Raw genomic sequence first — 111,501 nt, forward strand, 5'->3', positions numbered from 1 at the left:
CACGGCCACGCCGCAGTGGGCGGTGACGGGCGGCGGGTATTACGTGAAGGTCGGCGACGGCGGCGGCGACGCGTCGCACGATCCGTCGGGCCACGCGATCATGTACGTGCTCGGCACGACGTACAACCTGTCGAAGCGCACGTTCCTGTACGGCACCGTCGCGTACGTGCACAACGGCGGGAATTCGAACTTCTCGCTGCTCGCGTCGCCGCGCGATGCGACCTCGGGCACGAGCCCGATGACGGGCGAGTCGCAGACGGGCGCGTATGTGGGGATGATGCATACGTTCTGAGCGGCGGATCTGCCGGTGCATCGGCTTCAGGGTTCGCGCGTCGTCACGCGCTGTCGTCAAGGGCGCGCATGTTTCATCGGCGCGTGTGGTGGTTTCATGCAGTGGTCCTATGTTTCGCGCTTCGCAACCGAACTTTGGGTATCGATATTCACGCTGCGTCAAATGATTCATCCCGGCCATGTCGATCTTTTCCCCCGCTTTGGAAAGCACGCGCAGATTGGGTATCGCCAGGCGTCCCGGCCGCTTCCAGTCGCCCCCGGCGCGCCAGTTTTCTTCACCGCGGCCGTTTCGGTTCGGCCGGTCATCAGTCACTCTTCTCTCGGTAAGGTGATGTCATGAAAACATCCAACAAGCAGCATGCCGGACTTGCCTCGTGGCGCCGGCGTACGCCGGCCATGATCGGAACGCTTGCCCTGTTCGGCATGATCGCAAGCGGCCCGGGTGCGGCGGCAGACTGGGTCTTTGCCGGGCAGGGTGTCGACAACACGCGTACCGCGCCGGACGAGCGCGTCATCGGCGTCGACAACGTCTCGCAGCTTGCGCCGCGCTGGACGCTGGATACCGACGGCAACGTGTCGGCCACGCCGACCGTCGCCAACGGCACCGTGTATGTGCCGGACTTCGGCGGCTCGCTGTGGGCGGTCGATGCCGCCAGCGGCAAGGTGAAGTGGAAGAAGAAGATCACCGAATACAGCGGCATCGACAACGATGCGTCGCGCACCAGCCCGGCCTACTGGGAAGGCACGCTGATCTTCGGGCAGGGCACCCAGGTTGCGAACAACCCGACCGGCGCGTTCGTGCTGGCAGCGAAGGCAGACGATGGCGCGCCGCTGTGGCGGACCAAGGTGGATTCGGATCCGACCGCGATCATTACCCAGTCGCCGATCGTCGATCGCGGCGTGGTGTATGTCGGCCTCTCGTCGCGTGCCGAGGCGCTCAAGGACAAGCCGACCTATCGCGGCGCGGTGGTCGCCCTCGACGCCAAGACCGGCAAGATGCTGTGGAAGACCTATATGGTGCCGAAGGGATATACCGGCGGCTCGGTGTGGGGCAACACGGCGGCGGTCGATCATGAAACCGGCCTGCTCTACGTGACCACGGGCAACAACTTCTCGGTCCCGCCGGGTCACTGCCGTTACCCGACCCAGAAGAACTGCAAACCCGATACGCCTGCCAACATGATCGACAGCTTTGTCGCGCTCGACCTCAAGACCGGCCGGATCGTCTGGCATACCCGTACGTTGGCGGCCGACATGTCGACCAACTACGACCACGACGACGGCCCGGACTACGATTTCGGCTCGGGGCCCAACCTGTTCAAGGCGACCATCAATGGGAAGGAGAGGACGTTGGTGGGTGCAGGCGCGAAGAGCGGCGTGTACTGGGCGCTCGATCCCAAGACCGGCAAGGTGGTCTGGCAGACGCAGGTCGGCCCGGGCAGCCTGCTGGGCGGCATGCTGTGGGGGACGGCCGCCGACGGCAAGCGCATCTACGTTTCGATCGGCAACCTGGACGGCAAATCGATCGACGTCGACAACGGTCCGAACGGCCAGAAGACGACCAAGGGCGGCATCTGGGCGGCGGTCGACGCCGCCACCGGCAAGGTGCTGTGGCGCACGGCCGACCCGCAGGGCAAGATGGACACGGTGGCGATGTCGGCCGCAAACGGGGTCGTCTATGCCGGCTCGTTGGCCGGGACGGGCGCGAGCATGTATGCGCTCGATGCGGCGACGGGCGAGATCAAGTGGAGCTACGAGAACAACGGCGCGGTGGTGTCGGGCGCTGCCATCGTCGACGGGTCGGTGTACTGGGGCGCGGGCTACCACACCAAGGTACTCGGTCTGCCGTACGACGGCACGAGTCACAAGCTCTATGCGTTTGGTCTTGCCGCAAAGCAATAAGCGCAACGCAGATACCGGCGTACGCGGATGACGGGTTGCTCGTGCGCCCGTGCAGGTCCGGGCAGGTGGATGAAGACGGGCAACGCTGGACACCGGGGCGCGCGCTGCGCTCCGGACCCTGTTCCAATCTTGCGGGAGAGACGATTTGGTTCTTCGACAAAATATCGGTCGTTGGCGGGAGGTGGCCTTCGAGGTCGCCGCATGGGATGGCGTAGGCGCGCAGGTCGACCTTTCCTGTGGCTGCATGTTTGCCCGCGAGGCGACGGGCGATGGCCCGACCGGCGGGTTACGCCATCTCGATCTCGCACTGTCGGGGGCACTCACCGGCTTGCGGCGCGAGGGCCGTTTTCTGGCCGCGCCGATGGAAACGCTGTGGATCAGCCATCCGCCCGCGGGCATCGCGGCGCGTGCCTTGTTGCTGGTCGGGCTCGGCGATCCGGCAAGCTGGACGATCGAAAGAACCGCGGATGCCGTCGCCACGGCCGCGCGGACGGCGATCCAGCAGGGTGTCGAAAGCGCGGCCTTTGCGCCGAGCATACTCGACGGCGGGCTGACGGCCGCCGCCACCGAAGGCATGCCCCAAGCGATGGTGAAGGCCGTGCTGGCCGCGATCGACACCGGGTATCGGGTCGCGGAGCTGGGTCTTGCCACGCCCCCCGCGCTGCGCCGCTGGGTGTTCGACGTCGGCGCGGCGCGCTTCGACGGCGCCGTGGAGCATTTCGGCAACGCGCTTGCAGCCGCACGGACCTGACCGACCCTGTCTGGTTGTCGCGCATGGCATCTCATGACGCCGCATCCGGACAAACCCCTCCTCATCGAAATCTGCCCCAAACCCCCGCCATACAAGCCACTCCCCGCGCATAGTGGTTTCCACCCATAGTCGCAAATAGTCAAGAACAGGTCGCCGGCGGTCGTCTTGCGGTGAATATGGCTCGTTACTTTTACTCCCACGATGCAGGCCGGGACGCACTCCGCGAATCCGCAGGACATCGGTCCAACCGAAGGGGAGAAACCATGAAGTCGACAAAGATCGCCGCGTTCGTCGCGGCCGTGCTGGCGACCGGCGCATTCGCGACCGCGGCGCAGGCCGAAACGGATGCCGCGACTTGCCGCAACGTACGCTTCGCGGATATCGGCTGGACCGACATCACGTCCACCACGGCGCTCGCGTCGACGGTGTTCGAAGGGCTCGGCTACAAGCCGACAACGACGATCGCATCGGTGCCGATCTCGTTCGCCGGCCTGAAGAGCAAGCAGCTGGACATCTCGCTCGGCTACTGGTGGCCGGTGCAGCAGAAGCAGCTCCAGCCGTTCCTCGACAGCAAGTCGATCAACGTGGTCGAACCGCCGAACCTGTCGGGCGCGAAGGCGACGCTCGCGGTGCCGAGCTACGAATACCAGGCCGGCCTGAAGACCTTCGAGGACATCGCGAAGCATCGCGCGGAGCTCGACGGCAAGATCTACGGGATCGAGCCGGGCAGCAGCGCGAACGCGACGATCCAGAAGATGATCGACACGAACCAGTACGGCCTCGGCGGCTTCAAGCTGGTCGAATCGAGCGAGGCGGGGATGCTCGTCACGGTCGAGCGCGCGATCCGCGACAAGAAGTGGGTCGTGTTTCTCGGCTGGGAACCGCATCCGATGAACATCCAGATCAGCATGAACTACCTGTCCGGCGGCGATGCGGCGTTCGGCCCGAACTACGGCGAAGCGCGCGTGTACACGCTGACGGCGCCCGACTTCATCTCGCGCTGCCCGAACGCGGGCAAGCTCGTCGAGAACCTGCGTTTCACGACGCAGCTGGAAAACCAGCTGATGCAGTCGGTGATGAACAAGACGAAGCCGGCCGACGCCGCGAAGGCGTACCTGAAGAAGAATCCGCAGGTGCTCGATGCCTGGCTCGCCGGCGTCAAGACGTTCGACGGCAAGGACGGCCTGCCTGCCGTGAAGGCCTATCTCGGCCTGTAACGGCCCGCACGCGCGGCGAGCGTGCGGCGCGCAGCGAAAAATCATCTGCAGTACGACGGAAATCGAGCGACACGAACCGAAGCAAACGAGGGCACTCAGCATGAACCACGAAGTCATCATCACCTGCGCGGTCACCGGCGCGGGCGATACGGTCGGCAAACATCCGGCGATTCCGGTCACGCCGAAGGAAATCGCGGCCGCCGCGATCGAGGCCGCGAAGGCCGGCGCGACGGTGGCGCACTGCCACGTGCGCGATCCGCAGACGGGCCGCGGCAGCCGCGACCCGAACCTGTACCGCGAAGTGGTCGACCGGATTCGTTCGGCGGACGTCGACGTGATCATCAACCTGACGGCCGGCATGGGCGGCGATCTGGAGATCGGCCCGGGCGAAGACCCGATGCGCTTCGGCAAGGGCACCGATCTCGTCGGCGGCCTCACGCGTCTCGCGCACGTCGAGGAACTGCTGCCGGAAATCTGCACGCTCGACTGCGGCACGCTGAATTTCGGCGACGGCGACTACATCTACGTGTCGACGCCCGCGCAACTGCGCGCCGGCGCCAAGCGCATCCAGGAACTCGGTGTGAAGCCGGAACTGGAAATCTTCGATACGGGCCATCTGTGGTTCGCGAAGCAATTGCTGAAGGAAGGACTCCTTGACGATCCGCCGCTGTTCCAGCTGTGCCTCGGCATTCCGTGGGGCGCGCCGGCCGACACCGGCACGATGAAGGCGATGGTCGACAACCTGCCGCCGGGCGCGCACTGGGCCGGCTTCGGGATCGGCCGCATGCAGATGCCGATGGTCGCGCAGGCGATGCTGCTCGGCGGCCACGTGCGCGTGGGCCTTGAAGACAACATCTGGCTCGATCGCGGCGTGCACGCGACCAACGGCACGCTCGTCGAGCGTGCGCGGGAAATCGTCGAACGGCTCGGCGGCCGCGTGCTGACGCCGGCCGAAGGGCGTCGCAAGCTCGGCCTGCCGGCGCGTGGCGAGCGCCTGCTCGAACGCCGCGCGGTGGCCGAGTTCGCGTGAGTTTCAACGCTGATTCCGCTTCAATGCGGCGGCGCGCACGGGTGCGCCGCCGTCCGATTCTCCTCGATTTGAAGGATGTGTTGACATGGCAGTGAAGACCGACATCAAGACGTTCGCCGCGATCGGCACCGGCGTGATCGGCAGCGGATGGATTTGCCGTGCGCTCGCGCATGGTCTGGACGTGGTCGTGTGGGATCCCGCGCCGGGCGCGGAAGCGCGCTTGCGCGCGAGCGTCGCGAATGCATGGCCCGCGCTCGAGCGCGTCGGCCTCGCGCCGGGCGCCGATCCCGCGCGGCTGCGCTTCGAGTCGACGATCGAGGCCTGCGTCGCCGACGCGGACTTCATCCAGGAAAGCGCACCCGAGCGCGAGGCGCTGAAGCTCGAGCTGCACGAACAGATCAGCCGCGCGGCGAAGCCCGACGCGATCATCGCATCGTCGACGTCGGGGCTGCTGCCGACCGACTTCTATGCGCGTGCGACGCATCCGGAGCGCTGCGTGGTCGGGCATCCGTTCAATCCGGTCTACCTGCTGCCGCTCGTCGAGGTGCTCGGCGGCGCGCGCACCTCGCCGGAAGCGGTCGAGGCGGCGATGGAGATCTATCGCAAGCTCGGCATGCGGCCGCTGCACGTGCGCAAGGAAGTGCCGGGCTTCATCGCGGACCGGCTGCTCGAAGCGCTGTGGCGCGAGGCGCTGCATCTCGTCAACGAGGGCGTCGCGACGACCGGCGAGATCGACGATGCGATCCGCTTCGGCGCGGGCATCCGCTGGTCGTTCATGGGCACGTTCCTGACCTACACGCTGGCCGGCGGCGACGCGGGCATGCGACACTTCATGCAGCAGTTCGGCCCCGCGCTCGAACTGCCATGGACGAAGCTGGTCGCGCCGAAGCTGACCGATGCACTGATCGACAGCGTCGTCGAAGGCACGAGCGAGCAGCAGGGCACGCGCAGCATCAAGGAACTCGAACGCTACCGCGACGAGTGCATCACCGAGGTGCTGAAGGCGATCGCCGCGGTGAAGGCGCGGCACGGAATGCGATTCGAGGACTGAACGAACATGACAGGCGATACCCCGCTGACGATCTACCGCGACGTCGTGCGGCCCGAATGGGTCGACTACAACGGCCATCTGCGCGACGCGTTCTATCTGCTGATCTTCAGCTTCGCGACCGATGCGCTGCTGGACCGCATCGGTCTCGACGACGCCGCGCGTCGCGAGCGGGGCCGCTCGGTCTACACGCTCGAAGCGCACGTGAACTATCTGCAGGAGATCAAGGAGGGCACGCGCGTGCGCGTCGATGCGCGGGTGCTCGCGCACGACGCGAAGCGGCTGCACCTGTATCTCGAACTGTTCGCCGATGGGCACGACGGCGCGGTGTCGGCGAGCGAGCAGATGCTGCTGCACGTCGACACGCGCGACGGCGCGAAATCGGCGCCGTTCGACGACGACGTCGCCGCGCGCGTGGCCGAACTGCATGCGGTGCAGCGCGATTGCGCGGCCCCTGCGTATGCAGGCCGCGTGATCGGACTGCCGCCGCGCCGCTAGCGTCGACGTTCAACCCTGGACCGCGGAGCGCACACGATGCTCGAACCGGAAATCGCGGCGTTCGTCGCGGCCGTCGACGCGTGGTATCCGGCCGACGCAGCGGCGCGCTCGGCCGACGAGCAACGCCGCGTCTACGATCGCTTCGCGGCCGCATGGACGCCCGCCGAACTGCCGGCCGGCATCGTCCGGCACGATGCGGTGTGGCATGCACCGGACGGACACGCGATCGCGCTGCGGCGCTACGCGCCCGCACAGGGCGAGCCGCGCGGCACCGTGCTGTTCTTTCATGGCGGCGGCTTCGTCGTCGGCTCGCTCGACAGTCATGCGTTGATCACCGCGCAACTGGCGGCCGACACGGGGCTTGCCGTGATCGCGGTCGACTACCGGCTCGCGCCCGAGCATCGCGCGCCGGCCGCGCTCGACGATTGCCTGGCCGTCACGCGCGCCGCACGCGACGCAGCGCGCTGGCCGTTCGACGCGTGCGCGCGACCGCTGACGCTCGCCGGCGACAGTGCCGGCGGCAACCTCGCGGCCGCCGTCGCGACCGCGCTGCGCGATGCGGGCGAAGGCGGCATCGACGGGATCGCGCTCGTCTATCCGATGCTCGGCTTCGAACCGCAATTACCGGCGCGCGAAACCGAGGCACACGCGCCGATGCTGACGCTCGACGACGTCCATCGCTATCGCGCGTTGTACTGGGGCAGTGAAGGCGACGATGCGCCGAGCGATGACGATCCGCTGCTGCGCGCCTCGGTGCCGCTCGCGGCGGCGCGTTTCGACGGGCTGCCGCCCGTGCTCGCGATCGGCGCGGAACACGATCCGCTGCGCGACGATGCGCGCGTCTATGTCGAACACATTCTCGCGGCCGGCGGCGCCGCGCGTTACTGGATGGGAGAGGGGCTGGTGCACGGCTGCTGGCGCGCGCTCGGAACGAGCCCGCAGGCGGCGCGGATGCACCGGATGATCGGCGGGTTTCTGCTCGCACCACACGCGTAGCGGGCGTTTTCCGGGAGGCAACGATGCAGGCAGCGCAACACCGTATCGAGGACTGGCGGACCTTTTCCGCCGACGCGGCCATTGCGGCGGCGACGATCGGCGAGGGTGCGGTGAACGTCGAGTGGAGCGACACGCGACGATCGCCGTTTCACTTCGACTGGTTGCGCGACAACTGCGCGTGCTCCGCGTGCGTGCATGCGCTCACGCGCGAACAGGTGTTCGAGATCGCCGATGCGCGCGAGGATCTGTCGGCGCTCGTCGTGCATGTCGAAACCGACGGCGCGCTGCACGTCGAGTGGAACGACGGGCATCGCAGCGCCTGGTCGCCGGGATGGTTGCGCGCGCATGCTTACGACGATGCGTCCCGCGCGGAACGTCAGGCCGCGCACGGGCGGCACGTGTGGACCGGCGACGATGCGACGGCGATCGGCGTGTTCGCGTGGCGTGACGTGATGGAGGACGACGGCGCGTTGCTCGCCTGGCTCGCCGCGTTGCAGCGCACCGGGCTGACGCTCGTCGAGGGCGTGCCGGCCGAACCCGGCCGGGTCGACCAGATCGCGCGGCGTGTCGGCCTGATCCGCGAAAGCAATTTCGGCGTGCTGTTCGATGTCGAATCGAAGCCGCGGCCGGACAGCAATGCCTATACGTCGCTGAACCTGCCGCCGCACACCGACCTGCCGACGCGTGAATTGCAGCCGGGCGTGCAGTTCCTGCACTGCCTCGCGAACGACGCAACGGGCGGAGACAGCGTGTTTCTCGACGGCTTCGCGCTCGCGGATGCGCTGCGGCACGAATATCCGGACGATTTCACGCAACTTGCGTCGACACCGTTCGAGTTCTGGAACAAGAGTGCGAACAGCGACTACCGCTGTTCGGCGCCGGTGATCGGGCTCGATGCGCGCGGCAACGTGACCGAGGTGCGCGTCGCGAACTTCCTGCGCGGGCCGCTCGATGCGCCGGCCGGCGCGGTCGCGGCCGTCTACCGCGCGTACCGGCGGTTTCTCGCGCTCGCGCGCGAGCCGCGTTTCCGTGTACAGCGCCGGCTGCGGGCGGGCGACATGTGGGCGTTCGACAACCGGCGCGTGCTGCATGCGCGCACCGAGTTCGATCCGTCGACGGGCCGCCGGCATCTGCAGGGCTGCTACGTCGATCGCGACGAACTGCTGTCGCGCTGGCGTGTGCTGTCGCGTGCGCTGCCCGCGGCTGCCGCCGGGCGCTGATCGGCGCATTCGACTTCCGCAGTCGGCTGCCGCATTCGACTTCGTTACGCATACCTCGCCGGGGAAAAAGCGCCCGGACGCAACGCGCCCGGGCGAAGCCACCCGCTGCCGGGCGGCGGAGGTATGCGTTTCACAAAAAAAGACGAGCCCGCATGAGGGGCTCGTCCGGATCCAGCTTCTTCATCGCGCGATGCGCGGTGCGCCCGCCGGGGGCGCGTCGGCTTACTGGCCGAAGAAGACCGAGTCGCGTGCGTTCGACGACGTTGCGGCAGCCGGGGCGCCCGAGTGGACGACCGGAGCCGGTTGCGCGCCGTAGCCGCTGGCGTCGGCACCATGAACGCGCGCTTCCGCCGACTGGATGTCGTTCGGGTAGTACGGGCTCGACACGCCCGGCTTGTAGCCGGCTTGTTCGAGCTGAACCAGTTCGTTGCGGACTTGCGCGCGGGTCACGGTGCTTTGTGCGAAAGCGCCGAACGAAGCGGACAGGGCGACAGCGGCAACAACTGCGGAAACGAGCGATTTCATGATGACCTCCGGTGTTTTATTGGGTTCGCTTGCGACACCATGTCTGCAGCGATTGACTAAATCTTAGTCACCGGGTCGTTCAGGGTAAACGCTGGTTTTGACGATAGATTGTTTCCAAGGCGGTAACAGTGGGACGCCGGATCATGCTTTCATCCGGCTTTCGTTTCCGTAAGCGCAATAAGTATGAAGAATGTGGCCCGACGCGCACCGCATTCAGCGCGCCTCGGCGGCCGCGTCGAACGGCTTGGCGGGCGGCCGGCCGGCGGGCGCGCCCGAACTCAGGAAACGCACGCCCGTCGCGGCTTCGGACGCCTCCCACAGCAGTGCCGCGAGGGCCGCGTCGCGTGCCGCGCGCGGCACGCTCGCCGGTGCCGGCAAGCCGCGCGACTCGAGCCAGCCGGACGGCCCGATGTACGAGCCCCCGGCGAGGTCGGGCGACGTCGCCGCATGAATCGCGGGCAACGCACCCTGCTCGGCCGGTTGCGCGAGATAACGGTTCGCCGCGCGCATCAGCGCGGCGCGCGTGGGCGAACTGTCCATCGCGGGGCCCGCGAACTGCAGGTTGGTTGCCGCGTAGCCGGGATGCGCGGCGACGCTGATTCCCGCGAACCCCGCGCGCTGGAAGCGGCGCTGCAACTCGAGCGCGAACACCAGGTTCGCGAGTTTGCTGTCGCAGTAGGCGAGATAACGGTTGTAACGGTGCTCGGCGCGCAGGTCGTCGACCCGGATCCGGCCGCCGCGGTTGAAGCCGCTCGACATCGTCACGACGCGCGCGCGCCGGGCGGCGCGCAGCGCGGGCAGCAGATGGCCGGTCAGCGCGAAATGGCCGAGGTGGTTGGTGCCGAACTGCATCTCGAAGCCGTCGTGCGTGTGTCGCAGCGGCAGGAACATCACGCCGGCGTTGTTGCAGAGGATGTCGACGCGGCCGTGGCGGTCGGCGACGTTGGCGGCGAAGCGCTGGATCGACGCGAGATCGGCGAGGTCGAGCGGATCGACTTCGACCCGTGCGGCGGGATGGAGCCGGTGAATCGCAGCGGCGGCCTGCGCGGCGCGCGCGGCATCGCGGCAGCCCATCACGACCGTCGCGCCCTTGGCGGCCAGCGTTTCCGCGATGTGCCAGCCGAGGCCGCTGTTGGCGCCGGTCACGACCGCGACCTTGCCGCCTTGCGCCGGGACGTGGCGCGCGCTCCATGCATGCATGTCTGCCTCCATCGGCGTGGCGGTGCGCCACGACGCGCAATCGTTACATTGAGTGGTGTAACGATAGTCCGCGCGGGCGGGACAGACAAGCGGGGGAATTAGACCGGCGCTTCTAGGGCGCGCAAGCGCATCACGCCGCGGGCCCCGGCACGGGTGGCCGGTGTGGGCGTTACCGGCTGCCGGCCAGCGCGAGCACTTCGGCGGCGGAGATCATTGCCGCCGCATTCGCGGGTGCCGGGCGCTCGGCCGGGCGGAATACTTCGTCGCCGCGCTGGATGACCTGGCGCGACAGCGCGCAGGTACCGGTGCGCTGCGCGAAGCGGCGGCGCCAGCGCTGTTCGCCGTAGTGACAGCGGCCGGGTTCGACCCAGCGGACGACGAGCAGCGTATCGGAGCGTTCCAGAATTTCGACGTGGACGTCGGCGGGATCGAGCACAGGCAGGGATTTGGAGGCCTTCATTTGCCGTTTCCTAAAGCTCGTGCGGTTTCGGCCGTGGCAGTGGATGTCACTACCCGAGGGCGAATCCGTAGCGGTTTCCATGAGTGGTGCGCTAAATGTAAGCGTCTGTGACCGGAAAAAACATCCTGTCTGGCTCAAATTACCTTTTGCCGAATCAGAAACAATCGACGCGCATTTTCGTGAAAAAGCCAACGACAAAAGCGCCCCGGACGCGCACGCCCGGGGCGGAAAATCGGCCCGCGCCCCCGTGTCTGCTCGCTCAGTCACGTGGACACCGCGGGGGACGGAGACGCCCGTCAGGGATCGGAGACGGGCGGGGTGCGGCGTCCGGGAAGCGCGGTCCGGTAACACCATGATCGCGCGCGCCGGCCGTTGACACCCTGACGGGAACATGACTTTTTTGTCAGTTTCGCCGTGGCGACGGCGCGACTCCGGCGCTCGGGGATCGCGCAAACGCCCACCGGTATTGGCTTTGCGCGATACGCGGCCGATCGGCGGAACCTGAAAAATACGGTAATCGAAGCCCGCCGCAGCGCCTTCCGCCCGATTCTCCCGCTCGGGAAAATACTGAATCACGCGAACGTGACAAATCCGGAATCTGTTCCTATGATTGGCTGGACCTTTAGTCCTTTGTGCCAATCAGCCGGCCCGGCCGGCTTCTTCGGGAGAGGTGCTCATGAGATTGCAGGGCAAGCACGCGCTGGTGACGGCGGCCGGGCAGGGTATCGGCCGCGCGACCGCGCTGCGGTTCGCAAGCGAGGGGGCCGACGTGCTGGCGACCGACATCAACGAAGCCGCGCTCGCGCAACTCGCGGCCGACGCCGAACGCGCGGGCGGCCGGCTAGCCACGCGGCGGCTCGACGTGACCGATGCGGGCGACATCGCCGCACTCGCCGCGCAGGAGCGCGCGTTCGACGTGCTGTTCAACTGCGCGGGCTTCGTGCACCACGGCTCGATCCTCGACTGCGACGACGCCGCGTGGGCGTTCTCGCTGAATCTGAACGTCACGTCGATGTACCGGCTGATCCGCGCGCTGCTGCCGGCGATGCTGGCTGCGGGCGGCGCGTCGATCGTCAACATGGCGTCGGCCGCGTCGAGCGTGAAGGGCGTGCCGAACCGCTTCGTCTACGGCACGACCAAGGCGGCCGTGATCGGCCTGACCAAGTCGGTGGCTGCCGATTTCGTCGAGCAGCGCATCCGCTGCAACGCGATCTGCCCGGGCACGATCGAGTCGCCGTCGCTGGAGCAGCGGATCGCCGAGCAGGCGCGCACGCGCCAGGTGTCGACCGACACCGTGCGCCAGGCGTTCGTCGCGCGTCAGCCGATGGGCCGTATCGGCACCGCGGACGAAGTGGCCGCGCTCGCGCTGTATCTCGCGTCCGACGAAGCGTCGTTCACGACCGGCGCGATTCACCTGATCGATGGCGGCTGGTCGAACTGACCGCGTCTAGCCGACCGCGTCGAACTGACCGCGCCCTTCCACTCACTTTCCATTTCCGCCCACACCACATGAAACTGCTGAGATTTGGCGACAAACACCATGAAAAGCCGGGCCTGCTCGATGCGCAGGGCAGGATCCGCGACCTGTCGGGCGTGATCGACGACGTCGCCGGCGACGCGCTCGCACCCGCGTCGCTCGCGCGGCTGCGCGAGCTCGACCCGGCGTCGCTGCCGCTCGTCGAAGGCACGCCGCGGCTCGGCGCGTGCGTCGGCCGCGTCGGCAAGTTCATCTGTATCGGGCTCAACTATTCCGACCACGCGGCCGAATCGGGGATGGACGTCCCGAAGGAGCCGGTCGTGTTCGGCAAGTGGACGAGCGCGATCTCGGGGCCGAACGACGACGTCGAGATCCCGCGCGGCTCGGAGAAGACCGACTGGGAAGTCGAGCTGGGCGTCGTGATCGGCCGGGGCGGCCGCTATATCGACGAAGCCGACGCGCTGTCGCACGTCGCCGGCTACTGCGTGGTGAACGACGTGTCGGAGCGCGAGTACCAGCTCGAACGCGGCGGCACGTGGGACAAGGGCAAGGGCAACGATACGTTCGGCCCGCTCGGCCCGTGGCTCGTGACGGCCGACGAAGTGCCCGATCCGCACGCGCTGCGGCTGTGGCTGGAAGTGGACGGCCACCGCTACCAGAACGGCACGACCGCGACGATGGTGTTCCGTGTGCCGCACCTGATCAGCTACCTGAGCCGCTTCATGAGCCTGCAGCCGGGCGACGTGATCTCGACCGGCACGCCGCCGGGCGTGGGCCTCGGGCAGAAGCCGCCCGTCTATCTGCGCGCCGGGCAGGTGATCACGCTCGGCATCGACGGGCTCGGCGAGCAGCGCCAGCGCACCGTGCAGGCCTGAAACCCTTTCCCGGACGGTTCGCCATGCCTATCATTCGATCGATGCGCGTCCTCGACGTGCGCTTCCCGACCTCGCGCCAGCTCGACGGTTCCGATGCGATGAATCCGGACCCCGATTATTCGGCCGCGTACGTCGTGCTCGAAACCGACCGCGACGGGCTCGAAGGCCACGGGCTCACGTTCACCATCGGGCGCGGCAACGAAATCTGCTGCGCGGCGATCGACGCGATGCGTCACCTCGTCGTCGGCCTCGACCTCGACTGGATCCGCGAGGACATGGGCCGCTTCTGGCGGCACGTGACCTCGGACAGCCAGTTGCGCTGGATCGGCCCCGACAAGGGCGCGATTCATCTGGCGACGGGCGCCGTCGTGAACGCGGTGTGGGATTTGTGGGCGAAGGCCGTCGGCAAACCGCTGTGGCGGCTCGTCGCCGACATGAGCCCCGAGGAGATCGTGCGCGCGATCGACTTCCGCTACCTGACCGACTGCCTGACGCCGGACGAAGCGCTCGACCTGCTGCGACGGCAGGCGCCGGGGAAGGCCGCGCGGATCGCGACGCTCGAGCGCGAAGGCTACCCGTGCTACACGACGTCGGCCGGCTGGCTCGGCTACAGCGACGACAAGCTGCGCCGGTTGTGTCACGAAGCGGTAGACGCCGGGTTCGATTACGTGAAGCTGAAGGTCGGCGCGAACCTGGAGGACGACATCCGCCGCGTGACGATCGCACGCGAGGTGATCGGCTCGGACCGCAAGCTGATGATCGACGCGAACCAGGTGTGGGAAGTCGACGAGGCGATCGACTGGGTGCGCGAGCTGGCGTTCGCGAAACCGTGGTTCATCGAGGAGCCGACGAGCCCCGACGACGTCGAAGGGCATCGCAAGATCCGCGAGGCGATCGCGCCGGTGCAGGTCGCGACCGGCGAGATGTGCCAGAACCGCGTGATGTTCAAGCAGTTCATCGCGCGCGGCGCGATCGACGTCGTGCAGATCGACGCGTGCCGGCTCGGCGGCGTGAACGAGATACTCGCGGTGATGCTGCTGGCCGCGAAGTACGGGTTGCCGGTGTGTCCGCATGCGGGCGGCGTCGGGCTGTGCGAATACGTGCAGCATCTGTCGATGATCGACTACGTGTGCATTGCCGGCACGAAGGAAGGGCGCGTGACCGAATACGTCGATCACCTGCACGAGCATTTCGTCGAGCCCTGTGTCGTGCGCGGCGCGGCGTACATGCCGCCGACGGCACCCGGTTTCTCGATCGAGATGAAGCCCGCATCGCTCGAGCAGTACCGGTTCCGCGGCTGAAGCACGCAGCACGCAGCACGACGGCGCACGGATGACCCGCGCATGGCCTGCGCGCGGCGACAACATGAACGACGGAGACGCGAAGTGGATTTGAATCTGCAAGACAAGGTCGTGATCGTGACCGGCGGCGCGTCGGGCATCGGCGCCGCGATCTCGATGCGGCTTGCCGGCGAAGGCGCGATTCCGGTGGTGTTCGCGCGCCACACGCCGGATGACGGCTTCTGGCGCGCGCTCGCGCAGAAGCAGCCGCGCGCCGCGTGCGTGTCCGTCGAGCTGCAGGACGACGCGCAATGCCGCGACGCAGTCGCGCAGACCCTCGCGCGCTTCGGCCGCATCGACGGCCTCGTCAACAACGCGGGCATCAACGACAGCGTTGGGCTCGATGCCGGGCGCGACGCGTTCGTCGCATCGCTCGAACGCAACCTGATCCACTACTACGTGATGGCGCATTACTGCGTGCCGCACCTGAAGGCGACGCGCGGCGCGATCGTCAACATCTCGTCGAAGACGGCGGTCACTGGCCAGGGCAACACGAGCGGCTATTGCGCATCGAAGGGCGCGCAGCTCGCGCTCACGCGCGAATGGGCGGTCGCACTGCGCGACGACGGCGTGCGCGTGAACGCGGTGATCCCGGCCGAGGTGATGACGCCGCTTTACCAGAACTGGATCGCCGGTTTCGACGACCCGGAAGCGAAGCTCGCGGAAATCGCCGGCAAGGTGCCGCTCGGCAAGCGCTTCACGACCGCCGACGAGATTGCCGACACGGCCGTGTTCCTGCTGTCGGCGCGCGCATCGCACACGACGGGCCAGTGGCTGTTCGTCGATGGCGGTTATACGCATCTCGATCGCGCGATCGGCTGAGGGCGGCCAGCCATGCAACCCGATCCGAACCCGACGACCCTCACGCCCGCGGCGCTGATCGAGCTGACCGGCGTCAGCAAGCGCTTTCCGGGCGTGCTGGCGCTCGACGATTGCCGCTTCGACCTGCGCGCCGGCGAAGTGCATGCGCTGATGGGCGAGAACGGCGCGGGCAAGTCGACGCTGATGAAGATTCTCGCCGGCGTCTATCAGAAGGACGAAGGCGAGATCCGGATCGACGGCCGCGCGGTGGACATCGACGATCCGCGCGCCGCGCAGGCGCTCGGGATCGGCATCATCCATCAGGAACTGAACCTGATGAACCACCTGAGCGTCGCGCAGAACATCTTCATCGGCCGCGAGCCGCGCGGCCGCTTCGGCGTGTTCGTCGACGAAGAGAAGCTCAACCGCGACGCGGCCGCGATCTTCGCGCGGATGCGGCTCGATCTCGATCCGCGCACACCGGTCGGCCGGCTGACGGTCGCGAAGCAGCAGATGGTCGAGATCGCGAAGGCGCTGTCGTTCGACTCGCGCGTGCTGATCATGGATGAACCGACCGCCGCGCTGAACAACGCGGAAATCGCCGAGCTGTTCCGCATCATCGGCGACCTGCGCGCGCACGGCGTCGGCATCGTCTACATCTCGCACAAGATGGACGAGCTGCGCCAGATCGCCGATCGCGTGACGGTGATGCGCGACGGCAAGTACGTCGCGACCGTGCCGATGGCGGATACGTCGATGGAAGCGATCATCGCGATGATGGTCGGCCGCCAGCTCGATGCGACGTTCCGAACGCCGCCCGATACGTCGGCCAACGCAGTCGCGCTCGAGGTGCGCGGGCTGTCGCGCGGCCGCGCGATCCGCGATGTCGGCTTCACGTTGCGGCGCGGCGAGATCCTCGGCTTTGCCGGGCTGATGGGCGCGGGCCGCACCGAGGTCGCGCGTGCGGTGTTCGGCGCGGACCCGGTCGACGCGGGCGAGATCCGCGTGCACGGCAGGACCGTGACGATCCGCACGCCGGCCGACGCGGTCAGGCACGGGATCGGTTATCTCTCGGAGGACCGCAAGCACTTCGGGCTCGCGGTCGGGATGGACGTGCAGAACAACATTGCGCTGTCGAGCATGCGGCGCTTCGTGCGCCGCGGCCTGTTCCTCGATGCGCGCGGGATGCGCGACACCGCGCAGTCGTACGTGCGCCAGCTCGCGATCCGCACGCCGTCCGTCGCGCAGCCGGCGCGGCTCCTGTCGGGCGGCAACCAGCAGAAGATCGTGATCGCGAAGTGGCTGCTGCGCGACTGCGACATCCTGTTCTTCGACGAGCCGACCCGCGGCATCGACGTCGGCGCGAAAAGCGAGATCTACAAGCTGCTCGACGCGCTCGCCGCCGACGGCAAGGCGATCGTGATGATCTCGTCGGAGTTGCCCGAGGTGCTTCGCATGAGCCACCGGATCCTCGTGATGTGCGAAGGGCGCGTGACCGGCGAATTGCGCGCGGCCGACGCCACGCAGGAAAAGATCATGCAGCTCGCGACGCAGCGCGAGTCGACCGTATTGTCCTGATTCCGACGCTTACCCGATCATGTCCAACGATACGCATCCCGTTCCGCCTCTTGCCACCGGCGACACGCCGGCCGGCGCAGCGGGCCTCCGTGCTCGCTTCTTCAACCCGGCCGCGCGGCAGAAGCTGCTCGCGTTCGCAAGCCTCGTGCTGCTGATCGTGTTCTTCAGCTTCGCGTCGCCGAACTTCCTCGAAGTCGACAACCTCGTGACGATCCTGCAGGCCACCGCCGTGAACGGTGTGCTGGCCGTCGCGTGTACCTACGTGATCATCACGTCGGGCATCGACCTGTCGGTCGGCACGCTGATGACCTTCTGCGCGGTGATGGCCGGCGTCGTGCTGACGAAGTGGGGCATGCCGCTGCCGCTCGGGATCCTGGCCGCGTTGTTGTTCGGCGCGCTGTCGGGCAGCGTGTCGGGCTTCGTGATCGCGAAGATGAAGGTGCCGCCGTTCATCGCGACGCTCGGCATGATGATGCTGCTCAAGGGGCTGTCGCTCGTGATCTCGGGCACGCGGCCGATCTACTTCAACGACACGCCGGGCTTCACGTCGATCGCGCAGGATTCGCTGATCGGCAGCCTGGTTCCCGCGCTGCCGATCCCGAACGCGGTGCTGATCCTGTTCCTCGTCGCGGTCGGTGCGTCGATCGTGCTGAACCGGACGATCTTCGGCCGCTACACGTTCGCGCTCGGCAGCAACGAGGAAGCGCTGCGGCTGTCCGGCGTGAATGTCGATGCGTGGAAGATCGCCGTCTACACGTTCAGCGGCGCGGTGTGCGGGATCGCAGGACTCCTGATCGCGTCGCGGCTGAATTCCGCGCAGCCCGCGCTCGGGCAGGGCTACGAGCTCGATGCGATCGCGGCCGTCGTGATCGGCGGCACGTCGCTGTCGGGCGGCGCGGGCAGCATCGTCGGCACCATCATCGGCGCGTTCATCATGAGCGTGCTGACCAACGGCCTGCGCATCATGTCGGTCGCGCAGGAATGGCAGACGGTCGTGACGGGCGTGATCATCATCCTCGCCGTCTACGTGGACATCCTGCGCAGGCGCCGCCGCTGACGCGTGCGCGCACGAACACGAACACACAGGCGCTTCACCGCCGGCCGGGCCGGCATTTCAGTCGATACCAACCAAGGAGACGCGAAGTGATCAGGAGCAAGGTGTTGAACGCGATCGTCGGGCTGACGTTCGCCGTCGGCGTGACGGCCGGTGCGCAGGCGCAGGAATCCTACATCCCGCTGATCTCGAAGGGCTTCCAGCATCAGTTCTGGCAGGCCGTGAAGGCGGGCGCGATGCAGGCGGCGAAGGACTACAAGGTGAAGGTGACGTTCGAAGGCCCCGAAACCGAGGCGATGGTCGACAAGCAGATCGACATGCTGTCCGCCGCGATCGCGAAGAAGCCGGCCGCGCTCGGCTTCGCGGCACTCGACAGCAAGGCCGCGCTGCCGCTCCTGAAGAAGGCGCAGGCCGAGAAGATTCCGGTGATCGCGTTCGACTCGGGTGTCGACAGCGACATCCCGGTGACGACCGCCGCGACCAACAACAAGGCCGCCGCCGCGCTCGCCGCCGACAAGCTCGCCGCGCTGATCGGCGACGAAGGCGAGGTGGCCGTGGTCGCGCACGACCAGACGAGCCGCACGGGCATCGACCGCCGCGACGGCTTTCTCGAACGGATGAAGTCCGCGCACCCGAAGGTGCAGGTCGTGACCGTGCAGTATGGCGAGGGCGATCAGCTGAAGTCGACCGAAGTGACGAAGTCGATCCTGCAGGCGTATCCGAAGCTCAAGGGCCTGTTCGGCACCAACGAAGGCTCGGCGATCGGCGTGGTGAACGGCGTGCGCGAGATGAAGCGCAAGGTCGTGATCATCGGCTACGATTCCGGCAAGCAGCAGAAGGACGCGATCCGCAGCGGGCTGATGGCCGGCGCGATCACGCAGAACCCGGTCGGGATCGGCTACAAGACGGTCGAGGCGGCCGTGAAGGCGACCAAGGGCGAGAAGCTGCCGAAGGTCATCGATACCGGTTTCTACTGGTACGACAAGACCAATATCGACGACCCGAAAATCACGGCGGTGCTGTACGACTGAGCGCGACGTGACGCGGCGGGCAACGGTGAATCACGAGGACACCATGGGCGCAGTGCGTATCGATTCCCACCAGCACTTCTGGCGTTACCGCGCGGCCGACTATCCGTGGATCGGCCCCGGCATGGATGTGCTCGCCCGCGACTACCTGCCCGACGCGCTATGGCCGCAGATGCACGCGCAGGCGCTCGGCGCGTCGATCGCGGTGCAGGCGCGCGCCGGGCGCGACGAGACGGCGTTCCTGCTCGATCTCGCCCGCGACGACGCGCACATCGCGGCGGTGGTCGGCTGGGAGGATCTCGGTGCGCCGGAACTCGCCGAGCGCATCGCCGAATGGCGCAGCCCGAAGCTGCGCGGCTTTCGTCACCAGGTGCAGGACGAAGCCGACGTCGGCGCGTTCGTCGCGGATCCCGCGTTCAATCGCGGTGTCGCGTGGCTGCAGGCGAACGGCTATGTGTACGACGTGCTCGTGTTCGAGCGCCAGTTGCCCGACGTGCGCGCGTTCTGCGCGCGGCACGATGCGCACTGGCTCGTGCTCGATCATGCCGGCAAGCCGCCGCTCGCCGAATTCCACCGCGATGGCGCTGCGCTCGCCCGCTGGCGTGCCGGGTTGCGCGAGCTGGGCGCGCTGCCGCACGTCGTGTGCAAGCTGTCGGGGCTCGTGACCGAGACGGACTGGCGGCGCGGCCTGCGCGGGCAGGACATCCGGCACATCGAGCAATGCCTCGACGCGGCGCTCGACGCGTTCGGCCCGCAGCGGCTGATGTTCGGGTCGGACTGGCCCGTGTGCCTGCTCGCGGCGTCGTATGACGAAGTGGCGTCGCTGGTCGAGCGCTGGGCCGAAGCGCGGTTGTCGGCGGCCGAGCGCAACGCGCTGTGGGGCGGCACGGCCGCGCGTTGCTATGCGCTGCCGGGCGATTCGAAGCCCGGCATATAAAATAGGCGCGAACGGCCCGACGCGCGTGCGCCATTCGTCAGACCGTCCGCAATGCAATCGCTTACCTGTATCAACGTATGTCCATCCAGCCGATTCAGAACCGCCGCCTCTACCAGCAGATCGCCGACAAGCTCAGCGCGATGATCGAGTCCGGCGACTTCCCGCCGGGCAGCTACCTGCCGCCCGAGCGCGAACTGGCCGAGCAGTTCGGCGTGTCGCGCACGTCGGTGCGCGAGGCGCTGATCGCGCTCGAAGTCAGCGGGCTCGTCAGCGTGCGTGTCGGCGACGGCGTGAAGGTGCGCCAACCCGAGGCGGCGGCCGCGCCGGAGCCGCGGCCCGATACGAAGGTTGCGCCGTTCCCGGTCGTCGAGATCGATCCCGAGCTGGGCATCGCGCTCGACCTCGATACCGAAATCCCGCCGTTCGCGCTGCTGCAGGCGCGCCGGCTGATCGAGCCGGAAGCCGCGTCGCTCGCCGCGAAGCACGGTTCGGATGCGCAGATAGAAGGGATTCACGCGGCGTTCCTGCGCAACCAGGAAGACAACCGCAGCGGCTCGCTCACGCATCCGGGCGACCGGCTGTTCCATATCCGTATCGCGGAAGCGAGCGACAACCCGGCTTATGCGCTGATGATCAAGCAGCTGCTCGCGCACAAGTACGACCTGATGTTCCAGCGGCTGCAGTCGCTGTACATGCCGAACGACATGCCGCACCGGTCGGAGCTCGAACACCGCGCGATCCTCGACGCGATCCGCGCGCGCGACCCGGAGGCCGCGCGCCGTGCGATGGCCGAGCATCTCGACGAGGTGATCCGGATCTTCGGCCGCGCGCTCGACTGAGCGCGGGCGAGCGCAATCAGAAGCGGTCGGCGCGGTAGGGCGTCGGGTCGGTGAACGGCGCTTCGCCCGTCATCATCTCGGCCAGCAGGCGGCCGGAGACGGGGCCGAGCGTGAGCCCGTGATGGTTGTGCCCGAACGAGAACCACAGCCCGCGATGCGCGGGCGCGGGGCCGATCACCGGCCGCATGTCGGGCGTGCACGGCCGGAAGCCGAGCCACGGCTGCGGGTCGAGCCGTTCGCCGAAGCCGAACACCGGGCGCGCGACGCGTTCCGCGCGCTCGAGCTGTACGCCGGTCGGCGGCAGGCCGCGCCGGGCGATCTCGACGCCGGTGGTCAGCCGCAAGCCGCGCCGCATCGGCGCGATCACGTAGCCGTATTCGCGATCGACGATCGGCGCCGACGGCGCGCCGCGTTCGGACGGCGCGTAGTGCATGTGATAGCCGCGCTTCTCGCGCAGCGGAATCTTGTAGCCGAACTTGCCGAACACCGTGTCGGACCACGGGCCGAGCGCGACGACCACGGCCGGCGCGGCGATCTTGCCGTCGTCCGTCGTGACCTGCCAGCCGGGCGACAGCGCGTCGAGGCTCGCCGCATCGCCGGTGAGCAGCGTGCCGCCGCCTTGCACGAAGAGTTGCGCGTAGGTTTTGACGAGCGCGGACGGATCGACGACGCTTTTCGGATCGAGCCAGTGCAGCGCGCCGCAGAAGCCGGGCGCGAGGCTCGGTTCCTGCGCGCGCAGTGTCGCGGCATCGAGCGGCGTGATGCCGAGCCCGTGGCGGCGCGCGGTGAGTCCCGCATCGGCGACGGCGCGTTCGAACGCGGCCGGCGTGCGGAACGCTTCCATCCAGCCGCTCGCGCGGATCAGCTCGGTGGCGCCGGCGCGTGCGATCAGCGCGTCGTGCTCGACGATGCAGCGCTCGATCAGCGGCAGCATGTCGCGCGAGGCCGCCGCGTGACGCAGCGGCGCCGATTCCCACCAGAACCGCGCGAGCCACGGCGCGAACGCGGGCAGCGACGTGCTGTGCCAGTAGAGATCGGTGGAGCGGTTCAGCGCGTAGCGCATCAGCGTGAACGGGCTGCGCGGGAACGGATACGGCTCGACCGACGAGCGTTCGATCAGCCCCGCGTTGCCGAAGCTCGTGCCTTCGCCGGGCGCGCCGCGGTCAACGAGGGCGACCTTGCGGCCGCGATCCTGCAGGTGAAGCGCGGCGGAGACGCCGACGATGCCCGCGCCCAGAACGATTACGTCGAAGTCCATCGGTGGTGTGACCGCGGTTGGTGTCGGTGATAAGCCGACGTTGTGGACGAGGCCGAATGACGGACGGTTCGTCGGCATGCGGCTGTTCGTTAGGATACTCGCTATGTCGTTCGATCCGCAAAATCAGGATACGGCCCGGTGGCTCGCACTTCACGATTGGCGACATTGCGAGCGTCGCTACTGCGCGAAGCGTCGGTCGAGATTCGGTGCCTTTTCTCGCGCGCCGCCGCCGCTCGAACTTGTAACTTCATGATTTAAAATGGATTCGAAGCGCCTGTGCGGGCGGCGTTCCGGGCCCTGTCCGGCGCGAGCGTTTTGTGCACGCCGAGCGTGTCGGTGGCGAGCGACGCACGTATCCGTCATGCTGCTGATGTTGGCCTCTTGAATCGATAGAGAAGCAAGGATGAAACGAGAACCTGTCGAAGGCGTTCAGCCCGAGGTGTTGCGTTGGGCGAGAGAAACGGTCGGACTGTCGATCGACGAAGTCGCGACCATGCTTCGCATCCCGTCGGCCGAGGTTGCCGGTTGGGAGGCGGGCGCGGGAGCGCCGACCTATGCTCAGCTCGAAAAGCTCGCGTATCAGGTCTTCAAGAGGCCGCTTGCGGTCTTCTTTCTTCCGGCTCCGCCCGAGGAGAAAGTGCCCCAACGTGAATTTCGGACGCTGCCGGACGCGGATATGCAGTCGCTTACCCGCGATACTTATCTGCAGATCCGGCAGGCGCAGGCGTTTCAGCTATCGCTCAGGGAGGTGTTCGGCGAGCGCAATCCCGCGGCCGACATGATCTGGAAATCCTTGTCGCTCTCGCTATCGGAGTCCGTATCGCAGCAGGCGGAGCGGATTCGTGATGCGCTCGGCATCACGCTCGAGGAACAAGCGTCCTGGCGTAATGACGATCTCGCGCTCAAGCAATGGCGAAAAGCCATCGAGGACGCGGGCATTTTTGTCTTCAAGTCGGCATTCAGGCAGCGTGAGATTTCAGGGTTTTGCTTGATGGATGATGCGTTCCCGATCATTTATCTCAACAACAGTACGACGAAGACGCGTCAGATATTCAGTCTTCTGCACGAACTGGCGCACCTGCTCCTGGGCATGAACGGCCTGAGCAAGCTCGATTCCGGCTATATCGACGCGCTTCCGCAGGCCGAGAGGAAAATCGAGCGATTCTGCAACGCGATAGCAGCGGATGTATTGATTCCGCACACGGCATTCGATCGTCTCGTGGCCGGGTTTCCCGCCGACGCTGAATCCGCGTCCGAGGAGGCGTTTGCCGAACTGGCCGGCTATTTCGGGGTGAGTCGAGAGGCCGTGCTGCGGCGCATGCTCGACCAGGGGCGAGTCAGTCAAGCGTTCTACAAGCGCAAGGCGGCGATCTGGTCGGCGCAGCGCAGAGAAGCGACGGGCGGTAGCTACTACGCGAATCAAGGCGCATATCTGAGCGACCGCTTTGCGCGAGAAGTCGTCGGTCGTCACTACCGGCATCAGATCACGCTCGAGCAAGCAGCGGACTTTCTGGGGATCAAGCCGAAGAGCTTCGCGGGATTTGAAGCGCGTGTTCTTCACGGGGCGGGTGCATGATCTATGTGTTCGACACCAGTTCCATTCGATCGCTGCAGCATTTCTATCCGCGTGTGTTCCGGAGTATCTGGGATGGTATCGAGAGGCTCGTGGGGCAGCGTCGACTGATCTCCACGAGAGAAGTGTTGAACGAGATCGAGCGACAAGCCGTGAGCGCGGATGTATTGGCGTGGGTGCGGAGCAATCGATCCCTGTTCACCACGCCGAATGCGGATGAACTCCGGTTCGTCGCGGCGATTTTGAAGATCAGGCATTTTCAGGCATTGATCGGGCAGCAGCAGCGTCTCAAGGGCACACCGGTCGCCGATCCGTTCGTCATTGCCTGCGCCAGGGTTCGTCAAGGGACGGTCGTGACCGAAGAGGGATGGCTGCGCGCGGGCGACGGGCTGGCGCCCAAGCCGCATGCAGCGAAGATACCCAACGTATGCGCGCATTTCGAGATTCCATGCATCGATCTCGAAGAATTCATGCACCAGCAGGATTGGCAGTTCTGATCCGGCGAGCATCAACGCATCCTGAACCGCTTCTCTCCCATCGCGCGAGCGAGCGCACATCGACGTCTGCCGTCCGTAGCGTCTTACACACGACTTGACGAGTATCGGTAGCCGTCGCAGCAACTGCTCGCAGTATGTGCGCTGTGGCGTGGACGCTCGAACCTCAAGCAGACTTGGCACCCTGGGTCACCAAAAGGGCGCTAACAGCGCGGCCAGATCGTCGATATCGTTCGATTCGTGGCCGGCGGTGCAGCTCGCGGGGCGATCGTGACGGGAGAAATGACGTGGCCGCTTCTGGCAGAAGGTGAGCGTCGGGCGGTGGATGAAGATCCGTCGAAGCCGGGACGAATGTATGAAGGTTGACGCGCCCGCACGCTCAATCCACTGATCAATTTTCGAAGGCGAGGCCCGATCGTCGTCGGCAAACACGTTCGCTCGCATCGTCGCGCATCGCACCGATTCGCCCTATTTTCCGATTGCGATTTGGCGGGAGTATCCCACTGGTTCGGGTTGCGAATTTTTACCTAAGATGGAAGCAATCATGTGCGTGACACGGTACCTGCGCGCGCACACGGCAGGCAGGAGGCAGGGCCGGGAACGACTGCAACCGATGTTTCCATCATGGATGCGAGTGTGTGCGCGACGGCCGCGAAGCATGCGGCCGCATCGACGCCAGCGGGCGCGGCGGCAATCGCCGCGCGGACGGCGTCCGGCCGGTCGGGCCGAGTCGCGTCGTTGCGTCACGCATTCATCGCAATCGTTTGCGTTCTGAGCGTTGTCCCTTCCGTCCTCGCCGGATCGCTTGCCGACAGGGACGACCCGGTCGATACGATGCACGTCGCAGCCACCGCGACGCCCGCCGGCCCGACGGGTCCCGCCTTTTCGTCACACGACTCCAACGTACGCCAGGTCGTGCTCGGCATCGTCAGTTTCACGCGCTGGCCGACGACGCCCGTGCGCCTGCATCTGTGCGTGACGGGCAGGCCCGACTACGCGGGCGACCTCACCGATACGATGCAGGCCGGCTCGACCGTGCTCGACGTGCAGCGCGTTCGCTTCGACGATCCCTCGCTCGGCATCGCCTGCGACGTCGTGTATCTCGGCGCGCTCGGCAACGACGAGCGAATGCGGGTGAGAACCGCGCTCGCCGGCCATCCGGTGCTGACCATCGCCGAACACGATCCGTCGTGCACCGCGGGCAGCATGTTCTGTCTGACGGTCGAAGGCGAGCACGTGACGTTCGACATCAATCTCGACGCCGTCGCGCGCAGTGGCGTGCGCGTGCATCCGAACGTGCTCAACCTCGCGCGGCGGACGCTGACGCCATGACACGTTCCGCGCCCCCCATCGCGTCCTCACGCGTGCCGCGCCCGACGCTGCAAAGCGTGTTGCGCCGTGCGCACCTGCGCCTGGCGTTCGTCGCGGTGACGATGGCCGCCGTGTCGCTGATCGTCGTCGCCGTGATCGCGTTGCGTGCGTATGCGGGCAACAACCTGAACCTGCTGGCCCGCTCGCTCGGTTACACGGTCGAGGCGGCGCTCGTGTTCGGCGACCGTGCCGCGGCGAGCGAAGCGATCGCGACGATCGCCAGCGACGAGGACGTCGCGCAGGTGGTGGTCACGGACAACAAGGGGCAGTTGTTCGCGACCTGGAAGCTGCCTGCCGGCGGCCGGATCGCCGGGCTCGAGCGCGTCGTCGCCGATCTCGCATTGCCGGGGGCCGTGACCGTTCCGGTGATGCACGACGGCATCGTCGTCGGTCAGGTGATCGTGCGTGGCCGCGGGCATCAGTTCTTCGGATTCCTGCTCGGCGGCATCGGCGGCATTCTCGGCTGTCTCGTCGTCAGCGTGTTCGGCGCTTACATCAGCTCGAAGCGTCTGCTGCGCAACATCGTCGCGCCGCTGCGCGCGCTCGCCGCCGTCGCGCACGCCGTGCGGCGCGAGCGTGCGTTCGCGCGGCGCGTCGAGCCCGTGGCGATCGCCGAACTGAACCAGCTCGGCGACGACTTCAATGCGCTGCTCGATGAACTCGAGGAATGGCAGAACACGCTGCGTGACGAGAACGCGTCGCTCGAATACAAGGCGACGCACGATGCGCTCACGGGTTTGCCCAACCGCGTGCAGTTCGAGTCGCGTCTGTCGCTTGCACTCTGCGACGCCGTGTTGACGGGGCAGCGGGTCGCCATCCTGTATCTCGACTGCGACCGCTTCAAGGAAATCAACGACTGCCTTGGCCACGATGCCGGCGATGCGGTGCTGGTCGGCGTCGCGGCACGGTTGCGCGCGCAGGTGCGCGAAACCGATCTCGTCGCTCGCCTGGGCGGCGATGAATTCGCGGTGATGCTGACGGGTGTGCGCGACACGGACAGCGTGTGCCTGATCGCCGACCAGATTTTGTCCGGCATGGTGTCGTCGATCGAGTTGCCCGACGGACGCATGGTGGCCACCATGATGAGTGCCGGCGTTGCGCTGTATCCCGACCATGCGTCCGACGCGAGCGGCTTGCTGCGCGCGGCGGATGCCGCGATGTACCGCGCCAAGCGTGCGCGGCCGGGGTCGTGGCAGTTGTCGGAAGGCGTAGCCGGGCCGGTTTGACGTCGATCGTTTCGCGCTGCGGGCGAGGCCGCGGCGGCGGGATAAGAAGCGCACGCGATGCGCGCGCATGCGAAGGAAGGGGACTGTGATGAAAAACGCGTTATCTGTGAGCATGGGGAGGATGTGCGTCGCGAGCGCGGTGCTGCTGTGCCTGCTGCTCGGCGGGTGCAAGACGCCGCCGCTTCATCGTGGGCTCACGCAGACGCAGGTCACGGCGCTGAAGTCGGCCGGGTTTCAGGAGACCGAGCAGGGGTTCGAGTTCGGGTCGACGGGGCCGATTTTGTTTGACTTTGATCGGTATAACCTCAAGCCGGTCGTCAGGCGGATCGTCGAGCGGATCGGGAGGACGTTGAGGTCGGCCGGGATCAATGGTGTGCGGGTTTATGGGTACTCGGACGAGGAAGGGGAGACGGCTTACGATCTCGAGTTGTCCCGGCGGCGGGCGGAGGTGGTGGCGATCGAGCTTGTGGATGTGGGGCTGGACGGCAAGCAGATCGCAGTGGTCGGGAAGGGGAAGAGCGATCCGGTGGGGGATAACCGGACACCCGCCGGGCGGGCGCAGAACCGGAGGGCGGCGATTGTGGTGTCGCCGCGGTGAGGGGACGTCACGTCTGCATGACCAGCGACGTCAACTGCGCCGCCCGCGTCACTTCCGTCTTCGCATAGATCGACTTGATCTGCGAGCGGATCGTGCCGATCGACACGCCGCGCAGCTCGGCGCATTCCTGCGGCGAGCGTCCGTCGCAGCACAGCAGCACCGCGAGATCGGCTTCGGCCGACGACAGTCCGTAGAACACGCGCAGCCGCTGCGCGCGTGCCGCCGGCGAGTGCAGGTCGGCTGCCGTCATCAATGCCGTGACGCCCGGCCGCTCGCGCACGAGGCGTGACTGTTGAGGCACCGGTATCAGCGCGAGCGGCAGCGGTTCGCCCGTCGCACGGCGCAGCAACAGCCCACCGCGCGAGAACGCGTGCCGCCAATGCGCATCGTCGACGCAGCCTTCCGGCGCGAAGCGCCCGTTCACGATCCGCAGCGCAGGTTCCGCCGCGATCAGTTGATCGGCTGCGCGATTCGTATAGCGGAGTTCGCGTTGCGCGCCGAGCAAGAACACCGGCACCGGAAGCGCATCGAGCGCCGATTCCGCGGCGGCCACGCGTGCTTCGAGTTCGCCGATGCGTGCCTCGATCCGCAACGCGCGGCTGATGTGTGCGCCCATGCTTTCGATCGCGACGCGCTGTGCGTCCGACAGGCCCTGCGATTCGGGGCCGCTCTGTACGCTGAGGAATGCGCCGGTGTGCTCGCCGCGATGGATATACAGGCCGGCGATGCTGCCGATTCCGTATGGCCTCAGGAATTCCTGGTAGAACACGCAGTGTTCGCGCTGCGGGCGGGACAGTTGCTTGACGTCCTCGAACCAGCGACCAGTCGGCCAGTTGCCGGCGATCGGTACGACCGGGTCATACAGATAGAACTCGGTGTTGTATGCGCGGCGGCAATCGGCAACCCACGGCTCGTCGTCGCCCGCAGCCCGGTCGATGACCGGCACTCCCGCCGCATCGTCGAACGACAGCAGCGTGGCCATGCGCACGCCTACCGACGATCGCAAGCCGTCGAGCACGACTTCCCATCTCTGATCGCCCAGTGCTGCAGCGTAGATGTCATCAAGTAATGCCGATGGAATCAACTCGTTCCGTTGCATTTGGCTACCCCGCGCGATGCGTTCTTTTTGACAGCCTTTCGGGCATCTTACTCATTCTTGCGTTGGGTTCAATATGCGTGGGTGCTTTCGGGCGGAAACATGTTGATTCAGGTATGTTTCTCGTAAGACGTAATGGCGCTTTTCAATATTCTTACGCGACTTTTCTGCATACAGGACAAGGGGTTTCGGTATCGCCAGACGATTTCAACATTGATCCTTTTCGTTTCCTAGATATCGTCGCACAAACGCCTGTCGGGAAGATTTTGGTGATCGTCGGCTATCCGTATGCGTTCCGCATCGTTCAGCAAGCGCGCCAGTTTGCGCATGCAGATTCGGATACTGGAATGTCTCGGTACGGCCAAAAGTGGTCAGCCAGCGCTACCGCGCTTGTGCCTGATTCAGAGTGAACCGGGGAACCAGTTCAAGTCGGTTAGTGACACCTCTCGGAGAAATAGTGCGGCCATTGAGTTGGAGTTTAGTGGTCCAGTCCAACTCGCCTGCGCCTTCACGTTATGCGTCCCGGCGGATGTCGATACGGTTCTCGATGGCAAACCTTACTTTTGGGTCCTTTACCTCGTACAGTGTGGCGCCGTTAGGCCCTTTGTCCTCGCACCTGCGAATGAGTCCAATACCCTCCATGGCAACCACATAGTTGGTCGTGGAACTCCCGGTACCCGCAGCGGTCGAGAGACTGTTGATGGTGAACTGATGGCCTGACAATTTACGTAGGTGAGCGATGTAGGAGTACACATCTAGGCTGTTGGCCCGCGCGTCGATCTTCCGCGGATAGTATTCGTAGTAGCTAAAATCCTTAACGAAAGAGTGCATGCCGGCCCGCATTGCATCTGCTGATATCTTTATCGCTGTTGAGTCGAGCCGATACTGTTCTCGAAGCACTTGATTCATGAGTTGCCACAAGTCACGCGGATTGGCATTCGCGAGTGGTAGCACGTTGGCCATGAAAAAGGCGTGATCGCTGAACAGCTGAGTGTGCGAAGTTACTTTGTCCGACGAGTGATGCTGAAGCCGCTTGTCGAGCACGTCTATGAGCTCATGGTCGCGCCATTTAACTTGCTCAACACAGAATTTATTTGCACGGAAGTCCGATTTCACATTCTGGAATGGAATACTCCAGATAGAGAATATGAACTGCAAGTCGCTTCCGTAAAAAATATCATTCTCCACCAGAAACGGCCGTAAGAAGTTCGCGATTACAGCCGAATCGTTTCGTAGTCGAGAATCCTCATCAATGCGATCGAGCACCAAGGTAATGGGCTTCACGCCTAGCTTTTGGCAAAGGGCTACGGTTTTCCTTAGCAAAAGCAAGCTGGCTTTGCTGTCGTCAAAGTCTGAGTCGATTGCGAGTTCGATCCGCTCGAAGTAGTCCTTGGCAGTTTGAGCGTCGTTCATGGAGGGATCAGGCAATCCAAGCGACTGGCGAATTGTATGGCTAACAATGTCTACTCCAGTGCTTGCTGCTTGGTTAGCGACACCGCGAAATAGGTTGAACACCCACGTAGCTCCGCGCTTAAAGCGTCCATGTTGAATCTTGCGCAAGTCTTCTCGGAGCGCCTCTCGAGATAGAGTGTTCGTATGATTCTTCAGCAGATAGGAGACAAGAACCTTGTCGTCTCGGTCCAATTTGGGCCTGTCAAACAAGATATTGGACATCTGTGGCAGAAGCTTCTTGAAAAGAAGATCTGCAAGCGTCGTGACATACAGCCCATAGACGTCGGCACGTTCAGGAGCCACCGGAAGGTCTGCGAAATTGGAGACCTGGGCGACCTTGGCAGCTTTCGAACGCTCGCTTACCAGCTCGAACAGGAGCGCAGTCTTTCCTGTCCCGCGTTCCCCGTAGAGGAAGATATTCTTACCCTCCGTAGTAGCCTGAATAGCTGGGGAATACGCAAGGGGGCGGACAAACGCTACGCGAAGAAACTCCTTCTCTTCCTCCGCCGTAAACACTGAAAACGGGTATTTGTCCAGCCCCAAACCTTGAGTAAACTGGTTGAAATCGATTGCCATTCAAGGCTCCTCTTCGCTACGGATCTTAAAGCGCGTGTGGCGCGTATTATGGGGCAGACGACGGGATCGGTGAGTAATTTTGAAGCGCGCTTTGCCTTGTGGGCTGCTTTGCAACGGGGGCGCAGGTTGCTTACACGCTCCGAAACACCGGTTTCGGGCTGGCTGTTCGGAGCGGCGAACGGCTCCTTCGGGTCGGAAGGCGCCGGTCGAACCGCGCAGGGCGGCGACTGGCGACTTCCGGCCAGGAAGCGCCATTCGCCTACACCAGCACTCGAACATTCCGACGTCTGTTCCGCCCTAGGAAGCGGCCATTCTGTACAAGTGGGAACCCGGAATCGATCCAGATTGTGAAGCATGAGCTATTAGCCGCATCCCGAGCGGGCTCGCCGTTTACGGTTGCACGTCCGGAAAATCGAGAATATCAGCGAGCCTAATACACGATCGCGTGTGCTGAGCCTGCCAACAACCGGCGTTTGCGTCTGGCCGGGAGATAGGTCGTACGGTTTTCCCCGTACGCCTATCGCTTGTCCGGGGTCTTTTTTGAGGATCGAGCGGTTGACGGCGTCATCTGCGCGTCATCTGGCTTAGGACCATTGTTGCCCTTGGGATGGTCCCGAAGGTTCATATTGGCATGCGCAACGTAGTTGGCGCCTATCGAGGCCGCAAGAACAAGAACAAAGTTCACAGCCGCGTCCGTGAATTGCAGTACGCCGGCATCTGTCGTCGACAGTCCTTTCAGAAGAGCTGCTCCGCCGACACCAAAGACAATCAGTCGTATTCCTGATGAGACAACTATCCTGAAATCTCGATTGTGGCGTCCTCCACGATTGACGAGAAAGACGGTAATGCCGGACCAGATTGCAAACACAACGTATTGCGCATGTGTTGCGTGAAGTGCGAAGGTGGGCATTGTCGGGTTTTATTCCTTTGGGTTGTTATCGATAGATCGGTTGCTGCGTAGAAAATGGCTCTATCCGGCTTCCGCTATTTCGTGGATCTTTCGTTAACGGACACTTTCCCCCTGTTCTTTAGGCATATCCACGATGTGTAGGGTTTCTCTTGCGCAACGCCGATGATGAGTGTGCTCCCGCCGGCATTGGCAAACCCGGTGACGTCCTTCACAAACTCACATCTTTGTTCCTGCCTAGTCATATCGTCATAGGCTCGACTCGATTTGAATTCAAGGTCCAAGGACTCGCCCGTGACCCCGAATAGCGCGACAATTTCATCGATGGTTTCGTACACGTTGCCTCTCACATGGAATTTTGGCTCAGGCGGAATTACCGCGCGAGCGTTCGCACGGTTACTGTACCAGCAGGTAACGTTTCGGCCTGACTGCCCATGGCCGACGACGTCACCTTGACCTTCGCACGCCGGACCATCGCGGGCTTCAGAGCTTCATTGTTGCCGTGATAATCGTCCGCCTTCCGTTATGCACCGGATCGTATTGAAGCCTTTTAACCTCGGATGCGATGCCGTCCAGCCCCGGATAAATGAAGGACGCGGAAACACCCAAAGTACGCAATCGCTCGCGCAATTGAGATTTCAGAGTGCCTGGCACAATGAGTTCGTCCAAGCCAGCGACCGCACCATCTGTGAGATCTTCATAGGGCCTTGCAGGGCACGAAAAAACGGATGCCTGATTGTGGTAACGACGATCCTTATACTTTGGTCGAACAAAGATGACTGTTCCCTGATTCGGCTGGATCGCAATCACACTTCTTGCAATCGTATCTGCTGTACGGAAGTCGAACAGATGCGGTTGATCGCTCACGACTTGCCGCGTCAGATACAGCTTCCCGTCACGGTCGTCACGACTCTCGACGGCAAAATACAACCCAACCAGTGGATTCGTAGACCAGTCCAGAAGTCGTGTTGGCAATCCGTGGTGTTGCGCTAGGAACAGCCATTCGAATTCGCCTTCTGGAATGAACTCTAGCTCTCTCAAGGAAAGACGCTGGAATTCCTCAATTAGTCCACGTTCCAACGTACTGATATCGCCGAGAGTATGTTCTTGGGGATGCCGAGCGATTGATGGAAGCAGCGTATATTTTTTGTCGGACAGGCCTCGGCAAAGCAACCCAGGCTGCCCCGCCGCGAGCGTCTTTTGCATAAATTCTTGCCAGAATACGTCGATGTCCGATAACGCGGTCATGCTTTTCGCTTCCTTTTGTGCTGGTCTGTCATAACCCATAGAAGGCCGGAATTTCCCTGCTTGCCGCGACCTGCCATGAACGATGAGGTCGCGCTCTGTGTTGGCGGGCAAAGTATAGCGGGCTGGATGACGATCCGCTTGGCCCGCGGAATGGAATACGCGAATGGACGGCTAGTATGAACGCGGGGGCATATGACCGCGCGAACTGCTGGAAAGTACACTTGCGGCGTGATCTGCATGTCCATCGACATGGCAGCTGGCTGCGCGAACGCTCAATTCTGCAGCATGTCCGAAGTCGAACCGAGAGCAGTCGTCGCCGACGATCTACATCAAAGGTCCGCAGTGGGTCGATCTGCGTCGATCGCGCGTTGCGGGGCGGCGCCCGGCCGCGTTCGGCCAACAAGCGTCCTGTAGGCGCAACCTCGCGCAGACGTTCGAGCGTCGATTCACCATCCCATAGCGGTCGTTCGGCGGCGCCCCCTCAGCTTGGTAGTCTCGCTGCGTGGTCAAATCGAACACTCTCCGACTGTCCGTCGACAATAGAAATCACTCGAAGGTCCGGACTAAGCAGCGTTTCCGGCGTGTGAGCATCTCCCGACGCGCGCCAATATCGGTGCGCTTCCGAAAACACGCGGCTCATATAGTCGTCGCCATATCGTACGGGAATAATATTCATGTCTGCCTGATGAGCGACACAGCTCGGAGTCGTGGGTTCGACTTCGTAGATACGGCGCGCGAACGGTGTATTAGGGGCTAAGACCCGATGCCCATTGTTTCGTGCAATTTCGAGCGTGGGGAAGACAAAGGAGCAAGTGAGTCGACTGGGAAGATCGGGATAGTGCTCCTCGCGGATTTGTTCCAGAACGTACTCCGTCAGCAGGCGCCATCCGTCGCCGAAAACGTTGCTCTGGCCGTTCGGTAGGGGAATGAGCCGACCATATTCGTGTAGCGTCCGTCCGAGGGGGCCGGCCTGAATGATAGAGCCAACTTCGTAAGAGATTGTAGTGACGAAAAACATGTGCTTATGGTGGGGCTACGCGACGACTTTATTCTCGCACGATGTGAGAGGAGGCAGAGCGACGCCCGCTATACATCCGACAAAGACGAACAAGATCAGACGCGCTGACCGGCCGTTTCGGGTCGACAGCCCTCCGTCACATTAGACGGGTGGCGGCCAAGTCCCGCCATTCGCATGCTGGGAAAGACTGACATTCAAACGACTGTTCCGCGTTCGCCATCGGCCGGTCGGTTCGTTATTGGCCCATCAACCACGCTTGCAACATTTGCTTCGAGAAGGTCCCATTACCATTGAACATCAGGGCCGCCGGCATAGCGTCGACCTGACGGACTAGCTCGCCTTCTTGTCTCGCTTTTCGATTGCCTCTTGAGCTCCAGCTGGTAGCTGGTCATAGAAACTCTCGATTTCTTTGGGCTCGGTGATCATCTTGTTTGCAATGAAATTTATCAAATCAAATAACTTAACCACTCGCTCCGGCTCTTCGGTAAGGTCTATTTCTCCGGGGTGAACTGCATTATTCCCGTTGATTCGAAGCGCGTCTAAGGATTTTTGAACTAGCGGATTTAAACCTTTTTTGACAAGGCTTTTAATATCTTCGTTAATATTTTCACCTTGCTCCCCCAACTGCTTGCACAATTTTTGCAATGCAAGTCTAAGAAGTGCTGCGGCTGCTCTAGGTGAATCAGCGAGAACATTTGCGGCCTCTTGATAGTCTATTTTTATTTCTTCAGATAGGTCAATATTGGCAGGTGGAGCGATGTTCTTCTTGGGGTAGATCAAATTATCGTTGTGCCAGAATGCAATCTGGCTGCATCTCTGGCATTTTGTTACAATCCATTGCCTGTCGATAATCTCACTAAATTTTGACTGTTGATCGACAACGCTAGACCAGGTAAAATTAATATTGGTGCCCAAGTGAGCGTAAAACTGCTTCGCATACACATGGCAATAAGGGCAGTGATACTCGCCGTTTCCAAGGATGGGGGGGAAGTATTCGAACTTATGCATAGCGTCCCTTTAGGTGATTGTCTAAATTGCTTAAAGTAGTATATTACATATAAATCGTGGCATGAAAAGACGTTGGCGTCAATCCGAGACCCTGATTGCAGAGAACTTCGGCGACGCTGACAAGTTGTTTTTAGACACCCCAAAAACACCATACAAGACACCTCCCCTTGTGAGCCTCTACTAAGCGTTGTCAACAGGGCGCATACTTTTTTATGTGCTGGCTGTTGATGTCCCCGTTTGGTCCGACTGCAGTAATGAGGTGATCCCGGCTGCCGCGTCTTGCAGCAGTCGGCCATATCGAGCCTTTGAGTCGTGCCCCTGCGAGGACATTTCAACGTCGCATTCACATCAGTAACGGCCATAGGTCTCGTATCAGTTCGGCCGGCCGCTTCGGGGCGATCTGCGCCGGTCGCGCGTTGCAGGGCGGCGGCCGGCCGCGTTCGGCCGAGGCTGTGTGAAAACGCGAAACCACACGGTTTTCGGGTGTCACTTTACCCTTCCCGAACAGCCACCAGGCCGATACAGCGCGATCTGAAGGGTCGAGTTTTTCAACTGGAGCCTTCGCCATGCGTTTTCACACGGCCTCGGCCAGGAGCGGCCGTTCGACATTGCTTTCGGATGGTCGACAATCGATGCAGCGTCAGGGTCGCTCTGGTTGCTGCCATCGGACCCATTGCGAAATCTGCTTCACGCGGCTACGAATAGCCGCAGCACGATCCGCCTCGGAGACTGCCGGCCACATTGATCCTTGAAGCTTCCAATATGTATTCCTGTACCAATCCGCCATAACCTTCATCCAAGCAAAGTGAGTTGCTCGAAGCCACGCGGACGCACCATCACGACAGGCAAGATTTCGCGCGTGCCTCAGTATTTCGGCTAACTCCTTCCTCGCCTCTAGAACGTCTGCATAGGCGTGTTTTGTCATTTCAGCCTGCGTCAACGGGAGTTTCTTATAGACCGTCGCCCACAACACAGCGTTAGTGCCGCGAAGCAACGTCTGCACTGCATTCCACATAGTTCTGCAGGCGTCAGCATCTATTTGCAAACTAGTCGCGGCTTCATGTGCAAGGATATGTCGCAACCTGAAGGTTTCGCTGAGTTCAGAGAGCAGCTTCTCAACGTCGGACACGATCAGCGGCGGATCCACCTTCCCGTTACGTTGATCGTACTCGGAGACCGAACTCGCTAAGGCGTCTCTAAAGTTGCAGTTCAGCAGCGAGCCTAGCCACGACATGACGTCGGTCGCCGAATTGCAAGAGGCGACATGCGCTACAAGCTCCCCGAACGTCACCGACTTGCCGCTGAACCATGTTAATGCATCCTTCATCGAAATTTTTTCGGTGATGCGCTCCGCTGCTCGCTCGCGATAGTCGTCACCAGAGTCAGTGATGGCAACAATCGTTCCGCGAAAGTAGGTTTGCAACGCAGCAATCAAAGCGACCACGACATGACGATGAATCTCGTCGCTTTCAGCAGAGCCAATGAGGTTTTTAAGCGAAGCCATCCTCAATTGCACGTCAAACTGCATTGTTTCCCAGCGCTGAATAGAGAGGCGCGACCTTGCGCCGATTGCCTCACGCTGAATATCTTCGAGTCGACGGACTGCCATGCAGGGCCCCCTTTATAGGCGATAGCCTAATCTACCATTATTGCAGGAGAAACCGGATCGTCCGCTACGGGTCAACGTGACCGGCCGCATCGGGTCGATTGAAGCCTGTGGAAGCTATAGAAAACGAACGTTTCCAGCGAGCAACTTCTTTATGTCGGGAAGTCGGAAGAGACGGAGCAGCAGTCGCTTCTGTATCGAACTCTGCTCTTGCCGCGCGTGAAGCCAATTCATTCGAACTGTTTCGAATGACCGCGTCCCGAGGCCGATCGGCGTCCGCGTCGATTAGCTTTTCCTTCCGCATCTTTGCATGCAATGGCGCTACGCACGCAGGTGAAATTTCGTACCTATGCCTAACGGCTAACGTTCGCGCAAGCCGCAAATATTGGGCGTCAGCGATGGTCTAATAGGCAATGTCCAATGATGATCGCGCGTGCATCGCGCGCGCGCGAATGGACACAACATAACCGCTAGGCCCTATCGAAACATTGCTTTCATCGGGGCAAAAACAAAGGAGGAATCCCGACCACAAAAAACACCGTAGTAAACGAGCGCGGGCCGCAAGTGCTACCAACACTCACGACCCGCTAACCACAGCCAACTAAGCAGGAGTTGCCCATGGCTAAGCCGAATCATAAAGCACGACCACCGAAGACGGAACGTTTCGTCACGATCCAGGAAATGTGGGGTACCCCGAAAACGGACATCAAGCCGGAGAAGTTCTACCCGTACATGAAGATTGGTGGAATGTGGCTGATCGAAGATGCGTGTTTCGTACCCGGCCAGAAGGCGCGGATCGATATTGAGCCTGGCAGGCTGATCATCACGAAACTGTAAAAGGCAACGCCGCAAGACGCGGCCGCGCTGCGCGACGTCGCGCAGCGCGCCAGGCAAGGCAGGGTAGCCGCTATCAGCCGCCCCCAACGCATCACCAGGCAATATTGCACGACGACCGCGATGTTCCCGCGCCACCAGTAGCCGTGCAATTCGTACCGGCGCCGTTGTCGTAGAACGTCCGGGTCTCCGGTTGCGGCACCGACGGATCAAACGGATTCGGCGTACCGTGCGGCCCGCGCGCGGCATCGTAAGTCCGTGTCGGCGCATACGAGCCGCCGCTGCCGACAGGTCGCGAGCCATTTGCCCGCAGGTATTCGTGCCAGTTCTGCGCACGCTGTTCATATCCGGGCAAAGCGCGCCCGAGGCTGTCGCGCCCGCCCGCGCCGAGCGCAACGCGATTCGCGGGCAATACGAAATCGGATTCGGGTACAGCCGGAGTCTGCGATTCGAGCGTATCGCCTGACACACGCACCGGCCGCGTATCAGGCGTTTCGAACGGGCTGCGTTCAGCCGGCGCGGCGTACTGTACGCGTCGGGTTGCGCGTGCCGAGCGCCCATCATCGCGAGCCACGGCCTGACGTTCCGAACGAAACACGTTGGCACCGCCGGAGCGATCGACGAGCGAATCGCGGCCCGAGGCGTCGACGGTAGAAGCAGAAAGCGCACAAGCAAGCGCGGCAGCGGAAGAAAGACGGAAGGGATGATTCATATGCGATCCGAAGCAGGTGATGTGCATTGAAAAAACGGCAGATCACTGGCTGGCGAGACTGAACGACGGACGGGCGTTGAAGCGGCCCTGAAGCGACGGCGAAGCGCGGTGGGCGCGGTGGGCGCGGTTCGCGGGGAGGCTGGCTGGATTGCAGAGGCGAGTTCGCATTATTTCATAAAAATAACAAAAAGCTTTCGCTTATGCCGTAAACGTCAGCATATGGAAGGATTTGCCGATCCAACACACCGCCCCACCTCGGTGCACCTCAACGCAATCCTCAGTCGATTGATTTAAAAAGCACCGACCCCCAAAAACAAAAAATCGCACGATCCACAACCACAAATCGCCGCAAATCCCCACCCATCAAGGCACAACGCTACGAACCCACCGAAAATCGCAACCCAATTGCACCCACCGCAAACGTTCTCCATCCGCCCGAGTTGCTCCCAAATCGCCACCTCACCCTAGCCCAGTTTCTCCGTGTTTTCCCTCATAGAAGCGGCATTTTTGACAGACGATTTAAAAACCCCCATATAATTTCGACTGCCTTGCCAACGGCTGTCGGACCATCCCTCCGAACAAGCAGTTGGCAAGCGGGGCAGGCGAAACGCTTGCGCAATGCAAGACGCATCACGATGTCTTTCCGAACCAGACGTCCCCCTTGGGGGACTGCAAGAGCCGGCCCCGCTACGCAACATTCATCCGCAGGTCCGTCTTCATGTGTCTCGGGCGTGTCCCATGTCCTCGCCCCGGGTGCTGTTCGATTGCGCAAGTCATGCCGCCTTTGCCCGTATGACTAAACAACATCGAGGAGCTCCCAGATGACGCTGTCCCGTCTTACGTCCATTTCCGTCGCCGCCGTGCTGTTCGCCGCCGGCGCCGCCGCCGCGCAAGCGGAAACCGTGAAGATCGCCATCGCTGGTCCGATGAGCGGCTCGGTCGCCCAATACGGCGACATGGTGAAGGCCGGCGCGCTGACCGCGATCGAACAGATCAACGCGGCAGGCGGCGCGGGCGGCAACAAGTTCGAAGTCGTGCAGATGGACGACGCATGCGAACCGAAGCAGGCCGTCGCCGTCGCCAACAAGATCGTCAGCCAGAAGATCAAGTACGTGATCGGCCACGTGTGCTCGGGTTCGACGATCCCCGCCTCCGACATCTACGAGAACGAAGGCATCGTGATGGTCACGCCGTCGGCCACCGCGCCGCAGCTGACGGAAGGCAAGAAGCGCCACTTCATCTTCCGCACGATCGGCCGTGACGACCAGCAAGGCCCGGCCGCCGCGCACTACATCATCAACAACGTGAAGCCGAAGAAGGTCGCGATCCTGCACGACAAGCAGTCGTACGGCCAGGGCATCGCGTCGTCGGTGAAGAAGGACCTCGAAGGCGCGAAGATCCCGGTCGTGCTGTTCGAAGGCATCAACGCCGGCGATTCGGACTACTCGGCGATCATCACGAAGCTGAAGTCGCAAGGCGTCGACTTCGTCTACTTCGGCGGCTATCACCCGGAAATGGGCCTGCTGATGCGCCAGGCGCGCGAGCAGGGCGTGAAGGCGACGTTCATGGGCCCTGAAGGCGTGGGCAACAAGGACGTGACGGCGATCGCCGGCCCGGCTTCGGAAGGCATGCTCGTCACGCTGCCGGCCGACTTCTCGGCCGATCCGGCCAACGCGGCGCTCGTGAAGGCGTTCGCGGACAAGAAGCGCGACCCGAACGGCCCGTTCCAGATGCCGTCGTACGCAGCGGTGAAGATCATCGCCGACGCGATCGCCGGCGCGAAGACGACCGACCCGACGAAGGTCGCCGCGTACATGCACAAGACGACGTTCGACACGCCGATCGGCAAGGTCGCGTATGACGCCCAGGGCGACCTGAAGGCGTTCAAGTTCGTCGTCTACACGTGGCACAAGGACGCGACGAAGACCGCCGCCAAGTAATCCGGCGTACCCGCCCGCACGCCCGCCCTGTCCGAGACCCGGACGGGGCGGGCGTGCATTCGCGCCGCGCATGACCGCATTGCGCGGCCGACGGGCGGCCCGAGACGACACCGTGCGTTGCGCGCGGCCGAACGCCGTGATCCGGCGACGGCACGCGACCCAGCGCCAACGGGAGCTTCCCGCACATGACTGACTTCTTTCCTCAATTCGCCCAGCAGCTGGTCAACGGCCTGACGCTGGGTGCGATCTATGCGTTGATCGCCATCGGCTACTCGATGGTCTACGGCATCATCGGCATGATCAACTTCGCCCACGGCGAGATCTACATGATCGGCGCATACGTGGGCCTCGTGACCCTCACCGCCATCGGCATCTCCGCCGGCTATCCGCTGCCGCTCGTGCTCGGCGCCGCGCTGATCGTGTCGGTGCTCGTCACCGGCCTGTACGGCTTCGCGGTCGAGCGTGTCGCGTATCGCCCGCTGCGCGGCGGCCCGCGCCTCGTGCCGCTGATCTCCGCGATCGGCATGTCGATCTTCCTGCAGAACTACGTGCAGATCGGCCAGGGCGCGCGCGACGTGTCCGTGCCGGTGCTGATCTCCGGCGCATTCGACATCCATCTCGGCGGCGATTACGACGTGACGATTCCGTATGCGCGTCTGCTAATCGTCTGCGTGACGGTCGTGCTGATGATCGCGCTCACGCTGTTCATCTCGCATTCGCGGATGGGCCGCGCGTGCCGCGCGTGCGCCGAAGACATGAAGATGGCGAACCTGCTCGGCATCGACACGAACCGCGTGATCTCGTTCACGTTCGTGCTCGGCGCGATGCTGGCGGCCGTCGGCGGCGTGCTGATCGGGCTGACGATCGGCAAGCTGAATCCGTACATCGGCTTCGTCGCGGGCATCAAGGCGTTCACCGCCGCGGTGCTGGGCGGGATCGGCAGCATCCCGGGCGCGATGCTCGGCGGCGTGCTGCTGGGCCTCGCCGAAACCTTCGCCGCAGGCTACATGCCGGCCGAGTACAAGGACGTGGTCGCGTTCGGCCTGCTCGTGCTGATCCTGCTCTTCCGCCCGACCGGCCTGCTCGGCAAGTCGGACATCGAAAAGGTCTGAGGGAGACGCAGATGAGTCAAGTCATTTCCGTTCGCCGCCCGGCCGCCGACGCGTCGGTCGGCCAGGCGCTGAAGAATGCCGCGGCCGCTGCGCTGCTGACGGCGATCCTCACGATTCCGGTGCTCGGCCTGCAGCTGAAGCTCGACGGCTATCAGGTGGTGCTCACGCCGCACTGGCGTCCGGTGTGGATCGCGGTCGCAGCCGTGTTCCTGTTCCAGCTGTTCAAGCCGTGGCTCGTGCGCGCGAAAGCGGCGGTGAAGCTGCCGGCGATGCCCGCGATGGGCGCGCAGCAGCAGCGCGCGATCATCTGGGTGCTGCTCGCGGTCGGCCTCGTGTGGCCGTTCTTCGGTTCGCGCGGCGCCGTGGACGTCGCGACGCTCGCGCTGATCTACGTGATCCTCGGCCTCGGGCTGAACATCGTGGTCGGTTTCGCGGGGCTGCTGGATCTCGGCTATGTCGGGTTCTACGCGGTCGGCGGCTATACGTACGCGATGCTGAACCAGTATTTCGGGCTGTCGTTCTGGGAGTGCCTGCCGATCGCGGCGATCGCCGCGGCGACGTTCGGCTTCCTGCTCGGCTTCCCGGTGCTGCGTCTGCGCGGCGACTACCTCGCGATCGTCACGCTCGGCTTCGGCGAAATCATCCGCCTGCTCGCGAACAACCTGACGAGCCTCACCGGCGGCCCGGACGGCATCTCGAGCATTCCGAAACCGACGGTGTTCGGCTTCGAGATGGCGCGCTCGGCGAGCGTCGAAGGCGCGAAGACCTTCCATGAACTGATCGGGCTGGAATACAGCGGCGAGCACATGGTGATCTTCCTGTACCTGATCGCGCTGGTGCTGGTCGGCTTCACGCTGTTCGTGACGAGCCGCCTGATCCGCATGCCGATGGGCCGCGCGTGGGAAGCGCTGCGCGACGACGAGATCGCCTGCCGCTCGCTGGGTCTCAACCCGACGCGCATCAAGCTGTCGGCGTTCACGCTCGGCGCGGCGTTCGCCGGTATCGGCGGCGCGTTCTTCGCGGCGCGCCAGGGCCTCGTGAATCCTGAATCGTTCACCTTCATCGAATCGGCGCTGATCCTCGCGATCGTCGTGCTCGGCGGGATGGGCTCGCAGCTCGGCGTGATCCTCGCGGCGATCCTGCTGACCGTGCTGCCGGAAGTCGCGCGCGGCTTCGCCGAGTACCGGATGCTGATCTTCGGTCTCGTGATGGTGTTGATGATGATGTGGCGTCCGCAGGGCCTGCTGCCCGCGAGCCGTCCCCACGTGGAGCTGCCGCAATGAGCGCGAATACGGAACTGTTGAAGGTCGCCGGGCTGCAGATGCGCTTCGGCGGGTTGCTCGCGGTGGACGGCATCGATTTCGACGTGCGCCGCAACGAGGTGTTCGCGATCATCGGGCCGAACGGCGCGGGCAAGACCACGGTGTTCAACTGCGTCGGCGGCTTCTACAAGCCGACCGGCGGCGACGTCGTGCTCGACGGCCACGCGATCGCCGGGCTGCCGAGCCACCAGATCGCGTTGAAGGGCCTCGTGCGCACGTTCCAGAACATCCGCCTGTTCAAGTCGCTGACGGTCGTCGAGAACCTGCTCGTCGCGCAGCACCGCAAGGTGAAGTCGGGGCTATTGCCGGGCCTGTTCTCGACGCCCGCGTATCGTCGCGCGGAGAAGGAAGCGCTCGAACGCGCGGCCGTATGGCTCGACCGGATGGGGCTGAAGTCGGTCGCCAACCGGCAGGCGGGCACGCTGTCGTACGGGCACCAGCGGCGCCTGGAGATCGCGCGCTGCATGATCACCGAGCCGCGCCTGTTGATGCTGGACGAACCGGCGGCCGGTCTCAACCCGCAGGAAAAGATCGAGCTGCAGCACCTGATCGACAAGCTGCGCCACGAGTTCGGCGTGTCGGTGTTGCTGATCGAACACGACATGAGCCTCGTGATGGGCGTGTCGGACCGCATCCTCGTGATGGAGCACGGCCGGCCGATCGTGATCGGCACGCCGGAAGCGGTCCGCAACGACCCGCGCGTGATCAAGGCGTATCTGGGGGAAGAGTGATGCTGAAGCTGGAACAGGTCCATACGCACTATGGCGCGGTCGAGGCGCTCGCGGGCGTGTCGATCGAGGTGAAGAAGGGCGAGATCGTCACGCTGATCGGCAGCAACGGCGCCGGCAAGACGACGCTGATGATGACCGTGTGCGGCACGCCGCGCGCGTCGTCGGGCCGCGTGCTGTTCGAGGGCAACGACATTACCGCGATGTCGACGCACCAGATCATGCGGCAGGGGATGGCGATCTCGCCGGAAGGGCGGCGCGTGTTCCCGAGCCTGACGGTGCTCGAGAACCTGAAGATGGGCGGGTTCTTCGCGAGCCGTCATGAAATCGACGACGGCATCGAGCACGTGTTCAAGCTGTTCCCGCGCCTGAAGGAACGCGCGGCGCAGCGGGCCGGCACGATGTCGGGCGGCGAGCAGCAGATGCTGGCGATCGGCCGCGCGCTGATGAGCAAGCCGCGCCTGCTGCTGCTCGACGAGCCGACGCTCGGCCTCGCACCGCTCGTGATCGCGCAGATCTTCGACATCATCCGGACGATTCGTGACGAGGGTGTCACGGTGTTCCTGGTCGAGCAGAACGCGAACAAGGCGCTGGGTGTGGCCGATCGTGGCTACGTGCTCGAAACGGGGCGCGTGGTGCTGGCGGATACGGGCGCGAACCTGCTCGCGAACGACCGGATCAAGCAGGCGTATCTCGGCGGTTGACGAGAGAAGGCCGCCGGCCTGCAATGGGCCGGCGGCGCTTGCTGCATGCGTTGTCGCTTCACATGCAAGGCCGGTCACGGCCTTGCCTTCTTTCCCTAGCTGATCCTGAACGTGCTTTTCAGCACGTCGCGCAAATGCAGCGCGGCGCGATTGCTGTCGTCCGTGAGGATCGTGATCAGATGCGGCGGCAGATCCGGCAGCGCGATCCCCGCGACGTTGCTCGTCAGGTTGCCGGACACGCGGTCGTGCTCGATGATGCCGACCGCGAGGCCATTCGCGATGCACGCTTCGACCGCCGGCGAGCTCGCGCTCTCGAGCAGCATCCGGTGCGCGATCTTCGCCTTCTTCAGCGCGTTCAGCGCGGTGTCGCGGTACGGACATCCCTGCAGCTGCACGGCGATCGGCAGCGGCGCGTCGGGATTGAACTTGAAGGTGCGCGCGGCGACCCACACCGGATGGGTCTTGCTGAGCAGTTCCGCGTGCGGCAGCGCTTTCGGCACGACGGCAATCGTGATGTCGAGCTGGCCGCGGGAAAACAGCTGCTGCAGTTCCTCGCTGGAGCGCGCTTCGACGGTCAGTTCGAGCAACGGCCGGTCGGCGGCGAAGCGCGGCAGGAATTCCGCCATGAAATGCGCGGCATACGAATCGGGGATGCCGAGCCGCAACTTGCCGGTCAGGATCTGCGGCGACAGCGATTCGACCAGGCGGTCGTGGCTCGACAGGAACTCGGTGGTGTCGCCGAGCAGCTTGTGCCCGAACTGCGTGAGCTCGACGGCCTGGTTGTTTCGCGTAAACAGCCGCTGCGCGACCATCTCCTCGAGCTTCTGGATCTGTGCCGTGACCGACGACGGGCTGCGATTCACATACGCGGCCGCATCCTTGAAGCGGCCGAGCTTCGCGACGGCGTGGAAGGTACGCAGCAGGTCGACGTCCAGGGTGCGCGGCATGATTTTGATTTTCCGAATCAGTGATTCAGGTAATGTCGATTGACGGAATTATTGCGCCTCCCTATCCTCGGGTCAACAGGCAGACAACGGCAGGCATTCGATCGAGCGTGACACGTATCCCGGGGAACGATTCATGTCTATCAATGATTTTGTAGTGGATTGGTGCGGGACAGGAAGCTGAAGGCGGAGTCGGTATGGACGGTCGAGAATCACGAGAAGTATTCGACGTTGCAGCGCACGGACGATGCCGCGCGGCAACGCGAGGCGGGGCGTGAAGTCTTCTCCTTGATGCGGAACCTGAACGAATTGGGGGTTCGGAGTCCTGCATTATGTGCGGATCGCAACGGAAAAGGATCGTTGCGGGAAGCGATCGGTGCGTTGAGCGAGCGTCTCGCCACGTTGTCGCGCGGCCGCCATGTTCACTACATCGAACTCGGGCCCGAGCCGGTCAAGACGACCGAACTGATGAAGGGCGTCAGCGGTGGCGGGCCGGACCATCTGCGCTACACGGCGGTCGACATCAACGAGTCGTCGGAACACGCGATGCGCGACGCGATCATGCCGTTCCTGAAGACACCCGGCTGTTTCAACTACATCGCCGACGACTACCGGAACGTGCAGTGGAACCACATCGATCTGGGCCAGGACATGACCTTCATCACGATGCTCGGGTTCCAGGAAGGCAACGAGTTGCCGGTGACGATCGGCCGGCTGATCCGCAATCTCGGCGGCAAGTCGACCTACGTGGTGTCGGAGATGCAACTGTTCGTCGAAGGCCGCGAAGCGCACATCTACGATTTCTACCGCAACGAGAACATGGTGCGGTTCTCCGAAGTCGTCAGCCGGCAGCAGGGCTTCGAGCCGCACGGCGAGCATGACGTGTCGATCGTCCGGCTGAACCTGCTGGGCGATCAGTTCCACGTTGCGGTTACGCTGCAGCCGGTATCGAAGGCGGGCGTCCACGGGCATCTGATCACCAACGTCTGCCTGAAATACACGCCCGAGCAATTCCGCCACGTGCGCAGCAGTCACGGCAACTGCCGGGTGATCGACGAGCTGCGCAGCGGGGACGGCAGCGTCGTGTACCAGATTGCGCAGTTCAAGGGCTAGCGCCCCGGGGCCGCAACGACGCGAGCGAGGCACGCGATGAACAAGGGAAATGCACTGCCGGTGTTTGCGCGCGGGTTCGATCGGGTGAGGCTTGCGCTGCGGACCTCGCTGGCCGGCGACGCGAATGTCGCAGACGACACGGTTACCGTTGCGGAACGGATGCGCTGGACGAGCGGCTTCCTGCGCGACGGCTATCAGGTGCGGTATCGCCGCAACCTCGACGATCTCGGCTATCGCGACGTGCCGATGCGCGGCACGCAGTCGAACGCGCTCAACGCGGTGTGCAGCCTGCGCGGGTTGTTCTCCGACGAAGCGGTTCACGCGCTGCGCGAGATCGGCCGCACGCTGGAACGCAGCGCGTCGCACAGCAACTGGATCATCTCGAAGCGGGTGCGTGCGGTGACGAACCGTTCGCGCTTCATCGACGCGATGATGCACGACCGCGCGTTCCTGCTGCGGCTGTCGCGTCTGGCCGGCGCGCCGTTGATTCCGTATCCGATGATCAATGCGCGCTCGCAGTTCAACTATTACTACCCGACGCGCGAGCGCGACGACAAGGAACAGGTCGGCATGTGGCACACCGACGGCACCAGTTTCGTGCTGAACATCGTGCTGTCGGATCGATCCGAATACGAGGGCGGAAACTTTCTGTTCTACGAATCGACTGCCGAGACGTTCGATCGGCACGATCGCGAACGCGCGCATGTGAAGACGGCGGATTTGAGCCAGGCGGGCGACGCGCTGCTGATCTACGGCAGCAAGCTGTTCCATGGCGTCGAACCGGTCGAGGCAGGGCGGCGCATGTCGCTGGTGCTGTCGTTTCATTGCCCATACACGCGTGAGGACGACAACGGCTTCTGGCATCTCTCGTCGGACGACGGTATCCCGCGCACGGTCGTCAACTGGCTGGCACTGCAACGCAGCCTTCGCGACGACGCGGCGATGCAGTACCTTCGCCTCGGTCTCGAACCGATCCGGTTCGAAGACCTGGGCGACGCGCGCACATCCACGGTCACGTTCTGAGGGGCGACGTTCCGATGCAGCTTTTCCTGATCCAGCTCGTGTTCGTGTTGTCGTGGAGTTCCGGCTTCATCGGCGCCAAGCTCGGCGCGGAGACGGCCGGTGCGTTCAACCTGCTGTTCTGGCGTTTTCTGCTCGTCACGCTCTGTCTGGCGATCGTCCTCAACAGGCGGCTCGGGCGCCTGACGCTGGAGAAGATCCGCTATCACGCGGTGATCGGCTTTCTGTCGCAGTTTCTCTACCTGGCCTGCGTCTACGTCGCGATCCAGCATGGGCTGCCGCCGGGCATCGCGGCGATCGTCGCGGCGTTGCAGCCGCTCATCACGGCGGCGATGACGACGTTCGAAGGCAGCGAGCGCAGCGGCGCGCGCCAGTGGGCCGGGCTCGTGCTCGGATTCATCGGCGTCGGCATCGTGATCGGCGGGCAATACGCGCTGCCGACCGAATCGGTCGGCATCGTGATGTACATGCTGCCGCTGGTGTCCGCGCTGGGGCTGTCGATCGCGACGATCTATCAGCGGCGGCGCGCGCTCACGACGGCGCGCAGCAACGAGGACGGGTTGTTTCTGCCGCTGTTCGTGCAGGGGTGCGTGAGCCTCGTGCTGTTCGCGGCATGCGGGCTCGTCACCGGCGATCTGCATGTGCCGACGCAGCCGAACGTCTGGTTGTCCGTCGTGTGGCTGACGGTGTTCTCGACGTTCATGGCTTACCTGACGTTATGGGCGCTGCTCAAGCGCATGCCCGCGACGCGCGTGGCGACGCTCGTCTATCTCGAACCGCCCGTGACGCTGACCTGGGCCGCGTGGATGTTCGGCGACCGGATTCCGGTGACGACCTATCTCGGCATCGTCGTCGTCGCGCTCGGCGTGTGGCTCGCCAGCAAGCACGGCGAACGGTTCGGCCGGACGCGGCGGGCAGGCATGGAAGCGGCCCGCGGCAGTGAGCCGGACGCCGGGTTCACGCGTGCAACGCCAGACCCTTCACGGCTTTATCCACGGCCTTCTTCGGCCCGTGCAATGCAAGGCCGACCAGATCGAGATTCGTCGCGTCCCCGGCGCGAAACACTTCGCGATTGGCCGCGTCGTGCCCGGTCGAGAACATCGCGCGCACGTACGGCACGATCCTGACTTCGCGCGACAGCGCGTGCCGATGCGCGGCCTGCAGGCCGTCGAGATCGGCCGCGAACACCAGCATCGGCTGGCCGAACATGCGGCCGTAGCGATTCCCGGCCGCATCCTCGTAAGGCTCGCCGAGCGCTTCGGGCGCGCCGGCCGCGACGCCCGTCGCGAGAAATGCGACCACATTGAGTTTCTGCCACGCCGCGAGATCGTCGCGCACGATCAATGCCACTTTCGTATCGAACATGAGTGCTCCTCGTTGAAGCGCTCATGATCGGATAGCCGGCGCGATCAGTCTGGAACGTTTGTGCACATCCGCCGATAGGCGGCCGGCGTCATCCGGTACGCGCGGCGGAACCAGCGGCCGAGGTGACTCTGGTCGGCGAAGCCGACGTCCGCGGCGACCTGCGCCGGCGTGCGGCCCGCCGCGAGCAGCCGGCGCGCCGCGCGCAGGCGCAGGCGAACAAGGTACGCGTGCGGCGACGTCCCGTATGCGCGCTGGAACTGCCGCGTGAGCCGGAAGCGATCGGTGCCGGCCAGGTCGGCGAGTTCGTCGAGGCCGAGGTTGCCGTCCAGATGCGCGTGCAGCAGGTCGCGCACGCGCACGATCGCCGGCGGCACGGTGCCCGTGCTCGTGTCGGCGCTTGCCGCGACCGAATCGCGCAACTGACCGCCGAGGCGCGTGAGGAGACGGTCGAGCGTCTGGTCGCGCGCGAGCTTGCCTTCGTTGCCGTGGATCGCGAGAAACGCGTGGCGGATCGCGTCGACGAGGCTGCGATCGTCGACGAGCGTATGGCCGAACGCGGCTTCGACGCCGCTCAGGCCGGGAAGATCGATTCGGCGTGCCGCACGTTCGACCCACGCCTGCGGCAGGTACAGCATCGAGTAGGTGAAGCCGCCGGCTTCCGGTGCATGGCCGTCGTGCAGCGCGCCCGGCTCGATCAGGATCGCGCGGCCCGGCACGCTCGTGTGCAGCGACCGATGACACTGGAAACGCTGCACGCCTTGTTCCGTGAAGCCGATCAGCATGTCGTCGTGATCGTGCGGATCGTACGCATGCCCGCTGAAATGCGCGCGCAGGCTTTCGATTCCCGTTTCCGGATCGCGGCGCGCGACGAGCCAGTGTTCGTTCGTGCCGTTGTCGTTTGCCGCGCTCGCCATCGCTCGCCTCGCTGCCCGTGGTCGTTGCCTGCCGGATAGTGTACGCAGATCGTACGCGCTTCGTGCGGCAGCGACGGGCGGCGGGGTTACAGCGCGCGTGCGATCGCCTGTTCCAGCAGCGACAGCCCGAGATCGATTTCCGCTTCGCTCACCGTCAGCGGCGGCGCGATCCGGAACACGCCGCCCATGCCCGGCAACTGCACGATGTTCATGCTGAGCCCGAGGTTCATGCATTCGCGCGTGATCTTCGCGCCAAGGCCGTCCGCCGGTTCCTTCGTCTGCCGGTCCTTGACGATCTCGACGCCGAGCAGCAGGCCGCGTCCGCGCACGTCGCCGATGCAGTCGAAGCGCTCCATCAGGTCGAGCAGCCCGCGCCGCAGCCGGTCGCCCATCACGTTCGCCCGCTGAACGAGGCCGTCGCGCTGCACCACGTCGAGCACGCGCAGGCCGACCGCGGCCGGCAGCGGGTCCGACACGTGCGTCGTGTAGAACAGGTAGCCGAGTTCGTGCGCGCGTTCCTCGATCCGCGCGGACGTGACGACCGCCGCGAGCGGCAGCCCCGCGCCGAGCGTCTTCGACAGCGTGAGGAGGTCGGGCGTCACGCCGTCGCGCTGGCACGCGAACATCGTGCCGGTGCGCCCGACGCCGGTTTGCGCTTCGTCGAGGATCAGCAGCATCCCGCGCTCCTCGCACTTGCGCTTGAGCGCCGCCATGTAGCCTTCCGGCAGTTCGATGATGCCGCCCGAGCTGAGGATCGGCTCCGCGATGAACGCGGCGAGGTTGCCGCTCGACTGGCGATCGATCAGGTCGAATGCGTAGTCGAGTTCGGCGAGATAGTCATAAGTGCCGTTGCGCTCGAAGCGCGGCCGGTACGTGAACGGCGCCGGAATCGCGAACGAACCGACGGCGGCCGGGCCGACGCCCTTGCGGCCGGCGCTGTAAGTGGCGGATGCCGCCGCGCCCGTCATCCCGTGCCACGACTGCGCGAAGCCGACGATCTCGTACTTTCCGGTGACGAGCTTCGCCATCCGGATCGCCGCTTCGTTCGATTCCGCGCCGGTGCTCAGCAGCAGCGCGCGATCGAGCCCGGGCGGCGTGAGGTCGGCGAGGCGAGTCGCGAGGTCGACGACGGGGCGCGACAGCATCCCGCTGAACAGGTGATCGAGCTTGCCCGCGTATTCGTTGATGACGGAGACGATCTCCGGATGGCTGTGCCCGAGCACCGCGCTCATCTGGCCCGACGTGAAATCGAGGATCGCGCGGCCGTCCGCGTCGTAGACGAAGCTGCCTTGCGCGCGCTCGATGATCATCGGCTCGAACGTGCCGCCGTAGCGGATCAGGTGCTGCCTGGCGTTGTGCCAGAAGGTTGCGTCGTCGTTCAGGGACATCGGGCTTCTCCGGACAAGGGCCAAGGATCGCTTGCAGTCTAGGCGCCGGTCTGGTTTTATGGAAACGAATAGTTCTTATGCAAGGTAGAAAAGGAGCTAATACCTTGGCACGTTCGCTCGAAATCGACCTGCTGCGCTCGTTCGTCGTCATCGCCGAGGTGCGCTCGCTCAGCCGCGCGGCGGCGCGGGTCGGCCGCACGCAATCCGCGCTCAGCCAGCAGATGCGGCGGCTCGAGGAAAGCGTCGACCAGCCGCTGTTCCAGCGCACCGGCCGCGGCGTGCTGCTCACGCATCCCGGCGAGCGGCTGCTCGTGCATGCACAGCGCATCCTGCGGCAGCACGACGAGGCGATGGCCGATCTGTGCGACACCGGGTTGTCGGGCACGATCCGGTTCGGCTGTCCGGACGATTACGCGGGCGTGTTCCTGCCGTCGCTGCTGCGGCAGTTCTCGAGCCAGCATCCGCAGGCGATCGTCGAGGTCGTGTGCGGGCCGACGCCGCGGCTGCTCGAACAGCTCGACAAGCGCGCGGTCGATCTGGCGATGGTGTCCGTGCCGGACGATGGTTCGGACGGTGACTTCATCCGCCGCGAGCAACTGGTCTGGATCGGCTATCCGGGGCTCGATGCGGCGCGGTTCGATCCGTTGCCGCTCGCGCTGTCCGATCCCGATACGCTCGATCATATTGCGGCCTGTGAGGCGCTGCATCGCGCCGGCCGCGATTATCGCGTCGCGTATGCGAGCAGCAGCCTCGCGGGGCTGACCGCGCTGGTGCGTTCGGGGCAGGCGTTTGCGGTGATGACGCAGACGGCGGTGCCCGCGGATCTCGCGATCCTCGCCGGCGATCGCGGATTGCCGCCGCTGCCGGCGGTCGGCATTACGCTGCGGTTCGACCGGAAGCGGCCGTCGCATCTGACGGGGGCGTTTGCGGAGCATATTCGGGCAGTGTTGCCGGTGCTGTGAGGGCGGGGTAGGGCGTGTGGGTGATCGGTCGAGCGATGCGCCGTTTTCTGATGGTGAGGGGGAATGCTGATTCAGCAGTACCTGTGCCTTGTCTGATAGGGATCGGCACACGAAGCTACGCCACGACCTACGCTCGATCTTTTCAGGACTGGCCGATGCCGACCCGTTGCAGGCATTGCAGCCGTCGGCGTTCCGAGGGCACGTATAAGAGCGAAACGGTCATTTGACCGTCGCCCGGCGGGTGTCAAGCCATTCTCAAATGCCCGCTTGCGCCAGGTGCTCGCCGACTGCCGCGACAGTACGACTGACTGCCAGGGCGTTAACTGCCACAGCCGACGCGTGAATGCGAACGTCGTATCCGCGGCTTTCGAGACCCCAAACGCAATCACAAATATCTCACATGCTTTGGGCCGATTCGGCAACACGTCGCACTCGATCGGTTGAATCCGCCATCTGATTCAGCCGCTCATTGTGTGGTCGATGAGTGACTGGTTTCGCACTCGATACCAGCCATTCGATTGAGCAAAGTTTTGGAAAACTTGAGGATGGCTCAATGTGCTGCCACACTGAGCCATCCAACCTGCCTAAGCCTTCGGCTCATACAGGATGCCGTGATCACCCGGGTACTCGCTGTCGTGGATCACTTCGTTCATCGTGATCGGTGCGGGAATGCCGTTCGGGAATGCGTCACAGGTTTGCGCATCGACTGGCCCATGCCAGTGACTGCAACTCAGGCACTGCGGCACGATCTCGATCGGCTCGTAGTCATCCATGTGCGCCGGAATCTCTGGCTCTTTTTTCAAACTCTTGACGGACATGGCGGTACTCCATGCACAGGGTCTCGATGATCGGGCGCCGTTCAATTTGCGCGCACTTATCGCATGTGTTCGGGAATCGATGATGGCTTCGCGGCTTCGCCTACACGGTTCCAGGATGGATAGAGCCACGGACTGGTCATTTCCAGAGTCGTGATCCTCGGCACCGGTACGTCAGTACCATAGCTAAGCTCAAACTTTTTCAGCGCGTCAACAATGGTGCCGATTAGCGCCTCCGGAACGAAAATCCAGGGCCTAACCGGAAAATCGGCGGGTATAGCGCAATCACGGCGCAGCGCCTGAAGCAGTCCATCCCAGTTTTCGTGCCAGCCTACAAGGCGCTTCAGTAGGCCCGTGGGCGGTTTTGCAAACGTAATTTCGCAAAGGAACACGGAGCGGGAACGAAAATCCACGGCAACGGCGTCGCAGTACCAGTGCGGGCCTGACGTATCGGGATTGCGTCCTTCATTGAGCTGGATGCAGCATTGCGTATTCACGAAGACGGATCGATCTGCACGAAGATATTCGACGACGACATTCTCGAAAAAGTCCATATGCTGCTTGCCCCCGATCTTTTTTGGTTCGAGCCGCCGGCGGAGTCTTCCATGTGACTACCGCGTCAGCCCCGCTGGCTTCATGGCAACGTACCACTATAAAAGCCTTGGCGGCAACCGTACGATCGGTTGCCGCATAGAGCCGACGTCTGAGTGACGGCGCGAAGTCATGGGCGAACATCGCTTCGTGGCCGGCTTCTGCCCGTCGGCGACCACCGGCACGCGACCCGGAGCCGACCTTGGGTGCTCTCGAGAGCGGCGGTCGTTGGGAGATGCGCCTAAACTCGTAAGTAAGTATGCGGGGCAGCCGCCATCTTGATGGGATGTTCTACCCAGCTAAAGGTACTTGAACTTTATGATCTGTACTTTGCTGTTGAATCGTGCAGCTTTGAACTGGACTGGTTCCGTCGTATTTGCTGTCGTTCGCTCCATAATCCACGGAATCGGTCGATACGTCATCTCTCGGCCATTGATAATTAATTCCAGTATCTCGTATTCCTCCACATATGCACGCGTAAAATAGCGCCCACGGGTTTGCCACTCCCAATGAGCGGGCACAATTCGCTTTGCTATGATCTGAGCACTCCCGGTCTGTGTCTTCACTCCAGCAAAGTTGGCGATCTCGAACAATGCTCTGGCGATACAGACGAGAATGACCGCGTAGAAGACGAAAAGCACGCACGCGGCGCCAAGCTGACCGTGACTCACTAACGTGAATGGATGCGACACAACGTCATGGAAAGACACTCATGATCTCCAGATTGGTGGTTCCCTCGAGCCTGGCGAATCGGCTTGCGACTCATTCGATATCTCTCGGTCGCGCAAGTCCGCTGTCCCGCGCGGCATCGACATTCGACCGTCGGTGGAAGCGTGCAGATGAATGGCGCATTATGGCCGACTGCCGCCCGGCGCGGTCGGCCGTAGCCGACCCTGAGCGGTCTGACACAATTCCCGAAAACGGTTGTTCGATCTGCCACATGCCCTCTGGGGACACCCACTAATACTGGTCGGGCGTGATGCCGGGTTGCCATCCTGCGCGCAGCCTCATTTTTTTATGCATGGATGTTCGTAGGGCTATTTCATGGCCGCTGCTCTAATATCTTGACAAAGGCTATTTATATTTCGAGGACATTGGTTTCCCGCATTTCTAGCGATCTGCTGCAATCGGTCTGCAGGCACAGTTTCGTCAATATGCCGGATAATGAATTTACGGAAAGCTGGATCTGACGCGATGATGGGTTCAATCTGTCGAATAGTTTCCCAGTGATCGGCAAGCAAAAGAGTAATTGAATCGCTGAAACCTTCCGAAATGGCACCATCGTCACAATGTGCATATTGTACAAATCGTAGATGCAACTGCTTCCACGACCTACCAACTGCAGCAGCAGCTTCTGCCTTCTGAGCCTCCTCTGCTGTACAAACTCGTGTATCACCTACGGCCGTTGACGAGCAGAAAATGGCGACAAGCCATAGCCCAAAGTAGCGACCTATTATTTGGAATGAGTCGACGATCATTTTCATTATTAGGAACGTGGGTGCAAAGGGCGTAGGCGTTATTTCCCATCAAGCCGTCTTGAGATCACGAACACCTCGACATCTGACATAGAGCATTCTTCACTCGATGCATCGCTTGCAGTGATGACCTCTATCGTCTCACCACTTTTTTCAGTGAAGATGACGTGATGAACTTGACTGTACAAGTCATTTCCAATTCATTCCGATGCGAGTCGAACCGTCGTGGTCTTGTTGAAGTCGAGTTTGTCGTTGTCGGTTAGCCCTGCGTTCTTAAGCTTTACGAATGCCATACTAGTAGGCCAACGATCAAGCCCCGTGCAGTCCGGGTCCGCAGCCAGCGCATGGACGCCCGGGAAGGCACATGTCGCAGCAACGATGAAGGAGGGAATGTGGTTACTCATTAACGCCTCATGTTGTAGTTACCAGGATACAAAATCCTACCTTCAGGCTGGATGTCTTTTGCGAATCTGCGCACCGCTCTTTGTAACGTCGGCTCTCTCTCGGAGAGAGCCGGTAAGACGAGGCAATATTACCTTAAGGTCGTATTCGTAAATCACGAACGTTCGCAGGTTGGGACCGGCGCAGCTCTCATGGTCGGTGATTTACGTGGCTGCCACGAACGCCCGAAAGTGGCAGCGGATTCAATCGGTCGTGATCTCCGGCAACTGGCCGAACGGCGATCTTCGAGCGATACCGTGCGGCCTGCTGGTAAACTCGGGCAGTCGCACTGGCAAACTCGGCCATCCTAACTCCACGAAATATGCTCGATACCGTCCGATTTTTCTTCGTCGCGATTGTTTTCTTTGGCTCTTGGCTTGAGGCTATGCGGCGGCTGTCCGGTTGGAAGTATCTTGAGCCGTACGAGACGAGGCGGGCCGCCCCGAGCGAAAGGCAAATCTCCAATGGCTCCTATCGCTGGGTTTCGTGTCGAGCAAAATGGACAAGATTTACCGTGGCCGTTGAACTCTATCCTCAATACTTATGGGTCCGACCCAGCTTTCCTTTGAACTTGCGACTTCCCACGATCTGTATACCTTGGGATGTCATAAATGCTTCACAAAGAGATATGTTCTTTTCACGCACGGTCACATTACGTATTAACGGTTGCTCTACAGGTCTGCGCTTTTTCGGCGCGGTAGGCCAGCGAATTCTGGCGGAAGTTGAAAATAGCAAGAAGCGTACGCACAGGAGCTAGGACGGGTCACTCGTCGCTGCCGATTCCCAACACCTGCAACTGGCCGAATGGCGAACTTCGAGCGGTCCCGCTCAGGCCGCTGATAAACTCGGGCTGCCAAAGCAACTTTTCCCGGTCACATGAGCACGTAACCCGCTGCCGCAGCTGCACCCGTCATCCCAATGATGCAGCAGTACCTGCACCTTATCTGACGGGGCCTAGCGAACCAATCTACGCATACTTCTACGCTCACCAGACGTGTCCCTGCACGGGGATAGAAAACCATCCAAGGAGAGAGGAATGAATCCGGAACAGGCCCGAGCCGAAGAAACCCAGGCGATGGAGCGCATGGTGGCCGCCACGCTGCGCGTGCAGAGTGCGTTCGCCTCGATGCAGAAGCAATTTCCGCCGCAAGGCAGCGGCGAGCCTTCGCCGTTCGCGCTGCAAACCTTTGATGCCGCCCTGCAGGAACTTGAAGACGCACAGGCCGCGTTCGATGCGCTGCTGAACGATCTGATCGACGGTAACCGCTAAAGACCACGCCCTTATCTGCACCGATTGTCGACGGTCTAAAAAGCTGTGTCGAACGGCCGTTTGTGGCCGACTGCCGCCCGACGCGGTCGGCCGTAGCCGACGGCGGATTCAGCCAGTCGCTTTCCTCTACAGCGGACGTTCAAGCTTTACGTTGCACATGCCCAGATCGACCACTGGCCCAGAATCCTTAACCAGTAAATCCACGATCTGCTCGCTGACGAGCTCAGCCCAACAGCGATATTGCCCAGCCCCGGGGTGAAATCGATCACGGGCCATCTCGAGCGGCTTTGCTGCCCAATCAAGCGATATATAGCGCGCGGCAGCGTCCTTGCTAATCCACCGCCGCAGCGTGCGGTCCAGAGACGCGGCATATCGGCCCAGGTACCAGCGCAGCGGGTGCTGCGCCGCTGGCAGAATTCGTAATGGCGGTAGCCCTGTTGCTACCAGACCAAATGCGCCGGTGCGACGGCGGACTTCTTCAACCAGTCGCCGATAGTCTTGCAGGAACTGGCGTGGCGAACGTTGCGACGTTACATCGTTAGTACCCAATGCGGTCACGAGAAAGTCCGCCGGCTGTAATTCGCTCTGCCTTAATAGCGCTAGAGACTCTTCAGTGTTGACACCCGACTTTGCCACCAGTTGCCATGTAACGGGCCTGCCCAGTTTGATAGCCAGCATTTTGGCAACCGGTTGCGCTAATGCCTGTACCTGATCGTCGACCCCCACTCCTGCCGCCGACGAGTCACCGACAACCAGAATTCGCAAGGCCGGTTGCAGGGCCTCTCGCGAGCCTTCACTCCCGCAACGAGGCCCTGCTGCCTCCGGTAGGCGTAGCGCCGTTCGCCTTAGCCTGCGTGCCTGTATCACCAGAATCGGGCCGAGGACAAACTTGTAGAGTGGCAACATTTTCAGTTCAGATCAGAAGAGGAACAACGGTAGCCCCATGCACGTTCTGACACGGTCTGGGCCGAACCCGGCCCGACGATGAGCCGGCAATGCGCTCTGCCGATGATGCTTCCGAATCCGACAGTACCCGACCCATCGCGGTCAGACGGTCAACACGGAATCATCGGCTTTTGGAAATCACGTCACTCATGTAGTTATTCAGATCGCGAAAATCCTGAACGGTCCAGGAGTGCGGCGCAAGCTTTACGCCGTTCTCCCTCAAAGTTCTCGGAATCAGGTCCCCGTTCGGACGAAGTATTACCGATGAAACAATGACGCCTGGATAATCACGGAGTCGCTTTTTGAACGCAGCAGTTGTGAGGTCAGGCGTGGCAGGATTGCTTTTCTTGGCCAATGGTCCGGTGCCCTTGATATCTGCGCCATGGCACATCGCGCATCTTTGTATATAGAGATTTTTCCCGTTGATGTTTTGCGAGAAGGATAGTGAAGGTTGAGTCAACACCAACGCTCCTAGCGAAGCGATCAACAATTCTCTCGTTTTCATTTGGCCTTGTCGTATCACGCAGATTGCTGTGTCTGGGAGTATAAACGCGTGATCGTGGAATGGTCGCTCTTGGCCGTACATGGAAATTGGCCGATCAGCCTGATTGGAGGTTGGCTACGCAATCGTTGATTGCCTGTTCGAACTGCGGATTGGATAAATCGACACCGACACGCGCAAGCGAAAGCAGCAATTGCTCCGCAGCCGACAGCCGCCGGCCGCTACCGCCGCCAACCGGCGTTGCAGGCGGCCGTCACGGTCGCGATGATGGGCGCCGTCGAGAAGAGCCGTGCGGGCATCGCGGCTGGCGCACTCAATGCGAGCAGGCAAAGCGGCTCCGCATTCGGCGTGGCGATCTTCGGCGCGCTGATGAGCACCGCGCAGACCCCGGGCGCAGGCGTGCGTGTCGCGATCTTCGTGGCGATCGGGTTGTCGCTGGCGGCGGCTGGATGCTGGCGCGTCACGTTCGTGCGAGCAGTCCGCGAGCCGAAAACCGCAATCTGATTCCATTCACTCGAACAATTCAACCGGATCGCCGTCGGACGCGGCCTGCGACGCCGTGTTGGCGGGCGCGCATCACGTGTCCGGGCCGCCGTTTCGCGCATCGATGGCGCGACGCCGGCCGCCAGCCGCGTCTCGTTCTTCGATGACGCGCCGGTCCACGCATCGGCCCGGCTTGCCGATGCAATAAAAAGAACCGCGAAGCCTTGCGCTGTCGCGGTTCTTTTAACGTGCCCGAAACACGGCGCAACCGTGTTCTGGTGCCGACGGCGAGACTCGAACTCGCACAGCTTTCGCCACTACCCCCTCAAGGTAGCGTGTCTACCAATTCGGCGGCTATCTGATCTGGCGACTGCATTTGCGCTCACAGAGATCGCTGCGCATGGCGGCCGACCAATCCGCCGGTGTCGTTGCGTGCCTATGTGCTCTCTGCATAGGAAATGCCGAAACTTTGCATTGGACCGCACATTTTGCGATTTCTAGAATCGGGCGAACGTCGAGCCTTGTTCGACAGGTTCATTCAGCCACGTCGCGCTTGCCGCGCGGCAGCAATCCCCGAGGAATCGTTCCATGCAGATCAGTACACCCGTCGCCGCACTGTCCGAGGACATGAAAGCGTGGCGTCGACAGATTCACAGTCGTCCGGAAATCGCGTTTCAGGAAACCGGCACGGCAGCGTTCGTCGCGGAGTTGCTGCGCTCGTTCGGCATCGATACGCATACCGGAATCGGCCGCACCGGCGTGGTGGGCGTGATCGACGGTAACGGCGGGCCGGGCCCCACGATTGCGTTGCGCGCCGACATGGATGCGCTGCCGATCCAGGAGGAAGGCCGGCCGGTTTATCGCTCGGTCCATCACGGACTGTTTCATGGCTGCGGTCACGATGGACACACCGCGATCCTGCTCGGCGCGGCGAAGCTGCTGGCCGGCCATCGCCAGTTCAAGGGGCGGGTCGTGCTGGTATTCCAGCCGGCCGAGGAAATCGTCAAAGGCAGTCAGGCGATGCTCGACGATCAGTTGCTCGCGCGTTTCCCGTTCGACGAAATCTACGGGTTGCACAACCATCCGCAGCTCGAACCGGGCAAGATCGGGGTGCGCGTCGGATCGCAGCTTGCCGCGGTCGATTTTTTCTCGATCGAGATTCGCGGCACCGGCAGTCATGGCGGAACGCCGCATCGTAGCGTCGATCCGATCGCCATCGGCGCGTTGCTCGTCACTGCATTGCAGACCGTCGTCAGCCGCGCGATCGATCCGCTCGACAGCGCGGTGCTGAGCATCTGCCAGTTCGTTGCGGGGGCGACGGCGAACGTCATTCCCGATCGCGCGTCGCTGCAAGGCACCACGCGCGCGCTGTCGCCGCTGGCGCGCGAACGCGTGCATCGGCGCATGCGAGAGATCTGCGACGGCGTTGCGCTATCGCACGGATGCGCGATCGATCTCGACATTTCTCACGGCACGCCGGCCACGATCAATGCGGAAGCTCCGGCGCGATGTGTCATGGCAGCCGCCGAGACCGTGGTCGGCGCGGCGAACGTGCTGACCGACGTGGCACCGTTGATGGCGGGTGACGATGTCGCGCGCTTTCTCGAGGCGCGGCCCGGTTGTTATTTCTTTCTCGGGCAGGGCGGTCACATGTGCCATCACCCCGAATACGACTTCAACGACGACGTGGCACCGATCGGCGTCGCGATTTTCGACGAAGTCGTGCGTCGCCGTCTCGGCGTTTGACGGAAAGCGTCGCGCGACCGAAGCATTCATAAAAAAATGGAGGAGAACATCATGGAACATGCAACGTTTCGCGCCCGGCGGACGATGGCCGCGCTGTCGGCAGGTGTGTGCGCCGCGGCCGCAGCGGGCGCGGCATGCGCGGCCGAAGCACCGGCGCAGCGCGTCGCAAGCGGGTATACGCTTGCGCCGTTTCTGCTCTTCGTTGCGTTGACGCTCGGCATCACGTACTGGGCATCGCGTCGCAACCGCTCGGTTTCGCAGTTCTATACGGCCGGCGGCAGTGTCACGCCGTTGCAGAACGGCTTCGCGCTCGCAGGCGACTACATGTCCGCATCGTCGTTCCTCGGTGCGGTCGGCATGATGGCCGGCTCGGGCTACGACTCCATCATTTACGGCGTCGGCACGCTGATCGGCTGGCCGATCCTGCTGTTTCTCGTCGCGGAACCGCTACGCAATCTCGGACGCTTCACGCTCGCCGATGTCGTCGCATTCCGTCTCGCGGAGCGTCCGGTTCGGAGCCTGGCCGCCGTGAATTCGCTGGTGATCGTGCTGTTCTATCTCGTCATCCAGCTGGTCGGCGCCGGCAAGTTGATCCAGCTGCTGTTCGGCGTGCCTTACATGGTGGCGATGCTGGCGGTTGGCGCGCTGGTGCTCGTGTATGTGCTGATCGGCGGGATGCTGGCCACCACGTGGGTGCAGATCGTGAAGGCGGTGCTGATGGTCGCGATCGGTACGTATCTGGCGTTCAAGGTGCTGCAGGCGACCGGCTTCAGCGCCAGTCGGCTGATCGCCACGGTGGTGCAGTCCCATCCGGCCGGCTCGGCCGTGCTGGCGCCGAGCCGGCTCGTCACGAACCCCGTGGATGCGATTTCGCTCGGCATGTCGTTGATCTTCGGCATGGTAGGCCTGCCACATATCCTGAGTCGCCTGTTCACCGTACGCGACGGCGCCGCTGCCAGGCAATCGGCGTTCTACGCAACCGCGCTCATTGCGTGGTTCTATACCGCGGTCGTCGTGATCGGCGCCGGTGCGATCGTATTCGTGCTCCGCAATCCCGCTTTCCTGGATCCGGTCACGCACACGCTGATCGGCGGCGGAAACATGACGGCGATGCATCTGAGCCATTACTTCGGCGGCGACGTGTTCCTAGGCATCATGTCAGCAGTTGCGTTCGCAACGATACTGGCGGTCGTCGCGGGGCTCACGATTTCGGGCGCATCGGCGGTCGGTCACGATCTGTACAAGCGCATCCTGTGCCGGGGGCAAGCCGATCCGGCGCGCGAACTGGCGGTATCGCGCCGGGCCACGTTCGTACTGGTCGCGGCTGCGCTGCTGCTGTCGCATCTCGTGCAAAACCTGAACATCAGCTTCCTGGTCGGGCTCGCGTTCTCCATTTCGGCGAGCACCAACTTCCCGATCCTGATGCTGTCGATGTTCTGGCGAGGATTGACGACGCGCGGCGTACTGGCTGGCGGGATAGTCGGGTTGGTGTCGTCGGTCGGGCTGCTCGTGACCGGGCCGACAATCTGGGTGGGCATCCTGAAGCACGACAGTGCGCTCTTTCCGTACGCGAACCCGACCCTGTTCTCGATGACGCTGGCGTTCGGCGTCGCATGGCTCGCATCGATTACCGACTCGTCCGCTCGTGCGGCGGCGGAGCGTGCGGGATTCGATGCGCAGATGTTCCGCAGCGCGACCGGCATCGGCATCAGCGCTCCCCAAACTCACTGATCACTGGAGCAACCATGTCGAACGTCAATCACCCGGCAGTCGTTGCGCGCAGCACCGATGCGAACGCAAGCGTCGACGCACGCACGCGCGACGTGGCCCGTCTGGTCCGCCGTCGCACACGCCTGAGTATCGGCATGAGCGTGCTCGTGCTGGGCATCTACTTTGCGTTCATCCTGACCGTCGCGTTCGCCCCGGCCGTGTTGACACGCCACTTCCCGGTCGAATCGCCGATGACGGTCGGGATCGTCGTCGGGATCGGGCTTTACTGGTTCTGCGCGATCGCAACGGGCGCGTACGTGTGGATAGCCGACCGCTGGATCGACCCGCTCGTCGGGCGGATTGCCCGATGAACGGGCGGGCGCGCCCGGGCTCGCGATGACGAAGCCCGTTGCGCGGTCGCATGGCGACCGGTACGAATCGATATGCCGCGCTGTCGGAACCACGCCGAATTGTCCGGGACTTGCCGTCGAGCCGAATGGATGTCCGGATCGTCGTGCGTCGCGGTAGTCCAAGGTCACAATGCGTCGTTCGCGCAATCCACATCAGAGCCGTGTCTCCTTGTGCGCGTGTCAGTCATGAAACTGATACGCGCTTTTTTTTGACGAGGATGGCCATGTCGGTCGTGACCGACATGATCGAAGCGCCGCTCGTGTGTTCCGCACACAGTCATCGGAGGGTCATGCAACTCTTGCATCGCCGGACGACAAGAATCTCATTGGATGGTGATTTTTTAGCTGAATACGATGCATCGCGGTCTCGAAGATCCACGCGAACGCATACACCTGTGCCGCGCATGCGATGAAGAAGATCGGTTTTCCAACGATTCGGTGTGCGAAAGGGACATGCCGTAGCGAGCGGGAATGCGTGGGGCCGGATCGAAGCACAATCCAATCAATCGATGGGGCGACATGAAAAACAGAAAATCAGTGAGGAGACTGGCGACGACCGCGTTGACGCTTGCGTGCGCGACGGGGGCGGATAGCGCCCGCGCGCAGAGCTCGGTGGTCATGTACGGCATCCTGGATATCGGCATCCAGAGCTTGACCAACGCCGGATCGAACGGGAAGTCGTCGCTTGGCATGCTGGGCAGTGCGTTTCTGCCGTCCCGCTTCGGCATCAAGGGCGACGAGGATCTCGGCGGGGGCTACGGTGCAATCTTTCAGCTCGAAAACGGCTTCGACCTCGGCAAGGGCACCCTCGTGACGCCGGGCACGTTGTTCAACCGCCTTTCGAGCGTCGGGTTTCGATCGCCTTATGGCCGGCTGACGTTCGGGCGGCAATACAGCGTACAGTTCGACAAGACGGTGCTCTATGATCCTACGTATTTCGCCAACGACTCGACGCTTTCGCTGAACGCGATTCCGCTGGCGACGCTGAGGCTGAACAATGCGGTGAAGTTCCAGTCGCAGCCGTTTTACGGATTCGATGTCGAGGCTGAATATGGCTTCGGTCAACAACTTCCGGGCAACGGCCTGGCCGGCCGGTATGTCGGTGCGGCGCTCGAATATGTCCGGGGAGCGCTTGCCGCTCGCGTGCTTTACGAGCAGAGTCGCGGTACGAGCGCAGGCGGCATCGATGCGTCGGGGCGGGTCGATGAGCGGTACAGCGCGGCGCTTCGTTATACGGTGGGCGGCGTGACCGTTGCCGCGGGCGTCACGCGCGTGGTCGGAGACCTCCAGTTGACCCCGCGCGGCGTGGCTTACTGGGGCAGTGCGAAGGGTTTCGCGACGCCGACGATTCAATGGTACGTGCTGGGCGGCCGCTACGCGTTCCAGAGCACGCCGGGACACCCGACGCTGTTGGTCGGCGGAGGCGAGTATCTGCTGTCGAAGGCGACGTTTCTGTATGCGCATGTCGGCACGGTCTGGAACTCCGACGAGAGCGCGTTCGGCGTCAACAGCTTTTCCAGTGTGGGCCAGCCTGGCAAGAGTCAGGTTGGCGTGAGCGTCGGCATTCATCACCGGTTCTGATACGGCACACGGGCGCCACGATCGAGCCGTTGCGGCGAAGGGCGCGACTATACTTTCCGCACGTGGGCAGGGTCGCTGCCCGTGAACGCCTGATTTCACATGAACCTTCGCAAACTGCAACACGTCCTCGCGCTCGCTCGGTGCCAGAATTTCAGTCGCGCTTGCGCGGAGGTGCACCTGAGTCAATCCGCGCTGTCCCGCAGTATCCAGTCGATCGAAGCGGAGTTCGGTATTTCGCTGTTCGATCGCAGCGCGCAACGTATCACGCTGACGCCGCACGGCAAGGTATTCGTCGAGCGGGCGCGCCGGATCGATTTCGAAGTGCGGGAGCTCGGGCGCGACCTCGCGCTGCTCGAGCGCGGGGAGTTCGGCGATCTCTGCATCGGGCTGGGAGCGACGCCCGCCGCGCTGCTCAGGCAACCCATCCTGACGTTCGGGGCCGTTAATGCGCCCCAAGTACGCGTGGTACTCAAGCGCGGCGATACCGCCGACCTGCTCGGCATGTTGCTGGCGGAGCGCATCGACATGTTCGTTGGCGATATCGCGTCACTCACGCAGCAGCCGGAAATCGAGATCGTGCCGCTGCCGAGATGGCGGGCCGCATTCTTCTGCGGTCACGCGCATCCGCTTGCGGGCATGGCGGGCGTATCGCCCGAGAATCTATTGAAGTATCCGGTCGGCTGCACGCATCTGTCGAAGTACGCGCTCGACGATCTTCAGCAGCATCTCGGATATCCAATCGCGGATCGCATCAAGCTCCAGAGCGACGATTTCGGCGAGCTGGAGGCGGCGGCAGCCGTCAGCGATGTCGTCATTCTTGGCAGCCGGCCAGTATTCGACGAGGCGGTTCGGGCAGGAAGGTTGCATCCGGTGCCGCTCGATCCGCCGCTGGCTGGTTCGGCCTGTTTCGGGATCGTCACGCTCGCGGGCAGAACCCAGTCGGCCACGATGCTGAGAATCAATGCCCTGGTGCAACGTGTGTTCGACAATTTCGCGGAAGACTTGCCGACACGCTAGCTCGGTGAGCGGGGGCCTGTTTCTCTATGAGGCGGGCGATATCGACACGGTGCGGCGACTCGTGCACGAAGACCCGTTCAACACGGAAGGGGTTTGGAGGACGGTCGATATCCGTTTTTTTCCGAACCGGGCAGACGAGCATTGATGCGTGTTTGCGTGCGGCTCATCGTATCCGGGAGGTGCGGATGCGAAAGGGCGCATGCGGATGCGGGCCGCGGTTTGCGCAGTCTCGCCGGCCGGGGTTGCCTCGGTCGTTGCGCAGCGGACAACAAAAAACCCGCGAAGCCATGCGCTGTCGCGGGTTCTGCAAATGCACGAAACACGGAAAAACCGTATCTGGTGCCGACGGCGAGACTCGAACTCGCACAGCTTTCGCCACTACCCCCTCAAGATAGCGTGTCTACCAATTTCACCACGTCGGCACTTCAGTACTGCAAGGGGCGCAATTCTAGCGCCACATTGCGCGTTTGTGAAGGGGGTGTGACGCGATCGCGGGGCAGGCGAGGGGGAACCCGGTAAAATTCGCCGGATCGATCCGACGATCCTCGCAACCGCAACCCGTTTTCTCCCCGTGACGACGACCCTCGAACAACTGCAGGCCGGCCAGCTGTCGGGCGCCCGGCAACTGAAGCTCGCGTGCGGGCTGACCGAATTCCCGCGCGAGATCTTCGATCTGGCGGATACGCTCGAAGTGCTCGATCTGTCCGGCAATGCGCTGTCCGCGCTGCCGGACGACCTGTCGCGGCTGCATCGCCTGCGCATCCTGTTCGCGTCCGGCAATCGCTTCACCGAATTTCCTGAAGTGCTCGGCACGTGCGCGCAGCTCGACATGATCGGCTTCAAGGCGAACCGGATCCGCACGGTGCCGCGCGATTCGCTGCCGCGTGCGCTGCGCTGGCTGATCCTGACCGACAACGAAATCGACGCGCTGCCCGCCGAGATCGGCGATTGCGCACGCCTGCAGAAGCTGATGCTCGCGGGCAACCGATTGCGTGCGTTGCCGCCCGAAATGGCCGCCTGCCGTGCGCTGGAGCTGGTGCGGCTGTCGGCGAACCGGCTCGACGCGCTGCCGGACTGGCTGCTGCGCCTGCCGCGCCTCGCGTGGCTCGCATCGGCGGGCAATCCGTTCGGCGCCGCGCCGGAAGCCGCGGCGTCGGCCGGGCCGGGCGTCGCGGATATCGACTGGACGTCGCTGACCTGCGACGAGAAGCTCGGCGAAGGCGCGTCGGGCGTAATCTACCGCGCGCAATGGCGTGTGGACGGCGCCGCGCCGCGAGCGGTCGCGGTCAAGCTGTTCAAGGGCGCGGTGACGAGCGACGGCCTGCCCGATTGCGAAATGGCCGCCTGCCTGCACGCCGGGCGCCATCCGAACATGATTCCGGTGATCGGCAAGGTGCGCGGCCATCCGGACGGCACGCACGGCCTCGTGATGGAACTTGTCGATCCGGCGCTGACCAACCTCGCCGGGCCGCCGAGCTTCGCGTCCTGCACGCGCGACGTGTACGCGGCCGACGCGCGATTCGCGCCGGCCGACGCGTCGCGGATCGCGCTCGGCATCGCGTCGGTCGCCGCGCATCTGCACGCGCGCGGCATCATGCACGGCGACCTGTACGCGCACAACATCCTGCACGACGGCAAGGGCGGCGCGCTGCTCGGCGATTTCGGCGCGGCGTCGGTCTACGACGTGAACGACCGCGAGCGCGCGGCGCGGCTCGAACGACTGGAGGTCAGCGCGTTCGGTCATCTGCTCGGCGAGTTGCTGGCGCGCTGCGAGCCGCGTGCATGGGAAGGCTCGCACGCACTCGACGCGCTGGCGGCCGAGTGCCTGAACGAGGATATCGACGCGCGGCCGTCGTTCGGCGAGATTGCGGCAGCGCTGGCCGCATCGAAGGACTGACGATTCCGCCCGCGCCGCGGCGCGGGCCGTCGCCGTGCGGATGCTTACGCCTGCCGCGCGGTCAGCAGCTTGATCCCGAGCCCGACGAACAGCAGCCCGCTCGCGCGCTTGGCCGCGCGTACCCACGGGCTGATGGCGATGCCGCGATGGAGCCGGCGCACGCCGAACGAATAGACGCTGTGCACGATGACGACGGTGCAGGCGATCGTCGCGTACATCGCGACGAACTGCATCGCGAGCGGGCGATCGTGCGCGATGAACTGCGGCATGAATGCCGACAGGAAGATCATCGTCTTCGGATTGCTGCCCGACACGAACAGCGCTTCGCGGAACAGTTTCCTGCGGTCGGGCTCGACGATCGCGGCCTCGCCGTCCGGCGAACGGCGGTTGCGCCCGCCGCGCAGTTGCCGGATGCCCAGATAGATCAGATACGCGGCGCCGACGACCTTCATCGCGATGAACAGCGGCGGCATCTCGGCCAGCACGGCGCCGACGCCGAACGCGACGAGCATGACCACCGCGCCTTGCGCGACGAGGTTGCCCGCGATCGTCGCGGCGGTGCCGCGCGAGCCGTAGCGCACCGTGTTGCGGATGACGAGCAGCACGTTGGGGCCCGGCGACAGCGTGGTGGCGAGATAGGCTGCGGCAAACAGCAGCCAGGTCTGAATGGACATGCGGCGCTCCGAAAGGCGGGTTCCGAGGTCGGGGTGAATCCGTGCATGATGCCACGGCGGCGCGGTTCACCCCGACACACGGCGTCAACGCGCGTCGCGCACGCAGTAGGCGGCGATCGACGACGGCGAGTCGATCGCGGACGGCCGCGTCATCCAGGCGATCCACCCCGCCCATAACCCGCAGACGATCAGCACGGCGACATTCAGCGGCGTCCGGTAGCGGACGATCAGGTTGGCCAGCGGCAGGCGTTCCTTGCTCATGTGCATCTCCTTCGGTCGTTGCGCAGGCGGCGTTACTGGCCGGTGTAGGACGGCGCCTTCGCGTCGCAGGTCACGGACGCCGTCGCGCCGTCGGCGAAATGCAGCCGCAACGGCACCTTCGCGCCGGGCGCGACGGGCTGGCGCGGCTCCTCCAGCATCACGTGATAGCCCTTCGGCCTGAACGTCACCGTGCCGTGCGCGGGCACGTCGACCGCTTCGACGTGAACCATCTTCGCGGTGCTGCCGGCCGTCTGCGTTTCGTGCATCATCGCCATCCCGAACGCGGGCGTATCGATGCCCGTGAGCGTGACGGGCTTGTCGCCGTCGTTCTTCAGCGTGAAATAGCCGGATGACGGCACCGTCGCCGGCATCGTGCGGATCCAGCATGCATCGGCCTGGACGGCCGACGCGGCGAACGTGGCGGGCGCCTGCAGCGCCAGCAGTGCGAACAGCAGGCTGGTCGGAATCGAGCGTTTCATTGTTGGTGTTCCTGATCGGGTAGGGAAGCGCGGGCAGCGTATGCGGTTACTTCAGCGTGAACGCGTAGCGGCCCTGCGTGCGATGGCCGTCGCTCGCCACCGCGACCCATGCGACCGTGTACGTGCCGGGCGTCAGGTTCGCCAGTGCGACATGCATCCGCTTCCGGTTGCCGGCGTCGACCGCGGATTTCCCGTCGGCGACCGACTGGCCGTGGCTGTCGGTGACGACGATCGAACTGAATGCGGGTTCGAGCGTTTCGCTGAAGTCGATCGTGACCGCGTGCGGCGCGCTCGACAGCGTGGCGTCGGCGGCCGGTTCCAGGGTTTTCGGGTGCGCGTGCGCGTGTGCGGCCTGGGCGACGACGAAGCCGAGAGCGACGAGTGCGCCGCGGAGGAATGCAGTGGTTTTCATGACGGGATGATCCGGTTGGAAATGATAAGGAAAACGATGTATTCGAATTCGGCACGCGGCCGCGCGTTCGCGCGCGCGCAACGGCCTGAAGCGGGCGAGCGCACGCACGGCACGGCGCCGCGAGCAATACGGTCGAACATGATCGTCCTTCGAAACGTGACACGGCATGCACGCGCGGACGCGTGCGGACGGCGCGATGCGCTGCAGCATCACGCGCGGTGACGACGAATCAGGACGCGAGCGGCGGGGCGCGCGGCTGCGCGGCCGTGAGCGGCAGCGCGCGGCGCAGGCTTTCGAAGCGGGTTGCTTCGCGGTGCTGGAGCGGGTGGACGTTGGCCGCGAACGTCAGTTCGGGCGCGGGCAGGGCCGGCGTATGGGCGAGCAGGCTGCAATAGCCGCAGGCCTGCAGATGCGCCTGCAGGCTTTTCGACGACGCATCGCCGGCGTGGCCGCCGTCAGCCGGCGCGGCCGTGCAGTGGCCGGCAAGCAGTGCGTCGACGCGGCCTTGCGTCGTCAGCGCCTGCGAGATCGTCGGCGCGAGCGCCGTCATCAGGATGGCGAGCATCCCGATCAGACTGACGATCTTCCGGAAACGACGACTCAGCATGCGATGCGCGGGGCGGCGTAGGGTAACGATGGAGCGGATTATGCCATGCACCCGCGGCTAGGGCATGCGGGCACGTGGATACCGGGAATGACGCGCGCCGCGCTCACGCGTGCTTCGCCAGATATTTCGTGATCAGCATCATCTGCGCGGCCCAGCCGTGATCGTTCATCTCGCGCGCCTTCGCACGGCGCGCTTCGATCAGCTGGTCGAAACCCGTCTCGGTGACCGTCAGCAGCGTGCCGCCGTCCTTTTCCGCGAGCGCGAACGTGACGAGCGTCATCGGCTCGGACGTGTAATCGAAGTTCGGGTCGATCGCGAACGGGTGCCAGCGAAAGGAGAACAGTTGTTTCGGCTCGACGCGATCGACGACGATTTCGAACACAGTGCCCGCATACGGCTCCTGTGCCTTGGCGATGTCGTCGTCGACGCGCGTCGGCGTGATGCGGCCGAACAGCGGCTGGTCGGGCACGAACGGCCCGTCGAACGACACGCCGAACCAGATGCCGAATTCGCCGGCATTGCTGACGGCTTCCCAGACGCGCGCCAGCGGCGCGGCGAGCAAGGCTTGCTTCTCGATGCGATCGGTGGACTGGGTCATCATCTTCTCCAGGCAGGCATCATCGTTGCGGGACGGCGCGCGGCAGCGCGCCGCGTTCAGTCGATCATCACCGCGTCGGGAACGTCGAGCACGACATCCGAAGTCGCGACGGCCACGCACGGCAGCGTATAGCCATCGGCCTTTTCCTCGCGGCTCAGACCGGGCCATTCGATCGTATAGCGTACGCTGCCGCTGACGATCCTGCACAGGCAGCTTCGGCACGTGCCGTTGCGGCACGAGCGCGGCAGCCTGACGTGCGCGAACGCGGCGGCCTCGAGCAGCGTCAGCGAATCGGGCGCGTCGAACGTCGCGCCGAGCGGCTCGATGCGCACGAGAGGCGGGTGGTCGGGATCGGTCATGGGTGAAAGCGGGCGGCGAATCGGCAGCGAAGCGAGGCAAGGCAGCGCGATGCCGGAAGGCAACGCAAGCGCCAAGCATACCCGAAGCCGCCTGCGGCCGGCGCCCGTCGGGCGGGCAACCGGCCCGGAACGTGTCAGTGCCGGCGCAGGTAGCGGTACACGGTATTGCGCGCGAGCCCGAGCTCCCGCGCGGCGGCCGATACGTTGCCGCCGTGCCGTGCGAGCACGGCATCGATCACCGCGGCCTGGTGGCTCTGCAGCGTCGTCGCTTCGCGCACGTCGGCCGGTGTGGCTTGCGCCGCGGGTGCGGCGTCGCAGTCGAGCCAGAAATCGTCGGGCAGGTGCGCGAGCGTGATTTCGGCTTCGTCTTCGGCGAGCATGCCGGCCGTGCGCAGGACGTTGGTCATTTGCCGCAGGTTGCCGGGCCAGCGGTGCCGCATGAACGCGTCGAGCACGTCGGCCGCGAGGCGGCCCGGCATCGGCTCGCTGCGCGCCAGCCGCGCGAGGATCCGCTCGACCAGCGCGGGCAGGTCGGTGCGCGCGGCGAGCGGCGGCAGCGTGACCGCGAGCCCGTTGATCCGGTAGAACAGGTCTTCGCGGAACGTGCCTGCGGCGATCATCGCGCGCAGGTCGCGGTGGGTCGCGCAGACCACGCGCACGTCGACCGGCACCGCGCGTGCGCCGCCGAGCGGCATCACCGCGCGCTCCTGCAGCACGCGCATCAGCCTGACCTGCTGCGCGAGCGGCATGTCGCCGATTTCGTCGAGAAACAGCGTGCCGCCGTCGGCCTGCACGATCTTGCCGGGGCTGCCGCGCTTGCGCGCGCCGGTGAACGCACCGTCCTCATAGCCGAACAGTTCGGCCTCGATCAGCGAATCCGGCAGCGCCGCGCAGTTGACCGCGACGAACGGGCCGTCCGCGCGCGGCGATGCCTGGTGCAGCGCACGCGCGAGCCATTCCTTGCCGGTGCCGGTCTGGCCGAGGATCAGCAACGGCAGGTCGCGTCCGCGGATCTTCGCGACGCGTTCGAGCACGGCGGCCATCCGCGCATCGCCGGTGTCGAGCGTCGCGAACGTGATCGAGTCGGGATCCGGCGCCCGCGTGCGCACGGCGGGGGCGGGCGGCGTGACGGCGACGGTCGTCTTGTGCGCTTCCGCGAATTCGCAGCGGGCGAGCACGCGCACGCCGGTCGACAGCGTGAGGCGGAACGGTGCGCCGGCCGCGCGGGCTGCGTGCTGCGCGAGCTGGCCGAAGTGCATGCCGAACAGCGCGTCGCAGCCTTGATGCTGCAATGCATCGAACGTCGCGCCGAGCTGGAATTGCGCGCTCCGGTTCGCGGCGATCAGCCCCCCGTCGGGGCCGAACGCGACGAGCCCGGCGAACAGCGAGTCGACGCAATCCTCGTGGGCGTGGAAGCGCAGCCGCAGCGCTTCCGCGCACTGGTTCGCGAACAGATGGTTCTCGATCAGCTGCGCGGACATCCGCACCAGCGCGAGCGTATGGGGGCTGAAGCCGCGCGGGTCGCCGCTCACGTCGAGCGTGCCGAGGGTGCGGCCGAACGGATCGATGATCGGCGCGCACGAGCAGGTGAGGATATGGTTCGCGCGCAGGAAGTGTTCCGAGCCGTGCACGGCGACCGCCTGGCCCGATGCGAGCGCGGTGCCGATCGCGTTGGTGCCGCGTGCGCCTTCGGCCCATGACACGCCGGTGCACAGCGCGACGCGGTTCGCCTTCTCGATGAAGTCCGCGTCGCCGATGCTGTGCAGGATCACGCCGTCGGCATCGGTGAGCAGCACGAGGCTTTGCGTGTCGGCGATTTGCGCGTGGAGGTTTTCCATCACCGGGCGCGCGTGTGCGAACAATGCGTGGTTCGTGTCGAGCAGTTCGCGCAGCGCGAGCCGCGACAGCGGCGAGAAATCGGGGCGCTCGTTCGCGCGCAGGCCGACCGCGGTCGAACGGGCATGCGCCTGCGCGAGCAGGTCAGTGCGGCCCGCGGTGGCGGGCAGCACGAAAGATTGAGGCATGTCTTGTCTCCTGTCGGCCGGAGTTAGCGCTTCAGCGCTTACTCCGGCCCCATGCTTCGCGGTCGGCCGGAGTTAGCGCTTTAGCGCTTACTCTGGTCCCATGCTTCGCGGTCGACCCAAGTTAGCACTTCAGCGCTTACTCTGGTCCGATGCTTCGCAGTCGGTCCGAATTGGCCTTGACGCCCTGCACCGCACCATCCGCCACCCGGGCCGCCGCCGTCGATATCGCCTCATCATACAAGCGCCGCGCACGTTGTGCGACTGCGTACAAAAACCCCTTGCTTTTAAGCGCCCGCCTGCAATGATGGAAATGGAACACGCACGCGCCGTGTTCCGCATCGCAACATGCATGCGACGCGACATGCATCCGTTCGGGAGACGCATCATGGTTCGGACGGAACTGAGAGTCGTGCTGGCGGCCATCGCCACCTTCATCATGCTGGGCGGCATCGCCGTGGCGATCCACGGTCTGCTGTTCGACCTGAGCGACGCGGTGCAATACGGAGCGGCCGCGATTGCGGCGGGCGCCACGACCGCCGCGATCGCGCTGAACGTCTGGCCTACCGATCCTCACTGACGCCGTTCGGCAAAACGGTGCCGGATGTCGTGCTGGTCAGAGGAAATGCGCGTCGGAACGACGCACATCGCAAATTTTGCCTCCTGCGCGAAACCGTCTAAAGTGGAATGCAACCGGCATGCATTAGTCCGCGCCATACCCCCGTGGATCGTGCCTCTGCCGGCGAGCCCGCGTAAATTTTCGTCCGGCCGGTAGCGGACGACGGACGCGGTCATTTGCTTTCTACCGGTCGAGGCGGCTCCCATGCAGATCCATTTCACGAATGAGAAGCCCGAATATTCGGGGCGCGACCTGATGCTGGGTTTCACGGCGCTGGTCAATGGCGAGCGCGTCCAATGTCAGATCACCGCCGAGGCGCTGGAGGATCATTTCGGTGCGGCATCGCCGCGCTTCGAGGACATGGTCGGTGCGTACGATCAGCACCGCGAGCGGATCGAGGCAGCCGCACGGCGGTTGCTGTCCGAGACGCGCGCGCAATGCGTGACGCTGCGCAGCGGCTACGTGCGCTTCTACGAAGCGAACTGGCGCTGAGCCGGACGACCGGGCAGCGACGGAGCGGGCGCCGGATACCGGCGCCCGTGTCATATCGGCGCGGGCTCGTCCGGTAGATCGATCGCTTGTGCGGGACGATGCGCTGCACGGTCCGGGCATCGTGCGGCGCGATGGCGTGCCCGCGTTCCGTTTCGGTTGATCCCGTTTCGCTCAATCTGCGCCGATCAGCGCATACGCGCCGCTCGTTGCGTCGTGCGTGCGCGCGATGCGTGCGAAGCCTGCGTCGGCGAGGTGCATGCCTGCAATCAGCAAGCGATCCGAAGCGACTTCGGCGAGCGTGGCCGCGCGGGTCGCCGATGCCTGCGACGGATCGTGATCGAACGCGATCGACACGTCTGGGCGAGCAACCTGGATCGGCGCGAAATGCACGAGATCGCCCCAGATCAGCAGGCGCTCGCCCTGCGATTCGACGCGATAGCCGGTGTGGCCGGGCGTGTGCCCCGGCAGCGGCACGGCGGCGATACCGGGCAGCACGTCGCCTGCCGCGATGGTACGCAGCTGCGCCGCGCAGACGTCGAACGCGCGCCGCGCGATTCGGACATTGACGCGCGCGCGCTCGCTGGCCCTTTCGTACATGTCGTCGTCCAGCCAGAACATGCGTTCCCGTTCGTCGATGAGCACCTCCGCTTGCGGAAAGGCCGGGCGCTCATCCGCGTCGAGCAGGCCGCCGATGTGGTCCGGATGCGCGTGCGTCAGCAGGACCGTGTCGATCTCGCGTGCATCGATGCCGGCTTGCGACAGCGACGGACGCAGCAGACCGCCCCAGTTCCGGATGCCGCCGGCACCGGTGTCGACGAGCACGGTGCGGCCGTTTCCGCGTATCACGTAGCAGTTGATGTTGACCGCCGACGGCGTGTGCATGCCGGCCCGGTGCATGATGCGGGTCGCGTCGTCGACGTCGATGTTCGACAGCAGATCGAGGCCGGCCGTCAGCGTGCCGTCGCTGATCGCGGTCACCGTGAAATCGCCGACTTGGCGGCGTGGGAAAGAAGGGCGTGGAACGGGTGCGCTCATGCGGTCAATGTCGGGCGTGAAGGTGGGTGGTGTCGTAGCCGAAGCAGCGGATGCGTGCGACGAATCCGGTGTGGCGGAGAATCTCGCGATCCAGTTCGGCCATGAACCGGTCCATCAATTCAGTGGTGCGAAACGATGCGATGCGAAAGCGGATCTCCGCGCTGAGCGGATGCCCGCGGCCGTGCCGGATCGGCACGTACGCGACGTGGATCGTGCCGGGTGCGGCGCGCAACACCTCGGTGCAGAGCGTCTCGCAGGCTGACGACAGTGCATCGAGTGCCGCGTTGGACGGCATGCTCGTCTCGGGGATGAAAATCGTGACGCTGGGCATGGCCGGGCTCCCGTCAGCGTGCGGCCGACGTCGTCGTCGCGCTGACGAGCCGGTCGCCCATCGGCGCATAGCACCGGATCGCGGCGTCCGACGCATCGGACGCGAGCCGCGCCTGGTCGTGATCGAGGACCGCCAGCCAGCGGGCGGCCGGCTGGCGGTCCAGCGCGACCGCATGCATGGCGGTGGCTGCGATACCTGCTCGCGCGAACGGGGCGGCGTCGTCGCAAACGGCCAGCCATTGATGGCCGGCGACGGCCGGCGCGGGTGCCGCGCCGTCGTACACGTTACGGCGCCATTCGACGATGTGCGGCTGCCAGCGCGCGAAATTGCCGCCGCCCTTGTCGCGATACTCGGCCGACGTCAGCACGTCGGGGCCGTCGATCGTATGCAGCGCGAGGTAGACGGGGCCGTCGCCGCCGAGGGCGCGAAAGCGTTGCGACGTGCGGAAGCCGGATACCGAGATCAGCGCCGGCAGTTTGACGCGGCTGTAGAAGTCGTTCCACCCGGCTTCGACGGCGGGCTCGGCGATGCTGCATTCAACGGCATAGATCATGACATCTCCACGGGTGGCGAGCGGCCTTCGGGCGCGATCGGCCGGCTCGACGGGTTGAGTTTTTGTCATGATAATGAGCGGAAGAATGGGCGGAAAACGATGATTCGTCACCGTTCAATGACATTTGATCAAGCCATGACCGACGGCGGTCGGACCGGGAGCAATCGTGACGCGACGCAGGATTCCGAGCAATTCGGCATTGATGGCATTCGAGGCCGCGGCGCGGCATGGGAGCTTCGCGCGCGCCGCCGATGAGCTGGCGTTGACGGAAGGCGCGATCAGCCGGCAGATCGGCCGGCTGGAGACGTTCCTGGGCGTCGCGCTGTTCGAACGGGTCGGCAACCGCGTGCGGGTGGCGCCGAACGGCGCGCGCTACGCGGCGCAGGTTCGCGAAGTGCTGGACCGGCTCGAGCGCGACAGCCAGTACATGATGGGGCAGCCCGGCGACGGCGGCAGCGTCGATATCGCCGTGACGCCGACGTTTGCGACGCGCTGGCTGATTCCGCGGCTCAAGGGATTCCAGACGCAGCATCCGAACATCACGGTGCATTTCGCCGATCGCGCCGAGCCGTTCGTGCTGGCCGGCAGCGGCTTCGACGCGGCGATTCACTTCGAGCATCCGGCCTGGGCCGGCATGCATACGTACCGGTTGTGCGAGGAGGTGCTGGTGCCGGTCTGCCATCCGTCGCTGCTCGCGGGCGGGCAGCCGGACACCTTGCTGGGCACGCTGCCGCGCCTGCACAAGCGCCAGACGCCCGATGCTTGGTCGGCGTACGTGCAGGAGACGGGGTTGCCGGTGAACAATCCGGCCGCCGGCGCCCGCTACGATCTTTACTCGATGCTGATCGCCGCGGCGCTGGCCGGGCTCGGCGTCGCGCTGGTGCCGCGCCTCTATGTCGACGCCGAAATCGCGCAGGGGCTGCTCGCGGCGCCCTGGCCGGACGGGCGGGGCGTGGTCAAGCGCTTCTGTCTCGTGTTGCCGGAGGCGCTGGAACTGGGCGAGGGGCCGTTGCAGACCTTCGCGCGCTGGGTGCTCCGGCAGGCGGACGCGTGACCTGACGTCGCCCGCACCAGGCGGGCGCCCTTGTGAAACGACCCGGCCGCAAATGCGACCGGGTCGTCAGGGGCCGTCCTTCTCGCCATGCCGTTCGGTTCCGCGACGGGAACCGGACGGCACTACACCTGAAGGTGGCGTCTTTTCATCATGCAGCGCACCGGGGCGCGTGCGTCACTCGCTGCCGAGATAGAAGAAGCGGAACAGGAACACGGCCGCGATGATCCACACGATCGGCTTGACCGTGCGGGCCTGGCCCGTCAGCAGCTTCAGGCCGCCGTACGCGATGAAGCCGAATGCGACGCCGTTCGCGATCGAGTACGTGAACGGCATCAGCAGCGCGGTCAGCGCGGCCGGCACGGCTTCGGTCGCGTCGTCCCACGGCACGTCGACCATCTCGCGCAGCATCAGGCACGACACGTACAGCAGTGCCGGTGCCGTTGCGTAGCCCGGCACGACGCCGGCCAGCGGCGCGATGAACAGGCACGCGAGGAACAGCACGGCGACGGTGATCGCCGTCACGCCGGTGCGACCGCCGGCCTGCACGCCCGATGCGCTTTCGATATACGCGGTGGTCGACGACGTGCCGAGCACCGAGCCCGCGACGATCGCGGTGCTGTCGGCGAGCAGCGCCTTGTTCAGGCGGTTCATCTTGCCTTCGACGAGCAGGCCCGCGCGGTTCGCGACGCCCATCAGCGTGCCGGTCGCATCGAACAGCTCGACGAGGAAGAACACGAGGATCACGTTGATGATGCCGGTCGACAGCGCGGCGCCGATGTCGAGCTTGAACAGCGTCGCGTCGATCGACGGCGGCGCGGAGAACACGCCGTGGAACTGATTGCCGCCGAAGAAGAACGACAGGACGGTGACACCGATGATGCCGATCAGGATCGCGCCGCGCACGCGCAGGTGGTCGAGCGTGACGATCGTGAAGAAGCCGATGATCGCGAGGATCGTCGTGGGCTTGTGCAGGTCGCCGAGCGTGACGAGCGTGGCCGGGCTGCCGACGATCACGCCCGAGGTCTTCAGCGAGATGATGCCGAGGAACAGGCCGATGCCGGCGGTGATCGAGATGCGCAGCGATTTCGGAATGCCGTTGACGATCGCCTCGCGCACGCGGAACAGCGTGACGAGCAGGAACAGGCAGCCGGAGATGAACACGGCGCCGAGCGCGGCCTGCCACGTGAAGCCCATCCCCTTGACGACCGTATACGCGAAATACGCGTTCAGGCCCATGCCGGGTGCGCACGCGATCGGATAGTTCGCGTACAGCCCCATGATGATCGATGCCAGCGCCGCGACGAGGCAGGTCGCGACGAACACGGATTCCTTCGGCATGCCGGCATCGCCGAGGATCGCGGGGTTGACGAAGATGATGTAGGCCATCGTCAGGAACGTGGTGACGCCCGCGAGTATTTCGGTGCGGAAGTCGGTGCCGGCTTCAGCGAAGCCGAAATACCGCTTGATGGATTCCATGAAGGCGTTTTCTCCGGTCGGGTTGTCGTGTTGCTTGTTGTTCGTGCCGAATTGTTGTAAGGCAGCGCGAGGCCGGCCTACTGTAACCAGCCACTATTGCCGCGCTATCGGCGGATTGTAATAGCGCGGATAGCTCGGACGATATAGTTGCGGGGCACGATCGGCCGCGTTCGCGCGAACGGTCGGACAGGCCGGCCGCGCGAGGAAGGCGCGCATTTTACCGGTTCGGACGACGCGGGGCAGGCAGAAACGATGGAAACGATTCGATGAGGGGACGGCGGGCCGGGCCGGCCGATGCGGGCGCAACGACATGACCGGCATGCGGCGCGGCCGCCGCGCGATGACATGCGATGACATGCGACTGCAATGGCGCACCCGCATGCTGGCCGAACGCAGGACGGTCGCAATGCATGCGCGAACGCGCGCGGCATGACCGGCGCGGGTGCGCAGCGGCGTGCAGCGGCCATTCATCAGTCCAGGCGGTTGCAGATATCGGGCTATCCTGCGCCGAACCCGTTCCGTCCGCAACTGTCATTTCGCGACGCGGGCGCGACTGTGGTTTCTGTGTAAAAGATTGCAAGACGTCATCGCGTTAACCGGCAAGTCTTTCTAGGATAGATACACCGCGCACACACGCCGGCCAGTCGTTGCCGACGCGGGGGAGTCGCAGTCCGTGCAGGGCAGGCGGTGAAGTGCGGTGACGGTCGTTGCGCATTCGGGCAGGCGCGACCGGTTGCGATTGCCCGATGCGGGTTCGTCCGTCATCCCGGAGGTGAGCATGTTGAACTGGATCAGCCGTTGGGCGATGCGGCACGCCCCCACGCCGGAAAAAACCGCTGCGTCGATGCTCGTGACGGCGCGCATGGAACTGTTCGCAGCCGAACAGCGCGTCATCGATGCGAAATTACAGGCGGATTACTGGCGTACGCGGGTGTCATTTCTCGAGGAGGTGCAAAAGCAAGGCATCGACCCGTGGGTGACCTCGCAGGCGGCGCAACGCCCCGACCTCGATGCCATTCCCCGCAGCACGGGCCCGCGTCTCGCCGCCAGCACCTGATGCACGCGATGCATGCAAGGGTTGCGCACGGCGCGCGATCGCTCGCGGCACGCACGCGCGTGCCGCGTCATTCGATGCGCACCCGCGACGCATGGCGCCGCGGGTGCGTCCGTTTCCGGATGCGTTGATTCCGCGCGTTCCGGTGTCACGTCGCGCGACGGAATCGCGCATCGTCACCCCCGTCTTCGCCATCGTCCGGCGAGCAAACGTTGCATTCGCGCGAGCGCGCGTCTCAGCCGTTCGCCGCGCCGCACGTACGCCGTCGTGATCGACGCTTCGGCCGGCCGGTCGTCATCGGTGCCGAGCCAGATGCGATCGCCGCGCGCGATGCGCAGCACGTCGCCGGGTTGTACCCAGTAGTCGTCGACGCTCGGCGGCCGCGTGATCCACAGCGGCGCGCCATGCGCACGAATTTCCGCATCGCCCGGCGCGCGCCAGGTGAGCGTCGTGCGCGGCGCAACCGCGAAACGGATCACGACGGTCGGTAACGCGATCGCGCCGGCGCGGCGCGAATCGGGACGGTCGAACAACGGGCTTGCCTGGTCCATCGTCTTCTCCATTCGTTGAGCCGGACGGATGACGCGCACCAGAACAAAAAGGCCTCATCCGTTTCCGGTGAGGCCTTGTGTGACATGCGGTACTGCTCGGATGCTAACGCACAAGCGCCTCCCGTGATCCATTCTTTCGAATGTTCACCGGGCAATGATTCGCGATGGCGATGAGCTTGAACGTAGGCATGCGAACGAGTTTGTCGATGTCGTACGGCGTTGTCAACGACTATTTTCGAGAAACGTGGCGCGTCACGCGTCGCGCTGGGCGAGGCCGTTGACGAGCAGTTCGGACAGCAGGCCCGTCATGCCGTTCGGATGCGTGGCGGCGCGTGCCTTCAGCTGTTCGACGAGTTCGGCGTTGAGCTTGCACGCGAACGGCACGAGACCCTGTTCCTGGTCGAGCTTGCGCTGCGCGCGGCGATCGAGCTTCGCCGCGTCCTCGGCGCCCTTGCCGAAACGGGCGGAGCTCGACTGCTTCAGCGCGTGCGTCAGCTTGAGCGCCTTGTTCTTTTCTAGATCGGTTTTCTTCATGGCCATCGCGGCACCTCCGGGAAATGAAGCCGCGATTGTACGCATTTCGGCGGACGCCGCCCGCCGACGCCGTGACGAAGCCGTCGACGACCCGGCTCACGCGCCCTTCGTCGTGCCCCAGTTGCCGCCGTGCGCGGCCGCCTGCGCGGCCGGCGAGCGCGCCAGATACGCGAGCGCCTGCTCGGTCGAGCCTTCGTGGTGCGGCGTATAGCCCGGCTTGAAATAGCGCAGCGCCGCGCCGATCACTTTCCAGAACGACGGCAGGTGCCCGCGCCGCGAACCCTTCCACCACGCGAGCACGAAACCCGGATAGCGGCCGGCGGCCGGATCGCGCCGGTACATGAACTTCGCGCCGCTCGTGATGAAGTAGAGCAGCAGCACGATCACGAACGCCATGTGCAGGCAGCGCTCCGGGTAGTTGCCGCCCATGTGGTTGTAGATGTCGAACGCGACGGTCCGGTGCTCGACTTCCTCCGCGCCGTGCCAGCGCAGCAGGTCGACCATCGTCGGGTCGGCACGGCCTTCGTCGAGCCCGTGCGCGTTGAGCACCCAGTTGCCGAGGTAGCCGAAGAAATGCTCGAGCGACGCGATCACCGCGAGTTGCTGCCGCAGCCAGAAGCGCGTATGGCCGATCTTCAGCCCGAACGGCGCTTCGCCCAGCACGCGCGTGAACAGCCAGTTCAGCTTCTGCGTGAACGGCTTCGTGTCGATCCCGTGCCGGTCGTAATAATGCTTGAGCACGCCGCCGTGCGAGCGCGAATGCACTGCTTCCTGGCGCAGGAAGCCTTCGGCTTCGTCGCGCAGGCGTGCATCGGTGATGTGCGGCAGCGCCTTGTTGTACACGCGGCAGAACCACAGCTCGCCTTCCGGGAACAGCAGGTTCAGCGTGTTGATGATGTGTGTGCTGCCCGGGTCGTTCGGCACCCAGGTGATCGGCGTATCGCTGAAGTCGAACTTCACGTGCCGGGCCTTGATCTTGTGATAGTCGGCGGTAGCGGTCATCTGTGTCTCCGTTCCTGTGCGGCGCGCTGCGCCGTCAATGCGATGCCATGCTGATGCGGGCCAGCATCCGGCCGAGCCACGGCATGAAGCGGCCGACGAACCGCAGCGCGTGCGCCTCGGTGCCCACCGCCACGACCGGCCGGTTGCGCAGCACGCCGTCGACCATCGCCTGCGCGACGGTTTCCGGCTTCAGGCCGCGCATCTGGTACAGCTTCGTGGCGCGCTTGCGCAGCCGCGCTTCGTCCTGTGCGCTGGCGCCCGCGTATTGCGTCGACGCCATGATTCCGGTTTCCGCGAAACCCGGGCACACGGCCGTCACGCCGATGCCTTTTTCCGCCAGTTCCGCGCGCATGCATTCGCTGAGCATCAGCACGGCGGCCTTCGTCGTCGCGTAAGCGGGCAGGTCGCGCGACGGCCCGAACGCGGCGGCCGACGCGGTGTTGACGATGTGGCCGCCCGCGCCGCGCGCGGCCATCTGCTGCGCGAACAGTCGCGAGCCGTGGATCACGCCCCACAGGTTCACGTGCAGGATGCGCTCCCAGTGCCGCTCGCTCGTGTCGAGGATGCCGCCGGCCATGCCGATGCCCGCGTTGTTGATCACGATGTCCGCGCCGCCGAGCTCGCTGCCGACCCATGCCGCGAGCGCTTCCATCTCGTCGGCGGCGCCGACGTCCACGCGTTTCGCGTATGCCCGCGCACCGGTCAGCCCGAGCAGCAGCGCGGTGCGCTCGGCGCTCGAGAGATCGATGTCGCACACGACGACGGTCGCGCCTTCGCGGGCGAACGCGAGCGCCGCGCTGCGGCCGATGCCGCTGCCCGCGCCGGTGACGACCGCGACCTTGCCGCTGAACCGGCCGCTGGTCGCGCGGCGGCGTGCGTTCGCGAGCGCGGGCGGTTCCTCGCCCGATTCGACCGCGTCGATCAGCTGCTCGGCGAGGCCCGCGAAGCGTGCGGGATCGGCGAGCGGCAGCCAGTGGCCGGCCGCGACTTCACGGCGGTAGTACTGCGGCACCCAGCGCGACAGGTTCTCGGACAGCGCCGGGCTCACGTATTTGTCGCCGAGCGGCACGATCGTCTGCACCGGTGCGTGCGCGTAGCGCTCGCGCGGCGCGAACAGGCAGCGGATGAAGTTCGCGCGATAGAGGCGCACGCCGCGCGCGCCGTCGTCGGCCTGCGTCGGGCGCGGCGCGGCCGGCGTCTTCTCGATCCGGCGCAGCAGGCCCGGCCACGCGCGGCCGAGCCACAGCCGCCAGCCGAGTTCGGGGACGAACGGCAGGTGGAACAGGTACACGTACCACGAGCGCACGAGCTGGCCGCCGAGTTTGCCGAGCGACGCGGGCGTCGGGTGCAGCACGCGTTCGCGCAGCCAGAAGCCGACGTGATCGAGGCACGGCCCCGAGCACGACGTGTACGACGCGATGCGGCCGGCGAGCCGCGGATCAGTGACGAACTCCCAGCCCTGGATCGAACCCCAGTCGTGCGCGATCAGGTGCACCGCGCGGCCGGGGCAGAGCGCGTCGATCACCGCGACGAAGTCGTCGGTCAGCTTCGCGAGGTGGTAGTCGGCCGTGCGCTTCGGTACGCCGGACAGGCCCGCGCCGCGCACGTCGTAGGCGATCACGTAGTGCCTGCGCGCGAGCAGCGGCGCGACCTGCTGCCAGACGCTGCTGTCGTCGGGGTAGCCGTGTACGAGCACGACCGGCGAGCGGGCCGGGTCGCCCCAGGTTCGCACCGCGAGCGTGAGGTCGCCGGAGGCGACGGCCGTTTCGCTGTGGACCGATTCGAACAGGGCCAGCGGCGCTTCGTCGGAAAGAGGCTGCATCGTGAGTCCGTCGTTCAGGGATTCGGGAGGAAGGCGCAACGCGTGTGTGTCAGGCGGCGGCCTGCACGGCCGCGACGGCCGGCGCGCGTTCGGCCTGGCGGCGCTGCCAGCGGCGCACGTGCGGCAGGTCGTCGTCGAGCCAGTACGCGTCGTCGTCGGTGATCACCAGCAGTTCCTCGAATTTCGCGCCGACGCCGGCGAAGCCGAGATGCGGCTCCACGGCCCACAGGCCCGGCACGGGCGCGTGCTCGGAGCGGCGGTCGATCGACCACAGCGGCGACCAGCCCTGCTGCTTCGCTGCGCGGCCCTGGTCGAGCAGCAGGTTGCGTGTCGCGTTCAGCCCGAAGCGTGCGACGAAGCGCGGCTTCGACAGCTTGTGGATCTTCGCGACGCGATGCGCGAGCACCTTGAACGGATAGGCCTTGTGGCGCGGCTCGACGCCCTGGCGACGGCATAGCGCGTCGACCGCCTGTGCGACCTCGGCCATCGGACGACGCGCCTTCACGAGCTGCACGATCAGGTCGCGATGGTCCATCAGGTCGTCCTGCAGCTGTTCGAGGATCGGGTTGTGGCCGAGGCAGTGCGCGTAGCCGACGTCCGCGACGATCCCGTCGAGCACGGGCGCGACGTCGAGGATCACCGGCATGTCGGTTTCGAGCTGGCGGTTGCTGGGGAAGAACGCGAGGTTGAAGCCGCCCATGTGCTTCAGGCCCGAGAAGCCCTGGAACGCGGTGCGGTCGCCGAACCACGCGAACGGCTTGTGCAGCCAGTCGTGCACGCCGTTGTCCTGCAGCCATTCGGTCAGCAGGCGCGCGGCTTCCTTCTCGGTGATGCCGGGGTAGAGCATCGCGCCGACGGTCTCGACGCAGCGGTATGCAAGCTGCTGGACCGCGCGGAATTGCGGCAGCTCGTCGAGGTGGACTTCCGGCAGCGGATGGTGGGCGGTCATGATGCGTCTCCGTGTGTCGGCCCGGGTTCGCGCGTCGGCGCGACGCGGGTCCGGTGCAAGGCTGGGGCGCTGATCCGGAATGCATCCGCCGGTGATCCGGCGGCGGATTATTCAGTCAGCATTCAATGTGTCATTGGTCGATGTAAAGATCATAGCGGGTTCGACGTGGCGCGGAGGTGAGGATTTCTCCTAATGAAGGCCGAAATGGAGGGGAAGCTCTAGGTTTGCGGCGGTCGGGGCGGATGGCCGTCGCTGCGCACGCATCCCGAGCGGGGCAGCCGGCCGGGGAGCGCCACGCGAGGCCGCGGCGCGGGCCTGGCATGTCGCGCTGGATCAACTCCCTGTCGTGTCGCGGCGCGACGCTGTCAAATTGCCGAAATAATTTCGTCACATCATTCGCCCCCGATTCGAAGCCTTCGCGGCTTCGCGGGGCCGGTGTGCCGCGCGTCGCGCGGGGGCAGCGACCGAAGCCGATTCGACCTTCCTACGGAGACAGACCATGCAACGCCGCAAGTTCATGAACACCCTGGCCGCGGCGACCGCTGCGACGCCGCTGATGCTCAAGGCCGGCATGGCCGGCGCGAAGAGCGCGACCGCGCCGGACGCGCTGGACCCGGGCCGCTGGTCGCCGTTCAACGCCGCGCGCCTGCAGGCGGTACTCGACCAGCACGGCGTCGCGAGCGCGCGCTACGACGGGAAGCGCCGCCCGTATGCGGTGTTCGACTGGGACAACACGTGCATCATGAACGACTGCGAAGAAGCGTTGCTGATGTACCAGATCAACCATCTGCAGTACAAGCTGACGCCGGACGAGTTCGTCGGCGTGATGTGGAAGGACGTGCCGAAGGGCGCGTTCATGAAGGACTACACGACCGTCGACGGCAAGCCGGTGACGATGGAGGATCTCGCCGCCGACGTCGAGTCCGACTACCGCTGGCTCTACGCGAACTACAAGGGTTTCGGCGGCGACAAGAGCCTCGACGAGATTCGCGAGACCGACCAGTTCAAGGATTTTCGCGCGAAGCTGTACTTCATGTACGACGCGATCTGCGATACGCATCCGCTCGAAGTCGGCTACAAGTGGATCATCTACTTCTACAAGAACATGACGACCGCCGAGCTCCAGGCGATGGCGGAAGCGTCGAACAACTACGGGATCGGCGACGCGCTGCGCAAGGTCCGCTACGAAAGCCCGAAGGCGCTGCCGGGCAAGGCCGGCGTGGTGGCCGACACGCATTTCCACGGCATCCGCATTCACGAGGAAATCCGCGCGGTGATGCATACGCTGCGTGCGAACGGCATCGACGTGTACGTGAGTACCGCGTCGCTCGACGATGTCGTGCGCGTATTCGCCGGCAATCCGAACTATGGCTACGGCGTGCCGCCCGAGAACGTGATCGGCCTGCGTCTCGACATGCAGGACGGCAAGTACACGAGCACCTATCCGGCCGGCTGGCATTTCAACTGGGGGCCCGGCAAGACGGTGGGCATCCGCAACGTCCTCGCGTCGAAGAAGGGCTACGGCCCGCTGCTGGTGTTCGGCGACAGCGACGGCGACGCGTGGATGCTGCGCGACTTCAAGGACACCGCGGCCGGCGTGATCGTCAACCGGATGAAGAAGGGCGAGATCGGCGCGGACAGCAAGCTCGCGGCCGAGCAGATCGGCAAGCCGGACGCGCGCTTCCTGCTGCAGGGCCGCGACGAGCACACGGGGCTGATGATCCCGGACGAGAAGTCGATCAAGTACGGCAAGACCGACCGCAAGCTGCTGGCCTGACGCGGGCCGGGCGCCGGGCATCCGGCATCCGGCTTCCGGCCGCGGCGGCCCCGCGCCCGAGCGTCGCCCGTCGGCATCGGCCGCGGCCGCGGCGTCGCTCGGGCCGGCGCCCGCCCGTCTCACTGCTCGCGCGGCGGCCTCAATCGCTCCAGCAACGCCCCCAGCAGATCCACCGGCAGCGGAAACACGATCGTCGAATTCTTGTCCGCCGCGATCGTCGTCAGCGTCTGCAGGTAGCGCAGCTGCATCGCCTGCGGCTGCAGCGCGAGCCGCTGCGCGGCCTGCAGCAGCTTCTCCGACGCCTGCAGTTCGCCTTCCGCATGGATCACCTTCGCGCGCCGCTCGCGTTCGGCCTCGGCCTGCCGCGCGATCGCGCGGATCATCGTCTCGTTCAGGTCGACGTGCTTGATCTCGACCGTCGACACCTTGATGCCCCACGCATCGGTCTGCGCGTCGAGCGTTTTCTGGATGTCGGCATTCAACTGCTCGCGTTCGGCGAGCAACGCGTCGAGTTCGTGCTTGCCGAGCACCGCGCGCAGCGTCGTCTGCGCGAGCTGGCTCGTCGCCTCGAAGAAGCGCGCGACCTGGATCACGGCCTTCTCCGGATCGACGACGCGGAAATACACGACCGCATTGACCTTCACCGACACGTTGTCGCGCGTGATCACGTCCTGCGCGGGCACGTCGAACACGACGGTGCGCAGGTCGATCCGCACGACCTGCTGGACGATCGGGATGATCAGCACGAGCCCCGGCCCCTTCACCTTCCAGAACCGGCCGAGCATGAAGACGACGCCGCGCTCGTACTCGCGGAAGATGCGGATCGACGATGCGACGAGCACCACGATGAAGACGATCAGGACGCTGCTGAAGCCAAACGTGTAGCCCATCATGACGGTGCTCCCTGGTGTTGTTGTTCGTGTGCCGGCACGTCGTAGAGCGGTGCGACGGTGAGCGTCAGCCCGTGGCGGCCGGTCACGCGCACGCGGCAACCGGCGGCCAGCGGCGTGCTGCTCGCCACGCGCCAGCGCTCGCCGTGCACGCGCGCCCAGCCCGCCGCCGACGGTGCGGCGCCGGCCGCGCCCTGCGGCTGGTCGGCATGCAGGCCGTCGTCGAGCACTTCGCCGATGCTGCCGACCATCGCCTCGGCGCCCGTCACCACCGGCCGCCGCCGCGCGCGCAGCGCGACGCTCGACACGACGGCGACGAGCAGCCCGCCGCCGGCCGCGAGGCCCACGATCACCGGCCACGGAATGCCGTAGCCGGGCACGTCGGTGTCGATCAGCATCAGCGCGCCGATCGTGAAGGCGACGATCCCGCCGAATCCGAGCACGCCGAAGGTCGGCAGGAACGCCTCGGCGACGAGGCAGCCGAGCCCGAGCAGCACGAGCCCGAGCCCCGCATAGCTGACCGGCAGCAACTGCATCGCGAACAGCCCGATCAGCAGGCAGATGGTGCCGGCGACGCCCGGCAGCACGAAGCCGGGATTCGCGAACTCGAAGAACAGCCCGTAGATGCCGATCGTCAGCAGGATCAGCGCGACGTTCGGATCGGTGATGATCGACAGGAAGCGGCTGCGCCAGTCGGGCGCCAGCACGACGAGCGGCGCATGCGCGGTCGCGAGGTGCAGCGTGCCGGCGGTCGTCGTCACGGTGCGGCCGTCGAGCTGGCGCGCGAGGTCGGCCGGGTCCTGCGCGACCAGGTCGACGACATGCTGCGCGCGCGCCTCCGTTGCCGACAGGCTCAACGCCTCGCGCACCGCGCGCTCGGCCCACTCGGCATTGCGTCCGCGCAATTGCGCGAGGCCGCGGATGTACGCGGCGGCGTCCTGGGTCGCCTTGCGGATCTCGGTCGACTGCGTGTCGTTCGGCAACTCGGCTGGCGTTGCGGATGCGCCGGACGCGCCGGACGCGCCGGACGCGCCGGCCGGCGACGGCTTCGTCGCACCTGGCGCTCCCGGCGCGCCACCGCCGATGCCGAACTGCACCGGCGATGCCGCGCCGAGATTGGTGCCGGGCGCCATCGCGGCAATGTGGCTCGCGTAGACGATATAGGTGCCGGCGCTCGCGGCCCGTGCGCCACCCGGCGCGACGAACGCGGCGACCGGCACCGGCGAGCCGAGGATCGCCTTGATGATCAGCCGCATCGACGTGTCGAGCCCGCCGGGCGTATCGAGTTGCAGGATCGCGAGCGGCGCGTGCTCGTGCGCCGCGCGCTCGAGCGAGCGGACGATGAAGTCGGCGCTGGCCGGCCCGATCGCGCCGTTGACCGGAATCACGACGACCGGCGGTGCGGCGACGGGTGCGGTGGCGGGCCGGGTAGCGGGGGGCGGCGCGGCAACCGCCGCGCACACGACGAGCAGCGCCGCGAACAGCGCGGCGCGCGCGACCCGCGCGGACAGCGGGTGACGGGGGCGGGCGCCGGGCGATGCAGGCGCCGGCGGCGGCCCATGACGGTGAATGTGCATCGGGGCGTCCGGGCGGCGCGCGGCCGCACGCCGTCCGGCTCGCGGAAAGGGCGTTGGCCCGATATTTGAAGATTAGGCGGTTTCGGCGGAAAGCGCGAAGGCGGTGCCGCCGGCCGCGCACTCAGCCGGCGGCGCTGCCCCGCGCGAGCGCTTCTTCCCGGTACTGGGCCGGGCTGCGCCCGCTCCATTTGCGAAACGCGCGGTAGAACGCGCTCGGTTCCGCGAAACCGGCGGCGGCCGCGACGTCGGCGATGGTCCGCGCCGGATCGGCCAGCGCCTCGAACGCGAGGTCGCGCCGCAGCGTGTCCTTGATCGACTGGTACGCGTGGCCTTCCTGGTGCAGCTTGCGGCGCAGCGTCGCCTCGGCCACGTGCAGCCGCGCGGCCATCCCGCCGGCGCCGGGCCACGCGGCGGGCGGCATCCCGCGCAGCACCGTGCGCACGCGCTGCGCGAGCGCGTTCGGGTTGCGGTACTTCACGATGAAGCTGGCCGGCGCGTTGCGCAGGAAGGTCTTCAGCGTCTTCGCGTTCTGCACGACCGGCAGCGTCGCGAATTCGGGATCGAAATCGACATACGAATCGGGCTGGTTGAAGCGCATGTCGTCGCACAGCATCGACGGGTATTCATGGTCGGCCGGCGGCGTGTCGCAGCGGAAGCTCGCGTGCAGCAGCGGGATGCGTCGCCCGATCAGCCAGCAGGTGAGCCCGTACACGATGATGAAATAGGTCGCGTACGTAAACATCGCGGGCGCCGCGGCGCTATTGCGGTGCACGAAGCGCAGCCGCACGCGCTGCGGGTTCGCGTCGAGCTCCGCGTGCAGGTCGTCGAGCACGCAGTGCATGAAATTCACCGCGCGCGCCATCGCGTGCAGCCCGTCCTGCGCGGACAGCGCGGCCTGGCTCATCGCAATGAAGCTGCCGCTGCGCATCGGGTGGCGATCCTGCCCGAAAAACTCGTCGTCGAGCGCGCGCGCAATCGCGTTCCACAGCGCGCCGTATTGCTGCGCCGACACCCGCGCGCGCGGCTGCGCGAGCAGCGCGGGCGCGATGCCGGCCTGCGCGAGCAGCGGCTCGGCCGCGACGCCGCGCCGGGTGGCGAGCGCGACGCTATAGGCGACGAGGCTGATCGCGACGGTTCCCTTCTCTTCCTGCTTCATCGAAGCCGCCGGTATGGCAAAAACGCTCAGTGTAAATGAGCGGCGCGAGCATCGAACAGTCGCGCGCGCTTGCCTACACTTGTTGCATCGAAACGAAAGGTCGGTCGCGGTACGCGGCCGCGGGAGACAGCAGCGCCATGGACGAGCTTTACACCGAAGACCAGCGGATGATCCGCGACGCTGCGCGCGCTTTTGCCACCGAGGTGCTGGCACCGAACGCCGCGCAGTGGGACCACGACGCGCACTTGCCCGACGCCGTCGTCGCGCAGCTCGGCGAACTCGGCCTGCTCGGGATGATCGTGCCGCAGGAGCTGGGCGGCGCGTATACGGATTACGTCGCCTATGCGCTGGCGATGGAAGAAATCGCGGCGGGCGACGCCGCCTGCGCGACGATGATGAGCGTGCACAACTCGGTCGGCTGCGGGCCGATCCTCGGCTTCGGCACGCCCGCGCAGAAGGATCGCTGGCTGGCCGAGATGGCGGCGGGCCGCATCATCGGCGCGTTCTGCCTGACCGAGCCGCAGGCCGGCTCCGAGGCGCACAACCTGCGCACGCGGGCGGAGCTGCGCGACGGCAAGTGGGTGCTGAACGGCGCGAAGCAGTTCGTGACCAATGGCCAGCGCGCCGGCGTCGCGATCGTTTTTGCCATGACCGACCCGGAAGCCGGCAAGCGCGGCATTTCCGCGTTCCTGGTGCCGACCGACACGCCGGGCTTCATCGTCGGCAAGCCGGAGAAGAAGATGGGCATCCGCGCATCCGACACATGCCCGATCACGTTCGAGAACTGCGCGATTCCGGAAGAGAACCTGCTCGGCAATCGCGGCGAAGGGCTGAAGATCGCGCTGTCGAACCTGGAAGGCGGGCGCATCGGCATCGCCGCGCAGGCGCTCGGCATCGCGCGCGCCGCATTCGACAAGGCGCGCCGCTATGCGGGCGAGCGCGTGCAGTTCGGCAAGCCGCTCGCCGAGCACCAGGCGATCCAGCAGAAGCTCGCCGACATGGCCACCCAGATCAACGCGGCGCGCCTGCTCGTGCATCACGCGGCGAAGCTGCGCACCGCCGGGCTGCCGTGCCTGTCGGAAGCATCGCAGGCGAAGCTGTTCGCGTCCGAGATGGCCGAGCGCGTGTGCTCGGACGCGATCCAGATCCACGGCGGTTATGGCTACCTCGTCGATTACGAAGTCGAGCGTCACTATCGCGACGCGCGCATCACGCAGATTTACGAAGGCACCAGCGAAGTGCAGCGGATGGTGATCGCGCGACAGCTTTGAGTCGCGACGCGCGCGCCATCGGCAACCACGCAAACAACCAGACATACAGGCAGGCAAACAGGCAGGGCACGAGGGCAGCGCGGCAAACGCGGCACGCAACGACGTGACCGTGCGCCGCGCGATACGGAACCGGGCATTCGCTGCAGCGCGTGCCCGGTTGACCGCTGGGCATGGAGACTCGCCAGGGCATGGGACGTGAGTGAGCGCTAAAGCGCTAACTCACGTCGACCGCGCGAGGCATGGGACGCGAGTAAGCGCTAAAGCGCTAACTCACGTCGACAGGAGACAGGAGACGACACGATGACGGTACAGGCATTCCTGGACGCACGCGACTTTCTGCTGCGCCATCGCACCGACTACGAAACCGCTTACCGCGATTTCGAATGGCCGGTGCTCGATGCGTTCAACTGGGCGCTCGACTACTTCGACCCGATGGCGCGCGGCAACGACAAGCCCGCGCTGTGGATCGTCGACGCGGCAACCGGCACGGGTGACCCGTATTCGTTCGCGCAGATGTCCGAGCGCTCGTCGCGGATCGCGAACTGGCTGCGCGGCATCGGCGTCGTGCGCGGCGACCGGATCCTGCTGATGCTGCCGAACCGTGTCGAGCTGTGGGACGCGATGCTCGCCGCGATGAAGCTCGGCGCAATCGTGCTGCCCGCGACCACGCAGCTGTCGGCCGATGACGTGCGCGATCGCGTGCAGATCGGCGGCGCGAAATACGCGATCGTCGACGAGAACGAAACCGCGAAGTTCGAACAGGCCGATCTCGGCCTCGCGCAGAAGATCGTCGCCGGCGCGCCGCGCGCGGGCTGGCTCGCGATGAACGACGGCTATGCGGCGAGCGCCGCGTTCGAGCCGGACGCCGTCACGCACGCGAGCGATCCGATGCTGCTGTACTTCACGTCGGGCACGACGTCGAAGCCGAAGCTCGTCGAGCACACGCATCGCACCTATCCGGTCGGGCACCTGTCGACGATGTACTGGGTCGGCCTGCAGCCGGGCGACATCCACTGGAACATCAGCTCGCCGGGCTGGGCGAAGCATGCATGGAGCTGCTTCTTCGCGCCGTGGAATGCGCAGGCGTGCGTGTTCGCATTCAACTACGCGCGCTTCGAGCCGAAGGTCGTGCTCGATGCGCTCGTCAAATACCAGGTGACCACGCTGTGCGCGCCGCCGACCGTGTGGCGCATGCTCGTGCAGCAGCCGCTCGCGTCGTTCGACGTGAAGCTGCGCGAGATCGTCGGCGCGGGCGAGCCGCTGAATCCCGAGATCATCGAGCGCGTGAAGAAGGCGTGGGGCATCACGATTCGCGACGGCTACGGCCAGACCGAAACCACCTGCCTGATCGGCAACACGCCGGGCCAGCCGGTCGTCGCGGGCTCGATGGGGCGGCCGCTGCCCGGCTACCGGATCGCGCTGCTCGACCCGGACGGCGCGCCGGTGACCGAAGGCGAGGTCGCGCTGCCGATCGGCGCCGGCGTGACGCGCCCGGTCGGCCTGATGACCGGCTATGCGAACAATCCCGACGCGACGGCCCACGCGATGCGCGACGGCCATTACCGCACGTCGGACATCGCGATGCGCGGCGACGACGGCTACTACGTGTACATCGGCCGTGCGGACGACGTGTTCAAGTCGTCCGACTACCGGCTGAGCCCGTTCGAACTGGAAAGCGTTCTGATCGAGCATCCGGCGATCGCGGAAGCGGCCGTCGTGCCGAGCCCGGACCCGCTGCGGCTGTCGGTGCCGAAGACTTTCATCACGCTGCGCCAGGGCTACGAGGAAAGCCCCGCGCTCGCGCTGGAGATCTTCCGCTTCTCGCGCGAGAAGCTCGCGCCGTACAAGCGCATCCGCCGCCTGCAGTTCGCGGAGCTGCCGAAGACGATCTCGGGGAAGATCCGCCGCGTCGAGCTGCGCCGCCGCGAGATCGAGCGCGGCGACGATGCGACCACGCGGATGCCCGGCGAATACTGGGAAGAAGATTTCGCCGCCGAACTGAAATGACCGGCCGCGGGCCGCGCGCGCCGCGTTTTGCCGTGCGTCGCCCGTCACCGGACTGAACCGAACCGGCCGCGCGTGGCATCACGCCATGCGGCCCACTGCAAGGAGAGTGCACTGATGAACGCGAATCCGACGCCCCGCACGGGGCAAGACGTGCCGACGGTCAAGCTGCTGATCGACGGCGCCTTCGTCGAGTCCACCACGAGCGAGTGGCGCGACATCGTCAACCCGGCGACGCAGCAGGTCCTCGCGCGCGTGCCGTTCGCGACCGTCGCCGAAGTCGACGCGGCCGTGCAGGCCGCGCACGCCGCGTTTGCGACGTGGAAGAACACGCCGATCGCCGCGCGCATGCGCATCATGCTGAAGTTCCAGGATCTGGTGCGCGCGAACCTGCAGCGCATCGCGAAGACGCTGACGGCCGAGCAGGGCAAGACGCTGCCCGATGCCGAAGGCGACATCTTCCGCGGCCTCGAAGTGGTCGAGCATGCGTGCTCGATCGGCACGCTGCAGCTCGGCGAATTCGCGGAGAACGTCGCGGGCGGCGTCGACACCTACACGCTGCGCCAGCCGCTCGGCGTGTGCGCGGGCATCACGCCGTTCAACTTCCCCGCGATGATTCCGCTGTGGATGTTCCCGATGGCGATCGTATGCGGCAACACGTTCGTGCTGAAGCCGTCCGAGCAGGATCCGATGTCGACGATGCAGCTCGTCGAACTTGCGATCGAAGCCGGCGTGCCGAAGGGCGTGCTGAACGTCGTGCACGGCGGCAAGGAAGTCGTCGACGCGATCTGCACGCATCCGCTCGTGAAGGCGATCTCGTTCGTCGGTTCGACGGCGGTCGGCACGCACGTGTACAACCTCGGCAGCCAGCACGGCAAGCGCGTGCAGTCGATGATGGGCGCGAAGAACCACGCGGTGGTGCTGCCCGATGCGAATCGCGAGCAGACCCTCAACGCGCTGGTCGGCGCGGGCTTTGGCGCGGCCGGGCAGCGCTGCATGGCGACGTCGGTCGCGGTGCTGGTCGGCGAGGCGCGCGACTGGCTGCCCGATCTTGTCGCGAAGGCGAAGCTGCTGAAGGTGAACGCGGGCGCGGAAGCCGGCACCGACGTCGGCCCGGTCGTGTCGCGCGGAGCGAAGGCCCGCATCCTGTCGCTGATCGAAGCGGGCGTGAAGGAAGGCGCGAAGCTCGAGCTCGACGGCCGCGACGTGAAGGTGGCCGGTTACGAGGAGGGCAATTTCGTCGGCCCGACGATCTTCTCCGGCGTAAAGACCGACATGTCGATCTACACGCACGAGATCTTCGGTCCGGTGCTGGTCGTGCTCGAAGCCGACACGCTCGACGAAGCGATCGCGCTTGTCAACGCGAACCCGATGGGCAACGGTGTGGGCATCTTCACGCAGAGCGGCGCGGCGGCACGCAAGTTCCAGAGCGAGATCGACGTCGGCCAGGTCGGCATCAACATCCCGATCCCGGTGCCGGTGCCGTTCTTCAGCTTCACCGGTTCGCGCGGCTCGAAGCTCGGCGATCTCGGCCCGTACGGCAAGCAGGTCGTGCAGTTCTACACGCAGACCAAGACGGTCACCGCGCGCTGGTTCGACGACGACACGACGGCCGGCCCGGTGAACACGACGATCCGGCTGCATTGAGCCGCGGAGGACACGAACATGAAGATCGGTTTTATCGGACTGGGCCACATGGGGGCGCCGATGGCGCTGAACCTGTTGAAGGCCGGCCATGAAGTGCATGCGTTCGACCTGAGCGCCGACGCATTGCGCGCGCTGCAGGACGCCGGCGCGCAGGTCGCCGCATCGCCGCGCGACGCGGCATCGGGCGCGGCCTTCGTGATCACGATGCTGCCGGCCGCGCCGCACGTGCGCTCGGTGCTCGCCGGCGAGAACGGCGTGCTGGCCGGCCTCGGCGCCGGCGCGACCGTGATCGATTCGAGCACGATCGACCCGGCGAGCGCGCAGGCGTTCGGCGCGCTCGTGCGCGAGCACGGCGGCGCGTTCGTCGACGCGCCGGTGTCGGGCGGCACCGGCGGTGCAGCGGCCGGCACCTTGACCTTCATGGTCGGCGGCAGCGATGCGGATTTCGAGCGCGTGAAGCCGGTGCTCGCCGGGATGGGCAAGAACATCGTCCACTGCGGGCCGACGGGGATGGGGCAGGTCGCGAAGGTCTGCAACAACCTCGTGCTCGGCATCTCGATGGCGGCCGTGTCGGAGGCGATGTCGCTCGGCGTCGCGCTCGGCATCGACCCGAAGGTGCTGGCCGGCATCGTCAACACGTCGACGGGCCGCTGCTGGAGCTCGGACACCTACAACCCGTATCCGGGCGTGATCGACACCGCGCCGTCGTCGCGCGGCTACAGCGGCGGCTTCGGCACCGACCTGATGCTGAAGGATCTCGGCCTCGCGAACGACGCCGCGAAGCAGGCGCGCCAGCCCGTCTATCTCGGTGCGCTCGCGCAGCAGCTGTACCAGACGATGAGCAGCCGCGGCGACGGGCAGCTCGATTTCTCGGCGGTGATCCGCCTGTACCAACCGGCCACCAAGAAGGACGCCTCATGATCGAACTGGACTACGTCGACGACGGCGCGATCGCGTGCGCGACGCTCAAGCGTCCGCCCGCGAACGCCTTCACCGCCGACGGCCTGCAGCAGCTGCAGGCCACCGTCGCCGAATTGAATGCGAACCCGCGCGTGCGCGCGCTGGTGATCACCGGCGACGGCCCGAAGTTCTTCAGCGCGGGCGCGGACCTGAACACGTTCGCCGACGGCGATCGCGCGGTCGCGCGCGCGATGGCCGCGCGTTTCGGCGCGGCATTCGAGGCGCTGCACGACGCGCGCGTCGTGACGATCGCGGCGATCAACGGCTATGCGATGGGCGGCGGCCTCGAATGCGCGCTCGCGTGCGACCTGCGGATCGCCGAGACGCACGCGCAGATGGCGCTGCCCGAGCCGTCGGTCGGCCTGCTGCCGTGCGGGCTCGGCACGCAGACGCTGCCCTGGCTCGTCGGTGAAGGCTGGGCGAAGAAGATCATCCTGGCCGGCACGCGCGTCGACGCGGCGACGGCCCTCAGGATCGGCCTCGTCGAGGACGTGGTCGAAAGCGGCGCGGCCCGCGATGCGGCGCTGGCGCTCGCACGCAACGTCGCGCGGCAGAGCCCGCATGCGGTCGCCTACAGCAAGGAGCTGATCGGCCTCGCGCGCCGCGGCGTGCCGCGCGGCGCGGCGCTCGCGGTCGAGCGCGAGCGCTTCGTCGACCTGTTCGACACGAGCGATCCGCGCGAGGGCGTGGCCGCGTTTCTCGGCAAGCGCGCGCCGCAATGGCACACAGATGGGGAGCCGCAACGATGAGCACGCCGGTGACGACTCATGACAGCTTCGCGCAACCCGCGCCGGAGGTGCTGTTTCGCGTGGTGAACCGCGTGGCGCTCATTACGCTGAACCGGCCGGCCGCGCTCAATGCGTTGTCCTATTCGATGATCGGCGAGCTGGCCGCGCTGCTCGAACGTTGTCGCACCGACGACCAGATCGTCGCGGTCGTGCTGCGCGGCGCGGGCGAGAAGGGCTTCTGCGCGGGCGGCGACGTGCGCGCGCTCTTCCGAATGGTCGCGCAGCGCGAGACCTGGCTGCCGTTCTTCGTCGACGAATACCGGCTCGACTACGCGATCCACACGTTCCCGAAGCCGGTGGTCGCGCTGATGGACGGCGTGACGATGGGCGGCGGAATGGGGCTCGCGCAAGGCGCGGCGCTGCGCGTCGCGACCGAGCGCAGCAAGATCGCGATGCCCGAGACGCGCATCGGCCTCGTGCCCGACGTCGGCGCGACGCATTTCCTGTCGCGCATGCCGGTCGAGCTCGAGCTGTACGTGGGGCTGACGGGCGCGATGCTGTCGGGCGCCGACGCGCTGAGCGCGAAACTCGCGGATCTGTGCGTGCCGTCGGCGTGGCTCGATACGTTCGAGACGCGCATCGACAGCATCAAATGGGACGGCGACGTGCTGCCGGCGCTGCGCAAGGTGTTCGAGCCGCCGTGCAACGTCGTGCCGCATGCGGCGCTCGATACGCAGATGGCGTGGATCGTCCGTCACTTCGACAAGCGCTCGACCGTCGAGCGGATCGTCGCGACGCTCACGCAGGAGCTCGCGCGCGACGAGCTGTCGCGCGAGCATCGTCAATGGCTGCAGGCGACGCTCGATGCACTCGCCGGCCATTCGCCGACGATGCTGTGCGTGACGCGCGAAGCGCTGCTGCGCGGACGGCAGATGACGCTCGCCGAATCGTTCCGGATGGAGCTCGGCATCGTCGCGCGCGCGATCGAGGAGGGCGACTTCTGCGAAGGCGTGCGCGCGCATCTCGTCGACAAGGATCGCAAGCCGCGCTGGGCGCCGGCGTCGCTCGTCGAGCTGCGCGCCGAGCGCGTGCGGCATTTCCTGACGTCGCCGTGGAAGCTGTTCGCCCATCCGCTCGCCGATCTCGGCGCGGCGTGAGCGCCGCGTGACGGCCCGGCGCGCCCGTGCGGCGCGTCGGTTTCAACCGGTTTTCTTGAGGCTCGCGGGCTCCGGCCGCTCGATCATCGGCGGCACCGCCTGCACGAGCGCGTCGATCACGCAGCGCGTCTTGCGCGGCAGGTAGCGCGTTTTCGGCCAGATCGCGTGAATGTCGCCTTCGCATACGAAGCAGCGATCGAGCACGACGACCATCTCGCCGCGCTTCACGTAATGATCGAGCAGCCAGCTCGGCAGCCACGCGATCCCGAACCCCGATGCGCCGGCCGCCGCGATCGCCTGCACGTCGTCGAAGCTGAGCTGGTGCGGCATGTCGATGCGCACCGTCGAGCCGTCCGGCGCGCGCAGGTCCCACGGCTGCGCGACGCCCGAGCGTGAGTACGCGATCGTCCGGTGGTTCCTCAGATCGTCGAGCGATTGCGGCATCCCGTAGCGCGCGAGATACGACGGCGCGGCGCCGAGGCTCCCGTATTGCGTGCCGAGCCGCCGCACCGCGAGGCTCGTGCTGTCCGCGAGCGAACCGATCCGCACCGCGAGGTCGATGCCTTCCTCGACCAGGTCGACGAAGCGGTCGGTGATCGACACGTCGATCCGCAGGTGCGGATAGGTGCGCGCGAGATCGAGCACGATCGGCGTCACGCAGTGATGCCCGAACGCGAGCGGCACGCTCAGCCGCAGCTTGCCGCGCGCTTCGTTGCGGCCGCAATCGAGATCGGCTTCGGCCGCTTCCAGCTCCGCCAGCGCGCGCACGCAGCGGTCGTAGTACGCCTGGCCGTCGTCGGTCAGGCTCTGGCTGCGCGTCGTGCGCTGCAGCAGCCGCGCGCCGAGCCGCTTCTCGAGCCGCGCGATTGCCTTGCCGACCGCCGAGCGCGTCATGTCGAGCCGTTCCGCGGCGAGCGCGAAGCTGCCGGATTCCACGACCTGGACGAAGGTCGTTACGCCGTCGAGTTTGTCGGTCATGGCGGGGCGTGCTGGGGTTGCCCTGATTGCGTCCTGTGATTCCCGAGTCCGGGGAAATGGACGCATCAATGGGGAGGGAAATTCTCACTATAGTACCGATTCCCGCCCAGCGTGCGTTGCCGGCCGCACGCGGCGCATCCTTCTCACCTGGAGGCGCACGGCCTGTCGAGGGCCGTCGCGCAATACGCATGACCCTATCCGACTCCCGCAGGAATGCGGTCGCGCTGGCGGCCGTCTGTCTCACGTCGCTGATGTTCGGCCTCGAGATCTCGAGCGTGCCGGTGATCCTGCCGACGCTCGAACGCGTGCTGCACGGCGACTTCAACGGCATGCAGTGGATCATGAACGCGTACACGATCGCGTGCACGACGGTGCTGATGGCGGCCGGCACGCTCGCCGACCGGTTCGGCCGCAAGCGCGTGTACGTGATCGGCACCGTGCTGTTCGGCGCGACGTCGCTGCTGTGCGGGCTCGCGCCGAACGTGCCGGTGCTGGTCGCGGGCCGGCTGCTGCAGGGCGCGAGCGGCGGCGCGATGCTGATCTGCCAGATCGCGGTGCTGTCGCACCAGTTCCGCGAAGGGCGCGAGCGTGGCCGCGCGTTCGGGATTTGGGGCATCGTGTTCGGGATCGGCCTCGGCTTCGGGCCGATCGTCGGCGGCGCGATCGTCGCGGCGGCAAGCTGGCCGTGGGTGTTTCTCGTCCATGCGCCGCTCGCGGCCGTCGCGCTCGTGCTGATCGGCGGCGCGGTGCAGGAGTCGCGCGATCCGCATGCGGGCACGCTCGACGTCGCGGGCATCGTCACGCTGTCGCTCGCGGTGCTCGGTCTCGCGTTCTACATTACCCAGAGCGCGGAATTGGGGCTCACGAGTGCGGCCGGCCTCGGCGTGCTCGGCGCGACCGTGCTCGCGCTGGCCGGCTTCTTCGTCGCGGAGCGCACGAGCGCGCGGCCGATGTTCGACTTCTCCGTGTTCCGGATTCGCGCGTTCACCGGCGCGATCTTCGGCTCGATGGGGATGAACTTCAGCTTCTGGCCGTTCATGATCTACCTGCCGATCTGGTTCCAGGTCGCGCTCGGCTACGACAGCGTGACGGCCGGCCTCGCGCTGCTCGCGTACACGCTGCCGACGCTGGTCGCGCCGCCGTTCGGCGAGCGGCTCGCGCTGCGCTACGGGCCAGGCGTCGTGATTCCGGGCGGCCTGTTCACGATCGCGGCCGGCTTCGCGCTGATGCGGATCGGCAGTGGCGTCGAACACGCGAGCTGGCTCACGATGCTGCCCGGCTGCGTGATCGCCGGCATCGGGCTCGGGCTCACCAACACGCCGGTCACGAACACGACGACGGGCGCGGTGCCGAGTTCGCGGGCCGGGATGGCGTCGGGCATCGACATGAGCGCGCGGATGATCTCGCTTGCGCTGAACATCGCGACGATGGGCTTCGTGCTGGTCGCGGGGATCGTCGCGAGCCTGAAGGCCGGCGTCGCGGGAGCGGTCGATCCGGAGGCGCTGCGCGCGCTGGCGCAGCAGATCGCGTCGGGCCGCACCGACGGGCTGCAGGCGATCGCGCCGGCGCTCGCCAAGGCCGACCCGAGCGGTGCGGCGCTGCACGCGGCGCTCGTGCACGGCTTCGGCTGGGTGATGGTGTACGGCGCGGCCGGCGCGGCCGTGCTCGCGACGGCAAGTGCGGTGGCGTTCGCGCCGGCACGGCGTAGGGCGACGGTGTGTGAATGACGCGTGCGCCGCGCGTCGGGTGACGCGTCGCTGCCGTGACGCGGCAACGAGCGCCATCATCGGCCGGTCGCGTTCCTCGCCGGGCGCGGGCATCGCGCCGATTCCCGTCCGTGCAGGTGCGTGCGCATCTTGTGCGATTGCCGCACGCGGTGTGGTGCGCGGCTGGTTCCGCGCGCTTACGCGCCGTCGCCGCGTGTGTCGATCCTGCGTTGCGTGTCCGCGTCGACGATCGCACGGATCGCGTTGAACAGCGGTGCCGCGTCGGTGTAGCGCCGGCCGTAGCCGAGATTGAACGCGTAGTCGAAGTCCGGCGGATTGCTGCCCTGGTTGTGCTGCAGGATCGTCTCGAGCTTGTCGAGTGCCTTCGCGGCGCGCGCTTCCGGTGATGCCGCCGCCTCGTATTCGTCCCACAGTGCGACGATCTCGTCGCGCAGCGCGCGATCGAGCCCGGCCGTCAGCGTCAGCAGGTCGTCGCGTTCGTGCGTGCTCTTGTCCGGATGCGCGGCCTGCTCGATCGCGGGGATGTCGCCGTGCAGCGCTTCGCCGAGATCGTGGACGACGCACAGTTTCAGCAGCTTCGTCGTGTCGACGTCGGGCAGCGCGTCGGCGAACACGAGCGCCATCAGGCACAGCCGCCAGCTGTGCTCGGCCGTGCTTTCGGCGCGCCCGCTCGACGTGTGGCCGCTGCGCAGCACGTCTTTCAGGCGTTCGGCTTCGCGCAGGAAATCGAGCCGCGCGTGGATCGTGTCGAGGTTCATGGCCGGTGGGAATGCTTGAATCGTGCCGTCTAGCGTACGCCGTGCGGCCGCGCTGCGTCCACGCATGAAATATGCGCGCCGCGCTCGTACCCCGCGACCGCCGCGCGTGCTACAGCGTTTCGACGAGGCGCGCGGCGGAGCCGTCCGACAGCGTCATCCGCGTCCATCGGCAGGTGCTGCCGCGGATCGGCACGACGCGCGACGCATTGGCGCCGGTCGCGAATTCGACGCTCGGCGGCCCCGCATGATCGTGCCAGCCGAGCGGGTCGAGCGCGGCTTCCATGCGGACGATCTCCGGCGACGCATAGCGCCACAGCGACGTGCCGAGCAGCGTCGGCAGCGGCCGCGAAAACTCGGCCGCGCGCGACGGCGAGCACGCGAGCAGACGGTGCGTGAGGTCGCACACGAGATGCATGCGCGCCGCGCCGCTCGCGATCAGCCGCGCGAGCGCGTGGTCGCCCGCCGAATCGAGACGCGCGGCAAGCAGCCGCTCGGCCGTCGCGCGCTCGTCCGGCGACATCTGCTGGATGCCGGCTTCCCAGCGCGAGATCGTCGATTGGGCGACGCCGAACAATTCGGCAGCATGGCTCTGCTTCACGCGATGCAGCGTGCGCCAACGCTTGAGTTGCGGGCCGAGCGGCGGGGTGTGAAGCGGTGAGGCGGGCATGTTCGTATTCCGTTCGGGATGCGGGCCGCGCAGGCGCCGCGTTGCGCAATGGATGAATGGGGCCGTCATTTCCGGGATGCCTGGATTACGACGAACCCGATCGGAACGCGCGTCGTCCGCCAAGGGTGGGTGAGCCGTCGACGGTGATCGGTGTGCGCTGCATCGTGAGATCCAGACCTGCGATCGCCATCGTGACATGCCGAGCTTAGATCGTGTACGGCTGGTCGAGCAACGGTGCGGCCATCCCGGACGGTACGTCGAAACCCTCGGCGGAATAGCAGCCGCAACTCCGCCAATCGCGCCGTCTCTATCGACACGCCGGGCGTCCGGCTCCGCCGGCAATGTTTTCGCCAGGCTTTCAACCGGCTCCGCCATATCTTATTATTCGGCGAAAGCGGAGCGCGCCGGCCGTCATTGGAGATGTCGACGCATGACGCGCCGGTCAGCATTGCCACCGTCCGACTTCCGCATCGCACGATGCACGATCGGCACGACCGGAGGCGCGTGATCTGCGCGTATCCCGAAAAAATCAATACGAGGGCGCCATGGTACGACTGGTGTTGCTGCTGCTGGGCATCGAATATCTGCGAACGCGCTGGCGTGGACTGACCGTGCTGGGCTGGCTGTGGGTCGTCGCGGGCGTCGGCATCTTCGTCGACGCACTCGACGGCGCGCTGCATTTTCCGATCGAACTGTTCGCGTGGCTGTTCCTGATCGAGGGGCTTGCGACGCTCGCGGTGGCTGGCAGCGGCGTCGGCGGGCAGCGCATCCTGCGCTACGTGAAGGGCATCGCGGTCGTGGTGGCTGCCGCACTCGTGTTCGCGGGCCATCATCACGGACACTTCCTGCTGTCGATGATCTTCGGCACGCTGTTCCTCGTCGACGGGCTGCTGCAGTGCACGTCCGCATGGATGGTGCGTTACCGGCGCTGGCACGTCGCATTCGCGTGGGGCGTCGTCGAGATCCTGCTCGCGATCTTCTTCTACCAGCCGTATCCGACTCATTATGTGGGTACCGTGCCGTACTGCCTCGGCTTGCTGCTGATGTTCGGCGGGATGCACATGCTGAGCCTCGCCGCGCGCGTGCGGCGGCTGACACGCAACCCCGCGTTCGTCACGTCGCCGGCGCCGGCGATCGTGCCCGACATCGACACGGCAGCCGACCTCCCGCGTTTCGCGCAATCCGAATGGGACGGCCCGCCGGCCGACCACGAGCACGCGCTGACCGTGCACGTGTGGACGCCGACCGGCACGTCGAAGGCCGAAGCGCAGCGCTATCCGGTGATCGACCGCTACATCGCGGCGGTGGACGTCAACGGCGTGATCTCCACCGGCCATGCGGCGCTGGAGTCGCCAGAGGGCATCTATATCAGCCTGTATCCGGCCGTCGAGATCGATCGTTCTCCCGATGAATTCACGCGGCTCCTGCGCGCGACGCGCGAGAACGACGTGCCGGGCCTGTTCCAGCCCGACTATGTGACCGAGTCGAAGGCGTGGTGTCCGTCGACCGTGCGTGTGCGGATCCGCAACTACGATCCGGCGAAGCTGGCCGCGTTCTGGTCGTCGTATCGGCAGACCGTCACGTACAACCTCACGCACCGCAACTGCTCGAGCACCGTGTCGAACGCGCTCGAAGCGGCGCTCGACGGCGCGGTGTGGCGGCTCAAGGGCACGCGGGCCGGGTGGGGCGCATTCGTGCGGCTGCTGCTCACGCCCGAGCTGTGGGTCGCCGCGCAGATCCGCAAGCGCGCTGTGACGATGGCCTGGACGCCCGGGCTCACGCTCGACTATGCGCGCGCGCTCAGCATGCTCGCTGATCCGCGTCCGTTCGCGTGGTGGAAGGTCGCGCGCTCGGCCGTGCAGGCGATCATCGCGTCGCGCCGCGCGTGGCGCGAGCAGGACAGCGCGGCGCTGTCGTCCGGCGGATCGGAAGCGGCGTCGGTGAAATGATCGCGTGGCGCCGGACGAGGGCCGGCGCGTGAGCATCGGCGTGTGGCAGATTCTCGCGCTCGAAGGCCCGGATTCGGCTGCGCGTGCGTGCACGCTGCTCGGCAGCGCGCCGTGAGCAGGGGCGTGCCGTCCGCGAGTTCGAGGCTTTGCCCGTTTCCGATCTCGACGCGATAGGGCTTGCCTGGCCGGCTGGCCGTCACCACGGGGATGCTCCGTTGCAGCGTGAAGATGGCGACAGGGTGGGCCGGCGTCTCCGGCGCAGGAGGGCGCGTATTGGTACCGGTGCCGGCGTTAACAAGGGCGGCGTTCGACTACGAATTCCTTCGTTCACCTTCATATTGATGCCACGTTGCGCGAGCAACAATCGCGGGCAGACATTCGACAACCTTGCGGCGCATCCCGCGACCGCAAGCCTTCTCCGAGGAAACGCCATGCTCAAGACGCTCGCCCGCGCCGCGGCCGCACTCGCCGTCGCATCCGCCTCGTTGCACGCCGTCGCGCAGACCAGTTACGACTACCTGCTGCTCGCCGCTTCGTGGGAACCCGGCTTCTGCGCGTCGCACGACACGCCGGAGTGTACGAACCTCGCCGGCACGTATGCGGCGACGAGCCTGTCGCTGCACGGTCTCTGGCCGAACCGGTACGACGGCAACCAGCCGTTTTACTGCGGCGTGCCGCAGAGCGATGTCGATCTCGACAACGCGCACCAGTGGTGCAGCATGGATGCGTATCCGGTCAGCACCGCGACCCGCAGCACGCTGTCGACCTACATGCCGGGCGTGGCGTCGTGCCTCGACAAGCACGAATGGTTCAAGCACGGCACCTGCTCGAACTCGGCGTCGCCGGATGCGTACTGGAACCAGGCGGCCGGCATGATCAGCCGGCTCGGCAACACGTCGTTCAACGCGTTCCTGCAGGCGAACGCGGGCAAGACGGTGACGCGCAACCAGCTGTTGTCCGCGTTCGAAGGCGCGTTCGGCAGCAATACGCGCAGTGCGGTGTCGCTGAAGTGCACGAAGACCAATGGCGTCAGCTATTTCACGGAAGCGTGGATCGCGGTCAAGACGAACGCGACCACGCAGTTTCCGAGCGCGGCGTCGCTCGTGACGGACGGGAATACGCAGGGGACGTGCCCGACGTCGGGCGTGTATATCGCGAAGTAACGCGCGAAATTGCGCACGGCGTAATGCGCGAGGTGCCGGCCGGATGCGTTCCGGCCGGCGTGGCGTGGATATCGTGCGCCTAAGCGAGCAGCCGCAGCGCGTCCGCGAGCGACAGCACCGTCGTGCGCGTCTCGAACGCCGTCGCGAACAGGTGCTCGTGCACGACCTGATCCGGGTCGTAGCAGCAGTCCTTCACCGTATACAGCCGGAAATCCGCGTCGCTGGCGTGCGCAACCGACGACAGCACGACGCCGGTCGACGCAATCCCGACCAGGATCAGCGTATCGATACCCCGCGCGATGAGCCGCGCCTGCAGGTCGGTGCGGAAGAACACGCTCGCGCGATGCGCGATAGTCAGCGGCTCGCTGTCGAGCCGGCCGAGCTCCGGGCACGGGCCGTCGTCGACGAACAGGCCGAGTTGCTTGATTCCTTGCCCGTTCTTGTTGCGCGGACTGACTTCCGGATAGCCGGGGCTGAAGCGGAGATTCGCGAAGCAGACGTGGACACCGCCCGCCCGGGCTGCATCGCACAGCTTGCGCGTGTTGGCGAGCAGGGCGGGGGCGACTGACGGAAAGAGGCCGAGGATGTCGGTCTGGTAGTGCATCACGATCAGCGCGGTTTGCGCCGGAACGATCGGGGGAATCGGCGTGTGCGTGTGGGTGTCCGCGCCAGCGTGGTAAGTCGTTGCGAGATCTGAGGCGTGTTCCGGTTGCATGACTGATGCTCTCCCATGAGTCACTTCGGTGTTTTCAGAAAATCGACCGCTCCGTATACGTCGTCAATGATTTCGGCGCGAGCGTGTTGGAACTCCGGCAATATAAACCGACATTGCATGCTGGCGCCGACCGACCGACCGAGCGGGCGAGTGCGGTGCCGCCTTGATCAGGCCGCGCACCGGTCCGGTGGCGCCAGTCATCAGCACTTTCCGTTGCTCGACAAGCCTGGACAAGGTTGGCTTCTCGTCAATTCACGCACATGGCATGACGGACGCTCCCGGCCGTCTGCCCGGTCCAATCCTGGAATGCGCGATAGAAGGAATTGGGATCCTCAAAGCCAAGCAGGAAGGCAATCTCTCCGCCCGACATCGTGGTGTTTTCCAAGTAGTGGCGGCCAAGGTTCTCGCGGGTAGCATTGACCAAGGCGCGAAAGTTCTCTCCCTCGCATTCAAGGCGACGCTGCAGCGTACGTTTGCTCAACCCCAGGCGCTCGGCAGTTTTCTCGATGGTGGCCGCGTCGCCAGGCAGCAATTCCAGCAGGACGGCACGCACGCGCTCCGCCGTTGTCGCCGTCGCATCGAGTTCGCTGAGCCGGCGACGAAGGTCGGGCTCGAACACACGCCACATGCCTTCGTTGACCGGGAGGAACGGACGCAAGGCGTCCACGGCGGAAAAACTGATACTCGGGCTCGCCCCGCGTCGCACGAGCGTGCCGAAGAAGTTCTCGTAGCGCCGCGCGTAGGCGCTGGACGGCAGTTTCGGAAGCGCCACTCGAAGCGCTTTCACGGGCTCGCGGGTCGCGAGTCTGGCCAGTCGCACGTAAAACGCGATCTCGGCCACTTGCAGGGAATCTGGCACTTCCGTCTGGACCGACAGCCAGCGAGGCGTCACCGTCAGTTCTCCCGCCTTACCCTTGTTCACACAGAGGCTCATCGGAGCCACCAGTGCCTTGTATTTGGCGAGGCGTTGTACAGCCTGCATCAGATTGGCGCTGCACAGCGCTGCGAATAGTGGCGGATCGAAAGACTCTGCCGAGAGGGTTTCGGCGATCCGTAGAGGAAACGTGACATCACCTGCCTCGGCCTCCAACGCGCGCCAGAAACGGAAATAGTCTTGAGTAGTGAGCCCCTGTCTTCCGCGGAAAAGCAGGTCTTCGGGAAGCCCGGCCCGACGCAGCACATTGCGAGGCCGGAGGCCCAGGTCCTTCAGTAAGGCCTGCCAGCCGATGTCGACTGGAAAAGTCTTGCTCTGCATCTGTAGACCCCCATCGTCATCCAATGGGCGCTTTACCGCCCCATCCAAAACTGCAAGGGAAGTATGGAGAGGTTGGGCGTCGTGGTTAATTCAAACTGCGCCACACGGGCTGCAAATGGTGCCGCCGTAGTGTAGTAGTCGTTTGGGCCGCCGGGTATTCGCGGCCAGCACTGCAGACGGTTCGGTCTGGTCATTTGAGCGACCGCTGGTGTCTGCCCTGGCGCAAACGACTGGCGCGATCGGGATTGTTCGTGGCGCGCTTTGCTAGTCTGCCGCCGGTGTCGAATCGCTACCATCACCTTATACAATCCGAACCAAGGAAAAGCCATGAAACACGCAACGGCATTGATTACCGGTGCTTCGAGCGGCATAGGTCTGGAATTGGCACGCATCCATGCAAGCAAGGGCGGCGATGTCGTTCTGGTGGCGCGTTCGCGCGACAAGCTCGAATCCATCAAGCAGGAACTCCAGACGCAATACGGCGTGAAAGTCCATGTGATCGCCGAGGATCTCGCCGACCCCGCATCGGCCGATCGGATCTTCCTGGCCACCGAAGCACTGGGGCTATCTATAGATATGCTGATCAACAACGCCGGCTTCGGCGGCCATGGCAAGTTTGTCGAACGTGATCTCGCTGCCGAGCAAACCATGATGCAGGTGAATATGGTGTCGCTGACCAACCTGACACATCACTACCTGAAGGGCATGGTGGCACGTCGGCGTGGGCGCATCCTGAACGTCTCGTCGACCGCGTCGTTCATGCCAGGGCCGTTGCAAGCGGTGTACTACGCGACTAAAGCCTATGTAACCTCGTTCACTCAGGCCGTCGCCGAAGAAGTACGCGAATACGGCGTGACTGCCACGGCTTTATGTCCTGGCGCGGTGGCTACCGGTTTCGTCGCCGCAGGTGATCTGCAAGGCGTGGCTGCCTGGAAGAATGCCAAGTCGGCCGAGTCAGTGGCGCACTACGGCTACGAGGCCATGGAACGCGGTGAACTTGTGGCCTTCAACGAGTCGAAGCTGCGCGTCATGCTCGACTGGATTGTTCCACTGCTGCCGCGAAAAACGGTGCTGAAGATTTCACGTCAGGCGATGGAAAAAGCAGCTTGATGAAACCAGGCGAATGTTTTGCCGTGCACTCTGGCCAGGAACTGACGATCTTCGACATGGGAGTCGCACACCTGGTGGGGCTATCCAGCGATAGCGGACTGACCGGAGCGTCACGCGGCCGTCCGATGCGCCCTTCACAAACGGAACGCAAACGACCGCGGTCCGGGGCGGACGAGACATTTGGGTGTCTACACCGGCGTGTTTGTGTTTGCGAACGGCTGAAAGTGGCGTCGGTACTGAAATGCCGGCAATCTGGCAAACTTCGCGAAACACCGACACTTGGAGGACGGTGGTGTCCATCAATGTACGCGGCACGGAAGGCTACGCGGAGCATGCACATTCGCTCATCGAGCAATGGCAAGACATCTCGTTTGAGGAACACCATGGGCCCATCCTGCATCTCGTTCCCACGCGCCCGTCTTGCATTCTCGATGTTGGAGCCGGTATCGGAACCGATGCGGCTGCATTCGCGGCGATGGGGCATTCGGTCGTAGCCGTCGAACCGGTGGACGCGCTGCGCGTTGCGGGAATCAGGCAGCATTCGTCTCCGCGGATCGAATGGCTGGACGATAGCCTGCCGGATCTCGCGATCTTGCGTGCGAGGCGAAAAGAATTTGACTTCGTGATGCTGTCGGCCGTCTGGATGCACCTTGACGAAGACGAGCGTCGTCGGGCGATACCGAGCGTCAGTGCTCTCCTGTGCGATGGCGCGATGCTGGTCATGTCCCTGCGTTACGGACCGGTTCCGGAAGGACGACGGATGTTCGACGTTTCAGTGGAAGAGACCATCCAGCTCGCAAATGCTCATGGCTTGCGCAGTGTGCTGAATGTCCAGACCGAATCCGTGCAGCGCGGAAATCGGCGTGCGGGTGTGACGTGGAGCCGATTGGCATTCGTCAAAGGCGGCGCGCGGGGTTAGCTTCGGTCGAAGGTCGGGACAGGGAGGCTTCGGGTGAGTGCGCGTATGGATCGATCAGCGCCGGTTCTCGAAGAGAGCGGGATTAGCTTACGAGAATTGACATCAGGGGCGGCAAAATGACGAGTCAACCGCACAGCAGCGGAATGTCACCAGAAGAGGCGTTTGCGAATTCCTATTACCATTTTGTGGAAGCGCTAAAAATCTTGGCTGCGGACGCAGAGTTTCAGTGCGACGTAATGGGCAACTATAACGTGGCATGGGAACTCAAGCATGACGTATCGGCAGGCTCGTGTATGTTGACGCTTACAAGCGGTGAACTTACCAAGCAACAGCGGGACGGCATTGCCGGGATTGTGGCTGCACTGGACGAAATTCCGGATTCAGTGTTGGAAGGAGGAACAACTGCAGCAGTCAATAAGCGTGCGATGCATCACCCATGTTGGATTCCATTGCGTGCACGTGCAGCCGAGCTTCTAACCTTGCTTAGCAGCGCGACCAGTCGCAACGAAGCTTTTTTGCAGCAAGTGACCGGTCCGGATTCAAGTCATCTGCCCGCGTGCGGCTCGTGCGATGATGTGCCATGACCGACATGAGAGATGGAATGACGACTACCTTCGACGAGGCGACAACGACGGCAATCGCCGCGTTTGCCCAATTGGATTTCTACACGGCTGTGCAAGCGATGCGCGCCGAGGCCGATTACGACCGCGAGCTAGACCAGTGGATCTCGCGCTATATCGACGAGCACGGCGGCGGCGCGGACGATGCAGCATACGACGCCCTGCACGCGCAGGCCCAGGCAACCCCGGAATACGCGCAGTTCGTCGATGCGGCCCGACGGGAAATCCTGGAATACTTCGGCGTGACCGACGATCAACTGGACTGGATGGTCGTGCTGCGCAATGACGACAGCGATGAGCTTTGGGCGGAAGTCAACCGGCAGCGCAGCTCGCTGGGAACCGGTGAAGTGCGCGGAGATCTCTGATCGTTGCCATCGAACGGGTCGAATCAATCGAGAACACCGCTCGGCTGGAGTCGCGAGAAAAGGCGGCATATATCAGGAAAAAATCGCACGGCGAGAATGATCGTTCGCTATGCTGCCTGTGACAACGCATCTATTCCATCCGATACACATGAGCACAACTGCGCGGACCATTCTCAAAGCCATTCTGAGCATCCCCATTGCCTTTGGGCTCGCCTATCCCCTTATCCATCCCGCTGAAGGCGGAGGCGTTCTCGGCGAAATGGAGATGCTTGGGCCGATCGGTGGCATGGTCGTCATCGCGGTTTTCCTGGCGCTGGTCTATGCCTACGCGAGCGACCTCAGGACCACCCTGAAATCGGTCAACCGAGGATCGCGTGCGGCCGAACCCAACAGCGTCTGGCTCATGTTCCTCTTGCCATACAACTTCATCGAGGACTTCTTCATTATTTCCAACGTCGCGAAGTCCCTGGAAGCGGAGTCTCGTATCAATCCGGCTCTGTCGGGTTTGCGCTCGTTCGGCCGGATCAGCGGCATCGGGTGGTGTCTTGCCCAGGTTCTTTCGCTAATACCCAATACCATTGGCTCCATCGCGGGCGGCGTTGCGGTTTTGCTCTGGGTTTGGCACTGGGTGTTCGTGCGCCGGGCGAACAGGATGCTCGCCGGCATTCAGGTCTCGGTTGCTACGCTACCTGGACGGACAGGATCGTAGCCCTCACTGGAAGCTGGATCGCGTACCTCTGCACATCCCGAAGCGTAAAACCGACAATGCCAGGGCTGTCCGCGTAGATCGTGCCAAACAGCCCATTGAGTCGCCAGCCGTGATCCACGGCTCGCCGGTTTTGATGTGCTTCCGCCATCGCGCAGGACGATCACGCGTACGGTCTGGAAGTGCTTGCAACTTGTCACCGGCGTGGCGACTGCTCGCTTTTTGTCCTAGCGATCCCACGGCGGCACTCCACCGAACGCATCGACCAGGAAATCGATCATGACGCGCACTCTGGCGCTCAAGTGTCGGCGGCTCGGGTAGACAGCAAGTATGTCGATCTCGGGTAGACGATACTCAGGCAACACGTGAACGAGGTTGCCTGCACGCAGATCGTCGTTGATCAGGAACGTGGGTTGCCAGATCAGCCCTTGCCCGGCGAGCGCTGCCGAGCGCGCCGTATCGCCGTTATTGGTATGCATATGGCAGTCGACCCTCACAGGATGGGTCTTGCCGTTTCCATCGATCAGTTCCCATTCGTCGCCGGTGGCCGCATATGTGTACCCGATGCAGCGATGCTCGACCAGGTCCGTCAGCGCGGTCGGATGTCCGAAGCGGGCCAGATAGGCCGGCGACGCACACAGAATGTTTTGCGATGTCGCCAGCTTGCGTGCCGCGTGGCTGGTCGAGCCGGCGCGCGAGATGCGAATGGCGAGATCGTAGCCCTCGTCGACGATATCGACGACGCGGTCGATCAGCCCGATGTCGAGTTCGATTCGCGGATATTTCTGCATGAACCCGGGCCATAGCGGCGCCAGATACAGAATGCCGAAGCTCACGGGCGCATTGATGCGCAGTCGTCCACGTGGTTCGACCGACGCGGATGACACAAGCCCCTCCGTCTCCGCAACCTCGTCGAGGATGGACTTGCAGCGGGCGTAGAGGGTCTCGCCGCCCTCCGTCAGGGACAGCGTGCGTGACGTGCGATTCAGGAGGCGCGTGCCGAGGTGCGCTTCCAGTTCATGCACGTACCGCGTGACGTTGGCCGGCGATGTGCCGAGCGCCTCCGCGGCGCGCGCGAAGCCGCCACGGCTCACCACCGTCACGAAAACCTCGAAGGCGCGAAGGCGATCCATACCGATCCTCGATCATTCACAAAAACTTAATGATAGGACCATTTTTTATGCCTTTCTGCAATCAAGACTGAAGCCTATATTGCTGTCACGGGCCAACGCATCGGGCGCTGGCCGACGCAGCGGATCAGGAGATTGGAAATGCAACGTTTGACAGGAAAAGTCGCCATCGTGACGGGTGCCAGCGCAGGTATTGGCCGCGCTACTGCGAAGCTGTTCGCGAAGGAAGGCGCCAAGGTAGTCATTGCGGCGCGGCGCGCGGCGGAACTCGAAGCGCTCGCGGCGGAGATCGCCAGCGAAGGCGGCGAAGCCGCGTATCTGGCCGGCGACGTGCAGTCGGAGGACTTCGCGAAGGCGCTGGTCGCGCTTGCAGTGAGCCGCTTCGGCCGTCTGGACATCGCCTATAACAACGCAGGTACGCTCGGCGAGATGGGCCCGACCACCGGTATTTCCGAAGCAGGCTGGAACGCCGCGCTGGCGACCAATCTGACCAGTGCCTTCCTGGGCGCGAAGCACCAGATTCCCGAAATGCTGAAGCAGGGCGGCGGATCGATCATCTTCACGTCGACCTTCGTCGGTTACTCGTTCGCGTTTCCCGGCACGGCGGCCTACGCGGCGAGCAAGGCCGGGCTGATCGGCTTGACGCAGGCACTCGCCGCGGAGTACGGCGCGCAAGGCGTGCGGGTCAACGCGGTGTTGCCGGGTGCCGTGGACACGGAGATGTATCGCGGCATGAACGACACTCAAGAATCGCAGGCGTTCGTGACCGGGCTGCATGCGCTCAAGCGCGTGGCAAAGCCGGAAGAACTGGCGCGTTCAGTGCTTTATCTCGCATCGGACGATTCGTCCTTTGTCACCGGCACTGCCTCGCTGGTCGATGGCGGCGCATCGATTACGCGTACGTAAACCCGTTGGCGACATCCAGTCGTTCGAGACTCGATGTCGTCACG

111 protein-coding genes, 2 tRNA genes and 3 pseudogenes are annotated in these 111,501 nt (G+C 64.9%); 64 read left to right on the top strand and 52 right to left on the bottom strand.

Features of this window, described 5'->3' with window-relative positions; translation table 11 throughout:
• From U5A56_RS10670 to U5A56_RS10715, 10 genes and pseudogenes are all read left to right on the top strand, one after another.
• Positions 1 to 292: pseudogene (locus U5A56_RS10670) on the top strand (porin); the annotation flags it as partial.
• A 96-nt stretch (positions 293 to 388) separates the two neighbouring features.
• On the top strand, positions 389 to 631 hold the full coding sequence (locus U5A56_RS10675; protein WP_321922205.1) for a hypothetical protein: 243 nt from the start codon (positions 389 to 391) through the stop codon (positions 629 to 631).
• Positions 628 to 2,193 (top strand): PQQ-binding-like beta-propeller repeat protein, encoded by a 1,566-nt coding sequence (locus U5A56_RS10680; RefSeq protein ID WP_321922207.1) that lies wholly within the window; start codon positions 628 to 630, stop codon positions 2,191 to 2,193. Before U5A56_RS10675 ends, U5A56_RS10680 begins: the two co-directional genes overlap by 4 nt.
• A 145-nt stretch (positions 2,194 to 2,338) precedes the next feature.
• Positions 2,339 to 2,944, top strand: coding sequence for a M17 family peptidase N-terminal domain-containing protein (locus U5A56_RS10685; RefSeq protein WP_321922209.1), 606 nt, complete (start codon positions 2,339 to 2,341; stop codon positions 2,942 to 2,944).
• Between the two features lie 263 nt (positions 2,945 to 3,207).
• Positions 3,208 to 4,161 carry a choline ABC transporter substrate-binding protein gene (locus tag U5A56_RS10690; RefSeq protein WP_044847783.1) on the top strand — a complete coding sequence of 318 codons (954 nt, stop codon included), beginning with the start codon at positions 3,208 to 3,210 and terminating at the stop codon, positions 4,159 to 4,161.
• 100 nt (positions 4,162 to 4,261) lie between these two features.
• Positions 4,262 to 5,191 carry a 3-keto-5-aminohexanoate cleavage protein gene (locus U5A56_RS10695; RefSeq protein ID WP_006484708.1) on the top strand — a complete coding sequence of 310 codons (930 nt, stop codon included), beginning with the start codon at positions 4,262 to 4,264 and terminating at the stop codon, positions 5,189 to 5,191.
• A gap of 85 nt (positions 5,192 to 5,276) precedes the next feature.
• Complete coding sequence (locus U5A56_RS10700) at positions 5,277 to 6,242, top strand: L-carnitine dehydrogenase (RefSeq protein ID WP_321922210.1); 966 nt, start codon at positions 5,277 to 5,279, stop codon at positions 6,240 to 6,242.
• A 6-nt stretch (positions 6,243 to 6,248) separates the two neighbouring features.
• Complete coding sequence (locus U5A56_RS10705; protein ID WP_044847785.1) at positions 6,249 to 6,737, top strand: thioesterase family protein; 489 nt, start codon at positions 6,249 to 6,251, stop codon at positions 6,735 to 6,737.
• A 36-nt stretch (positions 6,738 to 6,773) separates the two neighbouring features.
• On the top strand, positions 6,774 to 7,733 hold the full coding sequence (locus U5A56_RS10710; protein ID WP_321922213.1) for an alpha/beta hydrolase: 960 nt from the start codon (positions 6,774 to 6,776) through the stop codon (positions 7,731 to 7,733).
• A gap of 23 nt (positions 7,734 to 7,756) precedes the next feature.
• Positions 7,757 to 8,953, top strand: a complete 1,197-nt coding sequence (locus U5A56_RS10715) for a TauD/TfdA family dioxygenase (RefSeq protein ID WP_044847787.1) — start codon at positions 7,757 to 7,759, stop codon at positions 8,951 to 8,953.
• A gap of 222 nt (positions 8,954 to 9,175) precedes the next feature.
• Here U5A56_RS10715 and U5A56_RS10720 read toward each other — a convergent pair whose 3' ends face one another.
• The 3 genes from U5A56_RS10720 to U5A56_RS10730 form a co-directional block, all read right to left on the bottom strand.
• A complete protein-coding gene (locus tag U5A56_RS10720; RefSeq protein ID WP_044847788.1) occupies positions 9,176 to 9,478 on the bottom strand; it encodes a DUF4148 domain-containing protein in 303 nt (100 codons plus the stop codon).
• Between the two features lie 213 nt (positions 9,479 to 9,691).
• Positions 9,692 to 10,678: an oxidoreductase gene (locus U5A56_RS10725; protein ID WP_321922215.1), complete on the bottom strand. Its 987-nt coding sequence runs from the start codon at positions 10,676 to 10,678 to the stop codon at positions 9,692 to 9,694.
• A 169-nt stretch (positions 10,679 to 10,847) separates the two neighbouring features.
• Complete coding sequence (locus U5A56_RS10730; protein WP_044847789.1) at positions 10,848 to 11,138, bottom strand: DUF3331 domain-containing protein; 291 nt, start codon at positions 11,136 to 11,138, stop codon at positions 10,848 to 10,850.
• Between the two features lie 676 nt (positions 11,139 to 11,814).
• Here U5A56_RS10730 and U5A56_RS10735 point away from each other — a divergent pair.
• The 9 genes from U5A56_RS10735 to U5A56_RS10775 all read left to right on the top strand — a co-directional run bounded on the left by U5A56_RS10735 (position 11,815) and on the right by U5A56_RS10775 (position 21,067).
• Positions 11,815 to 12,579, top strand: coding sequence for an SDR family oxidoreductase (locus U5A56_RS10735; RefSeq protein WP_321922217.1), 765 nt, complete (start codon positions 11,815 to 11,817; stop codon positions 12,577 to 12,579).
• 68 nt (positions 12,580 to 12,647) lie between these two features.
• On the top strand, positions 12,648 to 13,490 hold the full coding sequence (locus U5A56_RS10740) for an ureidoglycolate lyase (protein WP_124485211.1): 843 nt from the start codon (positions 12,648 to 12,650) through the stop codon (positions 13,488 to 13,490).
• Positions 13,491 to 13,513: 23 nt separating this feature from the next.
• Positions 13,514 to 14,791, top strand: coding sequence for an L-fuconate dehydratase (locus U5A56_RS10745; RefSeq protein WP_321922220.1), 1,278 nt, complete (start codon positions 13,514 to 13,516; stop codon positions 14,789 to 14,791).
• Positions 14,792 to 14,875: 84 nt separating this feature from the next.
• Positions 14,876 to 15,652 (top strand): SDR family oxidoreductase, encoded by a 777-nt coding sequence (locus tag U5A56_RS10750; protein ID WP_321922222.1) that lies wholly within the window; start codon positions 14,876 to 14,878, stop codon positions 15,650 to 15,652.
• A 12-nt stretch (positions 15,653 to 15,664) separates the two neighbouring features.
• Positions 15,665 to 17,209, top strand: coding sequence for a sugar ABC transporter ATP-binding protein (locus U5A56_RS10755; protein ID WP_321922224.1), 1,545 nt, complete (start codon positions 15,665 to 15,667; stop codon positions 17,207 to 17,209).
• Between the two features lie 19 nt (positions 17,210 to 17,228).
• Positions 17,229 to 18,266: an ABC transporter permease gene (locus tag U5A56_RS10760; RefSeq protein WP_044847795.1), complete on the top strand. Its 1,038-nt coding sequence runs from the start codon at positions 17,229 to 17,231 to the stop codon at positions 18,264 to 18,266.
• An 86-nt stretch (positions 18,267 to 18,352) separates the two neighbouring features.
• Entirely contained in the window at positions 18,353 to 19,294 is a 942-nt protein-coding gene (locus U5A56_RS10765) for an ABC transporter substrate-binding protein (RefSeq protein WP_044847796.1), read from the top strand.
• Positions 19,295 to 19,337: 43 nt separating this feature from the next.
• Positions 19,338 to 20,228 carry an amidohydrolase family protein gene (locus tag U5A56_RS10770; RefSeq protein WP_044847797.1) on the top strand — a complete coding sequence of 297 codons (891 nt, stop codon included), beginning with the start codon at positions 19,338 to 19,340 and terminating at the stop codon, positions 20,226 to 20,228.
• A gap of 77 nt (positions 20,229 to 20,305) precedes the next feature.
• Entirely contained in the window at positions 20,306 to 21,067 is a 762-nt protein-coding gene (locus U5A56_RS10775) for a FadR/GntR family transcriptional regulator (RefSeq protein ID WP_044847798.1), read from the top strand.
• Positions 21,068 to 21,083: 16 nt separating this feature from the next.
• Here U5A56_RS10775 and U5A56_RS10780 read toward each other — a convergent pair whose 3' ends face one another.
• A complete protein-coding gene (locus tag U5A56_RS10780; RefSeq protein WP_044847799.1) occupies positions 21,084 to 22,325 on the bottom strand; it encodes an NAD(P)/FAD-dependent oxidoreductase in 1,242 nt (413 codons plus the stop codon).
• A 403-nt stretch (positions 22,326 to 22,728) separates the two neighbouring features.
• Between U5A56_RS10780 and U5A56_RS10785 the strand changes: the two genes are divergently transcribed.
• Together U5A56_RS10785 and U5A56_RS10790 are read left to right on the top strand one after the other, a co-directional pair.
• Complete coding sequence (locus U5A56_RS10785; protein WP_321922227.1) at positions 22,729 to 23,901, top strand: XRE family transcriptional regulator; 1,173 nt, start codon at positions 22,729 to 22,731, stop codon at positions 23,899 to 23,901.
• A complete protein-coding gene (locus U5A56_RS10790) occupies positions 23,898 to 24,395 on the top strand; it encodes a PIN domain-containing protein (protein WP_321922229.1) in 498 nt (165 codons plus the stop codon). Before U5A56_RS10785 ends, U5A56_RS10790 begins: the two co-directional genes overlap by 4 nt.
• A gap of 186 nt (positions 24,396 to 24,581) precedes the next feature.
• On the opposite strand, the gene U5A56_RS10795 is transcribed toward U5A56_RS10790, so the two are convergent.
• Entirely contained in the window at positions 24,582 to 24,824 is a 243-nt protein-coding gene (locus tag U5A56_RS10795; RefSeq protein ID WP_321922231.1) for a hypothetical protein, read from the bottom strand.
• Between the two features lie 192 nt (positions 24,825 to 25,016).
• On the opposite strand from U5A56_RS10795, the gene U5A56_RS10800 reads away from it, so the two are divergent.
• The 3 genes from U5A56_RS10800 to U5A56_RS10810 all read left to right on the top strand — a co-directional run bounded on the left by U5A56_RS10800 (position 25,017) and on the right by U5A56_RS10810 (position 27,587).
• Entirely contained in the window at positions 25,017 to 25,724 is a 708-nt protein-coding gene (locus U5A56_RS10800) for a YfiR family protein (protein WP_124668032.1), read from the top strand.
• Entirely contained in the window at positions 25,721 to 26,989 is a 1,269-nt protein-coding gene (locus U5A56_RS10805) for a diguanylate cyclase domain-containing protein (protein ID WP_044847804.1), read from the top strand. The genes U5A56_RS10800 and U5A56_RS10805 overlap by 4 nt, the downstream gene beginning before the upstream one ends.
• Before the next feature lie 88 nt (positions 26,990 to 27,077).
• The gene (locus U5A56_RS10810) at positions 27,078 to 27,587 is read left to right on the top strand and encodes an OmpA family protein (protein ID WP_044847820.1); all 510 of its coding nucleotides are present in this window, start codon (positions 27,078 to 27,080) and stop codon (positions 27,585 to 27,587) included.
• Positions 27,588 to 27,594: 7 nt separating this feature from the next.
• Here U5A56_RS10810 and U5A56_RS10815 read toward each other — a convergent pair whose 3' ends face one another.
• Complete coding sequence (locus U5A56_RS10815; RefSeq protein ID WP_321922235.1) at positions 27,595 to 28,569, bottom strand: helix-turn-helix transcriptional regulator; 975 nt, start codon at positions 28,567 to 28,569, stop codon at positions 27,595 to 27,597.
• A 92-nt stretch (positions 28,570 to 28,661) separates the two neighbouring features.
• Here U5A56_RS10815 and U5A56_RS10820 point away from each other — a divergent pair, with 92 nt between their 5' ends.
• Positions 28,662 to 29,093: a hypothetical protein gene (locus U5A56_RS10820; RefSeq protein WP_321922237.1), complete on the top strand. Its 432-nt coding sequence runs from the start codon at positions 28,662 to 28,664 to the stop codon at positions 29,091 to 29,093.
• Between the two features lie 103 nt (positions 29,094 to 29,196).
• On the opposite strand, the gene U5A56_RS10825 is transcribed toward U5A56_RS10820, so the two are convergent.
• The 6 genes from U5A56_RS10825 to U5A56_RS10845 all read right to left on the bottom strand — a co-directional run bounded on the left by U5A56_RS10825 (position 29,197) and on the right by U5A56_RS10845 (position 36,501).
• Positions 29,197 to 30,711 (bottom strand): P-loop ATPase, Sll1717 family, encoded by a 1,515-nt coding sequence (locus U5A56_RS10825; protein WP_321922239.1) that lies wholly within the window; start codon positions 30,709 to 30,711, stop codon positions 29,197 to 29,199.
• Between the two features lie 517 nt (positions 30,712 to 31,228).
• Positions 31,229 to 31,621: a hypothetical protein gene (locus U5A56_RS10830; protein WP_321922241.1), complete on the bottom strand. Its 393-nt coding sequence runs from the start codon at positions 31,619 to 31,621 to the stop codon at positions 31,229 to 31,231.
• A 74-nt stretch (positions 31,622 to 31,695) separates the two neighbouring features.
• On the bottom strand, positions 31,696 to 31,968 hold the full coding sequence (locus tag U5A56_RS37155; protein WP_415749117.1) for a helix-turn-helix domain-containing protein: 273 nt from the start codon (positions 31,966 to 31,968) through the stop codon (positions 31,696 to 31,698).
• A 133-nt stretch (positions 31,969 to 32,101) separates the two neighbouring features.
• The gene (locus U5A56_RS10835) at positions 32,102 to 32,866 is read right to left on the bottom strand and encodes an FRG domain-containing protein (protein WP_321922242.1); all 765 of its coding nucleotides are present in this window, start codon (positions 32,864 to 32,866) and stop codon (positions 32,102 to 32,104) included.
• A 1,348-nt stretch (positions 32,867 to 34,214) separates the two neighbouring features.
• Positions 34,215 to 34,892: a DUF4145 domain-containing protein gene (locus tag U5A56_RS10840; protein ID WP_321922244.1), complete on the bottom strand. Its 678-nt coding sequence runs from the start codon at positions 34,890 to 34,892 to the stop codon at positions 34,215 to 34,217.
• A gap of 640 nt (positions 34,893 to 35,532) precedes the next feature.
• Positions 35,533 to 36,501 carry a hypothetical protein gene (locus tag U5A56_RS10845; protein ID WP_321922246.1) on the bottom strand — a complete coding sequence of 323 codons (969 nt, stop codon included), beginning with the start codon at positions 36,499 to 36,501 and terminating at the stop codon, positions 35,533 to 35,535.
• A gap of 615 nt (positions 36,502 to 37,116) precedes the next feature.
• On the opposite strand from U5A56_RS10845, the gene U5A56_RS10850 reads away from it, so the two are divergent.
• Positions 37,117 to 37,335 carry a hypothetical protein gene (locus tag U5A56_RS10850; protein WP_044846844.1) on the top strand — a complete coding sequence of 73 codons (219 nt, stop codon included), beginning with the start codon at positions 37,117 to 37,119 and terminating at the stop codon, positions 37,333 to 37,335.
• 91 nt (positions 37,336 to 37,426) lie between these two features.
• On the opposite strand, the gene U5A56_RS10855 is transcribed toward U5A56_RS10850, so the two are convergent.
• The gene (locus tag U5A56_RS10855; RefSeq protein ID WP_321922248.1) at positions 37,427 to 38,044 is read right to left on the bottom strand and encodes a hypothetical protein; all 618 of its coding nucleotides are present in this window, start codon (positions 38,042 to 38,044) and stop codon (positions 37,427 to 37,429) included.
• An 821-nt stretch (positions 38,045 to 38,865) separates the two neighbouring features.
• On the opposite strand from U5A56_RS10855, the gene U5A56_RS10860 reads away from it, so the two are divergent.
• The 5 genes from U5A56_RS10860 to U5A56_RS10880 all read left to right on the top strand — a co-directional run bounded on the left by U5A56_RS10860 (position 38,866) and on the right by U5A56_RS10880 (position 43,850).
• Positions 38,866 to 39,984 (top strand): branched-chain amino acid ABC transporter substrate-binding protein, encoded by a 1,119-nt coding sequence (locus U5A56_RS10860; protein ID WP_044846845.1) that lies wholly within the window; start codon positions 38,866 to 38,868, stop codon positions 39,982 to 39,984.
• A 185-nt stretch (positions 39,985 to 40,169) separates the two neighbouring features.
• Positions 40,170 to 41,096, top strand: coding sequence for a high-affinity branched-chain amino acid ABC transporter permease LivH (livH, locus tag U5A56_RS10865; RefSeq protein ID WP_044846846.1), 927 nt, complete (start codon positions 40,170 to 40,172; stop codon positions 41,094 to 41,096).
• 11 nt (positions 41,097 to 41,107) lie between these two features.
• On the top strand, positions 41,108 to 42,379 hold the full coding sequence (locus U5A56_RS10870) for a high-affinity branched-chain amino acid ABC transporter permease LivM (protein ID WP_321922251.1): 1,272 nt from the start codon (positions 41,108 to 41,110) through the stop codon (positions 42,377 to 42,379).
• On the top strand, positions 42,376 to 43,149 hold the full coding sequence (gene livG / locus U5A56_RS10875; protein WP_044846848.1) for a high-affinity branched-chain amino acid ABC transporter ATP-binding protein LivG: 774 nt from the start codon (positions 42,376 to 42,378) through the stop codon (positions 43,147 to 43,149). The genes U5A56_RS10870 and livG overlap by 4 nt, the downstream gene beginning before the upstream one ends.
• Positions 43,149 to 43,850, top strand: a complete 702-nt coding sequence (locus U5A56_RS10880; RefSeq protein ID WP_044846849.1) for an ABC transporter ATP-binding protein — start codon at positions 43,149 to 43,151, stop codon at positions 43,848 to 43,850. Before livG ends, U5A56_RS10880 begins: the two co-directional genes overlap by 1 nt.
• A 95-nt stretch (positions 43,851 to 43,945) precedes the next feature.
• Here the strand turns inward: U5A56_RS10880 and U5A56_RS10885 are convergent, their stop codons facing one another.
• The gene (locus tag U5A56_RS10885) at positions 43,946 to 44,797 is read right to left on the bottom strand and encodes a LysR substrate-binding domain-containing protein (RefSeq protein WP_124485249.1); all 852 of its coding nucleotides are present in this window, start codon (positions 44,795 to 44,797) and stop codon (positions 43,946 to 43,948) included.
• Between the two features lie 133 nt (positions 44,798 to 44,930).
• Here U5A56_RS10885 and U5A56_RS10890 point away from each other — a divergent pair.
• From U5A56_RS10890 to U5A56_RS10900, 3 genes and pseudogenes are all read left to right on the top strand, one after another.
• Positions 44,931 to 45,907, top strand: a pseudogene (locus U5A56_RS10890) (hypothetical protein).
• A gap of 36 nt (positions 45,908 to 45,943) precedes the next feature.
• Positions 45,944 to 46,930 carry a 2OG-Fe(II) oxygenase gene (locus U5A56_RS10895; RefSeq protein ID WP_321922254.1) on the top strand — a complete coding sequence of 329 codons (987 nt, stop codon included), beginning with the start codon at positions 45,944 to 45,946 and terminating at the stop codon, positions 46,928 to 46,930.
• Positions 46,931 to 46,944: 14 nt separating this feature from the next.
• Positions 46,945 to 47,748 (top strand): annotated as a pseudogene (locus tag U5A56_RS10900) (DMT family transporter); the annotation flags it as partial.
• A 136-nt stretch (positions 47,749 to 47,884) separates the two neighbouring features.
• Here the strand turns inward: U5A56_RS10900 and U5A56_RS10905 are convergent.
• The 3 genes from U5A56_RS10905 to U5A56_RS10915 form a co-directional block, all read right to left on the bottom strand.
• Positions 47,885 to 48,292: a DUF2000 family protein gene (locus U5A56_RS10905; protein ID WP_124485251.1), complete on the bottom strand. Its 408-nt coding sequence runs from the start codon at positions 48,290 to 48,292 to the stop codon at positions 47,885 to 47,887.
• A 44-nt stretch (positions 48,293 to 48,336) separates the two neighbouring features.
• Positions 48,337 to 49,206, bottom strand: coding sequence for an AraC family transcriptional regulator (locus U5A56_RS10910; protein WP_321922256.1), 870 nt, complete (start codon positions 49,204 to 49,206; stop codon positions 48,337 to 48,339).
• Between the two features lie 86 nt (positions 49,207 to 49,292).
• Positions 49,293 to 50,594, bottom strand: a complete 1,302-nt coding sequence (locus U5A56_RS10915; RefSeq protein WP_321812415.1) for an aspartate aminotransferase family protein — start codon at positions 50,592 to 50,594, stop codon at positions 49,293 to 49,295.
• A 77-nt stretch (positions 50,595 to 50,671) separates the two neighbouring features.
• On the opposite strand from U5A56_RS10915, the gene U5A56_RS10920 reads away from it, so the two are divergent.
• Positions 50,672 to 51,556 (top strand): LysR family transcriptional regulator, encoded by an 885-nt coding sequence (locus U5A56_RS10920; protein WP_321922259.1) that lies wholly within the window; start codon positions 50,672 to 50,674, stop codon positions 51,554 to 51,556.
• Between the two features lie 584 nt (positions 51,557 to 52,140).
• Here the strand turns inward: U5A56_RS10920 and U5A56_RS10930 are convergent.
• From U5A56_RS10930 to U5A56_RS10945, 4 genes are all read right to left on the bottom strand, one after another.
• Positions 52,141 to 52,374, bottom strand: coding sequence for a hypothetical protein (locus U5A56_RS10930; RefSeq protein WP_321922261.1), 234 nt, complete (start codon positions 52,372 to 52,374; stop codon positions 52,141 to 52,143).
• A 56-nt stretch (positions 52,375 to 52,430) separates the two neighbouring features.
• On the bottom strand, positions 52,431 to 52,925 hold the full coding sequence (locus U5A56_RS10935) for a hypothetical protein (RefSeq protein ID WP_321922262.1): 495 nt from the start codon (positions 52,923 to 52,925) through the stop codon (positions 52,431 to 52,433).
• Between the two features lie 336 nt (positions 52,926 to 53,261).
• Positions 53,262 to 53,672 carry a hypothetical protein gene (locus tag U5A56_RS10940; protein WP_321922264.1) on the bottom strand — a complete coding sequence of 137 codons (411 nt, stop codon included), beginning with the start codon at positions 53,670 to 53,672 and terminating at the stop codon, positions 53,262 to 53,264.
• A 327-nt stretch (positions 53,673 to 53,999) separates the two neighbouring features.
• The gene (locus U5A56_RS10945) at positions 54,000 to 54,446 is read right to left on the bottom strand and encodes a hypothetical protein (protein ID WP_321922266.1); all 447 of its coding nucleotides are present in this window, start codon (positions 54,444 to 54,446) and stop codon (positions 54,000 to 54,002) included.
• Between the two features lie 1,468 nt (positions 54,447 to 55,914).
• Here U5A56_RS10945 and U5A56_RS10950 point away from each other — a divergent pair.
• The gene (locus U5A56_RS10950; protein ID WP_321819656.1) at positions 55,915 to 56,148 is read left to right on the top strand and encodes a hypothetical protein; all 234 of its coding nucleotides are present in this window, start codon (positions 55,915 to 55,917) and stop codon (positions 56,146 to 56,148) included.
• Between the two features lie 126 nt (positions 56,149 to 56,274).
• Here the strand turns inward: U5A56_RS10950 and U5A56_RS10955 are convergent, their stop codons facing one another.
• Positions 56,275 to 56,913 carry an SGNH/GDSL hydrolase family protein gene (locus U5A56_RS10955; protein WP_235879238.1) on the bottom strand — a complete coding sequence of 213 codons (639 nt, stop codon included), beginning with the start codon at positions 56,911 to 56,913 and terminating at the stop codon, positions 56,275 to 56,277.
• Positions 56,914 to 57,214: 301 nt separating this feature from the next.
• Positions 57,215 to 57,598, bottom strand: coding sequence for a cytochrome c (locus U5A56_RS10960; RefSeq protein WP_321798600.1), 384 nt, complete (start codon positions 57,596 to 57,598; stop codon positions 57,215 to 57,217).
• A 237-nt stretch (positions 57,599 to 57,835) separates the two neighbouring features.
• On the opposite strand from U5A56_RS10960, the gene U5A56_RS10965 reads away from it, so the two are divergent.
• A complete protein-coding gene (locus U5A56_RS10965; RefSeq protein ID WP_321922269.1) occupies positions 57,836 to 58,099 on the top strand; it encodes a hypothetical protein in 264 nt (87 codons plus the stop codon).
• A 255-nt stretch (positions 58,100 to 58,354) separates the two neighbouring features.
• Here U5A56_RS10965 and U5A56_RS10970 read toward each other — a convergent pair.
• Positions 58,355 to 58,433, bottom strand: a tRNA-OTHER gene (locus U5A56_RS10970).
• Positions 58,434 to 58,666: 233 nt separating this feature from the next.
• On the opposite strand from U5A56_RS10970, the gene U5A56_RS10975 reads away from it, so the two are divergent.
• The 6 genes from U5A56_RS10975 to U5A56_RS37160 all read left to right on the top strand — a co-directional run bounded on the left by U5A56_RS10975 (position 58,667) and on the right by U5A56_RS37160 (position 64,687).
• Positions 58,667 to 59,824, top strand: coding sequence for a M20 aminoacylase family protein (locus U5A56_RS10975; RefSeq protein WP_321922270.1), 1,158 nt, complete (start codon positions 58,667 to 58,669; stop codon positions 59,822 to 59,824).
• 51 nt (positions 59,825 to 59,875) lie between these two features.
• Entirely contained in the window at positions 59,876 to 61,555 is a 1,680-nt protein-coding gene (locus U5A56_RS10980; RefSeq protein WP_321798604.1) for a sodium:solute symporter family transporter, read from the top strand.
• Positions 61,556 to 61,569: 14 nt separating this feature from the next.
• Positions 61,570 to 61,905 (top strand): DUF485 domain-containing protein, encoded by a 336-nt coding sequence (locus U5A56_RS10985; RefSeq protein WP_321922272.1) that lies wholly within the window; start codon positions 61,570 to 61,572, stop codon positions 61,903 to 61,905.
• A 558-nt stretch (positions 61,906 to 62,463) separates the two neighbouring features.
• Entirely contained in the window at positions 62,464 to 63,525 is a 1,062-nt protein-coding gene (locus tag U5A56_RS10990; RefSeq protein ID WP_321922273.1) for a porin, read from the top strand.
• A 99-nt stretch (positions 63,526 to 63,624) separates the two neighbouring features.
• Positions 63,625 to 64,542, top strand: a complete 918-nt coding sequence (locus U5A56_RS10995) for a LysR family transcriptional regulator (protein WP_321812771.1) — start codon at positions 63,625 to 63,627, stop codon at positions 64,540 to 64,542.
• Positions 64,487 to 64,687, top strand: a complete 201-nt coding sequence (locus tag U5A56_RS37160; protein WP_415749118.1) for a YciI family protein — start codon at positions 64,487 to 64,489, stop codon at positions 64,685 to 64,687. Before U5A56_RS10995 ends, U5A56_RS37160 begins: the two co-directional genes overlap by 56 nt.
• 192 nt (positions 64,688 to 64,879) lie before the next feature.
• Here the strand turns inward: U5A56_RS37160 and U5A56_RS11000 are convergent.
• Positions 64,880 to 64,964 (bottom strand) — tRNA-Leu (locus U5A56_RS11000).
• Between the two features lie 149 nt (positions 64,965 to 65,113).
• Here U5A56_RS11000 and U5A56_RS11005 point away from each other — a divergent pair.
• Positions 65,114 to 66,439 (top strand): leucine-rich repeat-containing protein kinase family protein, encoded by a 1,326-nt coding sequence (locus U5A56_RS11005; RefSeq protein ID WP_321922275.1) that lies wholly within the window; start codon positions 65,114 to 65,116, stop codon positions 66,437 to 66,439.
• Positions 66,440 to 66,483: 44 nt separating this feature from the next.
• On the opposite strand, the gene U5A56_RS11010 is transcribed toward U5A56_RS11005, so the two are convergent.
• The 9 genes from U5A56_RS11010 to U5A56_RS11050 form a co-directional block, all read right to left on the bottom strand.
• Positions 66,484 to 67,113, bottom strand: a complete 630-nt coding sequence (locus U5A56_RS11010; RefSeq protein WP_321922276.1) for a LysE family translocator — start codon at positions 67,111 to 67,113, stop codon at positions 66,484 to 66,486.
• A gap of 84 nt (positions 67,114 to 67,197) precedes the next feature.
• A complete protein-coding gene (locus U5A56_RS11015) occupies positions 67,198 to 67,374 on the bottom strand; it encodes a hypothetical protein (protein ID WP_185733800.1) in 177 nt (58 codons plus the stop codon).
• A gap of 32 nt (positions 67,375 to 67,406) precedes the next feature.
• Entirely contained in the window at positions 67,407 to 67,853 is a 447-nt protein-coding gene (locus tag U5A56_RS11020; RefSeq protein WP_044846864.1) for a copper chaperone PCu(A)C, read from the bottom strand.
• Positions 67,854 to 67,899: 46 nt separating this feature from the next.
• A complete protein-coding gene (gene copC, locus U5A56_RS11025) occupies positions 67,900 to 68,265 on the bottom strand; it encodes a copper homeostasis periplasmic binding protein CopC (RefSeq protein ID WP_321811346.1) in 366 nt (121 codons plus the stop codon).
• Positions 68,262 to 68,405, bottom strand: a complete 144-nt coding sequence (locus U5A56_RS11030) for a hypothetical protein (protein ID WP_321798689.1) — start codon at positions 68,403 to 68,405, stop codon at positions 68,262 to 68,264. Before U5A56_RS11030 ends, copC begins: the two co-directional genes overlap by 4 nt.
• An 89-nt stretch (positions 68,406 to 68,494) precedes the next feature.
• Positions 68,495 to 68,872: a DUF2946 domain-containing protein gene (locus U5A56_RS11035; RefSeq protein ID WP_044846867.1), complete on the bottom strand. Its 378-nt coding sequence runs from the start codon at positions 68,870 to 68,872 to the stop codon at positions 68,495 to 68,497.
• A 103-nt stretch (positions 68,873 to 68,975) separates the two neighbouring features.
• Positions 68,976 to 69,470 (bottom strand): SRPBCC family protein, encoded by a 495-nt coding sequence (locus tag U5A56_RS11040; RefSeq protein ID WP_044846907.1) that lies wholly within the window; start codon positions 69,468 to 69,470, stop codon positions 68,976 to 68,978.
• Between the two features lie 56 nt (positions 69,471 to 69,526).
• The gene (locus tag U5A56_RS11045) at positions 69,527 to 69,829 is read right to left on the bottom strand and encodes a 2Fe-2S iron-sulfur cluster-binding protein (protein ID WP_059527056.1); all 303 of its coding nucleotides are present in this window, start codon (positions 69,827 to 69,829) and stop codon (positions 69,527 to 69,529) included.
• Positions 69,830 to 69,963: 134 nt separating this feature from the next.
• Complete coding sequence (locus U5A56_RS11050; protein WP_321922280.1) at positions 69,964 to 71,853, bottom strand: sigma-54-dependent Fis family transcriptional regulator; 1,890 nt, start codon at positions 71,851 to 71,853, stop codon at positions 69,964 to 69,966.
• Between the two features lie 301 nt (positions 71,854 to 72,154).
• Between U5A56_RS11050 and U5A56_RS11055 the strand changes: the two genes are divergently transcribed.
• Together U5A56_RS11055 and U5A56_RS11060 are read left to right on the top strand one after the other, a co-directional pair.
• The gene (locus U5A56_RS11055; RefSeq protein WP_235879236.1) at positions 72,155 to 72,430 is read left to right on the top strand and encodes a DUF2964 family protein; all 276 of its coding nucleotides are present in this window, start codon (positions 72,155 to 72,157) and stop codon (positions 72,428 to 72,430) included.
• Positions 72,431 to 72,673: 243 nt separating this feature from the next.
• Positions 72,674 to 72,961: a DUF1488 domain-containing protein gene (locus U5A56_RS11060; protein WP_014898618.1), complete on the top strand. Its 288-nt coding sequence runs from the start codon at positions 72,674 to 72,676 to the stop codon at positions 72,959 to 72,961.
• A gap of 171 nt (positions 72,962 to 73,132) precedes the next feature.
• Here the strand turns inward: U5A56_RS11060 and U5A56_RS11065 are convergent, their stop codons facing one another.
• From U5A56_RS11065 to U5A56_RS11075, 3 genes are read right to left on the bottom strand one after another with little or no spacing between them, the layout of a single operon-like run.
• Positions 73,133 to 73,996: an MBL fold metallo-hydrolase gene (locus tag U5A56_RS11065; protein WP_321922282.1), complete on the bottom strand. Its 864-nt coding sequence runs from the start codon at positions 73,994 to 73,996 to the stop codon at positions 73,133 to 73,135.
• A gap of 4 nt (positions 73,997 to 74,000) precedes the next feature.
• Positions 74,001 to 74,327: a hypothetical protein gene (locus U5A56_RS11070; protein ID WP_321922284.1), complete on the bottom strand. Its 327-nt coding sequence runs from the start codon at positions 74,325 to 74,327 to the stop codon at positions 74,001 to 74,003.
• A 13-nt stretch (positions 74,328 to 74,340) separates the two neighbouring features.
• A complete protein-coding gene (locus U5A56_RS11075; protein WP_321922286.1) occupies positions 74,341 to 74,880 on the bottom strand; it encodes a sugar ABC transporter in 540 nt (179 codons plus the stop codon).
• 202 nt (positions 74,881 to 75,082) lie between these two features.
• On the opposite strand from U5A56_RS11075, the gene U5A56_RS11080 reads away from it, so the two are divergent.
• Complete coding sequence (locus tag U5A56_RS11080; RefSeq protein ID WP_044846873.1) at positions 75,083 to 75,934, top strand: LysR substrate-binding domain-containing protein; 852 nt, start codon at positions 75,083 to 75,085, stop codon at positions 75,932 to 75,934.
• A gap of 174 nt (positions 75,935 to 76,108) precedes the next feature.
• Here the strand turns inward: U5A56_RS11080 and U5A56_RS11085 are convergent, their stop codons facing one another.
• A complete protein-coding gene (locus U5A56_RS11085) occupies positions 76,109 to 77,410 on the bottom strand; it encodes an NCS2 family permease (protein ID WP_044846874.1) in 1,302 nt (433 codons plus the stop codon).
• Positions 77,411 to 78,188: 778 nt separating this feature from the next.
• Here U5A56_RS11085 and U5A56_RS11090 point away from each other — a divergent pair.
• Positions 78,189 to 78,467: a hypothetical protein gene (locus U5A56_RS11090; RefSeq protein WP_044846875.1), complete on the top strand. Its 279-nt coding sequence runs from the start codon at positions 78,189 to 78,191 to the stop codon at positions 78,465 to 78,467.
• 173 nt (positions 78,468 to 78,640) lie between these two features.
• Here the strand turns inward: U5A56_RS11090 and U5A56_RS11095 are convergent, their stop codons facing one another.
• The 5 genes from U5A56_RS11095 to U5A56_RS11115 form a co-directional block, all read right to left on the bottom strand.
• Entirely contained in the window at positions 78,641 to 79,015 is a 375-nt protein-coding gene (locus tag U5A56_RS11095) for a DUF2917 domain-containing protein (protein WP_321922289.1), read from the bottom strand.
• A gap of 252 nt (positions 79,016 to 79,267) precedes the next feature.
• A complete protein-coding gene (locus U5A56_RS11100) occupies positions 79,268 to 79,555 on the bottom strand; it encodes a hypothetical protein (RefSeq protein ID WP_124485275.1) in 288 nt (95 codons plus the stop codon).
• A gap of 90 nt (positions 79,556 to 79,645) precedes the next feature.
• Positions 79,646 to 80,551, bottom strand: a complete 906-nt coding sequence (locus U5A56_RS11105) for a metal-dependent hydrolase (protein ID WP_044846877.1) — start codon at positions 80,549 to 80,551, stop codon at positions 79,646 to 79,648.
• 34 nt (positions 80,552 to 80,585) lie between these two features.
• Positions 80,586 to 82,373, bottom strand: coding sequence for an SDR family oxidoreductase (locus U5A56_RS11110; protein WP_321922291.1), 1,788 nt, complete (start codon positions 82,371 to 82,373; stop codon positions 80,586 to 80,588).
• A 49-nt stretch (positions 82,374 to 82,422) separates the two neighbouring features.
• On the bottom strand, positions 82,423 to 83,322 hold the full coding sequence (locus tag U5A56_RS11115) for a M24 family metallopeptidase (protein ID WP_321922293.1): 900 nt from the start codon (positions 83,320 to 83,322) through the stop codon (positions 82,423 to 82,425).
• A 499-nt stretch (positions 83,323 to 83,821) separates the two neighbouring features.
• Here U5A56_RS11115 and U5A56_RS11120 point away from each other — a divergent pair, with 499 nt between their 5' ends.
• Positions 83,822 to 85,099, top strand: coding sequence for a haloacid dehalogenase-like hydrolase (locus U5A56_RS11120; protein WP_044846880.1), 1,278 nt, complete (start codon positions 83,822 to 83,824; stop codon positions 85,097 to 85,099).
• Between the two features lie 119 nt (positions 85,100 to 85,218).
• Here U5A56_RS11120 and U5A56_RS11125 read toward each other — a convergent pair whose 3' ends face one another.
• From U5A56_RS11125 to U5A56_RS11135, 3 genes are all read right to left on the bottom strand, one after another.
• Positions 85,219 to 85,992 carry a slipin family protein gene (locus U5A56_RS11125; protein ID WP_124485280.1) on the bottom strand — a complete coding sequence of 258 codons (774 nt, stop codon included), beginning with the start codon at positions 85,990 to 85,992 and terminating at the stop codon, positions 85,219 to 85,221.
• Complete coding sequence (locus U5A56_RS11130) at positions 85,989 to 87,566, bottom strand: nodulation protein NfeD (protein ID WP_321922296.1); 1,578 nt, start codon at positions 87,564 to 87,566, stop codon at positions 85,989 to 85,991. The genes U5A56_RS11125 and U5A56_RS11130 overlap by 4 nt, the downstream gene beginning before the upstream one ends.
• Before the next feature lie 121 nt (positions 87,567 to 87,687).
• Positions 87,688 to 88,722 carry an AraC family transcriptional regulator gene (locus tag U5A56_RS11135; RefSeq protein WP_321922297.1) on the bottom strand — a complete coding sequence of 345 codons (1,035 nt, stop codon included), beginning with the start codon at positions 88,720 to 88,722 and terminating at the stop codon, positions 87,688 to 87,690.
• Positions 88,723 to 88,859: 137 nt separating this feature from the next.
• Between U5A56_RS11135 and U5A56_RS11140 the strand changes: the two genes are divergently transcribed.
• The 6 genes from U5A56_RS11140 to U5A56_RS11165 all read left to right on the top strand — a co-directional run bounded on the left by U5A56_RS11140 (position 88,860) and on the right by U5A56_RS11165 (position 96,489).
• On the top strand, positions 88,860 to 89,993 hold the full coding sequence (locus tag U5A56_RS11140; protein WP_044846910.1) for an acyl-CoA dehydrogenase family protein: 1,134 nt from the start codon (positions 88,860 to 88,862) through the stop codon (positions 89,991 to 89,993).
• 300 nt (positions 89,994 to 90,293) lie between these two features.
• The gene (locus U5A56_RS11145; RefSeq protein WP_321811336.1) at positions 90,294 to 92,000 is read left to right on the top strand and encodes an AMP-binding protein; all 1,707 of its coding nucleotides are present in this window, start codon (positions 90,294 to 90,296) and stop codon (positions 91,998 to 92,000) included.
• A 114-nt stretch (positions 92,001 to 92,114) separates the two neighbouring features.
• On the top strand, positions 92,115 to 93,644 hold the full coding sequence (locus tag U5A56_RS11150; protein ID WP_124667451.1) for a CoA-acylating methylmalonate-semialdehyde dehydrogenase: 1,530 nt from the start codon (positions 92,115 to 92,117) through the stop codon (positions 93,642 to 93,644).
• A gap of 18 nt (positions 93,645 to 93,662) precedes the next feature.
• Complete coding sequence (mmsB, locus tag U5A56_RS11155; RefSeq protein ID WP_044846886.1) at positions 93,663 to 94,565, top strand: 3-hydroxyisobutyrate dehydrogenase; 903 nt, start codon at positions 93,663 to 93,665, stop codon at positions 94,563 to 94,565.
• Positions 94,562 to 95,353: an enoyl-CoA hydratase gene (locus tag U5A56_RS11160; RefSeq protein WP_321922301.1), complete on the top strand. Its 792-nt coding sequence runs from the start codon at positions 94,562 to 94,564 to the stop codon at positions 95,351 to 95,353. The genes mmsB and U5A56_RS11160 overlap by 4 nt, the downstream gene beginning before the upstream one ends.
• The gene (locus U5A56_RS11165) at positions 95,350 to 96,489 is read left to right on the top strand and encodes an enoyl-CoA hydratase/isomerase family protein (protein WP_044846888.1); all 1,140 of its coding nucleotides are present in this window, start codon (positions 95,350 to 95,352) and stop codon (positions 96,487 to 96,489) included. The genes U5A56_RS11160 and U5A56_RS11165 overlap by 4 nt, the downstream gene beginning before the upstream one ends.
• A gap of 42 nt (positions 96,490 to 96,531) precedes the next feature.
• On the opposite strand, the gene U5A56_RS11170 is transcribed toward U5A56_RS11165, so the two are convergent.
• The gene (locus U5A56_RS11170) at positions 96,532 to 97,467 is read right to left on the bottom strand and encodes a LysR family transcriptional regulator (RefSeq protein ID WP_044846889.1); all 936 of its coding nucleotides are present in this window, start codon (positions 97,465 to 97,467) and stop codon (positions 96,532 to 96,534) included.
• A 188-nt stretch (positions 97,468 to 97,655) separates the two neighbouring features.
• Here U5A56_RS11170 and U5A56_RS11175 point away from each other — a divergent pair, with 188 nt between their 5' ends.
• Positions 97,656 to 99,194, top strand: coding sequence for an MFS transporter (locus tag U5A56_RS11175; protein WP_321922303.1), 1,539 nt, complete (start codon positions 97,656 to 97,658; stop codon positions 99,192 to 99,194).
• A 176-nt stretch (positions 99,195 to 99,370) separates the two neighbouring features.
• Here the strand turns inward: U5A56_RS11175 and U5A56_RS11180 are convergent, their stop codons facing one another.
• Positions 99,371 to 99,952 carry an HD domain-containing protein gene (locus U5A56_RS11180; protein WP_124485288.1) on the bottom strand — a complete coding sequence of 194 codons (582 nt, stop codon included), beginning with the start codon at positions 99,950 to 99,952 and terminating at the stop codon, positions 99,371 to 99,373.
• A gap of 109 nt (positions 99,953 to 100,061) precedes the next feature.
• Entirely contained in the window at positions 100,062 to 100,619 is a 558-nt protein-coding gene (locus U5A56_RS11185; protein ID WP_321922306.1) for a helix-turn-helix transcriptional regulator, read from the bottom strand.
• Between the two features lie 545 nt (positions 100,620 to 101,164).
• Here U5A56_RS11185 and U5A56_RS11190 point away from each other — a divergent pair.
• Both U5A56_RS11190 and U5A56_RS11195 read left to right on the top strand, forming a co-directional pair.
• A complete protein-coding gene (locus U5A56_RS11190) occupies positions 101,165 to 102,568 on the top strand; it encodes a DUF308 domain-containing protein (protein ID WP_321922308.1) in 1,404 nt (467 codons plus the stop codon).
• A 431-nt stretch (positions 102,569 to 102,999) separates the two neighbouring features.
• The gene (locus U5A56_RS11195; RefSeq protein ID WP_321922310.1) at positions 103,000 to 103,731 is read left to right on the top strand and encodes a ribonuclease T2; all 732 of its coding nucleotides are present in this window, start codon (positions 103,000 to 103,002) and stop codon (positions 103,729 to 103,731) included.
• Positions 103,732 to 103,810: 79 nt separating this feature from the next.
• On the opposite strand, the gene U5A56_RS11200 is transcribed toward U5A56_RS11195, so the two are convergent.
• Entirely contained in the window at positions 103,811 to 104,446 is a 636-nt protein-coding gene (locus U5A56_RS11200; RefSeq protein ID WP_321922312.1) for an isochorismatase family cysteine hydrolase, read from the bottom strand.
• Between the two features lie 247 nt (positions 104,447 to 104,693).
• Positions 104,694 to 105,701: an AraC family transcriptional regulator gene (locus tag U5A56_RS11205; protein WP_321922314.1), complete on the bottom strand. Its 1,008-nt coding sequence runs from the start codon at positions 105,699 to 105,701 to the stop codon at positions 104,694 to 104,696.
• A gap of 327 nt (positions 105,702 to 106,028) precedes the next feature.
• On the opposite strand from U5A56_RS11205, the gene U5A56_RS11210 reads away from it, so the two are divergent.
• The 5 genes from U5A56_RS11210 to U5A56_RS11230 all read left to right on the top strand — a co-directional run bounded on the left by U5A56_RS11210 (position 106,029) and on the right by U5A56_RS11230 (position 109,424).
• The gene (locus tag U5A56_RS11210; RefSeq protein WP_321922316.1) at positions 106,029 to 106,811 is read left to right on the top strand and encodes an SDR family oxidoreductase; all 783 of its coding nucleotides are present in this window, start codon (positions 106,029 to 106,031) and stop codon (positions 106,809 to 106,811) included.
• 292 nt (positions 106,812 to 107,103) lie between these two features.
• A complete protein-coding gene (locus U5A56_RS11215; protein WP_321922318.1) occupies positions 107,104 to 107,730 on the top strand; it encodes a class I SAM-dependent methyltransferase in 627 nt (208 codons plus the stop codon).
• Positions 107,731 to 107,846: 116 nt separating this feature from the next.
• A complete protein-coding gene (locus U5A56_RS11220; RefSeq protein WP_321922320.1) occupies positions 107,847 to 108,314 on the top strand; it encodes a hypothetical protein in 468 nt (155 codons plus the stop codon).
• A gap of 17 nt (positions 108,315 to 108,331) precedes the next feature.
• Positions 108,332 to 108,715 (top strand): ATP-dependent protease, encoded by a 384-nt coding sequence (locus U5A56_RS11225; RefSeq protein WP_321922322.1) that lies wholly within the window; start codon positions 108,332 to 108,334, stop codon positions 108,713 to 108,715.
• A 148-nt stretch (positions 108,716 to 108,863) separates the two neighbouring features.
• Positions 108,864 to 109,424 (top strand): hypothetical protein, encoded by a 561-nt coding sequence (locus U5A56_RS11230; RefSeq protein WP_321922324.1) that lies wholly within the window; start codon positions 108,864 to 108,866, stop codon positions 109,422 to 109,424.
• A gap of 224 nt (positions 109,425 to 109,648) precedes the next feature.
• On the opposite strand, the gene U5A56_RS11235 is transcribed toward U5A56_RS11230, so the two are convergent.
• Positions 109,649 to 110,554 (bottom strand): LysR family transcriptional regulator, encoded by a 906-nt coding sequence (locus U5A56_RS11235; RefSeq protein WP_321922326.1) that lies wholly within the window; start codon positions 110,552 to 110,554, stop codon positions 109,649 to 109,651.
• A gap of 138 nt (positions 110,555 to 110,692) precedes the next feature.
• On the opposite strand from U5A56_RS11235, the gene U5A56_RS11240 reads away from it, so the two are divergent.
• Positions 110,693 to 111,457, top strand: a complete 765-nt coding sequence (locus U5A56_RS11240; protein WP_124485304.1) for an SDR family oxidoreductase — start codon at positions 110,693 to 110,695, stop codon at positions 111,455 to 111,457.
• The last annotated feature ends 44 nt before the right edge of the window (positions 111,458 to 111,501 follow it).

Source organism: Burkholderia sp. BCC1998, from assembly GCF_905339875.1.
In the GTDB taxonomy this organism is placed as follows: Bacteria; Pseudomonadota; Gammaproteobacteria; order Burkholderiales; family Burkholderiaceae; genus Burkholderia.

Coding starts and splice junctions, on each gene's coding strand:
- U5A56_RS10675 (WP_321922205.1), top strand. CDS start 389: ATGCAGTGGTCCTATGTTTCGCGCTTCGCAACCGAACTTTGGGTATCG.
- U5A56_RS10680 (WP_321922207.1), top strand. CDS start 628: ATGAAAACATCCAACAAGCAGCATGCCGGACTTGCCTCGTGGCGCCGG.
- U5A56_RS10690 (WP_044847783.1), top strand. CDS start 3,208: ATGAAGTCGACAAAGATCGCCGCGTTCGTCGCGGCCGTGCTGGCGACC.
- U5A56_RS10695 (WP_006484708.1), top strand. CDS start 4,262: ATGAACCACGAAGTCATCATCACCTGCGCGGTCACCGGCGCGGGCGAT.
- U5A56_RS10700 (WP_321922210.1), top strand. CDS start 5,277: ATGGCAGTGAAGACCGACATCAAGACGTTCGCCGCGATCGGCACCGGC.
- U5A56_RS10705 (WP_044847785.1), top strand. CDS start 6,249: ATGACAGGCGATACCCCGCTGACGATCTACCGCGACGTCGTGCGGCCC.
- U5A56_RS10710 (WP_321922213.1), top strand. CDS start 6,774: ATGCTCGAACCGGAAATCGCGGCGTTCGTCGCGGCCGTCGACGCGTGG.
- U5A56_RS10715 (WP_044847787.1), top strand. CDS start 7,757: ATGCAGGCAGCGCAACACCGTATCGAGGACTGGCGGACCTTTTCCGCC.
- U5A56_RS10720 (WP_044847788.1), bottom strand. CDS start 9,478: ATGAAATCGCTCGTTTCCGCAGTTGTTGCCGCTGTCGCCCTGTCCGCT.
- U5A56_RS10725 (WP_321922215.1), bottom strand. CDS start 10,678: ATGCATGCATGGAGCGCGCGCCACGTCCCGGCGCAAGGCGGCAAGGTC.
- U5A56_RS10730 (WP_044847789.1), bottom strand. CDS start 11,138: ATGAAGGCCTCCAAATCCCTGCCTGTGCTCGATCCCGCCGACGTCCAC.
- U5A56_RS10735 (WP_321922217.1), top strand. CDS start 11,815: ATGAGATTGCAGGGCAAGCACGCGCTGGTGACGGCGGCCGGGCAGGGT.
- U5A56_RS10740 (WP_124485211.1), top strand. CDS start 12,648: ATGAAACTGCTGAGATTTGGCGACAAACACCATGAAAAGCCGGGCCTG.
- U5A56_RS10745 (WP_321922220.1), top strand. CDS start 13,514: ATGCCTATCATTCGATCGATGCGCGTCCTCGACGTGCGCTTCCCGACC.
- U5A56_RS10755 (WP_321922224.1), top strand. CDS start 15,665: ATGCAACCCGATCCGAACCCGACGACCCTCACGCCCGCGGCGCTGATC.
- U5A56_RS10760 (WP_044847795.1), top strand. CDS start 17,229: ATGTCCAACGATACGCATCCCGTTCCGCCTCTTGCCACCGGCGACACG.
- U5A56_RS10770 (WP_044847797.1), top strand. CDS start 19,338: ATGGGCGCAGTGCGTATCGATTCCCACCAGCACTTCTGGCGTTACCGC.
- U5A56_RS10775 (WP_044847798.1), top strand. CDS start 20,306: ATGTCCATCCAGCCGATTCAGAACCGCCGCCTCTACCAGCAGATCGCC.
- U5A56_RS10780 (WP_044847799.1), bottom strand. CDS start 22,325: ATGGACTTCGACGTAATCGTTCTGGGCGCGGGCATCGTCGGCGTCTCC.
- U5A56_RS10785 (WP_321922227.1), top strand. CDS start 22,729: ATGAAACGAGAACCTGTCGAAGGCGTTCAGCCCGAGGTGTTGCGTTGG.
- U5A56_RS10790 (WP_321922229.1), top strand. CDS start 23,898: ATGATCTATGTGTTCGACACCAGTTCCATTCGATCGCTGCAGCATTTC.
- U5A56_RS10800 (WP_124668032.1), top strand. CDS start 25,017: ATGGATGCGAGTGTGTGCGCGACGGCCGCGAAGCATGCGGCCGCATCG.
- U5A56_RS10805 (WP_044847804.1), top strand. CDS start 25,721: ATGACACGTTCCGCGCCCCCCATCGCGTCCTCACGCGTGCCGCGCCCG.
- U5A56_RS10810 (WP_044847820.1), top strand. CDS start 27,078: ATGAAAAACGCGTTATCTGTGAGCATGGGGAGGATGTGCGTCGCGAGC.
- U5A56_RS10815 (WP_321922235.1), bottom strand. CDS start 28,569: ATGGCCACGCTGCTGTCGTTCGACGATGCGGCGGGAGTGCCGGTCATC.
- U5A56_RS10820 (WP_321922237.1), top strand. CDS start 28,662: ATGGAATCAACTCGTTCCGTTGCATTTGGCTACCCCGCGCGATGCGTT.
- U5A56_RS10825 (WP_321922239.1), bottom strand. CDS start 30,711: ATGGCAATCGATTTCAACCAGTTTACTCAAGGTTTGGGGCTGGACAAA.
- U5A56_RS10830 (WP_321922241.1), bottom strand. CDS start 31,621: ATGCCCACCTTCGCACTTCACGCAACACATGCGCAATACGTTGTGTTT.
- U5A56_RS10835 (WP_321922242.1), bottom strand. CDS start 32,866: ATGACCGCGTTATCGGACATCGACGTATTCTGGCAAGAATTTATGCAA.
- U5A56_RS10840 (WP_321922244.1), bottom strand. CDS start 34,892: ATGCATAAGTTCGAATACTTCCCCCCCATCCTTGGAAACGGCGAGTAT.
- U5A56_RS10845 (WP_321922246.1), bottom strand. CDS start 36,501: ATGGCAGTCCGTCGACTCGAAGATATTCAGCGTGAGGCAATCGGCGCA.
- U5A56_RS10850 (WP_044846844.1), top strand. CDS start 37,117: ATGGCTAAGCCGAATCATAAAGCACGACCACCGAAGACGGAACGTTTC.
- U5A56_RS10855 (WP_321922248.1), bottom strand. CDS start 38,044: ATGAATCATCCCTTCCGTCTTTCTTCCGCTGCCGCGCTTGCTTGTGCG.
- U5A56_RS10860 (WP_044846845.1), top strand. CDS start 38,866: ATGACGCTGTCCCGTCTTACGTCCATTTCCGTCGCCGCCGTGCTGTTC.
- livH (WP_044846846.1), top strand. CDS start 40,170: ATGACTGACTTCTTTCCTCAATTCGCCCAGCAGCTGGTCAACGGCCTG.
- U5A56_RS10870 (WP_321922251.1), top strand. CDS start 41,108: ATGAGTCAAGTCATTTCCGTTCGCCGCCCGGCCGCCGACGCGTCGGTC.
- livG (WP_044846848.1), top strand. CDS start 42,376: ATGAGCGCGAATACGGAACTGTTGAAGGTCGCCGGGCTGCAGATGCGC.
- U5A56_RS10880 (WP_044846849.1), top strand. CDS start 43,149: ATGCTGAAGCTGGAACAGGTCCATACGCACTATGGCGCGGTCGAGGCG.
- U5A56_RS10885 (WP_124485249.1), bottom strand. CDS start 44,797: ATGCCGCGCACCCTGGACGTCGACCTGCTGCGTACCTTCCACGCCGTC.
- U5A56_RS10895 (WP_321922254.1), top strand. CDS start 45,944: ATGAACAAGGGAAATGCACTGCCGGTGTTTGCGCGCGGGTTCGATCGG.
- U5A56_RS10905 (WP_124485251.1), bottom strand. CDS start 48,292: ATGTTCGATACGAAAGTGGCATTGATCGTGCGCGACGATCTCGCGGCG.
- U5A56_RS10910 (WP_321922256.1), bottom strand. CDS start 49,206: ATGGCGAGCGCGGCAAACGACAACGGCACGAACGAACACTGGCTCGTC.
- U5A56_RS10915 (WP_321812415.1), bottom strand. CDS start 50,594: ATGTCCCTGAACGACGACGCAACCTTCTGGCACAACGCCAGGCAGCAC.
- U5A56_RS10920 (WP_321922259.1), top strand. CDS start 50,672: ATGCAAGGTAGAAAAGGAGCTAATACCTTGGCACGTTCGCTCGAAATC.
- U5A56_RS10930 (WP_321922261.1), bottom strand. CDS start 52,374: ATGTCCGTCAAGAGTTTGAAAAAAGAGCCAGAGATTCCGGCGCACATG.
- U5A56_RS10935 (WP_321922262.1), bottom strand. CDS start 52,925: ATGGACTTTTTCGAGAATGTCGTCGTCGAATATCTTCGTGCAGATCGA.
- U5A56_RS10945 (WP_321922266.1), bottom strand. CDS start 54,446: ATGAAAATGATCGTCGACTCATTCCAAATAATAGGTCGCTACTTTGGG.
- U5A56_RS10950 (WP_321819656.1), top strand. CDS start 55,915: ATGAATCCGGAACAGGCCCGAGCCGAAGAAACCCAGGCGATGGAGCGC.
- U5A56_RS10960 (WP_321798600.1), bottom strand. CDS start 57,598: ATGAAAACGAGAGAATTGTTGATCGCTTCGCTAGGAGCGTTGGTGTTG.
- U5A56_RS10975 (WP_321922270.1), top strand. CDS start 58,667: ATGCAGATCAGTACACCCGTCGCCGCACTGTCCGAGGACATGAAAGCG.
- U5A56_RS10980 (WP_321798604.1), top strand. CDS start 59,876: ATGGAACATGCAACGTTTCGCGCCCGGCGGACGATGGCCGCGCTGTCG.
- U5A56_RS10985 (WP_321922272.1), top strand. CDS start 61,570: ATGTCGAACGTCAATCACCCGGCAGTCGTTGCGCGCAGCACCGATGCG.
- U5A56_RS10990 (WP_321922273.1), top strand. CDS start 62,464: ATGAAAAACAGAAAATCAGTGAGGAGACTGGCGACGACCGCGTTGACG.
- U5A56_RS10995 (WP_321812771.1), top strand. CDS start 63,625: ATGAACCTTCGCAAACTGCAACACGTCCTCGCGCTCGCTCGGTGCCAG.
- U5A56_RS37160 (WP_415749118.1), top strand. CDS start 64,487: ATGCCCTGGTGCAACGTGTGTTCGACAATTTCGCGGAAGACTTGCCGA.
- U5A56_RS11010 (WP_321922276.1), bottom strand. CDS start 67,113: ATGTCCATTCAGACCTGGCTGCTGTTTGCCGCAGCCTATCTCGCCACC.
- U5A56_RS11015 (WP_185733800.1), bottom strand. CDS start 67,374: ATGAGCAAGGAACGCCTGCCGCTGGCCAACCTGATCGTCCGCTACCGG.
- U5A56_RS11020 (WP_044846864.1), bottom strand. CDS start 67,853: ATGAAACGCTCGATTCCGACCAGCCTGCTGTTCGCACTGCTGGCGCTG.
- copC (WP_321811346.1), bottom strand. CDS start 68,265: ATGAAAACCACTGCATTCCTCCGCGGCGCACTCGTCGCTCTCGGCTTC.
- U5A56_RS11030 (WP_321798689.1), bottom strand. CDS start 68,405: ATGTTCGACCGTATTGCTCGCGGCGCCGTGCCGTGCGTGCGCTCGCCC.
- U5A56_RS11035 (WP_044846867.1), bottom strand. CDS start 68,872: ATGCTGAGTCGTCGTTTCCGGAAGATCGTCAGTCTGATCGGGATGCTC.
- U5A56_RS11040 (WP_044846907.1), bottom strand. CDS start 69,470: ATGACCCAGTCCACCGATCGCATCGAGAAGCAAGCCTTGCTCGCCGCG.
- U5A56_RS11045 (WP_059527056.1), bottom strand. CDS start 69,829: ATGACCGATCCCGACCACCCGCCTCTCGTGCGCATCGAGCCGCTCGGC.
- U5A56_RS11050 (WP_321922280.1), bottom strand. CDS start 71,853: ATGCCTCAATCTTTCGTGCTGCCCGCCACCGCGGGCCGCACTGACCTG.
- U5A56_RS11055 (WP_235879236.1), top strand. CDS start 72,155: ATGATGGAAATGGAACACGCACGCGCCGTGTTCCGCATCGCAACATGC.
- U5A56_RS11060 (WP_014898618.1), top strand. CDS start 72,674: ATGCAGATCCATTTCACGAATGAGAAGCCCGAATATTCGGGGCGCGAC.
- U5A56_RS11065 (WP_321922282.1), bottom strand. CDS start 73,996: ATGAGCGCACCCGTTCCACGCCCTTCTTTCCCACGCCGCCAAGTCGGC.
- U5A56_RS11070 (WP_321922284.1), bottom strand. CDS start 74,327: ATGCCCAGCGTCACGATTTTCATCCCCGAGACGAGCATGCCGTCCAAC.
- U5A56_RS11075 (WP_321922286.1), bottom strand. CDS start 74,880: ATGATCTATGCCGTTGAATGCAGCATCGCCGAGCCCGCCGTCGAAGCC.
- U5A56_RS11080 (WP_044846873.1), top strand. CDS start 75,083: ATGGCATTCGAGGCCGCGGCGCGGCATGGGAGCTTCGCGCGCGCCGCC.
- U5A56_RS11085 (WP_044846874.1), bottom strand. CDS start 77,410: ATGGAATCCATCAAGCGGTATTTCGGCTTCGCTGAAGCCGGCACCGAC.
- U5A56_RS11090 (WP_044846875.1), top strand. CDS start 78,189: ATGTTGAACTGGATCAGCCGTTGGGCGATGCGGCACGCCCCCACGCCG.
- U5A56_RS11095 (WP_321922289.1), bottom strand. CDS start 79,015: ATGGACCAGGCAAGCCCGTTGTTCGACCGTCCCGATTCGCGCCGCGCC.
- U5A56_RS11100 (WP_124485275.1), bottom strand. CDS start 79,555: ATGGCCATGAAGAAAACCGATCTAGAAAAGAACAAGGCGCTCAAGCTG.
- U5A56_RS11105 (WP_044846877.1), bottom strand. CDS start 80,551: ATGACCGCTACCGCCGACTATCACAAGATCAAGGCCCGGCACGTGAAG.
- U5A56_RS11110 (WP_321922291.1), bottom strand. CDS start 82,373: ATGCAGCCTCTTTCCGACGAAGCGCCGCTGGCCCTGTTCGAATCGGTC.
- U5A56_RS11115 (WP_321922293.1), bottom strand. CDS start 83,322: ATGACCGCCCACCATCCGCTGCCGGAAGTCCACCTCGACGAGCTGCCG.
- U5A56_RS11120 (WP_044846880.1), top strand. CDS start 83,822: ATGCAACGCCGCAAGTTCATGAACACCCTGGCCGCGGCGACCGCTGCG.
- U5A56_RS11125 (WP_124485280.1), bottom strand. CDS start 85,992: ATGATGGGCTACACGTTTGGCTTCAGCAGCGTCCTGATCGTCTTCATC.
- U5A56_RS11130 (WP_321922296.1), bottom strand. CDS start 87,566: ATGCACATTCACCGTCATGGGCCGCCGCCGGCGCCTGCATCGCCCGGC.
- U5A56_RS11135 (WP_321922297.1), bottom strand. CDS start 88,722: ATGAAGCAGGAAGAGAAGGGAACCGTCGCGATCAGCCTCGTCGCCTAT.
- U5A56_RS11140 (WP_044846910.1), top strand. CDS start 88,860: ATGGACGAGCTTTACACCGAAGACCAGCGGATGATCCGCGACGCTGCG.
- U5A56_RS11145 (WP_321811336.1), top strand. CDS start 90,294: ATGACGGTACAGGCATTCCTGGACGCACGCGACTTTCTGCTGCGCCAT.
- U5A56_RS11150 (WP_124667451.1), top strand. CDS start 92,115: ATGAACGCGAATCCGACGCCCCGCACGGGGCAAGACGTGCCGACGGTC.
- mmsB (WP_044846886.1), top strand. CDS start 93,663: ATGAAGATCGGTTTTATCGGACTGGGCCACATGGGGGCGCCGATGGCG.
- U5A56_RS11160 (WP_321922301.1), top strand. CDS start 94,562: ATGATCGAACTGGACTACGTCGACGACGGCGCGATCGCGTGCGCGACG.
- U5A56_RS11165 (WP_044846888.1), top strand. CDS start 95,350: ATGAGCACGCCGGTGACGACTCATGACAGCTTCGCGCAACCCGCGCCG.
- U5A56_RS11170 (WP_044846889.1), bottom strand. CDS start 97,467: ATGACCGACAAACTCGACGGCGTAACGACCTTCGTCCAGGTCGTGGAA.
- U5A56_RS11175 (WP_321922303.1), top strand. CDS start 97,656: ATGACCCTATCCGACTCCCGCAGGAATGCGGTCGCGCTGGCGGCCGTC.
- U5A56_RS11180 (WP_124485288.1), bottom strand. CDS start 99,952: ATGAACCTCGACACGATCCACGCGCGGCTCGATTTCCTGCGCGAAGCC.
- U5A56_RS11185 (WP_321922306.1), bottom strand. CDS start 100,619: ATGCCCGCCTCACCGCTTCACACCCCGCCGCTCGGCCCGCAACTCAAG.
- U5A56_RS11190 (WP_321922308.1), top strand. CDS start 101,165: ATGGTACGACTGGTGTTGCTGCTGCTGGGCATCGAATATCTGCGAACG.
- U5A56_RS11195 (WP_321922310.1), top strand. CDS start 103,000: ATGCTCAAGACGCTCGCCCGCGCCGCGGCCGCACTCGCCGTCGCATCC.
- U5A56_RS11200 (WP_321922312.1), bottom strand. CDS start 104,446: ATGCAACCGGAACACGCCTCAGATCTCGCAACGACTTACCACGCTGGC.
- U5A56_RS11205 (WP_321922314.1), bottom strand. CDS start 105,701: ATGCAGAGCAAGACTTTTCCAGTCGACATCGGCTGGCAGGCCTTACTG.
- U5A56_RS11210 (WP_321922316.1), top strand. CDS start 106,029: ATGAAACACGCAACGGCATTGATTACCGGTGCTTCGAGCGGCATAGGT.
- U5A56_RS11220 (WP_321922320.1), top strand. CDS start 107,847: ATGACGAGTCAACCGCACAGCAGCGGAATGTCACCAGAAGAGGCGTTT.
- U5A56_RS11225 (WP_321922322.1), top strand. CDS start 108,332: ATGACGACTACCTTCGACGAGGCGACAACGACGGCAATCGCCGCGTTT.
- U5A56_RS11230 (WP_321922324.1), top strand. CDS start 108,864: ATGAGCACAACTGCGCGGACCATTCTCAAAGCCATTCTGAGCATCCCC.
- U5A56_RS11235 (WP_321922326.1), bottom strand. CDS start 110,554: ATGGATCGCCTTCGCGCCTTCGAGGTTTTCGTGACGGTGGTGAGCCGT.
- U5A56_RS11240 (WP_124485304.1), top strand. CDS start 110,693: ATGCAACGTTTGACAGGAAAAGTCGCCATCGTGACGGGTGCCAGCGCA.